Source organism: Halomonas sp. AOP43-D1-4 (assembly GCF_052446175.1).
In the GTDB taxonomy this organism is placed as follows: Bacteria; Pseudomonadota; Gammaproteobacteria; order Pseudomonadales; family Halomonadaceae; genus Vreelandella; species Vreelandella citrativorans.
In genome coordinates this window covers 1-83,586 of record NZ_JBQSVY010000014.1, presented here as the reverse complement: position 1 = coordinate 83,586, position 83,586 = coordinate 1, and the positions used below count along the sequence as shown (strand labels likewise).

The window sequence follows — 83,586 nt, the reverse complement described above, 5'->3', positions numbered from 1 at the left end:
CTAATGGAGCCGTTGATTATACGTATGAAGCCGACGATCAAAATGAGCTCGTCTATTACAGCAATGCAATCATGTCTATGGCCGACCTACGCGAACAAGATGCACGGCAAAACTTCGCAGCCCCCTTCAAAGCCTCTGTGAACTGGGCAACGGGCTGGCTTAACGGCAATTTAATTACTGATACCAGTTTAAATTATCGCGGTAAATACGAGTATTTAACCGATTCCAGAGAAAGCTATACAGACAACGAGGGCAACACTTATGATATCTATGAGGACACTAACACGGGGTCTTTGATGACCGTTGATACAAATATTAAATATTATTTTTTAAACAAAAACATTCACAACGCCTCAGTTGATTTTAGAATTAAAAATATATTCGACAGGGTCACAGGTAATACCAGTAACTATCAGATTGGACGCTCTTTCTGGCTTGGCTTGAATTACGCCTTTAACTGATAACCTGCATAAGGCCCCTCAGCAAGGCGAGCATTTTATTGAACGAGAGCGCTACCCGCTAAAATATAATGCTCGCCGCCAATCGCTACACTGATGATTTACTGAAAACGCCCAGGTCGCCGTGCGACCTCCTCCAGTGCCCATCCTTGCGTACGCAACTCACCTTCCAGCACGGTTTCCATTTCGGGTGTCAGGTCCGGGAAAAAATTAAGCCCGGTACGCGCTTCTATGTCATTAATAGTGACCAGGTAATCATCTAACGGTTCGTTGCCGCGAACGTCCTGGGGCATGATGAACGCCAGCGCGAGCGGTGCCTCATCGTGCGGGGCAACAATAATCTTATAGAACGCCTCTGGCACTTCGACAAACCCCACCCGATTAAACACATTATCCATAAAATGTTCAGGGAATATCGGCCCGGTAATCACCTGTACGCGATCAAAACGCGGCGCAAAGTGATTGATCACCGACTCCTCCAACCGCTGCCACAGCTGACGATTTAGATTAGGCCGCTGCGGCGTCATGTTACTCATCAAAAACGTATCAACCTGGGCATCACGCCCGTGCACTGCGGCAATGGCATAGTTAGGTGCCATATGTCCCCGGTCATAGCCACTCCGGGCATAGCTGTCGGTTTTTACCGGCCAGAGGGTCCGCCAATCCGCTTGAAAACTGGGCCGTGAGCCAATCTGGGTCCCTTCCGGCACCGCCTCCAGCTGGTAACTCACCCACAGCGGGTTAACACGCACATCCGACCAGCCAACTAAATAGCCCTCATTGCGTAATACGCGGTGAAACGTGGTGGGATGAAAACTCTCCCACGTGGGAACGCCCATCCAGGTATACGCATCCTGATGCTGACGCTCCTGAAACTCCCATAACCCCGCTCCCGCGACCACAAACAGCAAAGCGACGCCCAGACGTCGCCCCTCTCGACGCCAGCGCCAAAACGATACCCCCACGTTCCCCTACTCCCCACACGCTAATTTTTATCGCCCGCTTATGACACGCGGCCATTGCGGTGGCCGGTGCCTATGTCCACATTACCAGCCTAGTGAAAACATGGTTTCAAGGTCGTGGCGTGAATGTACCTGCATGGCGTTAAGCGTTTCCGTATCGCTGATCCCCTCAACCTCGTTAAGGCGCTCGGTCACCAGCTCAGCCAGGCTTTCAAAATTCGGGGTACGCGCAATGGCTACCAGGTCATAACGCCCACAGGTGGAGTACACCTCACTAATGCCTTCTACGTCCGCTAAACGCTCTGCTACTGCTTTAACCTGGCCTTTTTCGGTATTAATTAAAATAACTGCGTTTTGCATAGCGCCCTCACTAAAAAAATGTAAGTGATACCGAGGCCTATCGTCATTTTACTCACACCGTCTACACCTGTTTAGTGGCGTAATACGCAAGAAAAACGTCAACAGCCGCCAAAGCGTGGAGTATAACAGGCCTGGTTAAATCCGCAGCCTGGGCACGAAATCTCTCTAAATCCTTGCCTTGAACGAAGAAGTCGCGCGCCACGCATCTATTCGTTAGCATGGGCGGATAACAACGCGATATTTAGGGTCAAATGAGAGTGACCTATAAGGAGAGACCATGGCTAATCAGAGCCGCCGTCATTTTATACGCACCAGTGTATGGGGACTGGCAACCCTCCCCTTGGGCATCGGTATTTTATCGAAAACGGCCTTTGCTCAATCGCTACCTCGCCTTGACCCTTCCGTACCGAGCGCCCAAGCGCTGAGCTATGTTGAAAAGGCGAGTGACGCCAGCGACCACCCTGCTTATACATCAGGTGAACGGTGCGACAACTGCATGTTCTATACCTCTGCTAATCAAGGCTGTCAGCTGTTTCCTGAAAATAGCGTTGAACCTGGTGGCTGGTGTCAATCCTGGGTGGCTCAGGGGTAAGGCTGCTAAAAATCCCTGCCAAACGCAGGGCTTTATACATTACTCACCGGTAAGCTGTGACCATTTACGGGTTGTCTTTACTTTCCTCCTCTATGGGCCAACGGTAGCGATGCGTCACCCGCCCTTCATCCATGGAAACCAGGCGTACGGGAAACCCCCAAAGCTCATGCAGATGCCGAATAACCGGGTAGACACTACGCCCAAGGGGGCGGCGACCGTCCTGTACGTGGTGCAGTGTTAATGAGCGATCGCCCCGGATATCAGCCTCAACCACTTGAATATTTGGTTCTTTCACCGATAGCGCGTACTGAGTAGAAAGCGCATCTCGCACCCGGCGATAGCCCTGTTCATTATGAATAGCCGCCACTTCGAGCGTTTCCGCCTGATCATCATCCACAATTAAAAACAACTTAAGGTCGCGCATTACCTTGGGCGACAGAAACTGCTGAATAAACGACTCATCCTTAAAGTTGCGCATAGCAAACTCAAGCGTACTGCGCCAAGGCGTGCCCGCAATATCAGCAAACCACTGATAATCCTCCTCGTTCGGTGCTTCGCATATCCGCTTGATGTCCATAAAGATGGCAAACCCCAACGCATACGGATTGATGCCGTTGAAGTAAGGACTATCAAAGTCAGGTTGATTAATGACAGCGGCGTGGGACTGCAAGAACTCAAGCATCAGACCTTCATCAACATCGCCTTCGTCATACAAGCGGTTCATCAACGTGTAATGCCAAAAGCATGCCCACCCTTCATTCATGACCTGAGTTTGGCGCTGGGGGTAAAAATACTGTGCCAGCTTACGCACAATACGCACTATTTCACGCTGCCAAGGGGCCAATAACGGGGCATTTTTTTCAATAAAATAGAGCAGGTTTTCCTGGGGCTCTGGCGGATAAATTCCGCCGCTGTGCAGGCCTAGCGGGTCGTTGTCGCTGTTAAGGCTACCAGGCAGCGAAGACGCATTGCCAGGCGGCTCAGGAATCGTACGCCACAGCATATTAACCTGCGTTTGCAGGTAGGCTTCCCGCTCATCCTGACGCTTGGCCTCCTCTTCAGCCGAGATCGGCGAAGGTCGTTTATAGCGGTCAACGCCGTAATTTTGCAGTGCGTGGCACGCATCCAACAGTTGCTCAACCGCATGGACGCCATGGCGCTCTTCGCATTTGGCAATGTAGTGACGTGCAAACACCAGATAATCAACGATCGATTCGGCATCGGTCCAGGTACGAAACAGATAATTGCCCTTGAAGAAGGAATTATGCCCATAGCAGGCATGCGCCATAACCAGCACCTGCATCATCAGGGTGTTTTCTTCCATCAAATAGGCAATACAAGGGTTGGAATTAATCACCAACTCGTACGCCAGGCCCATTTGGCCGCGTTTGTAAGCGTGCTCAACGGCCAGAAACTGCTTACCAAATGACCAGTGATGGTAGCCCACCGGCATTCCCACGCTGGCGTAGGCATCCATCATCTGCTCGGTGGTGATGACTTCCATTTGATTGGGGTACGTATCCAGGCGGTACTCATCAGCAAGTACTGCGAGCTTGTCGTTAAAGCGCTCCAGGACGCTAAAGCTCCAGTCAGAACCGGTCGCAATGGGCTTTTGGGATGCATTCATAGCGCACTCCTCAACACGCACGCGTTTAGCGCGCTTGGTTCAAGCGGCGTTTAAACAGCTCACGAAAAACAGGATAAATATCACTGGCTTCGACAATTTGGCGCATCGTAAAGCGTTCAGGAAAGTGCTCAGCAACGCTCTGATACTCATGCCAAAGCGACTGATGATCGTGAGGGGTGATTTCTACATACGCGTAGTACTGAAGTTGAGGCATCAGCTTTTTAATCAGCAAATTGCGACAGGTACTGGAATCATCGTCCCAATTGTCGCCATCCGATGCCTGGGCCACGTATAAATTCCACTGCTCGGCGGGATAGCGCTTTTGAACAATGCTATCCACCAGCGTGAGTGCGCTTGAGACAATGGTGCCGCCCGTTTCGCGGGAGTAAAAGAACTCCTCCTCACTCACTTCTTTTGCGGCAGTATGGTGGCGGACAAACACCAGCTCGACCTTTTCGTAGTGCTTCTCTAAAAAAAGGTAAAGCAGCAGAAAAAACCGCTTCGCAATGTCTTTATGGTTCTGGGTCATGGAGCCTGAAACATCCATGACACAGAACATTACCGCCTGGCTTGAGGGCTGAGGTTGCGCGGCCAACTGGTGATAACGCAAATCGTAGGTATCAATAAACGGCACTGCCTCGATGCGTTTCTTTAAACGCTCGATGTCAGCTTTCAGTTCAGCCACCCGTGCCGGATTACGTAGCACGCTGTCCTTGCGCTCTTCTGCCTCCAGCGCTTGCTCAGCTTCTTTTAGCGCTCGCTTGATCGGTGCTCGCATGGCAATACGGCGGGCGTAGGCCTCCCGCATGGAGCGCGTAATACTGATACGCGAGGGCACGCCATCCCGGGAAAGGCCTGCGCGCACCATTTTCACTTCTTCCAATGATTTAAGCGGCTTACGCTGCAGGTGCGGAAGCTCCAAACCATCGAAAACAAACTCTAAAAACTCCTCTCGGCTAAGCGTAAACGCAAACTCATCGTTACCTTCGCCTTGGTCAGAAGCGCTCCCTTCACCCGCACCGCCTCCGCCGCCTTGGCCACCGGGGCGGCGAATCCTGTCACCCTGTAAAAACTCTTTATTACCCGGCGAAACGATATTGCGCGCCCCGCCGGGGCCATGCTGAAACACCGGCTCGGAAATGTCCTTGGTGGGGATAGAGATGTTTTCACCACGCTCCATATCGGTAATGGAGCGGCGGTTAACCGCCTCTTCAACTGAGCGCTTGATATGCTGACGGTAGCGCTCCAAAAAGCGCTGTCGGTTAACCGCGCTCTTATGTTTAGCGTTAGGTCTTCGATCAATAAAGTAGGTCATACGACCTCCTTAACCCAAAGGGCCTTTGCAGTACCGGCGCTTACTGCGACTTACGCACGCGCAGGTACCACTCGGAAAGCAGGCGCACCTGCTTCTCGGTATAGCCGCGCTCCACCATCCGAGCGACGAAGTCCTCGTGTTTTTTCTGGTCCGACGTTGAGGCCTTGGCATTAAACGAGATGACCGGCAAAAGCTCTTCGGTATTAGCAAACATCTTGTGCTCAATAACCCCCTTAAGCTTCTCATACGACTGCCAGCTGGGGTTCATGCCGTTGTTCTGGGCGCGCGCTCGCAGCACAAAGTTCACCACTTCATGACGGAAGTCCTTGGGATTGGAAATGCCCGCTGGCTTCTCAATTTTTTCAAGCTCTTCATTAAGCGATTGGCGATTCAACTGCTCGCCGGTATCCGGGTCGCGGTACTCCTGGTCTTGAATCCAGAAATCGGCATAGGTCACATAGCGATCAAAAATATTCTGCCCATACTCACTGTAGGATTCGAGATAAGCCGTTTGGATCTCTTTGCCAATAAACTCCACATAGCGCGGCGCCAAAAATTCTTTAATAAAGCCCAGATAACGCTCAAATACTTCAGAGGGCAGTTGCTCACGCTCAAGCGCTTGCTCCAACACATACAGCAGGTGTACCGGGTTAGCAGCAACCTCGGTGCTGTCAAAGTTAAATACCTTGGAAAGAATCTTGAACGCAAAACGGGTGGAGAGGCCTTGCATACCTTCGTCCACACCTGCCGCATCGCGGTACTCTTGTATCGATTTGGCACGCGGGTCGGTATCTTTTAGATTTTCGCCATCGTACACGCGCATTTTGGAGTAGATACTGGAGTTCTCAGGCACTTTTAACCGAGACAGCACCGAGAATTGCGCCAGCATGCGCAGCGTATCGGGTGCGCAGGGTGCGGCATTGAGGGAAGAGTCTTCCAGTAGCTTTTGATAGATTTTGATCTCTTCAGACACTCGCAAGCAGTAAGGCACTTTGACGATATATACGCGGTCAAGAAAGGCCTCGTTGTTGCGATTATTGCGAAATGCCTGCCACTCGGATTCGTTGGAGTGCGCCAGGATAATGCCATCAAACGGAATGGCGCCCATTCCCTCCGTTGGGTTGTAATTCCCCTCTTGGGTGGCAGTCAACAGCGGATGCAGCACCTTGATCGGCGCCTTAAACATCTCAACGAATTCCATTAACCCTTGGTTAGCGCGGCAAAGCCCGCCCGAGAAGCTATAAGCATCCGGGTCATCCTGGGAGTAAAGCTCAAGCTGGCGGATATCGACTTTACCCACTAACGAGGAGATATCCTGGTTATTCTCGTCACCCGGTTCCGTTTTAGAGATTGCTATCTGGTGCAGCCGCGAAGGATAAAGGCGCACTACACGAAACTGGGAAATATCGCCGCCGTACTCTTTTAAACGCTTGGCGGCCCAAGGGGACATCACACTTTTCAGATAGCGCGGCGCAACCCCATACTCTTTTTCAAGCAGTTCACCATCCTCTTCAGGTGAAAACAACCCAAGCGGCGACTCATAAACGGGTGAGCCTTTAATGGCGTAAAACGGAATACGCTCCATTAGCAGTTTTAAGCGCTCCGCAAGTGATGATTTACCGCCACCCACCGGCCCCAGCAGATAGAGAATCTGCTTGCGCTCCTCAAGCCCCTGGGCGGCATGACGGAAGTAAGCCACTATCTGCTCAATGGCCTCCTCCATACCATGAAATTCAGTAAATACCGGGTAGCGGCGTATTACCTTATTGGAAAAAATACGCGATAAGCGCGGATCTTTTGCCGTATCAATCACAGCAGGCTCGCCGATGGCGTCCAGCATGCGCTCCGCGGCGCTGGCATAAACCGTTGGGTCACGACGACAAAGCGCCAGATACTCTTCCAAACTCATGTCTTCTTGCTGCACGCGGGCAAAACGGTCTTGAACGTGGTCAAAGATGCTCATGAAACCCTCCTATGGCCATCCCCAAGCAATCACCACCCGGATGAATATTTTATCGTGGTGAGCCGAACGAGGTGTCGCTCTATTAGCGTAGCCAGCATTAGCAAAATGTGATGACTAAAACTTCAACGCTAACAGGTGATACGCATAGGCATACGCCAGAAAATTCCCGCACTTCAAAGGCAGGATATTGATACAACAGGCTTTTAACCAAAAAGCACTTCATCAGAAACGTTTAACGATTCACTAATGATCAACATTGGCATAGCGGGCCAGGCGTCACGCCTTTTTATTGAGCGTCTACAAAAAACCGCCGCTGCGTGTGCAGCGGCGGTACAAAAAGCGATACGCCTGAAACCTCCTGAGTCTTGCTACCCAGAGTGCTGTTCAAGAGCGACGTTGACATCCGCGATCAGTAAATCCAGTAATTCAACGGTGGTATTCCAGGCACATACAAAGCGTGCCCCACCAGCGCCAATAAACGTATAGAAGGTCCACCCCTTGGCTTTTAGGGCGCTAATTGCATGGGCTGGCAACTCAACAAAGACGCTGTTTGCCTGAGCAGGAAACATCAACGACACGCCAGGCAGCGCTTGCAGCCCTTCCGTTAAATATTGTGCCATTGCGTTAGCATGTTGAGCATTGGTGAGCCACGCCCCGCTCTCCAAAAGGCCCAGCCACGGCGCTGATATATAGCGCATTTTGGATGCCAACTGACCTGCCTGCTTACAGCGATACGAAAAATCTTCTGCCAGCTCGCGATTAAAGAACAAAATCGCCTCGCCCATCGCCAAGCCATTTTTAGTCCCAGAAAAACACAGTGCATCAACGCCTACCTGCCAGGTCAGCTCGGCAGGCGTAGCATTCAAGCTGGCACAGGCATTGGCAAAGCGGGCGCCATCCATGTGTAGGCGCAAATCATGCTTATCGGCAATCGCGCGAATGGCCAGCAGTTCTTCACGGGTATATACCGTTCCTACTTCGGTCGCCTGGGTCAGCGAAACCACTTTAGGTTTTGGGTAGTGAATATCGCTACGCCGCGTCACCAGCGCCTCAATCCCCTCAGGGGTAAGCTTGCCATTCGCCCCTGGCGAGGTCAGCAGCTTGGCGCCATTGGAGAAGAACTCCGGGCCGCCGCACTCGTCAGTTTCAATATGCGCCAGCTCATGACAAATCACGCTATGGTAACTGCGCCCCATCGCAGAAAGCGCCAGTGAGTTAGCCGCAGTACCGTTAAAAACAAAAAACACTTCGCAGTCGTAATCAAACATTTGACGAAAGCGGTTCGCCGCACGCTCGGTCCAGTGGTCATTGCCATACGCCAGGTCATCAACCTGATTAGCGTCCAGTAGATACGCCATGGCTTCCGGGCAAATACCAGAAGTGTTATCGCTGGCTAAAAAACGGGGGGTACACTCCGACGTCATGACAATTATCCTTATACCTCATATTGTTACAGCGCCAGCTGGGTGCCACTAGCGCCTTTAACATCACGTTATGCTTAATAAGGTGATGGATCAGTCAGTCTATCGTCATTTATGGACGAGCGTCACCCGCCACTATCAACGCGGTTAAAGCTGGGCAGCCAAGCGCATTCCCTGATCAATAGCGCGCTTGGCGTCAAGCTCTGCCGCCTCATCGGCACCGCCAATGATATGAATCGGTTTACCGAGCGCTTCAAGCGGCGCCACTAAATCACGCACTGACTCCTGCCCCGCGCATACCACCACCGTATCCACACCCAGCACGCTGTCCTCGCCATCGCGGCGAATATGCAGCCCATCTTCATCAATTTTAAGATACTCGCAGCCCGTTAAGGTTGAAACACCGCGCGCCTTTAGCGAAGCCCGGTGTACCCAGCCAGTGGTTTTACCCAAGTACTTGCCAGGCTTAGAGGTTTTACGCTGTAGCATGACAATGTCACGTGAGACAGCGGGCGCCACAGGGGCTTTTAAACCGCCGCGTTCGCTAACGGCCAAGTCAACGCCCCACTCGTCGCACCAGGTATCAACATCAAGGGCCGGATGCTCTTCATGGGCCAAAAGCTCGGAAACGTCAAAACCAATACCGCCTGCCCCGATAACGGCAACCCGGCGACCTACCCGCTCGGGGGATTCAATGGCATCGGCATAGCTCAGCACACTGGGGTGTTCAGCGCCGGGCAGCGACAGCGTGCGCGGGCGTACGCCGCTGGCGATGATAATATCGTCAAACTCAGCCAGCGCTTCTGGAGTGGCACGGGTGTTCAAGCGGACCTCTACCGCGTACTTTTCCAGCATGACGCGGTAGTAGCGTAGGGTTTCGTTAAACTCCTCTTTGCCAGGAATCCGGCGCGCGTAATTAAACTGCCCGCCCAGCGTGTCACGCTGCTCAAACAGCACGACGTGATGGCCCCGGCTGGCGGCGGTAACGGCCGTGGCAAGCCCCGCTGGCCCACCGCCCACCACGGCCACGCGTTTAGGCGTGGTGGCGGGCTCAATCACAAGTTCGGTTTCATGGCAGGCGCGCGGGTTAACCAAACAAGAGGTTAGCTTGCCTGCAAAGGTGTGGTCCAGGCAGGCCTGGTTACAGGCAATACAGGTATTGATTTCATCGGCCTGCCCCGCTTCGGCTTTACGTACCCACTCCGGGTCTGCCAAAAACGGCCGCGCCATGGACACCATATCGGCGTGGCCTTCGGACAGCACCTGTTCGGCAATCTCTGGCATATTAATCCGGTTGGTGGTGATCAGCGGCACCGAAAGCGCTGCTTTTACTCGCCGGGTCACTTCGGTAAAGGCCGCACGTGGCACGCTGGTGACAATGGTGGGCACCCGCGCTTCATGCCAGCCAATTCCGGTATTAATGATATCGGCACCCGCGGCTTCCACCGCCTGGCCAAGCGTGACGATCTCTTGCCATGTGCTGCCGTCTTCCACCAGGTCAATCATCGACAGGCGAAAAATCACCACAAAGCGCTCGCCCACTGCCGCTCGAATGCGTTTAACAATTTCCAGCGGAAAGCGCATGCGATGCTCAAAACTACCGCCCCAGGCATCGCTGCGCTGGTTGGTCCGCTGGCAAATAAACTGATTAATCAGATAGCCTTCCGAACCCATTATTTCGACGCCGTCATAACCCGCCTCTTGCGCCAGAGACGCACAGCGCACGTAGTCGGCAATTTGCTGTTCAACGTCGTCACTACTTAGTTCACGGGGAGTAAATGGATTAATGGGTGCCTGAATTGCCGAGGGCGCCACCAATTCAGGCGAGTAGGCGTAGCGCCCCGCATGGAGAATCTGCATGCACAAATGCCCGCCTTCCGCGTGAACAGCCTCCACCACTTGGCGATGCTCTGCCAACTGGGTCTCATCGGTTAGCGCGTTGGCGCCCTGAAACACCGCACCTTCCGGGTTTGGCGCAATCCCCCCAGTGACGATTAAACTTACCCCGGCCCGTGCACGCTCAGCATAAAAAGCCGCCAACCTTGCAAACCCATTGGGCGTCTCTTCCAGGTTGGTATGCATGGAGCCCATTAAAATGCGGTTGGGCAGCGTTAGATGGCCAATCGTAATTGGCTGGAAAAGATGTGGGTAAGCGGGCGCACGGGTCATCACGGTTCTCCTTGGCGTTATTCAAACAAGCGTATGACATCCAAACGCCGTCGTACAGCCCTTTACGACTTACCAGGGAGATCCAGAGCCATCGCTTCTCAGTCTTGCTCATTGCGTTAAAGCACGTAACATTATTCGGCTAACGATAAGGAAAACCGCTATGCCGTTGATTTACTTTTTGCCACCACTAGCCACCGTGCTGATCTGGTCGGGCAACATGACCATTAATCAGTTGACCGTAGGCGCGATTGCGCCGAGCAGTATCGCTTTTTTACGCTGGCTGTTGGCGCTAGCGGTGATGACGCCCTTCGTGCTTCCGGCCGTGCTTCGTCATCGTGCGGAAATACGCCGCAACTGGCCGAAACTCGCCTTACTGGGTCTTTTAGGTATGGGGCTATGGCAAGGGCTGGCCTATGTTGCAGCGGAAACCACAACGGCTACCAACATGGGTATTCTAGCTGCGATGGTGCCGCTTTTGACCGTGTTGCTGAGTGCGCTTATCCTGCGTGAACCGCCAACCCAGGGCGGCGTTATGGGCGGCGTGCTGGCCTTTATCGGCGTCACCGTGTTGCTGGGCCGCGGTAATCCCTTATCGCTTCTTCAGCTTGAGGTTGCCCATGGCGATGCGCTAATGGTGGTGGCAGCCAGCTGCTACGCGCTCTACGGCGTTATGCTAAAGCGTTGGAAAATGAACTTACCGCCTTGGGTAATGCTCTATGCTCAGGTATGTTTTGCGGTACTGTTTTTGCTGCCACCCTATTTGATGGGGCCAATGACGCCTGTAAATAGCCAAAACATTGGGCTTATTCTCTATGCAGGCATTCCTGCCTCCGTCATTACCACATTTTTATGGATGCGCGCGGTCCGCCAAATTGGCGCTAACCAGGCGAGCATTTTTATCAACCTGATGCCTCTGTTCAGCGCACTGATTGCCATGGCGATGCTGGGCGAGCAAGTGGCAGGCTTCCACTTTACCGGTGGACTTCTGATTCTGGCGGGCGTCATCATGGCGCAAACCTTGACGCGCCCACTGGTGGGAAACGTGTCGGTGAATAAGCCGGGCAGCGCCTAGCCATCATGTACTAGGCTGTTTTCTTTTTTATTCTGGAACCCCCTGATATGTCCCTGGAAGACCTGCATCTAAATGTGCGCAACCTGACGAGCGATGATTACGATCAGCTCAAGACATTGATGGACGCTGTCTATCATAATATTGGCGGCGCCTGGCCCCGCCACACCATCGACAAGCTGATTCAGGAGTTTCCCGATGGCCAGATCGCCATTGAAGATGACGGCAATCTGGTAGGCGTCGCGCTAACGGTTCAGGTGGATTACGACGAGTTTTCCAACCCGCATAAGTATGACGACCTGATTGGCCATCGTGAGATTATTCTCAACGATGAAAATGGCGATGCGATGTACGGGCTGGATGTGCTGATTCACCCGGACTACCGCGGCTACCGCCTGGGGCGGCGCCTTTACGAAGCGCGCAAAGAGCTGTGTCGTTCGCATAACCTGCGCGCCATTTTGGCGGGCGGGCGCATTCCCGAATACTATCAGCATGCCGATGAGCTAACGCCGGCCCAGTACATCGAAAAAGTCTCTCGCAAGGAGATTTATGATCCCATTCTGTCGTTCCAACTGGCTAACGACTTTCAAGTAAAACGCCTGCTGCGCAAATACCTGCCCGAAGATGAGCAGTCCAAAGGCTACGCGACCCTGCTCGAGTGGAACAATATTCTCTTTGAGCCTGCCGAAAACGTGCTGGATACGCGCCCAACCCAAGTACGTGTTGGCGCCGTACAGTGGCAGATGCGTGAGTTTGCCTCGGTAGAAGCCGCCCTTCAGCAGATTGAGTATTTTGTCGACGCGCTTTCAGATTACCAGAGTGACTTTGCGGTTTTCCCGGAGCTCTTTTACGCGCCGCTGATGGGCTTACAAGACCGCGCCGCCCAGCAGGATCAAATGGCAGCGATACGCTTTCTGGCAGGCTTTACCGAGCGCTTTAAAGCCGAACTTTCACGCATGGCGGTCTCCTACAATATCAATATTGTTGGCGGTTCAATGATTGAAGTGGGCGAAAATGACCGGCTCTACAACGTTGCCTACCTCTTCCACCGCGATGGTGAAGTCGACAAGCAAGCCAAGCTGCATATCACTCCTCAGGAGCGTCGCGATTGGGTAATCGAAGGCGGTGACAACTTGCAGGTGTTTAACACCGACGCAGGCCGCGTGGGCATTTTGATCTGCTACGACGTAGAGTTCCCGGAACTCGGCCGTCTACTGGCCGATCAAGACATGGATATCCTGTTTGTGCCGTTCTGGACCGACACCCAGAATGGCTACCTGCGAGTTCGTCACTGTGGCCAGGCACGTGCCATCGAGAACGAGTGCTACGTGGTACTCTGCGGTAGCGTCGGCAACCTGCCCTCGATTGAAAACCTGGATATCCAGTACGCGCAGTCTGCCGTCTTTACCCCTTCTGACTTCGCCTTCCCCCACGATGCAGTGCTGGCGGAAACCACACCCAATACCGAGATGATTTTCTTCTCGGACCTGGATTTGACTCGCCTAACCGTGGTGCGCGCAGAGGGCTCAGTGACGAACATGAAGGATCGCCGCAAGGATCTGTTTGATCTACGCTGGCGGGACTGGTCCTTGAAGTCCGGCTCCATTGAAGTATAAGCGCGAACCGGAAGTGCCGGATGGCAAGGCGCCTTTCGTGGATTACTTTGCAGGCTACTTCCGGGAAAACCCGGACTACCAGAGCAAGATCGTGCGTAGTGCGACCGATGGCGACCTGGTCTGGCTGCATGTTCACTCTACCAATGGTGATGAGGATCTCGGTGAGGCCGTTGTGGATATCTTCCGCGTTGAAAATGAAATGATCGTCGAGCACTGGGATGTCATCCAGTCTGTGCCGGAAGAAGCGGCCAACGACAACACGATGTTTTAAATTAGACAGCTATGTTTTAAATCGGATAGCAGTCAATTTTATTTGGCCCGAAAGGGCCTTTTTTACAAACCGAAAAACTACCTACCGGTCGGTAGCTTTTGTGTTATGATGCATCGCTTGGGTTTGGCATGTTTGACGCATGCGCCATTAAGTACTTCATGTTTGGAGAGCAAGAAATGTTACCCACAACGACACCCGCATTGCGCCGGGTGCTCAACGCAGCCGTTGCCCAGTTTGCCCAGCATGGTTATGAGGGCGCTTCATTGTCGGGAATTGCTGCCGACGCCGGTATTCGCAAAGCGTCGCTTTATTCGCATATCAAAAATAAGGACGCGCTGTTTTCGGCGGTGTTTGAAGATGCCTTGAAAGTTGAATCGCAATTTGCTCAGGAATGCTTTGAGCACTCCAATACAGGACTGCCAGGCCAGCACTATTGCGAATCGTTGTTGGCACGCTACGCCGACTCTGAGCACTTTCGGTTTCTGCTACGCACCTCGTATATTCCGCCCGAGTCGCTTTTTCATGAGCTTCAGGAAGGCTACGAAACTTACATGCAACAGCTGTTAGCAGATTTCACGACAGCGCTGCGTCGCCATGTGGGAAAGGCACTTTCCGATCAAGATGCCCTGATGCTAGGCCACGCCTACATGGGCATGGTGGATAGCCTCCACGTGGCGCTTATCTATATTGGCACCGAGCGCTTTGAGGCACGTCTCAACGCACTTGAACGCCTCATGGGCGACAGTATCGCAAGGCTTGCAGGAGAGCATCATGACTGAACAGGTCATTCGTGAGAATACTCACCAAAGTACAGTGGGTATGGCGCTGGTCATTCTGCTGGCCCTTTTGACCGCACTCGATGCCATGGCGATTGATATGTATCTGCCCGGCATGCCGATGATTGCGCAGACCTATGAGGCCTCGTCGGGCAGCGTGCAGCAAACACTATCGGTCTTTTTGGCAGGACTAGCGCTGGGGCAGTGTCTTTATGGCCCGCTGCTGGAGCGTTTTGGGCGGAGGATGCCGCTTCTGGTGGGGCTTGTAATCTTTGTGGTGGGTTCGGTGGTTGCGGCCATGGCACCCACGCTTGAGTGGCTGCTCGCCGCCCGCTTTTTACAGGCCATCGGCGCAGCCGCAGGCTTGGTCGCTCCACGTGCCATTGTGGCCGATCTTTGCGATGTCAAAAGCTCTGCCAAAATCTTTTCGCTATTGATGCAAGTCATGATGATTGCCCCCGTCGTGGCGCCCATGATGGGGGGCTTTCTGCTTGAGCACGGTGGCTGGCGCGGTATCTTCTGGGCACTGGCCGGCTTGGGCGTCATCGGCTTGGCATGGAGCCTGATAGGCATTCCCGAGACGCTTGACGTTAGGCAGCGCACAGCACTTAGCGTAGGCAGTGTTGTGCGTGGGTATCTGGCTCAGTCGCGTCGTCGGGTCTTCATGGCGTATACGGCGGCCGGTGGTTTTGTTCTGGGGTCACTTTTCACCTATATCAGCGCCGCGGCGTTTGTGTTTACCGACCATTTTGGCATGACCCCGACCCATTTCAGCTATCTGTTTGCCGCCAATTCCGTCGGGCTGATTATCGCTGGTATGCTATCCAATGCGTTGTCTGCACGCGGTATGACGCCTGCCGGGGTGACTTATCTCGGGCTTGGTATACATACACTGGCGGGGGCGCTTTTATATCTGGTCGTCACGATGGATATGGTCACGTTCGAAACGTACGTGGCGCTGCTAGCGGTAGCGATCGGCGCGCTTGGGCTGGTGTTTGGTAATTTGACCGCGCTAACCATGAACGCTGGCGGGACGCAGGCCGGTGTGGCGTCGGCGCTGATGGGTACCCTGCACTATGTGATCGCGGCGGCCGTCGGCTATATTGCCAGCCTGGCGACCCAAGGGCCTCACTTGATGCCACTAACACTTACGCTGTGTGGCGTGGCCGCTTTATTGCTCTGCCGGCTTGCCGGTGCCATGACGAAAAAAGCACAGGACGTTCACCTCGATGGGGCACGTACTTAGCGCTTTTCAGAAAGGGGTAAATGACCGCACAACGAAAAAGCCGCGCAACTGCGCGGCTTCTCATTGAAAGGACGTATTCTACGGCTCATCCGGCCACACCAGGTGACGCGGCACGCGGCCCTTGGCATCAAACATCACGCCTTCATCACGCAATTTCTGATGCTGACGGGTAGCACCGCCGTGGTCAGCAAGTTTAAGTGAGGCCGCAATCACCCGGTGCCAGGGAAGCTCATGACCATCAGGCAAGTGGCGCATGGCAGACCCCACCATTCGCGGTGTGGCGCCTTCGGTCATAGCGGCGATACGCCCATACGTCGTGACTCGCCCCGCCGGAATCTGATCAACAATCGTATAGATCTGCTCCAAAAGCTCGGGACGGGCCATAACGAATTCTCCGTAATTACCTCGGCTGACGGCTTATAGCACTTCCACCAGCTGATCAATTGCCTGAAACACTTCTTTTTGCGCTGCAACACGCTGCTCTTCGCCCATGTTCAGACCTTCTGCGTACACGACATCAACATCGGTAATGCCTATCAAGCCTAGCATGCTTTTCAGGTGCGGCGTTTGGCTATCCCTGTCCGACCCCGCATACATACCACCACGGGCCGCCAGGATAATCGCCCGCTTACCTTCGACGAGACCTTGTGGGCCGTTTTCTGTGTAACGGAACGTTTCGCCAGCACGCAGTACGCGGTCAAACCAGGCTTTTAACTGCGAGGGGATACCCAGGTTATACATCGGTACCGCCAGGACCAACACGTCATTAGCACGCAGTTCGGCCAACAGTTCGTCAGAGCGAGCAGCCAGTGCTTTCTGCTCGTCGCTGCGCTCGTCAGCCGGTGTCTGCCATGCGCCCAGTTCCGCAATATCCAGGTGAGGCAGCGCATCGGCAATCACGTCACGCTTAGTGACATCGACGCCTTCGCGGGCAGCCGCACGGCTTTGGAAGTGGTTGGCCAAGGCGGTAGACTGACCGTTTTCACCAAGTACAGAGGAGGTAACCAGCAGGGCACGAGTTGTCATTTAAAAAAGCTCCAACGTAGGGTTAATAAGGAATTGACGCTATTTTACGATGATTTTGATTAATCAAAAGCGCAATGATATGAGTGTTACGTTCGATAAAATCGAATTATGATGATATCTATAAAAAAACCCCGCTTTTGTATGAGCAGGGTTTTAGTTGGCTGATGATTAGTGCTTTTTAGGCCACGCCTTGGGATCAACCTTATTGGCTAACGTGGGGAATTTGCTGGGGTCAAAGGTAGGTTCTTTGCCTGCCTTCAACTGCTCCTCGTAATCACGGAACAGCGCAAAAGCAACCGGTGAAAGCAGCAGGATAGCCACCAGGTTAATAATTGCCATCATACCCATGGAAAGATCCGCAAAGTTCCAGATCGCCCCCAGACTCGCCACCGATCCCACCATGATCATCGCCAGCACCGCCAAGCGGTAAAGGAGAATCGCTACCGGCGCTCGGCGACCCGCTAAATACTCAATATTGGACTCGCCGTAAGAGTAGTTGGCAATCAAAGAAGTAAACGCGAACAGCAAGATAGCGACAGCTACAAACATGCCCCCCCAATCACCTACGTGGCTTGAAAGCGCCATTTGGGTCAATTGGATACCATTCGTCTCTTCACCGGCTAACAGCTCAGGCCCTGCCATAATAATAATGGCCGCCGTGGCCGTACAAATAACCAGCGTATCCAGAAACACACCCAGCATCTGAATAAAGCCCTGGGCAGCCGGATGATTAGGGCGCGTGCTGGCGGTGGCTGCCGCATTCGGCGCCGAACCCATGCCCGCCTCGTTGGAGAACAGGCCGCGTTGAATGCCGTTCATAATCGCTTGTGACACGGCATACCCCACGGCCCCACCAGCCGCTTGCTCAAGGCCAAAGGCGCTCTTCACAATGGTCATGATGGCTGCCGGGAAGTCACCGATATTAAGCCCGACCACAACAAGCGCGAGTAGCAGGTAAAGCAGAGCCATTAATGGCACCACCAGCTCCGCGACCTTGGCGATGGACTTTAAGCCACCAAAGATAATCGGCGTCACAACTACCACCAAGACTAACCCCATGGCCCAGGTGGGAACAGCAAATGCTTGCTCCATGGCCTGGGCGATGGAGTTGGCCTGTACGCTGTTAAACGCCAATCCAAACGCTACAATCAAACAGATGGAAAACAGCACGGCCAGCCAGCGCAGCCCAAGCCCACGTTCAATATAACGGGCGGGGCCGCCGCGAAAGGTGCTATCCCCATGGTCTGTTTTATAGGCCTGCGCCAAGGTAGATTCAATGAAGCTGGTCGCCATACCCACCATGGCGGTCATCCACATCCAAAAAATCGCGCCTGGGCCACCAAAATAGATCGCCACCGCCACACCTGCCAGGTTGCCGGTGCCTACGCGTGCCGCCAGGCTGGTGGAGAGTGCCTGGAATGAAGAAATGCCGTCACCTGCGTTGCGCGAGGTGCGCAGCAGTTTAAACATGTGACCGAAATAGCGCACCTGGATCGCACCGGTTCGTATCGTAAAGTAGAGGCCTGCGCCGATCAGCAAGTAGATCAGCACACTGCCCCATAACAGCCCGTTGCCGCGATCAACCAACGCGGTCAACAGTTGAGGTACCGAGAAATCCATACAACACGCCTTTTTTTAACTTATCGAAGGCGCTTCATTCTTCACGCCTGCACGAAAATGGCAAGAAAATTGGAGCATTTATTCTTAAAACGCTCCTAAGCAGCCCCAATATCTTTCGCTAACCACGCCCAGACTAAGGCTGCTTCGTCATCTACCTGCCGACGGCTGGGACGTACCAGCCAGAACTGCTCATCGCTTGGCACACTAATGGCCGGAAACGGCGTCACCAGGTCATTGCGCTGTTCCAACAAACGGTGATGAATGAGCGCGACCCCTGCGTCTTGGCTAGCTAACGCTAACGTCATCACCTGGTTATCGCATGTCATAGAACGACATTGCGTTTCCAAATGACCCACGCCAGCCGCCTGTAGCCAGCCTGACCAGCCGACACCAAAACCTACCGCATGAAGCAACGTGTGCCCTCTTAAATCGGCAGGCGTTGTTAGCGTTGCAGCAAGCGCTGGCGAACACACTGGCAGCAATTGTTCATCACCTAGCGAGTGCATTTCAACGCCACTCCATTCACCCCGCCCATAACGGATTTCGATATCCGCGCCCTCTACCCCATAGTCATCTGGCCAGATAGCGCTGACCAGGCGAATGGTGATGTGTGGACAGTGCTGGTAAAGAGCAGCCAAACGCGGCGCCAGCCAGGATTGCTGGAGAATCGGCGTGGCTCTTAATGTCACAGGTTGCCCACTGGTAGCGCCAAACACCTCAGCCGTTCCTTCGCTGATCCGCGAAAAAGCATCATTGATACTGGGCAGCCAGGCTTGCCCTACAGGCGTAAGCGTTAAGCTTCGCGCATGGCGCACAAAGAGCTTTTGCCCCAACCGCTCCTCCAACAACCGAACTCGCTGACTAATGGCCGCCTGGGTAACAGCCAACTCATTTCCAGCCGCGGTAAAGCTGAGCGTTCGCGCCGCCGACTCAAATGCCTGTAGCCATAACAGTGGCGGTAACTGACTCATGATAAATTCACCTATAAGTAAAATAAGGTCTTAGAGGCCATATTAATCATTTGCTTGAGCCATGACGAGTGCGCATCCTATCCGGGTGAGCCCCGGTCGATTTTCGTTTTCAGGACGAGGCAACCGATATTAGCGTTCGTGCCCCCGTCATTACCCTTGATAGCGGCGCTCGTCACCTCCAGGGCACGTATTTGGACCGCGACATGCTCGCCTCTCGCCTGCGTGTGTTGGCACGCCATTCAGAAACCGCCCCGCACGATATAAAAACTCAGCAAGGAGATCTCAATGAAAACCTGCCTACGCCTCTCACTCAGCATGCCGTTGGTAGCCACAGCACTCTTATCCGCTGCCTTTGCGCCCACCACGCACGGCGATGATCAAATACTTGATTTTGGTGTTCCCGCCTGGCCTGGCATTACCGTAAAGACGGAAATAGCCGAGCAGCTATTAAACCCGCTGGGTTATGAAACCCGCGCGCAAGAGATTGGCCTGCAGGTGATCTATCAGGGTATGGAGAGCGGTGATATCGATGTATTTCTGGGCGCCTGGCTGCCTGCTCAGCGTGACATGTTCACCCCACGCAAAGAGTCAGGCTTACTGATTGATGTGGCGAACAACGTTGATGGCGCGCAAATGACGCTGGCGGTGCCTACCTATATTTACGAGAGCGGCATTCAAAGTTTTGCTGACCTTGCCGAAAACCGCGACCTGTTTAACGGTCAGATTCTCAGCTTTGGCGCTGGCTCGGCCGCCAGCGAAATTCTCCATGACGCCATTGATAATGACGCCTGGGGTTTGGGCGACTGGCGCCTGGTTGATACCAGCGAAATCGCCATGCTGTCCGCCGCTCGCGATGCTATCGAGCGTGAACAAGCGGTGGTCTGGGTCGGCTGGACACCTCACTGGATGAACCTTGAGCTACCCATGCGTTACCTGGAAGATCCAGACAATCTGTTCGGTGAAAACAACGGTGAAAGTGATGTACTTACTCTGCTGCGCGCCGACTATGCTGAAGCCAACCCCAATATCACTACATTTTTTGAGCAGTTCAGCTTCACCGCTGACGAACAAAGCTGGATGATCCAGGCGTTTGGCCAAGACGAGCGTGCGCTTTCCGAGGTAGCCCAGGAGTGGATCAGCAATCATCCCGAGCGGGTAGAAGCCATGCTTACCGATGTAACGAACACCGACGGCGAACCCGCTTGGCCAATTATTAAAGCGCAGCTGACGTTATAAGTGCGCATCTTATGCCAACGCATCGCAACCATTTAACGTAGCAAGGATGCGCCGCGGCCCTCCCCGGTCGCGGTGCTCGCCTCGCTAAAGGCCTTGCCACATACTCAGAACTGAGTCCCTAACAAGATACTTGTTTTATCCAATGGTTTCTGACCGAACATGTCAGTGCGTGGTGAGCTGGTCACCGTCGTTCATCGAGGCCGAGGCCTGGCAGCGGCGGTACTCGCCCGCTTATGTCACGCTGCACATGATCAATAAAAGCGCGTAACCGCGTGGGCACATGGCGGCGCTGCTCAAATACCGCATAAAAGTCGGCCCGCACGCCCTGCCACTCAGGCAGCAGCGGCACCAGCGCCCCGCTGACCAAGTGCTCGTTTACATCCCACCAGGAGCGCATCATTATCCCGTGCCCGTCCAGGGCCAACCGAGTTATGACTTCTCCATCGTTACTGGCCAGCCGCCCACTCACCTTCACTGACTGAACACACCCTGGGTCATTACAGCGCTCAAAACGCCAAAGGGGAAAGTCCGTATCGTTTTCACGAATCACCAAGCACGCTTGGCGCACAAGGTCGCCAGGCGCGTTCAGCGGTGCCATACGGGCGATATAACCAGGCGCAGCACACAGCACTCGGCGATTGGGCAAAATGGGCCGAGCAATCAAACGGGAATCCGGCGGCTCGCCAATCCGTATACCGACATCAAAGCCGTGATCGCTCAGGTTAAGTGGAAAATTGGTGAGCTCCAGCCATCCCTCAACCGCTGGATGCGTTGCACAAAAGGTGGAGAGCAGCGGCGCAATGTGCTGCCGGCCAAAACCAAAGGTGGCATTAACCCGCAGCCGTCCGCTAAGCCCATGCTTATGTGTATCGTTGAGAGAGTTCTCAAGCTCCCCAAGCTCATCCAGAATCAGCGCCCCGCGGGAGAGATAACGCTCGCCTTCTGCCGTAAGCGTCAGCCGCCGAGTGGTGCGTGCGGCAAGCTCCACGCCCAACCGCGCCTCTAGCTGCTTCAAGCGCTTGCTCACCGCCGACAGCGAAAGCCCCAGCTCACGCGCCGTTCCCGTCAAACTTCCTGCACGGGCTAACTGCTGAAAAAAGGCCAGATCATCTAGCGCCGACATAGATTCTCCACTTTCAGGCAATAATAGCTTGCATAATAGCCTGATTATTATCAGCCAGATAGCGGCTACACTGCGTTCATCGCTCATCTTTTTAATAACAAGGAATCCAAATGGCCCACCGTATTGCAGTGATCGCTGGCGACGGCATTGGTACCGAAGTCATGCCCGAAGGTATTCGCGCCCTTGAGGCCGCAGCCCAGCGCTTTAATATCGACCTTGAATTCACGACCTTTGAGTTTGGCAGCTGCGACTACTACCTGGAGCACGGCCAAATGATGCCGGACGACTGGTTTGAACAGCTCAAGGGGTTCGATGCGCTGTTTTACGGCGCGGTAGGCTGGCCCGACAAAGTGCCCGACCATATTTCCCTTTGGGGCTCGCTGCTGCAGTTTCGCCGCCAGTTCGACCAGTACATCAACCTGCGCCCTTGCAAGCTAATGCCCGGTATTAAAAGCCCGCTTGCTGGACGTGAACCAGGCGATATCGACTTTTACGTGGTGCGCGAAAACACCGAGGGTGAATACTCAAGCATCGGCGGCAAGATGTTTGAAGGCACCGAGCGCGAAATCGTCATCCAGGAAACTGTGATGTCGCGCACAGGCGTTGACCGCGTGCTTAAATATGCGTTTGATCTGGCGCAAACCCGCCCGCGTAAAAAGCTCACCTCGGCCACCAAATCCAACGGCATCTCTATCACCATGCCCTACTGGGACGAGCGCGTGCTGGAAATGGCCAAGCAGTATCCGGAGATTGATGTCGATAAATTCCATATTGATATTCTGACCGCCAACTTTGTACTGCATCCGGACTGGTTTGACGTGGTCGTCGGCAGCAACCTGTTTGGCGATATTCTTTCCGACCTGGGGCCGGCGTGTACCGGCACTATCGGCATTGCCCCTTCGGCCAACATTAACCCCGAAGGTAACTTCCCTAGCCTGTTTGAGCCGGTACACGGCAGCGCACCGGATATTGCAGGCAAAGGTATCGCCAACCCAATTGGGCAAATTTGGTCTGGCGCCATGATGCTTGAGCATCTGGGCCATAAAGAAGCCGCTGATGCGATGGTGACAGCCATTGAAGACGTGCTTCGCGAAGGTGACAGCCAAGTGGTCACCCGTGATGTTGGCGGCCAAGGCACCACGGAAAGCCTGGGCCGCGCGATTGCCAAACGTTTAAGCCAGTAATCCCTTCGCCATAGGAAAGCCACCCCGCAGATAATTATCGACGGGGTGGCTGTTTATTAGCGGTTGGTTACTCCGCCAGCTTCGCAGCGATTTTTGCAACGTGCTCGCCCTGAAAGCGCGCAAGCTTCAGTTCGCGCTCGCTTGGCTGGCGGGAGCCGTCACTACCTGCCAAAGTCGCCGCTCCGTAAGGGTTACCGCCGCTGACTTCGGAAATATCAAACTGCTCTTCAATGCCATAACCGACGGGCACAATCACCATGCCGTGGTGGGCAAGCGTCGTCCAGGTGGAGGTAATCGTCATCTCATCGCCACCGCCGGTACCTGTTGAGGTAAACACACTCGCCACTTTGCCACGCAAGGTGCCGTTAGCCCATAAACCGCCGGTTTGGTCAAAAAAGGTGCGCATTTGGCCGGCCATATTGCCAAAGCGGGTTGGGGTACCAACAATAATCGCATCGTAATCGGCCAGTTCCTGGGGAGTCGCTTCGGGCGTATCGTAATCCTGCTTACCGCCGGCATTTTTGAAGGCATCTGCGGGCATGGTTTCAGGTACTCGCTTAACGGTTACCTCTACGCCTTCAACTTTCCTTGCCCCTTCTGCAACGGCCTTGGCCAAGGTATCAACATGCCCATACATGGAATAGTAAAGTACCAATACCTTTGTCATTGCTTACTCCTTTGGACTGCGTTTTAGCTACGTTAATGGCATTCCGATTAGGGAATGACTACAACATAGCCTAGCCTGCAGCAGCGAAAAGCGAATGTTTTCCCCTGCACTCTTCGATTTTCACCTTACGCTGATACAAAGCAGCGGCTGGTTTCTCGCATTGAATCCCAAAAGTGCGCGGCAAAGCGCCCTTCCTATTAAAACGCCCACTCACCGTGAGCGTTTTAGGTACCGTCTTACACTCGAGCGCCCGCCATTTTCATAACCACGACGCTAACGCTTGCTCCCGTTTTTGAGCATGTTAAAGATAGCGTGTGAATTTCCAACCTATAACAAGAGGCCGATAATGCTGAATCACTGGCTTGACTGGACCCTTGATGGGCACCTTCCCGTACAGCGTAGCGGCCAATTTCCAAGCGGTACTTATCGGCTTCATGCCCCCGGCATTATGGAGCTTATCCCCCATACGCCGCAGCCAGAGGCCTATGCCTGCGTTTTTTCAGCGGCGATTCATGGCAACGAAACGGCCCCGGTTGAATTGCTCGGTGAGTGGCTAAGCGCCCTGAAAGCAGGCACTACCCCACTGGGTGCTCCCGTACTGGTCATCCTTGGCAATATCCCCGCGCTACGCGCTCAGCAACGGTTTATAGCAACCAACCTTAACCGCCTCTTTAAGCGTGATTTAACGGACAGTGGTGAGGAGCCAGAACGCGCACGTGAACTAATGGCTGCGGTAGACCGATTTTATGCAACTCATGCCGCGCGACCCAGGTTGCACTACGACTTGCACACCGCCATTCGTGAAAGCCTCTACCCGATTTTTGTTGTCGAGCCGTTTGCTAACACTGCAACCCTGCCGGAGCAGTGGCAGTGGCTTGCTGCGGCGGGCATGCAGGCCGTGCTTCATCAACACCAGACAAGCTGGACCTTCTCGCACTACAGCAAGCATTACCACGGCGCTCAAGCGTTCACTTTTGAGCTAGGCCGCGTCGCCCCTTTCGGGCAAAATGACAGGGCATCGCTAATCCCCATGGGCGCGCTGCTTACGTCGCTCAGCAAAGGCGAAACACCTGCCCAGCAAGACCCCGCGAGCATGGTATTCTTTCAGGTAGAGCATGAGCTTAAGCGCCAAGCGGAGGACTTTACGCTCTACGTTGATGCTGACATGCCCAACTTCAGCTGTTTTGAGCCCGGCACGCGTTTGGCCCGGGATAGCGTGGCAGGCGATTTCGTGGTGGGCGAGACGCCGCTACATGTCGTATTTCCTAATGCCAACGTGGCGTTGGGTGCGCGGGCGGCGCTTTTGGTGGCCCCGGTTCACTCCTCAAGTCAAACCGCAAAATAAGTTTAATAGTTATTTAATAACAACAACATGGAGATAATATCGAGGCACACGCGTATCACTTACGGCCGCCTTCCTACATTTATCGTATAAGGAAAGCACGCATTTTTCGCTGAGCCTGATAGAATCGCCACTTTTTTCGCGCCAGCCGCATTTAGCCTACGTTAACTCAACACGTTGCTACCGCGGCAACTTTGTACTGGAGCCTATGTTTATGGCCGCTACTCCCCTGGAAGTGCGTAATATTAAAAAGCGCTTCGGCGATACGGAAGTTCTGAAAGGCCTTTCACTCGAAGCCCAAAAAGGTGATGTCATCACGCTAATTGGCGCTTCAGGGTCGGGTAAAAGTACCTTTCTGCGCTGTATGAACCTGTTAGAGCAGCCGGATGAGGGCGAGATTATCCTTCACGGCGACCCGATACGCTTTAAGGTGAACCGGCACGGACGCGAGCCAGCCGATTGGAAACAGGTTGTCCAAATGCGTGCCAAGCTTTCCATGGTGTTTCAGAATTTCAATCTCTGGGCACACATGACGCTGCTTGAAAATATAATTGAAGCGCCTATCCATGTGCTCGGCCTTCCTAAAAAAGAAGCGATTGAACAGGCCCATGCGCTGCTTGAGCGTGTGGGGCTAACCGCCCGCGCCAACGCCTACCCGGCGCAAATGTCAGGTGGCCAGCAGCAGCGTGGCGCGATTGCTCGGGCACTGGCCATGAACCCAGAGGTTATGCTGTTTGACGAGCCGACCTCGGCGCTGGACCCGGAGCTTGTCGGCGACGTGCTGAAAGTCATGCGCGACCTGGCCAATGAAGGGCGTACCATGGTGGTGGTTACCCATGAGATGAGCTTTGCCCGCGATGTCTCAAGCAAGGTGATCTATCTTCATCAGGGCTTGGTGGAAGAAGCCGGGGCGCCAGATGACGTATTAGGCAACCCCCAATCGTCCCGACTGAAACAGTTTCTTACTCCTAACTACTGATCTGCGAGGCGACCATGCTGGATTTGCAAGGGTACGGCCCCCGTTTGATCGAAGGTGCCGGGGTCACCGTTCAACTAGCGGTTTTATCGCTACTGTTAGCCATCGCGCTAGGCCTTCTCACCGCCACAGCCAAGATGTCGCGCCACTGGCTATTGCACGGCACGGCAACCGTTTACACGACGCTAATTCGCGGTGTGCCAGACCTTGTCTTGATGATGCTGCTGTTTTACGGCGGTCAAATCGGTGTCAACGCGATTAGTGATATTCTTTACTACAGCTACGACATTGATATTTACATTAATTTCAATGCCTTTGCCGCGGGCGTACTGACCATTGGGTTTATTTTTGGTGCCTATATGGGCGAGACCTTCCGGGGCGCCTTTATGGCCGTCGATAACGGCCAAATTGAGGCAGGCAAAGCCTACGGGATGAGCAGCACACTGGTCTTTCGCCGCATTCGTTTCCCGCAAATGATGCGCCATGCGCTGCCTGGGCTCTCCAATAACTGGATGGTGCTGCTGAAAACCACCGCGCTCGTCTCGGTAATCGGCCTGACCGATATGGTCCGTGTGGCCGCTGAAGCCTCCCGAGCGACTCATGAGCCGTTTGTGTTTTTAATCCCTGTAGCCGTTGCCTATCTGTTGATTGCCAGCGTCTCCGAGTGGATTTTTGCCCGGCTACAAAAGCGCTACGACATCGGCTTTGGGGAGCAGTGACATGCTAGATATTTCCGCATGGTTTAATGACCTTTTGTCCGGTAACTTGATCTTCACCCCCACTACAATGGGCTACTACTGGACAGGGCTTGTCACCACCACACAGCTGGTGTTTCTGTCGCTGGTAATCGGGCTGGTGCTGGCGGTGCCGCTTGCCATTATGCGCAGCTCACGGCGTAAATGGATCAGCCTGCCCGTGTATGCCTATACCTACGTGTTTCGTGGCACGCCGCTGCTGGTCCAGCTGTATATTATTTACTATGGCGTGGTGTTTTTTGATGGCATCCAGGAAAGCTTTTTGTGGCCGATCTTCCGTGAGGCCTTCTACCCCGCACTGATCGCCTTCACTCTTAACACAGCCGCTTATACCACAGAGATTTTCCGGGGTGCTATCAAGGCGACGTCCAAAGGTGAAATTGAAGCGGCCCGCGCTTACGGCATGTCCCAAAGCCTGATGATGCGCCGGATCATTATCCCCAGCGCATTTCGTCGCGCTCTGCCCGCCTACGGCAATGAAGTGATTTTCATGCTTCATGCCAGCGCGATAGCCAGCGTGGTCACCTTAATGGACCTGACCGGAGCGGCTCGCTATGTCTATTCACGGTTCTATACGCCGTTTGAGCCCTTCCTGTTTGTCGCGGCTATTTACCTGTGCTTAACGTTTGCCATTCTGTTTTTCTTCCGCTTTTTAGAGAAGAAATTACTTGCGCACTTAAAGCCACAAACCCCGTAAACGGTTCGATGACGAGCGAACGTCAAACAAACGTTGGTTCACAAGGCGTTTTCCTCTTTCCGCCGGCCCCAACCTGGGTTACGTTAAAGAGGATCACCTCGGGTGAACCTGTTTTACAACGGAGTTAAATAATGAAAAAGTTGCTATCAGTTTCTTTAATTGGTTTGGCTGTTGCTGCGGCCTCTTCCGCCCAGGCACGTGATTATGATCAGGTGCGTATTGGCGTTGATGTACCTTATGTCCCGATGGAATTCCGCACCCCTGAAGGCGACCTGACCGGTTTTGATATCGACTTGGGCAACGCCATGTGTGAAGAAATCGGCGTGACCTGCGAGTGGATCGAGCAGGAGTGGGACGGCATTATTCCGGGCCTTCTGTCACGCAACTACGACGCCGTCATGTCCTCCATGACCATCAACGATGAGCGTCGCCAGCAGGTGCTGTTCTCTGCCCCCTACATCACCATGCCGTCTGCCTGGTTTGCCGCAAGCGGCCTGGATATCGACGAAGCCAATGAAGAAACCCTTGAAGGCCTGACCATCGGCGTTCAACGCGGCACACTTCAGGACAACTACGTCACCGATAACTATGGCAGCGTGGCCGATATCAGCCGCTACTCCACCGCCGATGATATGGTGCTGGATATGGACGCGCAGCGTCTGGATATCGTCTTCCTCGACTTCCCGATCGGCCAGTCAACGCTGGTTGAGAACGAAGACGCTGACTACACCATTGTGGGCGAAAAAATCACTGAGCCTAAAGAGTACTTTGGTGACGGCTTTGGTATCGCCTTCCGCCAGCGTGATGAAGCGCTTGCTGAAAAATTCAACGAAGCCCTCGCAACGCTTCAGGAAAACGGCACCTACGATGAGATTCACGCTCGCTACTTTGGCGAAGAGTAATCACATAGCGTAGTGACTGCCCCATCACCCCGGCCTTTGCCGGGGTGATTTATTTATGCCCTTGCCTTTTTTCTCCTTTCATCAGCGGCTTAAAAACCAGGTACGCAGGCCCATTAACAAGTACGCTGCCCCTTGGAATGAACCAGGTCAGCGTGAAAGAGTCTCTGTATCATTCTCCATGTGCATATAGCCGATATGGTTCATATAGCCGATATAACCCATATAGTGATGAAACATCATTTCGCTATCACCGTAATTTAGTCATAAAAACAGGGAGGTTTTATGGCAGCAACCCTTAGCGCCACACCAGACATCGACCGACGCCCGTCTTCCTACTGGACAGGCTGGGGCCAGTGGCTCGCGCTCATTACCATGACGGTAGACCACCTTACCCGCTATGTACTGCCTGGGGATTTTAGCTGGGCAGGCTCCTCTATTGGCCGGATTGCCTTTCCGCTGTTTGCCGCCATGGTCGCCTGGCACGGGCTATTTAATACCCGTAACCCAATGCGCTATTCACGGCGTATTCTGGTGATCGGGCTGGTAGCGCAACTCCCCTATATGATGATGCCACGCGCATCGGATGCGCTGATTTTTAACGTCTGCTTTACGCTGGCCAGTGGTTTGGTCTTGGGCACACTGGCGCGCCAGGGCTGGCAGCACTACCAACAGCAAACGCTGGGGTTTGGCTGGCTGCTGTTGGGCACAGCGGTGGGCGTCACGGTGTGGTACCTGCTCGGTTTCTGGGTGGAGTACGGCCACAACGGTCTACTGTTGATTCCGCTATTCATGTTTGCCATGCATTCACTTAGCCAAGCGGGCACCCATTTTCAGGCGCGACTTTGGGCAGGCTTAGCCGCCTTTCCCGTACTCTGGGTTGCCGGGCAAATGAACGCCTCGGATATGGCAAAATCGTTTACCGTGGGCACCTGTGTCGTGGTCCTGATACTGGCTGCTGGCCTGGCTCAGCGAGTGCCTGTGGTAACGTTTGCCATGCCTCGCAGGCTTTGGTTGGCCTGGTACCCTGGGCACTTTGCGTTAATCGCGCTGTGGCTATTGCTGAGCGGGCGTATTGTGCTGGGTTGGTAAACGTTCAAGCTGGTTCGAGAGACTTTAAACAGAGCTTAAAACGGTCTTAAAAAAGAGCTTAACACCGGGATAAAAAAAGGCGCCTCACATCGTGGGGCGCCTTTTCAGTGACTTAATAACGCTTATCTATAATGAGCGCTCAAAACTCCACTCAACCGCCGGCGCATCAGGTATCAGTGCCCGGCAGACGCGCACCTTTTCCAGCAGTTCAGCGTGGGTAGCCGCCACCACATTAACGTGGGCCAGCTTGCGCCCTGCCCGCTCGGCTTTGTCGTAGCGGTGCACATGGGTATTGGCAAGCTTGAGCATGGCCACGTTGTCGCCTTCCTGGCCAATCACATTGACCATACAGGTAGGCGCAATGGCCGCCGTGCTGCCAAGCGGTAATCCTTGAACCGCGCGTAGATGGTTCTCGAACTGGCTGGTAACCGCTCCATCCATCGTCCAATGACCGGAGTTATGCACGCGTGGTGCCATCTCGTTAGCCAGCAGGCTGCCGTCGCGGGTTTGGAATAGCTCAAGCGCCAGCACGCCCACGTAATCCAGCTCATCCAGCAGCGCACGAATATACGTATCAGCCGTTTGCTGCACCTGGGCGTCCAGGTCGGGCAGCGGCGCCACCGAATAACGCAGAATGCCGCCTACATGCTGGTTCTCTGCCATGGGGTAGAAAACCACCTCGCCATCGCGACCGCGTACAGCAATCATCGAAACTTCGCGCACAAAATCCACAAACGCTTCAACGATCAGCTGTGTATGACCAATGCTCTGCCAAGCGTTAGCCGCCTCTTCTGGGGCTTTTAAAACCGCCTGACCTTTGCCGTCATAACCTTCCGTGACGGACTTTGCCACCACCGGGCAGCCAAGCTCGCGAGCGGCGGCTTCCAGTTGCTCTGCGCTCTCGACCACACGGTAAGCAGGCGTCGGGATGTTCAAGCGATCAAACAGGGTTTTCTCTTCAACCCGGTTTTGGCAGACCTCGATCGCTCGGCTACTCGGATACACCGGCTTGTGCTTTTCGATCTCCTGCACAAGCGTCACCGGCAGATGCTCGAACTCGTAAGTCACGACATCCACCTTGGCGAGAAACTCAGCCAAGTGCTGATTATCCGGGTCGACAATGACCTCGCCGATGCCCGCACTTGGGTTACCTGTGGTATCCAGGAACGTAAACCGATTGCCTAGCGGGTAGCCCGCCAGCGCCAGCATACGTCCCAGTTGGCCTGCGCCTAAAACGCCGATGTTTGTCGTACCAGAGTTCATGGGGGCTCCTTTTACTCAGCATCCGGCGCGGGGCGCGGGTCCGGGTTATCCAGTACCAGTTGAGTCTGCTCTGCACGGAAGGCCTCAACCGCGTTACGCACGGCGCTGTCCTGAAGGCCAACAATCTGCGCGGCCAGCAGGCCCGCGTTGGTCGCACCAGCCTTACCAATCGCCAGCGTACCAACGGCGATGCCACCAGGCATCTGCGCAATCGAGAGCAGTGAATCAAGGCCTTTAAGCGCTTTGGATTCAACCGGCACACCCAGCACCGGCAGCGGCGTTTGTGAGGCCACCATACCGGGCAGGTGGGCGGCACCGCCTGCACCGGCCACAATTACCTGTAAACCGCGCTCAGCGGCACTTTTCGCATAGTCGAACAACAGGTCAGGCGTTCGGTGGGCAGAGACCACACGCGTTTCATAGGCAACGCCTAAGCGCTCCAGCATCGTCACCGCATGCTCCATCACCGGCCAATCCGATTTGGACCCCATAATGACGCCCACTTTGGGTGCGCTATTCGACGACATGCCATTTCTCCCCGGCCAGTGGCCATATAAAAAAACGATAAAGTACCGCACGCCAGAAGCAGCCGTGCACGCTAAAATAAGGCACATAGTTTACCAGAGCCAAGCCGCAAGCGGGTGTTCGCAAGTGTCGCGAAATTTTCATCAAATTAAATATTGAAATGCACCTGCGTTGGCGGCATTGTGTCCTTGTCATTTCAGACTGATGGAGTCTCATGAGTACGGCATACTCAACTGCTCACGCAGAAACGCTGGATCCTCCGCGAAGCAGCCCTGACCTCGATGTCAGGGAATTAGAAAAACGCACGCGCCTAATGCGCATTATCACGCGTTTAATTGCAGTATCAGATCTAGGAAGCCGGGAAATTGCCCGCCAGGCAGGGCTTCCAGTACAGAAGATTAGCGACTTGCTCGCCGGCAGGCTTGAGCACCTGAACATTGACGAGCTCAATGTTCTGCGCCGCACGTTAGAGCTGGAGGCGCCATAGGAGCAGCCATTAGCCCTTTAAATCACGAACGCCTCGCTTAAGCGAGGCGTTTTTGTATGGTTTTGGCTCATTATCTACTAAACCGGTATCAAAAGACCGCCCAGTGCAATCACAATCACAACCGCCCAGGCAGGCAGCTTCCACACGGAAAGCAGTAAAAAGCCGCTAAGCGCCAAGGCAAATTCATACGGCCCGATAATCGCGCTGGTCCACACCGGCTGATAAAGCGCGGCGCCCAGAATTCCTACCACTGCGGCATTGGCACCGCGCATTAATGCCTGGGCACTGCCCCATTGGCGAAAGCGATTCCAGAATGGCAGCACGCCCACCAGCAGTAAAAATCCCGGTATGAAGATAGCCAGCAAGGCCACTATCGCCCCAACAAGGCCATTAATGCCGGGCAGTAACGCCCCAAGATACGCGGCAAAGGTAAACAGCGGCCCCGGCACAGCCTGTGCCGCTCCGTAACCGGTTAAAAACGCATCCGGCGTTATCCAGCCTGACTCCACCACTTCCGCTTGTAATAGCGGTAGCACCACATGCCCACCGCCAAATACCAGCGCGCCTGAACGATAAAAGGCATCGGCAATATCAAGCCAAACCGCACTTCCCGCAAGCAATGGCAACCCAATCAGTAGCCCAGCGAACAGCCCCAGTGCGATAACACCAACTGAGCGCGACACAGCAAAGTGGAGTGTTTCGCTTGGCGTGGCAGTCACAGCTTCGCGGCATAGCAGGAACCCCGCCAAGCCACCGAACACAATGGCGCCCACCTGCCCTAGCGGCCCGCTGACCAACAACACCGTGAACACGGCCAATAACGCAATGCCCGTGCGGGTTTTATCCGGGCACAGGTTACGCGCCATCCCCCACACCGCATGGGCCACAATGGCCACGGCCACTATCTTCAAACCATGGATAATACGGCTGACAATCGGGCCATCCAGCACCGTCGCCCCGAACGCAAACAGCACCAGCACAATGGCAGAAGGCAGCGTAAAGGCCAGCCACGCCATCGCGGCTCCCCAGGGGCCTGCGCGCATTAGCCCAAGCGCAAAACCCACCTGGCTGCTGGCGGGCCCTGGCAAAAACTGGCAAAGCGCGACCAGGTCCGCATAGGCAGCCTCCGAAAGCCAACGGCGGCGCTCCACAAACTCAGCCCGAAAATAGCCCAGATGCGCCACCGGCCCACCAAAGGAGGTCAGACCAAGCCATAGAAAAACCCTAAAAACTTCGCTGACGCGCGTGCGTAAATTGTTCTCTTCAGCCATAGCGGAAGGCTCTTTTGCGTAATAGAAAGTGCCCACGATACCCGCTGCATTTTACGCAGTGATGACAAGCCGCCCGGGCCATGCCACCTAACCCCGGCACCGCTTCGCGCTGCATCCGCAGGTGCGCTGGCGCTTACCACGCGCTACGAAATTCGGTAAACGTATGGTCGCACGCCCATAAATTGAATACCGGCATCTCGTAGCGCGGGTAACGTTTTGCGAGGAACGAGCAAACAAGGCACCCGCGGAAGGCGGCGCCAGCCGCCCGGGCCGTGTCACCTAACTACGGCACCGCTTCGCGCTGCATCCGCGGGTGCGCTGCGCTTACCACGCGCTACGAGAACCACCCCAAATGGCCGCACAAGGCGTAGCGCGCGGTAACGCGCCGTGAGGAACGAACGGCAAGGCACCCGCGAATGGCGGCGCCAGCCGCCCCGGATGTGCCACCTATCCTTAACCCCAGCACCGCTTCGCGCTGCATCCGCGGGTGCGCTAGCGCTTACCACGCGCTACGAAATTCGGTAAACGTATGGTCGCACGCCCACAAATCGCATGCAGGCGTGTTCCGTAACGACGGCCCGGCGCGAATGGCCGAGCCGCCAGCGTCACTTACTCACTTTGGTCGGTAACGGCGCCGGTGCTTGCTGAGCTTACCAGCCGTGCATATTTGGCCAATACACCGCGGGTATAGAGCGGTGCGGGCTGTTGCCACGCAGCACGGCGGGTTGCCAATTCTTCATCGCTTAGCTGCACTTCAATAGTATCCGCTTCGGCATCGATGGTGATGAGATCACCATTTTCCACCAGCGCCAGCGGGCCGCCATCAAAGGCTTCCGGTGCGACGTGGCCGACCACAAAACCGTGGCTACCGCCTGAAAAGCGGCCATCGGTAATCAACGCGACGTCGTTGCCCAAGCCGCGACCCATAATGGCCGACGTCGGGGTGAGCATTTCGCGCATACCCGGGCCGCCTTTGGGGCCTTCGTAGCGAATAACCACGACATCGCCTGCCACCACGGTGCCATCATTGATGCGCGCCTGGGCTTCTTCTTCAGAACCAAACACCCGTGCCGTGCCGGAGAAGCGCGTGCCTTCTTTGCCAGAAATTTTAGCGACCGCCCCTTCCGGCGCCAGGTTGCCGTAAAGAATCCGTAGATGGCTTTCGGTTTTAATCGGCTTATCCAGCGGCGCGATAATTTTCTGGTCATCCGGATAGGCTTCAACGCCTGCCAGGTTCTCCGCCAGTGTTTGCCCGGTTACCGTCAGGCAGTCGCCGTGTAGAAGGCCAGCTTCCAGCAGGTTTTTCATCAGCGGTTGAATACCGCCAAGCGCCACAAGCTCGCTCATCATGTAGTGGCCGCTGGGGCGAAGATCTGCCACTACCGGCACGCGTTTACCGATCTCGGTAAAGTCGGAAAGCGTCAGCTCAACATCGATAGTGCGCGCCATGCCGATAAGGTGCAGTACCGCGTTGGTAGAGCCGCCTAACGCAATCACCACGGTAATCGCGTTCTCAAACGCCTTACGGGTCATGATATCGGAAGGTTTGATATCCCGCGCCAGCAGCTCAAGCACCGCCTCGCCCGCCGCTTTACAGTCGTCGCGTTTTTCCTGGGAAATGGCGTTTTGTGCCGAGCTGCCCGGCAGGCTCATGCCCAGCGCTTCAATGGCCGACGCCATGGTGTTGGCCGTGTACATACCGCCACACGAACCGGGGCCAGGAATCGCGGTTTCCTCGATCTGCTTGAGTTCAATCAAATCCATATCGCCCCGCGAGTGAGCGCCCATGGCCTCGAACACCGAGACGATATCGGTATGCCCTTTGCCCGGCATGATGGTGCCGCCGTATACAAACACGCTGGGGCGATTCAAGCGCGCCAGCCCCATTACGCAGCCCGGCATGTTTTTGTCGCAGCCGCCAATTGCTACCAGGCCATCAAAGCCTTCGCAGCCCGCAACGGTCTCAATGGAATCCGCGATCACCTCCCGCGAGACCATCGAGTACTTCATGCCCTCGGTGCCATTGGCAATACCGTCGGAAATGGTGATGGTGTTGAAGACCACACCTTTACCGCCTGCAGCATCAGCACCCTCGCGGGCCTGCTCGGCAAGTTCACCAATATGGCTGTTGCACGGCGTCACCATGCTCCAGGTAGAGGCCACGCCCACTTGGGGCTTTTTGAAATCAGCGTCGTTAAATCCTACTGCGCGCAGCATGGCACGGCTGGCGGCTTTACCCACGCCATCAACTACCGGGGCGGAATGGCGGCGGGTATGGTTTGGTGTATCGGTCATTGGGGACTCTCTTGCGTTATTCACGGTTTAATAAACATAGCTTGAGGTGTTATTCAGCATCTCGCAATACGTTTAACTTATGGCACCATAGTACGATGCCTTATCGCTACCGCCTTGAAGGAAATATCGCCGCATGTCGTCACCCTCATTGCTTGCCAATACATCGCCTCTTACGCCGGGTTTTATGGTGGTGCATGCCAACCGCCTGGAAGACCTGCGCGGGCTAGCGGTTGAGTGGATGCGCCTTCATCCGTTAGGGCCGCTTGAGAACGAGACGATTCTGGTGCAGAGCAATGGCATTGGGCAGTGGTTGAAGCTGGCACTGGCGGAAGACCCGGCACAGGGCGGCGCGGGCATTGCGGCGGCGCTGAACGTTACCCTGCCTGCGCGCTTTTTATGGCAGGCCTACCGCACGGTGTTAACGCATATCACCGGTGATGCCCAGGCGGTGCCTGAAACTTCGCCATTTGATAAATCGCGCCTGGTTTGGCGCTTGCTGCGTTTACTGCCCAGCCTCGCGGAGAAGCCCGCCTTTGCCCCATTGGCGCGCTTTTTGGAAACCGACCGCGACCAGCGCAAGCACTATCAACTGGCCGAGCGCTTGGCGGATTTGTTCGACCAATACCAGGTGTACCGCGCCGACTGGCTTGATGCCTGGGCACGGGGCGAGGACGTACTCATTACCGCACGCGGCGAAGCGCGCCCGCTGGATGAACACCAGCGCTGGCAGCCGGAGCTGTGGCGCGCCCTGCGTGATGATGTTGCCGCCTCCCAGGGCGAGGCCGGGCTTAATAGTAGCCGTGCCCAAGTGCATAGCCGCTTTTTAGAGGTTGCCGAACAGCTGGAAGGCCAGGCGTGCCCGCCGGGGTTGCCGCGTCGGCTGATTATTTTTGGGATTTCCTCGCTGCCCCAGCAAACGCTGGAAGCCCTGGCAGCACTTTCGCGCTGCTGCCAAATTGTGCTGTGCGTGCATAACCCCTGCCAGTATTACTGGGCGGACATCATCGAACACAAGGATTTATTGCGCGCCAACCGCTACCGCCAACAGCGTAAAACGGGCATGCCCGAAGCGCTGGACGTACTCGGCGACGGCGATGTAGATAGCGCGCTGCATCTGCATGCCCAACCGCTGTTGGCAGCCTGGGGCAAGCAGGGGCGTGACTATCTGCGCCTGCTGGATGAGCATGACGATGCGGGCAACTACCAAACCCTGTTTGAGCAACAGGCGCTGCGTATTGATATGTTCGAGCCGTTCAGCACGCCCGAACACGCCTGCCTGCTCAGCCAGCTTCAGGATGATATTCGCGAGCTGCGCCCAGTGGCCGAAACCCAAACGACCTGGCCTGCGGTTGATGCAACCCACGACGACTCCATTGTGTTTCATATCGCCCACGGCCCCCAGCGCGAAGTGGAGATTCTTCACGACCAGCTGCTGGCTGCGTTCAGCGCCGACCCCGAGCTGCGCCCGCGAGATATCATCGTTATGGTGCCGGACATTGACCGCTACGCGCCGCATATTGAAGCGGTGTTTGGTCAGTACCGCTCAAGCTACCGCACGCTTGGCCGCGACGACCCGCGCTATATTCCCTACACCCTTTCAGACCAGGCCAGCCGCCACCGCCTGCCGCTGATGATTGCGCTGGAAAAGCTCTTGCGCCTGCCCGAGCTGCGCCTCTCAGTGAGCGACCTGCTCGACCTGTTAGACGTGCCCGCCCTGCGCGCTCGCTTTGGCATTGAAGAGCGCGATTTGCCCACACTAAACCGCTGGATTGAGGGTGCGGGCATCCGCTGGGGCTTAAACGCCCAGCAGCGCACCCGGCTTGATTTGCCCCAGGGCTTAAGCCAGAACACCTGGGCGTTTGGCCTGCGCCGTTTACTGTTGGGCTACACCGTGGGCGTGGCGGATGCGTGGCAGGGTATCGAGCCGTTTGATGACATCGGCGGGCTTGAAGCCTCGCTTGCCGGGCCGCTGGCAACACTGCTTGAGAAGCTGGAAACCACGTGGGAGATTTTTTGCCAGCCGACCACCGCCGCCAACTGGGTCATTCGGTTGCGTGAACTGCTGGAAACCTACTTCCTTACCGATGACGCAGCAGAGAGCGTGATGCTGACCAAGCTGGAAGGCGCGCTTCAGCAACTGTTCGACAGCACCGAAGAGGCCAAATTGAATGACGATTTGCCGCTTTCCATGGTGCGTGAGCACTGGCTCTCGCAAATTGATGAGCACAGCCTTTCTCAGCGCTTTTTAGCCGGGGCGGTCAACTTCGCCACGTTAATGCCGATGCGCGCCATTCCCTTCAAGCGGGTGTGTTTGCTGGGCATGAACGACGGCGAATACCCACGCTCCCAGCCGCCGCTGGATTTTGACCTGATGGGCAGCGACTACCGCCCCGGCGACCGCTCGCGCCGGGAGGATGACCGCTACCTGTTTCTGGAGGCGCTGCTGTCGGCGCGCCAGCAGCTCTATATCAGTTGGGTGGGCCGCAGCCAGATCGACAACAACCCCATGCCGCCTTCCGTACTGGTCGGCCAACTGCGCGATCACCTGACGGCAGGCTGGGTAAGCCAACGCCAGGCTGACGAGCCACTGATTGAAGCGCTGACCACCGAGCATCCACTGCAACCGTTTAGCCATCGCTATTTTACCCAGCCCGGTAGTTCAGCCTCCCAGGCCCGGCTCTTTACCTATGTACATGAATGGCGCGATGCCCACGAACAGCACGCGCTGCTCGCCTCACAGGAAAACCTAAATAAACAGCAAAGCGCCCTGCTCGAATTTAACCAGGACGTTCCACTAACGCTTGCCCAGCTAGGCAGTTTCCTGCGCGAACCGGCCAAGGCGTTCTTCAACACCCGCTTGGGCGTGTATTTTGAGCAGGAGGTGCTGATCCAGCTGGACGTGGAACCATTTGTGCTTAACGGCCTACAGCACTGGCAACTGCAGGACCAACTGATTGCCGCCCAGCGCCACGCGGTAGACAACGGCGAGCCGCGTGAAGACGCCATGTTTGCCGCGCTTGAGCGCATCAAGGGCCAAGGCGTGCTAGCGGTAGGCGCTTTTGGCGAGCGCATGAGCGAATCGCTGGCCGAGCCCATGCAAGCGCTGTTTGATGCCTATCGGGAAGCGCTCGAAGAGTGGCCCATTGCAGTAGAAGCCCCTCAAGCGGTCGCATTTAACGCCCTCGAACTTTCGGTCAACGACTGGATTAACGAACTGCGCACGGATGAGAGCGGCAAGCGCTGCCGCCTGCTGCTGGTGAGCAACAGCTTGATTAGCAATGCGCGTGGCCGTGGGCAGTACCGCTGGCAGCATCTACTCCGCCCTTGGGTGGCCCACCTGGCTGCCAATGCGGTGTCGCCGATGACCACACAACTGCTCTCCAAGGCGGGGCATGCACGCTTTGAACCGCTAGCAGCGGATACCGCCCAAGGCCATCTAGCGACTATTGTGCAGTGTTGGAAAGCGGGAATGACCCTGCCGCTGCCCCTTGCCCCGCAAGCAGCGTTTGCCTGGCTGAGTAAAGAGGGAACGGTGGACAGCACCGCCGACAGCGACGCCTTTAGCGCAGCGGCAAGCACCTATGAAGGCGGGCGCTTTCAAACCGGCGAAGTCGCGCAAAGCGCCTACCTCGCCCGCCAATGGCCCAGCTTTGAAGCGCTGTTTAACGAGGGTCATCAGGAAGGGGCTACCCCCGCCCTCCGCTTCGCCGCCCTGGCAGACGCTCTTTATCTGCCGCTCTACCGTGCGGTGAAAGAGTAGCGCTGCTCGGTAAAAGAAGACGCGCTTCGCTTAATGCGGGTGGTTAACCAGGAGTATTCGATTGGCCAGCGAGATCATTTCGGGGTCACCGGTGTTCTTTTCGGCCACATCGGAAAGCTTGATGACCGGCAGCCAGCCCTGGCCTTCAGGGCGCGCCTCGACCATCTTGATCACCATGTTCATGGGTTCCTCGCCCACATCGTTGGTGAAGTTGGTGCCAATACCAAACGCCATGCCGATACGGTCTTTGCAGAACGCATGAATGCGCTCGATTTTTTCCGGCGTGAGCGCATCGGAAAAGATAATCGTCTTGCTCAGCGGGTCAATGCCCAGGCGCCCATAGTGCGCGATGGTTTGTGAGGCAAAGTCGATTGGGTCGCCGCTATCGTGGCGCACGCCATCAAACAGCTTGGCAAACTTCTTATCGAAGCTGTCGAAAAAGGCCTGGGAAGTAAACGTATCGGTTAACGCAATGCCCAGGTCGCCCCGGTACACGTCCACCCAATGCTCCAGGGCCAGGCTGTTGGCCATTTTAAAACCAAACCGGGCACCGTGGAACATAAACCACTCGTGGGCGTGCGTACCAATCGGCTTCACGTCATGGCGCATCGCCAACAGCACATTACTGGTACCGGTAAACGACTCGCCGCCGTGATGGCGAAGCGCGCCCACCACACGGTCGTGAACATTAAAAGAGAAACGCCGACGCGTACCAAACTCAGCGATTTTGAGCCCCATGCGGTGGTAAAGCTCGATTTTTTCCTGGGCGTTCTGCTCGATCATCGCATCCGCTTCAGGGGTAATCGTAATACCACGCAACCGATACCAAAGCTCGCTGATCAGCGCCATCAACGGCACTTCCCAAAGAATGGTGCGATACCACGGGCCTTCAATCACCACCGAAAGGTCCGCCCCCTGCTGCTCGATAATGACCTCGCTGGGGTCATAACGAAACCCGGCCAGAAAATCGAGATAAGTGGGGTCCAGATAAGGGCAGGTTGTTTCGAGATAGCGCTTCTCTTCGTCGTTTAAGCGAAGCGCCGCCATATTATCGACTTCATGGCGTAATGCAGCGCCGAACCCTTCTGGAAAGGCATGCGCGCCACGGTTAATAAAAGCGTAGCGCGCATGGGCATACGGGAAGCGTTTAATCACGGCGTTCTGCATCGTGATTTTGTAAAAGTCGTTATCCAGAAGCGAGGTCAGCATGGATTCTCATCGTCAGCGTAAACAGATCACCAAAAGTGGCTGGTCGACAAGATTAGCAGGTGAAGCGGCTACCATACAGCGCCCATAGTTCTGGGTATGCGTGAAATTAATCTTATCAGGCAACATTAAGACACTCAGGTACAGCGCTCATAAAGCGTGCAAAATGGCAATACGCCAGTTTCAGGGTGGCAATTAATATACTCAAATGGCACGCCTTCGGTTAGCAGGAAGACTTCATGCCAGGTTACCACCTCGCGTTTTTTTCCATATTGCCTGTTTTTAGCAATGGCATGGTCATAAATGCTTTTATGGGTCGGATGAGAGCTGGCCCAGTTCTCCATCTCCTCCAGAGAGGCAAAGTACGCATGTACCGACGTTTCGTAGCGCTCGTCACCGTTATCATCAAGGTTTGACATGACTCTCAAGCAGAGCGTGCCCGTTCCCTCCTTATTGTCAAGCAAGTACTGCATCCCCTCCATCAACTTGGGCTTCAGAGACTCTTCGTAATCGGTAAACTGCTCCTGCTGAGCCTCCTCCCAGTATTGGCCAGAGCGGATTGATGTCAGGTTATGAGGGACCTGTGCAAATAAACGACGTCCGAGGGTTGAGATACTGCCCGGAGCAGGCATCTTAACCTTAAAAGTGCTCGCCAGCGGATCCACCGCAGAGACCGGGAAGCGGTCACGGGCAGCGCCAAAATAACCATTGGTGGTCATGGGAACCACCTTCGTGTCAGGGCAACGACCAAAGCCTATCCGATAGTTACCCTCTGAGTAGATCGTTTCATGACGGTCATAGTGGACATGAATGGTCTCCCGCCAGTATCCGAACGCATCGTTAGTGCGCTGTGGCTTTGCGAGCCACTGAATAAACTCAGCATCCCGCAACCACTCCATATAAACCGAAGGGTCAGTCCAGTAAGCGACCAGCACAGCGTTGGTGTAGCCCGACTCATCAGTAAAACGTAGCGTTTCATGGGCCTCCGGCGCGGAGTCGATAGCAAAGGAGCCCCTAATGCGGCTAAAAAATGCCGCCTGGTCATCCCAGGCAAGCTCACGAGCCTGAATGCCAAAATAGATACAGCAGAGCCGATTGACAGGTCGTGTCCAGCGCAAGGTGTAGCGTGGAGCCGTCGGTTCATGACCAGCAGGCCGCCGCTCGGGCACTACTCGGGGATAGTCGATATGAAAAGTCATACCAATACTCCATCTCAACGATGGCTGTTTCAGTAGTGTATGAATCAGTAATGCATAAAACAGCCATCTAATAAGCTGATTTCACAGCAAGTTTAAATGCGCTCAGTCACTTCTGACCGGCGACTTCGCTTCTGTGTCCACATGCAGGCTGAATACATCCGGGCGTGCGTAGTGACCGACCGCATCGAAATCTAGCTTGCTTCGTACGATGACGTCTTGAGAGGCCTCGGCATAGAGGATTCCCTCCTCGTTAAACAGGGGACCGGCGAGGACTTCACCCATGGGGCTTACGATCATACTGGCGCCTCGCATCAGTACCGTTTCCGGCTTATTAGCGGGTGCCAACAGGCAGTCATAATCATCGGGAAAATCGCCGCGGGTCAGATACTGGCAGGCGCTTAACACATAGCAGCGCCCTTCAAGGGCGATATGTTGCATGCTGGCCAACCACGTATCGCGGTCATCGGCAGTCGGTGCGCAGTAAATATCGACCCCTTTGCTGTACATGGCCGAGCGCATCATGGGCATATAGTTTTCCCAACAAATCACCGCGCCCACCGTGCCAACGTCTGTCTCGAACACAGGCAGTGTCGAACCATCGCCGAACCCCCAGATCACGCGCTCACCACCGGTAGGCATCAGTTTGCGATGTTTACCCACCAGCCCCTGCTCAGGATCGATGTAAAGCACCGTGCAATAGAGAGTATAGGCCGTACGCTCAATCACCCCCATGACCACAAAGATATTATGCGTCTGAGCTGCATCGGTAATGAGGGCCAGCTCCGGCCCATCAAGGTCAATGGCACTTCGGTAGTAGCGCAGAAACTCATCACGCCCCTCTTCGGTCCGTTTGCCTACCGGACTACCGAAGCTGGCACCCTTAGGGTAGCCCCCCAAAAAGGCTTCTGGAAAGACCACTATTGATGCCTTTTCGGAGGCGGCTTCACTGATTAACCTAACCCCTTTTTCAGCGGTCAACATAGGGTCAAAGGGGTGAGAACCGGCCTGAATAACAGCGACTTTATTAGCTGGTTGCATGAGCAGTTACCTTTTGTGAAGCTTGCTTGCCATAGAGCTGAGCAAACAGCGCATGATAGTCATTGTCGCCATTTACTGGTGCAGCCTGGGTAAAACGACTTACAAGAACGACCAACAGGCCATTGACGATAATCGCGCTGATGCCAGGGCCAAAGAACAATGTGAAATCGGTCGCAGCGCTCACGAACAGTGTGATGACACCCACTACCAGCCCGGTTAAAGCACCAGCAGGGGTAATCCGGCGGAAATAGAGCATGCCCAGAGCGGTAGGTACGAGCTGCAAGCCTAGGCTGAAACCCAGCGAGGCAACGGGCACCAGATAACCGGCCCCAGAAGGGCTAAGGGCAAGTACCAGCACAATACTAGTGATCAGCCCAATGACCACTTTATTGATCAGGCGCAAGCGCTTTTCACTCATCTCTTTATCGAAGAACCGACGCCATACATCCTCAGCCACAAGGCTTGCAGAAGAGAGCAACTGGCTGTTGATGGTAGAGATGGCAGCGGCAAGGATGCCGGCGACAACAAAGGAGCCGAGGATAGGTGCGTATTCTGCAAAGGTCAGGGGTAGGATCGCATCGCTATTATCCGCCGCCCCAGGCACCAACCCTGGAATGTTAGCGGAAATCCCAATCACCAGCGGGATGCAGGCCATCATCCACGAGTTCCAGAAAGGGGTGAACATAGCCACTTTGCCCAACACTTTGGCGGAGTGTGCCGAGTAGAACTTCTGCCACATATGGGGTAGTGCCCAAGCCCCAAAGCTCAGCCCGACCCATAACTCCAGCATGGCGATCGGATTGCCCTTGTTAGTCAATAGCTGTGGCTCTACTTCAGCCACATTCTGCAAAAACGACCAACCACCCGCTTTACCGACAATAAATACCGCCGTAAATACCAGCACTGTGGCAAAGAACGTCCCCATAAAGGCGTCCGCCCAGGCGGTGCCTCTAAAGCCTGCCCAGAGCACAATAAAGCCCACTACTACCGAGGTCACAATGACCCCAACAGCATAGGGAATAGCACCACCGGTCAGGCTTTCAAGTGCGCGGGCACTGCCTGTTACCTGAATCAGCATTACCGGCACTAACGCGATAATACCGACAATTGAAAATAGCAAACGAAGCGTGGGGCTTGAGTAGTAGTGCTCCACCATTTGCCCAGGAGTAATGAAATTAAAGCGTTTACCGATATACCAAATGCGCGTGCCGAACAGCCAAATAAACACACTGCCCTGAATAATCGCCCAGGTAGTAAAGCCCGCGAACCAAATCCCTTCCCGGTAATAAACACCGAAAGAACCTAGCAGCGTCCAAGTAGAGAAGTAAGTCGCCCCCATGGACATCAGCAGCAAAGCGGTGTTCATGGAACGACCACCCACAACATAATCGTCAATCGTGGACGTATTATGCTGCCGAGCACGCAACGATATCGCGACAAAGATAGCGATAAACGCGATCAGTATAATAATAGTGGCAGCGGTGCTATTCATTCCCTTCCCCCTCGCGTTCAAGTTCATCGACACGTTCAGAGAGTGGCTTGAAGTAGATCGGATAAAGTGCGATGGCACAAAGTGTTAGCACCACATTACAGGTTAAGACCCAAGCCAGAGGAAGAGATAACGGGCCTATCCAAACCAGTTGATTAAGAATATTAAAGTAGGGAAGCCAGCTTCCAATAAGTGCCAATATAAGCACTAACCAAAAAAACTTTCGTTTCAGTCCAGTCGACATTGAAGTCACCTTTAAGCGTAGAGCCAAAGCCAACATCTCTTTTTAGCTTTATATGTTAGTTTGATCGCAAGCGTGTTGAGCAAGCGTCTCGACGACCCTTAAGCTATGTTCCTAGGAACGTTCTGAAGTACGTTCTTACATACGTCTTCACATAGCTTACTGAGCTCACGATTGCCGCTATCAAGAGATACCTAAATACTGCCTTACAACGAGGTAGAGAATAGGAAGCGCAGGGGTGTGAGAAAAACGCTATTGTTAGCATGACACGTTGCCGAAATGTGCACACCATAATAAGCAAGTGATTTAATTACAAAAAATGGACGATCTATGCAGATATCAATGTTTAAGTACTTTCTGGCTGTCGCGGAAATGGGCTCAATACGCCAAGCGTCCCTCACTCTTCACGTGAGCGCCTCTGCCATTAGTCGCCAAATCCAAAACCTAGAACACAGCTTTCAGACCGCCCTGTTTGATCGCTGCGCGGACGGGATGTTACTTACGGAAGAAGGCAAGATTCTGGCGCTCCACATGCAACGCACCATGCGCGAAATGGAGCTCGCCAGAGCCAAAATAGCCGATCTCCATGGTTTAACGGCGGGAACGGTAAGATATGCCACTATTGAAGGAGTTGCTAGAGCTTGGCTCTTCCCCGCCATTGCGGACTTTCAAAGTAACTACCCACTCATCAAGTTTAAGGGGTTTATTTCGGGCACTGAAGCAGTCTACCAAGCGCTTGAAAACGATCAGGTCGACTTCGGGATCACTATGCAAGACGACTTTTATCCTGATATTGGCGTCGTTGAAAAATTCACCACCCCGTTCAAGGCGGCCATGTCTCATCAACACCCTCTGGCGCAACGGAAAACGCTTCACCTAGCAGACCTCATGCCATATGAACTGACCATGCTTGACTCAACCTTTCATACCCGCCGGGCGTTGGACTTATCTTTATCTCGGCTGGGGCTAAATGTCAGTATTGGTTTCGAGCTGAACCATATAGAGCTGATCAAGGTGCATGTTTTACAGACGGGCAATATCACCATCTTGCCAGACTATGCTGTCAGCCATGAAAAACAGCATAAGCAAATGGCAATTGTTGACATAGCCGAAAATGAAATTCCCTTTGCCACTACTATTCTTTGTGTTCGGCGGGGGCGTATATTAACTAAAGCCGCCCAGGAAATAATAAATAGCTTAAGGACGCGCCCCATTACTCTGCCTTTATAGAGATAAACAAACATAGGCACGCTAGCCACAACAACTTAATCACTCTATTCAAATACGCTGGTTTAAGCCTTTATTCCAATCAAAAATCAGCCCTTGTAGCCACTTTTGGAATAATCCGACTTCTACCCAGCCACCTTCTCGTGTTCAAATAACAGCTAGACAAGTTTTGCCCTTCAGCGCCATATAGTGCTGACCAGTGGATACAGCTCAGGGTACCGCCATGCCTTCTATCACATCTCTTGCCCCATTGAGCTTGCCCTTGCACGGCAGCCGCCTGATCGAAGCCAGCGCCGGTACCGGCAAAACCTTCACCATCGCGCTTTTATACGTGCGCTTGGTATTGGGTGGGCGCAGCAAAGAGGATGACAACGCCTTTATCCGCCCGCTCACGCCGCCGGAAATCCTCGTAGTCACGTTTACCAATGCCGCGACCCAGGAACTGCGCGAGCGGATTCGTAACCGGTTGGTGGAAGCCGCTGAGATTTTCCGCAGTGATGAAAACGCAGGCGACAAACTGCTGCTTGAGCTGCGCAGTGAGTACCCACCCTCGGCCTGGCCCGCCTGCGCACGGCGCTTGGCACTGGCTGCCGAGTGGATGGACGAAGCCGCCGTTTCCACTATTCACAGCTGGTGCTACCGCATGCTACGCGAGCACGCTTTCGATAGCGGCAGCCTGTTCTCGCTGAACCTGGAGAACGACCAGCGCGAGCTGGAACAAGACGTCGTGCGCGACTACTGGCGCAGCTTTTACTACGCCCTTGAGAGCGACGCGCTGGAAAGCATTGTTAGCTACTGGCAATCCCCCGACGACCTGCACGCCAGCTTGCAACGCCTACTGCCCGAGTGCGACGCGCTGGGCGAACAACGCCCCGAACCTCTGCAAACGCTAATGAACTGCCAGGCCGCCCGAGCCACCAAACTCAGCGCGTTAAAAGCCCCTTGGGCTGCATGGCTGAACGATGTGGTGCCCGCGCTGGAAGAAGCCGCCCAGCAAAAAGCCTTTAAGGGCCAAAGCTTTAACGCCAAAAGCCGCGCCAACTGGCTGGGCGCGCTGCGTGACTGGTGCACCAGCGATGCCGACCGCCCCCAGCTTACCGATGCCGCCTGGCGGCGCATGACGCCTGAGGGCATGGCCGATATCTGGAAAGTGGGCACACCGCCCTGCCCAGCAGTGTGGGAAGCGCTCGCCCAACTGCCCGGCGAGCTTAATGCTCTGCCCGAACCGCGCAACGACCTGCTGATTCACGCCGTGCAGTGGTGCCGCAAGCGCCTAGAACGCGAGCAGGAGCGCCGCGCTGAAATGGGCCCCAACGACCTGCTCACGCACCTGGACCGCGCCCTGCAAGGCCCCAATAAAGAAGCGCTGGCCGCCCAAATCCAGCGCCAGTTCCCGGTCGCACTGATTGACGAATTTCAGGACACCGACCCAATCCAGTACCGCATTTTTAACGCGGTGTATAACGTTGCATCACCGCGCCGCGACAGTGCCGTGATGCTGATTGGCGACCCCAAGCAGGCCATTTACGCCTTCCGTGGCGCGGATATTTTCACCTACCTGAAAGCCCGCCACGACACCGATGGCCGTCACGTTACGCTGGGCACTAACTTTCGCTCAAGTGCTGCGATGGTCAACGCGGTTAACCACTGCTTTAACTACGCCGACAAGCACGAAGCGGGCGCGTTTTTATTTCGTGAACAAGGCGGCGAGAACCCCTTGCCGTTTTTACCGGTCGACGCCAAAGGCCGCGCCGACCAATTGGTGTTGAACGGCGCGCCGCTGCCCGCCATGACGCTGTGGCAAATGGCGGCTGACGAGCCGCTTTCCAAAACCGCCTATCAGCTTGAAATGGCCGAAGGCTGCGCTTCCCACATGACCGCCCTGCTGGAAGCGGGTCGCAAGCGGCAAGCGGGTTTTAAAGCCGAGGGCGAACTCACGCCACTCAAACCCTCTGACATGGCGGTGCTGGTGAACGGCCTGCAGGAAGCCCGCGCTATTCGCCTGGCGCTTGCCAGCCGTGGGGTTAAAAGCGTTTATCTTTCGGATCACGACAAGGTCTTGAGCTCATCTATCGCCCAGCAGGTGGAAACCTGCCTGCGCGCCTGTGCGGAATCCCAGGCCAACTCCCGCCAGGCGGAAGCCAAGCTGCGCGCAGCGCTTGCCACGCCGCTGCTTGGGGTAAGCCTTAGCGAGCTTGATCACCTTAACGAGAGCGAGCTTGCCTGGGAGGCCCGGGTAGAGCAGTTCAGCCGTTACCACCGCTTGTGGCAGCGCCAGGGCGTGCTGCCGCTGGTGCGCAAGCTAATGGTGGACTTCGACATTCCTGCCCGGCTGCTTGCGTTGACCGACGGTGAGCGCTTGCTAACCGACTTGCTTCACCTGGGCGAACTGCTTCAGCAGGCAAGCCAGGAACTGGATGGCGAGCACGCGCTAATTCGCTTTCTGGCGGAAGCGATTGCCGACCCGGAAAGCCACGGCGACAGCCACAAGCTGCGTCTGGAAAGCGATGCGGACCTGGTCAAGGTCGTGACCATCCATAAATCCAAGGGGCTTGAGTACCCGCTGGTCTTTCTGCCGTTTATTGCCAACCACCGCTCCACTAAAAAAGGCGATGTGCCGCTGCGCTGGCACGATGGCGAAGGCAATTTACAGCTAAGCCTAAGCGCCGATGCAGAAACACTCGCTACCGCCGACCGCGAACGTTTAGGCGAAGACTTACGCAAGCTTTACGTGGCACTTACCCGTGCCCGCCATGCCACTTGGCTGGGGCTTGCGCCGTTAAAGGATGGCGAAGGCAGCGCCCTGGGTTACCTGCTTAATGGCGGTGACTACATTGCGCCCAATACATTCGGCGAAGCGCTCGCCGCGCTGGTTCATAAAAGCGACATAGCCCTGGAGCCTGCGCCAGCCCCTACCGCACTGTGCTTTACGCCCGCCCAGCAGCAAGAAGCGCTGGGGCAAGCCCGCACGCCCACGCGCCCGGCCCGCGAGCAGTGGTGGATCGCCAGCTACTCGGCGCTGCGCACCACGGGCGGCATCTCAGGGCTGCTGTCAACCGCTGCCCCCACGCCGGAACCCACCACGCCCCAGGAAGCCACCACGTTTGAAGTGCTGGATGAGCCGCAAGATTTGCTGCAAGGTTCTCCATTGACCGGGCAGCCCATGGCGAGTGTAACCACTCACTACCCATTGCCCGCTGACAGCGACCAGCCGAGTGCAAACGCAAGCCACCTGCACCGTTTCCCTCGCGGCCCCGGCCCTGGCACCTTTCTACACGGCTTGTTGGAATGGGCAGGCCAGCTGGGCTTTGCCAAGGCGCTTGAAGACACCGCCGTCCGTGAGGACACTCTGCGCCGCCGCCTGCAACTGCGCGGTTGGCAAGCATGGTATGAACCGCTGGCAGGCTGGTTTGAGGATTTGCTCGGCACTCAACTGCCGCTTCCCGGCCAGCAAAGTGCCGTGGCGCTTCAACAGCTAAGCGGTTATCAGGTAGAGCTGGAGTTCTGGTTTGCTGCCCACCAAGTGGATACGCAGGCGCTGGATGCGCTGGTTAGCCAGCACTTACTTCCCGGCCTTGCGCGGCCCGCGCTGGATGCCGACACGCTCAACGGTATGCTCAAAGGCTTTATCGACTTGACGTTTGAGTTTGATGGGCGCTTTTATGTGCTGGACTGGAAATCCAACTACCTGGGCGCAGACGACAGCGCCTACACCGTTGATGCCTTGAGTGCCGCGCTGCTGGAAAAACGCTACGACCTACAGGCCGCGCTGTACCTGCTGGCGCTGCACCGGCTGTTAAAAGCCCGCCTGCCCAACTACGACCCGCACGTCCATTTGGGCGGCTCATTGACCGTATTTTTGCGTGGCAGCCGGACGCCTGCACGCGGCGTACACCCCGAACCCGCCCCGGTGGCGCTAATTGAAGCGCTGGATGCGTTATTTGCAGGCACGGCCAACGGCGCTGGCCTTAAGGAAACGGCATGAAAGATTCACAAACCCTGGACCTGTTCGGCGAAAACGAGCCTGCGCCTGCCACAACGCGTAACAGCACCCCAGCGCCTGGCCACCAACGGCACCCTGCGCTGAACGATACGGGCACTTTAATGGCGCTTTGCGAGCGCTGGGTCGCCAGAGGCTGGCTGCGCGACCTGGACCGCGCGCTGGTCAGCTTCTTCGCCCGCGAGGGAGGTCAGGTGCCGCCGCTGCTTCTGCTGGCCACCGCGCTTGCCAGCCATCAGTTGGGCCGAGGCCATGTGTGCCTGGACTTAAACGCCACGCTGAACGCACCGGATTTCGCTCTATCGCTCCCACCCGAAGGCGATGACCTAAGCGACCCGCCGCCGCTACCCAGCGAGGTATTAGCCACGCTAACGCTTGCCGAGTGGCAGGCCGCACTTGAGCACCCCACGCTGATCAGCAACGGCCACGGCAACACGCCGCTGGTGCGCTCCGACACCCCGCACACCACCCGGCTTTATCTACGCCGTTACTGGCAGTACGAACAAACCCTGCATCAGGAAATCGCCGCTCGCTTGGCGCTTGAAGAAGGCGCTAACACGGCAGTGGGGCATGAGCCGCTTTCGGTGATTGGTAGTGATGTGCTTGATTCAGGCCTGCTCCAACAAGCCCTGAACACCCTGTTCCCCGACAACGGCACCCTGGATTGGCAAAAGGTCGCCTGCGCGCTGGCGGCCCGCAGCCACTTTGCGATTATTACCGGCGGCCCCGGCACCGGTAAAACCACCACCGTGGTGCGCCTGCTCGCCCTGCTGCAAACCCTGCAACTGGCCCACTCGCCAACGCAAGCGCTGCGCATTCGCTTGGCCGCCCCCACCGGCAAAGCCGCCGCCCGCCTGAATGAATCCATTGCCGGGCAGGTAAGCCAGCTGCCTATCGAAGACCTTGCGGCGCTATGGGAGCAGAGTGAATTGTGGGAGCCGAATTCATTCGGCGATGATTCAGGCACAGAGCATCTACGAATCTCCATTCCCACCGAAGTCACCACCCTACACCGCCTGCTAGGCGCCAGGCCCGACACCCGCCACTTCCGCCACAACCCCAACAACCCGTTGGCGTTGGACGTATTGGTGATCGACGAAGCCTCCATGGTCGATATCGAAATGATGACTGCCGTGTTAAGCGCCCTGCCCGCCCACGCCAAGCTGGTGCTGCTGGGCGATAAAGACCAGCTCGCTTCTGTAGAAGCCGGTGCCGTACTCGGCGACTTATGCCGCCGTGCCGAGGCCGCCCACTACACGCCAGAAACCGCCGAATGGCTTGCCAATCTCACCAGCTACCCGCTGCCCGAAGCGCTAACCTGCCCCAACGGCCAGCCCCTCGACCAAGCGATTACCATGCTGCGAGTAAGCCACCGCTTTGACGCCGCCAGCGGCATTGGCCAGTTGGCTGAGGCGATTAACCAGCCGTTAAGCACCACGCTCAGCGAGCGCGACAAACAGAACGCCGTACACAGCGCCCTGCGCCACGGCTACGCCGACCTGCATCATTTAGTGCTGGGCGGGGAAAATGACAGCGCCCTGGAGCGCCTGGTGGTGAGCGGCTCCCCAGAGCGCTTCCCCAATGCCGGTAAAGGCCGCCTTGATAAGAAAACCAATAAAGAAATAGCGCCACCCACGGGATACCGGCACTACCTCACGGTTTTGGACCAACAGCGCCCCGAGGTAACGCTAGCGTTTGAGGAAAACAAAGGCATTTACGACACGTGGGCCAGCCAGGTGCTAAACGCCTACGGCCACTTCCAACTGCTCTGCGCGCTACGCAAAGGGCCGTGGGGCGTGGAAGGCTTGAATTTACGCATCGCCAAGGTACTGCACAGCCACACGCTATTAAGCGCAAGCGATATCGAACTAGAGAAAGGCTGGTATGAAGGCCGCCCAGTGCTGGTCACGCAAAACGACTACAGCCTGGGGCTAATGAACGGCGATATTGGCATTACGCTAGCAGTACCCGACCCGCGCGGCGTAGGAAGAACCTTATATAGAGTCGCCTTCCCGACCAGCGATACGAAAAATCCCATCCGCTGGGTGCTGCCTTCCCGCCTGCACGCGGTAGAAACCGTGTTCGCGATGACGGTACACAAATCCCAAGGCTCGGAGTTTTTGCACACGGCGCTGCTGCTACCGCAAACGCCTAACCCCATCCTCACCCGCGAGCTGGTCTACACCGGCATCACCCGCGCCCGCGAATGGCTTACCCTGGTGGAAGCCAAACGGGGGATTTTGAATGATGCGGTGGTTAGGGAGGTTATGAGGGTTAGTGGGATGGGGATGAATTAAATTTTACGTCACCAGTTCTAGCATTGTCAGTTATCGGCCGAGGCTGTGTGAAAACTTAAAAATTAGTTGCCGATGACAGTATCCAGTCGTCTTGGCACGAATATCGGCTATCAATACGTTTCAGAACGTCTTTATTTATTATTTTCCGCATCTCTAGCTGTTTGAGATGATCACTAAGAAACACCCGCTAAAGAGCATTGTCGCCTTTACAAACTTGCCAGAACCAGGTTTAAGCCCTTACCCACGCATTGCCTGGATTAACCCCTGGGTGCCAAAGATATTCATTACGCGTTTCATGTTATAAGCAAGTACATGGAGGCTCATTTCCGTGCTGACGTTCTTAAGTCCCTTAGTCAGGAAGTGCGTCGCTCCCATCCACGCTTTCAACGTGCCAAAGGGGTGCTCGACCGTCTTACGACGGATGCGCATCATATCCGGCGCCTGATCCAGTCTAAATTTTACCGCCTCCAGTACCTCTTCGTGTTCCCACCGTTTGATACGCCGATAGATACCTGTGGTGCATTGCGGCTTCATTGAGCAATTCGAGCAAGCCGAACTCCAATAGCAATTAAGCGTCTGGCCTTTTTCAACGTTCTTGAAGCGCCAAATCAGGCGCTCCCTTGCTGGGCAGCGATATTCATTACGCTCAGGCACGTAGTGGAACGCTTCTCTGGGAAACATACCTTTAGCCTGGCTAGGCGAGGTTTTGGGCTTAGGAAGATACGTCGTAATACCGGCCTTGTGACACGCAAGTATCTCCTCACCAGTAAAGTAACCGCGATCAGCTACGACGTGGAGATCACTGACAGCACTAGCAGCGCGTGCTTGTTGGGCCATCCGGTAAAGCTGACGCCGGTCACTGCCGACATTGGTTACCTCATGGGCAACAATCAAATGATGCTGGCTATCGACAGCCGTCTGCACGTTGTAGCCTACAATTCCCGTTCCTCGCGCAGTCATGGAGCGAGCGTCAGGGTCTGTCAATGAGATTTGCTGATCAGGGGACTCAGTTCTTTGAATTTCAATGGATTGTAATTGCTGAACTCTTCTGTTAGGGAGGCGATCTTTTCCTTCAAACCAGTCGTGCGCATTTCTGTGATAGCGGCGGCGCCTTGATCCATTGCGTCGAGCTGGCGTAAGTAACGCTCAATACTTTTATCGATTTCTTCTGCCCGCCGCTTCATTTTAGCCAAGGTGAAGTTACGGTCTCGATTGTTGACTGCCTTAAATTTGCTGCCATCAATCGCCATTACCGAATGTGAAAAAAGCCCTAGACGTCGGCATATCATGACAAAGTCGCGGCAAGTAGCTTGAATCGCTTTGCCGTTGTTTTTGCGGAAATCTGCGATCGTTTTGAAATCCGGCGCTAGGCGTTCCGTTAGCCACATGAGTTCAACATTACGTTGTGCCTCACGTTCCAGACGGCGGCTAGATTGGATGCGATTGAGGTAGCCGTAGAGATAGATTTTTAAAAGAACGGCGGGGTGGTAGGCGGGCCGACCCGTCGCATGAGGGTCAACGCCATTAAAGCCCAGCTGTTTGAGATCAAGGGCATCAACAAAAGCTTCAATGGCTCGAACCGGATTATCTTCAGAGACAAAATCATCCAGAAGCTCAGGAAACAAGGTAGCTTGGGATCGGGGTTCACCTGCGACGAACCGTTTCATCGTTACCTCCACACTCTGTCATGGGATAAGTATAGCGACAGCTACGTTTTCACACAGCCTCGGCCAAGGGCTGCCTTTTAGGAGTCTCTGATATAACGCCGCGCTTTGCGGTAATTTTGGAGGAACGAAGTGCTGGAAAAATTATCCGACAACTGCGCCTTGTTAGGCTATTCACCAACTTTTTCTTTGGAAGCAACATGAACAAGGTAGTTCGCTAAATTGCTTGAGTTAAGACAAGCCTCTTGGACTTTAGCCATGTCGAGTTCGTATCCTTTAGGTATATTGTTACTTTTTAGCCAAGCGCATGACTCTTTTACATTGAGTAAATCGCAATTATATATGTGCGCCTCTATTACTTGTGGTTCCATGCAGTTGTCATTAAAGTATGGAATTAGAATATATAAACTCACCAAAAGTGCAGCCACAGTAATATTGTAGTAATTTTATTCATTGCTTACCTTTCGATGAGAGCCTAGCGCTGAGCACACGGACGCCACCTAGTTGCATCCGTGTGCTGCGTCTTGTTCGATGTTTTACGCGGTGCGCTTCGCGTATTCCTCGCGCCATTTTTTTAGTGAAGTCATGTCGGCCAGAAGATCGTCTGGCTTCGGCAGCTCCACTGGTGACTCTGTTGGCTGCGAGTGTTCAAACCCGGAGTATTTTGTCATGAGTGAATCGAGGAGATCGCAATCCACATCCTTCAGCTTGGCCAGCTCCTTGAGCTTCAACGTGTGCACCGGTCGTTGGAATCTTTGCACCACCCCGCACAGAAGATCATTTTCAATAGAACGCTCCACCAATGTTCTGAAGTCGCTGCATATCGATTTCAACAGAATTTCGGCATGTTCGAACGCTCCATCCTCACTTGCCCTCTTTGCGTTATGATACCGCTGATTCATGAGTGTATTAAGGGCGGATTTGATGTCACTCTGTGAAAGCGGAATGGGAGCTGGCTCTCCGGTCCCCCAATCAGCAGAGCGGATGCTCACCACATCTGGCTTGATGGCCTTTTTCTCGGCAAAATGCTTGACTGTTCCCAGCAATGACAGGCGATGAGTAAAGACTATGACCTGTTTATCCTGTGACAACTCGATCAGCCTTTTAACGACGGCCTCTTCATAGCTTTGATCAAGCGAGGATATTGGATCGTCAAAGATAAACGGAGCTTGGCTGCTCTTTCCGGTGACGTCAGCTAAGAATGCCGCAATGGAAACGATTCGGTTCTCGCCCTCGCTCAATACATCGGCAAGGTTATTATGAGAGGTTTCCTTAAGCTTGATTCTATGGAGAGCTTTCCCTTTTGGCGTCCTCGTTTTAACCAGCTCAACCTTCAACTGTGATGCACCAAGTGTTTTCAGTTCGTTATTGAATCGATTCACGAATGCATCCGTGATCAAAGTTTCAGCCAGCTCCCCTTTTTTCTTGGACAAAGCCATTGTGTGGGTCGATTTCTTTGCTTTCTGAATCTGGCTAAGCAGCTTCAATCGTATAACTTCTTCGTCAATGGCCGCACGGTGCTCAGACAACCATTTTCTCGCCTGTAGGCTGTTTAGCTTTTGCTTGATCTCCTCTCGATTGTCGCTTTTGGCGTCTTCGTCATATTTTTCCGCGAGTTCACCAAGGCTTTTCGACTGGGCATTGGCTTCTTCGATCCATTTCGGTGAGAGAAGAGGATCGGGAATGGCTTCTTCGGAATTGATCTCAGGGAGCAAGTCTTTTCTGGCCTGCAATTGAGCAAAGAAATTCGTGACTCGGCTGGCGACTTCATCCTGTGGAATACCGGCTGCATCGATGCGTGTCTTCAGCGTCTCCGGTGTCGGTAACACCTCAATAGTTTGACTGGCGGTTTCGTATTCTTTGGCCGCATCCGTTGCGGCTTTCTGCATTTCGCCCTTCACGAAATGTTCGAAGGAGATCAGCCGCTCCCTAGCCTCCTGGGTCAAGGTCTGGTGGCAAAGCACACAACGGGAGCCATCAAAAACATTCGGGTACTCGTCTTGTTTGTAGGCAGCCGATACGGAGTAGTTCCGAGCAGCCTCCCAAAGCTCTTTCCATACATCAGTCCCGACACCCTCCAACTCGCTGCCGGAGAACACCTTCTCTGCCGCCGTGTCTGCCGCTGTCTTCTTGAGGGTCGCCTTCTTCTTAGCAGCAATGATCCGTCGGTAATTCTCGTCCGATAGTTGCTGCAAATACTTTTGGGCATCCTGAACCAGAGTGTCGATATGCTGCTTCTGCTTTCTCAGCTGCTTCGCTTTTTCCGACGGCGCCTGTTCTGCAATTCGCTGCTGCAGACTTTGCATCTCTGACTCGTCAACGCTGGCAAATGCGCAATGTTTGTCGATCTCCTGGGAGCTCGTCTTCGCGCTGATGGCTTCGTACCAGATACCTTCAGGGGTTACCTTCTTGTCAGCCGGGATATTCGGCTTTTTAGACGGGTTTCGGTTGACCTCTCCCTCCAGAGCAGATGCGACCTTTTCACATGCGAGGATGAGCGAGCTCAAAAACGATAATACAGGTGGCTCATAGCTGACCTCGTCTTCGCTGCTTACAAAGACCTTGCCAAACGAGGTGTCAAAAATATCAACGCTGGTGAGGTCATTGCAAATACCTTGTCCTGACCACGTATGGTTCTTAGAAATACCGTCCTGCTCAAACGAAATGCAGGCTTTCTGCACAGCAGAACCTGGCTTATAGACATTGGGATGAAGAGTCCCCATCTCCCGGGCTCCGCACACATTCTTGAGGAGCCTGACGTAACCGGATTTGCCTGATCCATTATGCCCATAAACAAGCGAGATATTACCTTTACCAAATTCAAGTGATTTCTTCGGAGCAAGGGCGTTTACTCCTTCGATATCACTTATTGAGCACAAACGCAGAGTACCTGATACGTCTTGGGAGAACGCGCCAGCAGGAATGGAACAAGCCTTCTGGGGCAACTTCCCATCAGCTTCCTGCCGACACAGAGTTGCGAGATCAGAGACGGCTTCATCGGAAAATTCAGACTGCTGAAGTAGGCGAGTAGCCGCAATCTGAAGCCACTTAGGTCGTTCTAAAAACCATTGGGTCAGGGTACTTTCCGTATTATTCATGCTTATATTGCTTCCCTACCTAGTAATATCACTCGCAAAAACAGCACATCGAACAGTTATTAGACTGCCTATCTTATGATTGGATAAACTAGCCAGCAGATTTATCCGACAAACGCAGGCTAAAAAACCACTTTAAGCTATTGATATACAATATTTATAATTTTAATTAGCTTGCATACTAAAGAACTCGTGCGCCTGATAAATTTCCCGAAACTTCCGCTCAGGGCCTAAAGGTATCATTTATTAATTGACTCATAAGATCCTATCCCGCCCGCCATAGTCTCAACCGGCTGCTCATAACTCCATGTAACACCCTGAATCTTACCCAGCGAAAAACATGCTGTATGCCCTTTAAAAGGGCGATAAGTCATGGTTTCTGAAACGCTGAAAAAGTCGTCTACCGGCATGTTTTTGCATGAAAAGTAGTGGCGTGGCAGATAGCCGCGTTCGCGGGGGTCAACCGCCCGTAGAGCCGGCCAGCAGAATGCCGTTGACCTGCCCTTGTATGAGCTGCTTGGTAGGGTGAACCGTTGGCAAGCATTCTGCATCGTGTGTTCCCTGCGGCGTTTTTCGCTCTAATATTCCGAGACTAGCAGTTAACTTAGATTAATCCCATCGCGGCGGGTTAGTTTTTAGTCGGTAGCGTTGGCGTTGCAGTGGCCTTTTCTCCTCGTCGCTGGATCATCGTTAAGATGTGGTAAACGCTGTCGCCTGAAAGCTCGAACGTGTGATCACCCCTTGGTGCCACGAAGCAAGCAGTCGATAGGTTTCCTGCCACGCTACCTCCGGTAATCTGAAAGCGAGGTAATCCAACGCGACAGCAGCGGCAATATCACCGAGGCTAAGAGTCGAGGCCGTTGGCGCTTCGCCAAGCTCTCTGTCCAGTTGGTTCAGTAATCGCTGAATGGCTCGTGAACGCCGTTGGCCCAGCTCGCTATTGTCGACTTCATTTCCATTGTGCTTTCTGGCAATCACCGTCGTAAAAGCTGCCTCCATGAGGTTTTGCCCCAATCCCGCCAAGTGCATCACCTCGCCTAAGTGAGACGGTGGCAACACGGGCTTCTCCGGATAAGCGTTATCCAGGTAAACAGCAATCAGCATCGATTCGCTAAGCGTGGTGCCTTCCTTGGTGACTAGCGCAGGAATACGCCCGGCAGGATTGGCCTTGAGTAGCGCGGGGTCGTCTGCCCAGGGGTCACACCATTTCAACGTAACGGCGTCGCTCAGGCCTTTTTCCAGTAGCACGATACGCACCAGGCGCGCGTAGGGCGATGTAGCGTTTAGGTAGAGTTCCATTATTACCTCCTGTTTTGAGCAGCAAGCGCCGCGTTGCGCTGCTGCAAACCACGACTAAGCAGTACCAGCAAAAAGCCTGCGACGAGCATGAGGCCGCTGATGGCGAACAGCGGCGAGTAAGTGCCCCAAACGCCATAGAGTGCCGACATGGCATAGCCAGCCACTGCCTGGGCAGCAGCAAAAGCGGCGGTGGCTTGCCCCCAGATTTTCTTGTGCGCGGTTGGCCCTACCAACTCAGCAAGGCGGCCCGAGGTGAGTGCGACAATGCCGGGGATCATCGCCCCTACCATAAAAGAGGAAACCGATTGGCTGATCAGTGCTAGCGAGAACACCGGCAACAGGACAGCGGCAGCCTTCGCTACAAAAGCAATCGCCAAACCATAATGCCAACCTGCTCGTTGCGCCAGGGCGCCGACCATGAGCGGCCCGCACACGGCACCTAAACCGAAGATCCCCCACTGAAATGAAGCGGCCTGGTTACCTAGCGCATTTTCCCTGGCGAGATAATCCACCCAGAACACGGTGTGGGGCACAAACCCAACCGCATCCAGGGCATACGCACTAATGACCAGCCACACGACGACCTTTACCCCCGAATACTCCCTGGATTTACTGGCCGTTGCTTTGGCCGTGGCAGGTAACGCCAGCCTAGTGATGCCGTGATCGCATAAAAGCCCCGCCATAATGCAGAGCAGCCCCAACGCGCCCCACGTAAACGCGAGACTTAATTCAAGCAGCAATGGCACGATGAAAGCTGAAAGCAGTGCGCCCAAGCCAATCCCCGTAAACACCATGGCGCCGACACGGGTTCGCCTTTCTGTGGGCGTGGCCGCCAACGCCAGCGAAGGGCCAACCACCATTAAGATGGCGCCCGCAATGCCCGACACCAGGCGCCAGAAGAAGAACCAGGTGAAACCGCCCTCCCCAGCGCAAAGCACAAAGCTTAAAGCGATACCTGCAAAGCTTGCTGCCATTACGTGGCGCGTAGAAAAGCGCTCACTCAGGGAGTGGGCGACAAGCGCGCCGATAAAGTAGCCCAGCAGGTTGGCGGCCCCCAGGTAGGCGCCCTGGCTTGCGGTAAACCAGCCTTCCTGAATAATCGCCGGTAATAGCGGCGTGTAGGCAAAGCGAGCAATGCCGATCCCCGCCAGGGTCGCCATTATGCCGGTCATCAGGGCGGGCAAATCGTGGGAAGTAGATGTTCGGCTCATCAGGTTGTGTCCTTTTTGTGCCGCCTTTCGGGCAAGGTGGGCAGCGCGGTACTTCACAGCCAGACTACGCGCGAGAAACTATTTCTAGAAACGATTTGTTTTGATAGATACTATCTTTTTTTGAGATAACTCTGGCTTGGCAGAAAGGTGAGTATGCAGCTTAAATCATTGCGACTTTTTATGGCGGTGACCGAGACAGGCAGCTTCGTGGCAGCGGCAAAACGCTTGCACACGGTGCAATCCAACGTAACGACTCACATCAAGAAGCTTGAGGAGGAGTTAGGCGTACAGTTGTTTCATCGCGCGGGGCGTGTTCGCCCCACAAGCGCGGGTTTGGCGCTAGTGGAGTACGCTGAGCGCATGTTGACGGCCCATGATGAAGCGGTATCGCTGTTCAAGGGCCAGGAGAAGGCATGTGGGCGGCTACGGATAGGCGCCATGGAAACCACGACGGCATTGCGCCTTCCCCCAATACTAGCGGCGTATCACGCAGCGCAGCCTGATGTTGATATCCAGCTCAAGACCGGGCCAACGGCTGAGCTGGTCGAGTTGCTGCTAAATGGCCAGGTGGACTGTGCCTTCGTGGCTGGGCGGCTTGAGCATAGCCGCTACCACGTGCTTAAAGCGTTCAGCGAGGAGCTTGTTCTGGTGGGCTCAACACCGATGACGACGATGCCCTCTTCACAAGCGCTGCTGGCGTCTGCCTTCATGGCGTTTCGCCAAGGGTGTAGCTACCGCCAGCGTATCGAGCTACTGCTGGCTTCCTATGGCGTCAATGCGGGTCGGATATTCGAGTTTGGCTCGCTGGATGCGATGCTGGGCTGCGTCGCCGCCGGGATGGGCTATACGGTATTACCGTGTGGAACAGTTGACGCTCACCAGCACCGGTTCGGGATTCACACACTGGCGCTGCCCGCTTCTATTGCCCACATCGATACCTATTTTGTCGCCCCCGAACCGGAAACCTGGACGCCTGCCCTGGCAAGCTTTGCTGAAACATTGTGTGACGCGGTGGAAGTGGATGAGCCTCAGCTTACGGCGTCGTGATGTGGATAGAGGAATTCCGGCTCTTATTCAGGCCTTTTTCACAAAATGAGCGGTTACCATCATGTCGCCTGCGCCATCGACCTTGCAGTCCAGTTGGTGATCCTTGCTATCCACGAGCCGCTTGATAACGGCTTTGGTGCCTACCTTGAGCACCAGTGAGCTGCCTTTGACCTTGAGGTCTTTGATCATCGTTACCTTGTCGCCTTCCGCTAACAGTGTGCCGTGGGCATCTTTTACCGCCACGGTGTCTTCCGCCTCAGTCTCAGAAGGGCTCCATTCGTGGGCGCACTCGGGGCAGATGAACAGGCTTTGATCCTGATAGACGAATTCAGATTGGCAATGGGGGCAAGGTGGGCACGACATGAATGATGACTTCTGTGGCTTGGTTTAGGCTACTTATGATACTGAGCCTGTGTACCCTTGGCGAATACCTTCACGCCAGCCCAGGAAAGGAGAACCAGGATGAACAAACGTGACTTGGAAGCGGCGTACCGTGATTACATCACCTGCCTCAATCATCAGGACTGGACGAGCCTTGGCCAGTTCGTGCATGACGACGCCCACCACAACGGCAGGCGCCTAGGGCTTGATGGTTATCGCGCCATGCTGGAAGCCGATTATGAGCAGATACCCGATCTTCACTTCAATATTGAGCTTTTGGCCGCTGATTCACCCCATGTTGCGTGCAGGCTGCGATTCGATGTAACCCCGAAAGGTAGCTTCCTCGGCCTTGCAGTGGACGGCAAAAAGGTGACTTTTTGCGAGAACGCGTTCTACCTCTTCCGTGATAATAAGATTCAGGAAGTCTGGTCGGTGATCGACAAGACCGCGATAGAAGCTCAGCTGGATTAAGGCTCCAAATGCCATCCTTGTTCGGCAGCCTGCAGGTTGTCTGTCAGGGCAAGGGTTTCCAGAAACGCATCATCATGGGATACCAGCGCTTGTGCCGATGGCAGGCCGAGCCGGTAATCCACGGCCACCACAATCATATCCTGCTCAAACGCTAGCGGGCGCGCATCAAACACCGAGAGATCGCCAGTGCCAAACACGTAAGAGCTGCCATCATACCCTTTGTGAACATTTATTGACGCGCCACAAATGATTGATAGGTAACGCCATCAAGCTCCTTCATGCCCTCATCCAACATGCCAATTTTAATAGCGACTTGGATGGACCCCACGTTGTCAGCATCGATATCAGCAACAACACGGCGAAGTGCGAGTGTTTCAAGCGCATGCTTTAGCACCGGCGTGGCCGCCTCGGTTGCAAAGCCTTTTCCCCACGCTTTTCGATTGAACCGCCAACCGATTTCAACTTCAGGCCCGACGCCATCGTAGGGAATTAAAAGAATCCAGCCGAGAAATTGATCAGGACGCTCGCGTAAGAACACGGACCAGTAGCCGAGCCCCTCGCCAAAGTTAGTATCGATCCGCTCACGCACGAAGGCCTCGTGCCGTTTAGGGTTAGACCATGGGCCTTTAACGAACTTCGTCACCTCAGGGTCGCGATCCATTTCCAAACAGGCTGAAAGGTCTGCGTGCGTCCGCGGTCGCACTTTAAGACGAGCGGTATCAAAGGTGGGTAAGATCGTCATTTTCGCTCCGATTGGATTCATTCTTCGGTACCCGAGGGTACCAACCCCGCATTAAAAGCAGCAGATGCGCGGCCATCACGGCACCAGCCACTGCCCCGCCCAACCATCACCACACGAGAATACGGCGCGGCGATGGTGATGGTGATGGCCCAAGTGCAGAGCTTCTATCGCTTGAACGTCCATCCACAACACTGCGAAAGCGCTTTCATCCGGCGTTTTGGTGTAATCCAGTGAAGCAACAATCGGTTCCCCCGGCGCGGGACCGCTGCTATAGGCGCTGCGGGCGTGTTCCGGCAGGCTTTGCCACTGCTCGCTTACGGCTTCGCTGGTCAGAATGCTGACGCTGGCTTCTATGCGTATTTGGAGCTGCTCAGCAGCATCCCATACGTGCAGCGCGGCCATAGGGTTAGCGCGAAGAGCGCTGATTTTTCCTGAGTGAATATCGGTGTAAACAGCAAGCGTTGCCGCCTGCTTATCGGCGCTGCGGAGCACTACCGTACGGGCTTGCGGCATGCCGCTTTCGCTAACGGTGGCCAGGGTGAGATAACGCGCCGGTGCGTGGCGGTCACTGACACCTTGGGTCAGGCGCGCCCAAAGGTGGTCATGCAGTAGCGGTAGCTCTTCAGCCCAAGAGAGGGGGTTCAACGCCATGGGGCACCTTTAAAAGTAATGGCTGAAAAGGCAGCGTCACTGAATAGCTGCTGGGCTTATAGCATGCGACGAAAACCCTCAGCGTCAGCACGCCCGCTGACACGTTCGGCCTGTATAGGCGCTCTTGAGAGCACTACAAAGTAATTTAAACTTTGAATATTTATTAAACATTGCTATAGGTTAAGAGCATCAATATGAATATTAATTTTACCGAGGACGTAAAATGATTCGTAATCTTACTTTGGCTGCCGTGTTGATGGCTCCTGTTTCCGTTATGGCGCAAGATCTTCCAACAGCGCCTTATTTGCCGCTCGACATGAGCCTCGCTGCTGCGCAGACTGCGTTGGATGCCTGCTCTGCCGAAGGCCACAATGTCAGCGTTGCTATCGCTGCTCGTAGCGGTGAAACGAAAGTGCTGTTACGCGCCGACAATGCTGGGCCGCATACCATCAACAGTAGCATAGGCAAGGCCTTCACTTCGGCCAGCATGGGGCGTGACACGGCTGGCCTGGCCGGATTTATCGGTGGCAATCCGGGGAATGATGGGATGCACAACATGGATGCCCGGATGGTGGTTCAGGCAGGTGGTCTGCCGATACGAATCAATGGTGAGTTGGTCGGCGGTATTGGTGTAGGTGGTGCACCATCGGGCGATATCGACGCGTCTTGCGCCCGTGCCGGGCTCGATGAAATCGGTGCCGAGTAATTTGTTTGTGTAATTCGGTGGGATCAACCCTACTTTCACCGTCTCGCTTTCACGCATAATCCCCGCCAAGGCGGTAGTGCCAGTCTGGTAAGCCTGACTGGCATTTTTCTTTCCGGATATTTTTGTAGTCATGCACTAACACCCCGTAGGCATGACCTTACTTGTCTATCTGATAATTAAATGAGCAGTTGCTTCAAAAACCATGCCCAGCTCCGCACACGCTGCTGATTAAGACTGCCGGTTAAGCTCAGGCGTTAATATCCACTCTGCACTGTCGTTCCATACATCCATACGTGTAATTTTACCCTCACGCACTTCATACCGGTCCAAATAGCGATTGCCTGCAAAAGGACGTCCATCTGGCCATTCTCCGTATAACGTACCGTTGGAGTAGACAACGATGTGATCCTCGTGAACCGTCCAATCAAACTGCCCTAGCGCTTTTTTAACCCATGCATAACGTCCAGCATTAAAGTGGGTAATGGCGTGCGGGGTTTCCATGGCGCGGCCACCGGTGAAGATGATAACGACATCGGGGGCCATATAGGTGGCCGCAAGCTCTGGGTCAGGTGCCATAGAGGCTTCCAGGAAGTTGCTGACAATGTTCACGGCGTTCTGTGCATCAGACATAAATGTGTTCCTGTAGACGTTGAAGTTCGTTGTAAAAAGTTGCGTCTATATAGTGCGACACCTTCTATAAAAAGCATATTTCAGTGCAGTACTGAAAATATTTTTGTTATTAGCGGGCTGAACGCGCCTATTCCCGCTTCGTAAACCAGGCGTGAATTAACCCAGCCTGAAAGAATGGCACTGGGCGTGTAAAACCGCCTGACTGAATAATCGAGGCAACGGTGTCAGGTGGGAGAATCGCTACGTCTTTTTCATAGGCAGCTTTGACTTTGCCGATGGCTTCCGCTGGAACGCCGCTTCCTGACATAACCGTCATCCACACTTTCAGAATGGCGTCAAAGCCCCCTGACTCTTTATCAAACGCCAGGTCAGCATTTGCCAAAACGCCGCCAGGCTTGAGCCTGTTAGCAATCTGCTGAAAGAATGCTGCGCGGGCGGCTTTATCCACCATAAACTGGGAGACTAAAAAGCAGGTAGTGCCATCATGGGTAGTGTCATCGGGAAGTGACTCTACGTACCCTTCATGGAAGGTGCAGCGCAATGCGATATCCTCTTTATTGGCAGCTTCGCGGCACGCATCTAACATAGCGCCCGAGGGGTCTACAGCAGTGAAGCGCCAGCCGGGAAACTTCTTGGCTAGATAGATCAGCTCTCTGCCTGTTCCCACGCCTACGCAAAGGATGCTGGCATTCTCAGGCAAGTCTGCAAAAACGGACTCCAGCAGGAAATAGAGCCCGTTGGTAATGGGTGATAGTTTTGCCCACTGCTGATCATAGTTTGATGCTTGTTGATCAAATAAAGCTTTTAATTCGTCATTGTTCACGGTGCATCCTTTATCGTGATGACTTGGAACATCAAGCTTATGCCATCCGTATGATGTTTGCGCTCATTGTTCTTGTGGCTTAGCGACGATAGCGCGCCATCTCTGAATGGTTGCAGCAAACTTGGCTCCACATACTCGGCCAAGCCAAGGCACTCAGAGCTCTAGGCATTCGGCCCGCCGCCGTTAATAAACGAGTAGAGCGCAATATCAGTACGAAACTCCCAGCCCAGGTTGCTCCAGAAGCGTTTACCGGCTTCGTTTTCAACCAGAATCATCAAGTGGGATTTTTGGATGCCTTCATTTTTAAGCGCTTCCAGGCAGAGCGCCACCAGCTGTGAGCCGACGCCTATGTTGCGGTGTGAAGCCGCGACCGCTAGGTGTTGAATAAAGCCCCGGTGGCTATCATGGCCACTCATAATCGTACCCACTACGCTTCCCTCTGCTTCTGCCACAAAGCTTAAACCGGGGTTGCGCTGCAAATAGCGGGCAACGCCTTCGCGGGAATCCGCATCGCGCAGCCGCACGCCTTCCGTGCTCAGCCATAGCGCTACGGCGGCGTCGTAATCTTCAATCGTCATGGGGCGATAGTGCATTAGGCGAGGCCTCAAAAAGTACAGTTGGACTATGTATGTTGTATCGTTTGAATGTTTTCGATGTCCACAGGCCGCTGAGAGGTAAATGTCTGGCCGGAAACCGTTAGCGTACTTTGAGGTGTGAGCATTGCCCACAGCGCTTTCTCGCCTAAAGCGCTGAACGCAATCACGCGGGAATCCTTCTCTTGCTTCGCCCACCCCAGTTCCTGAATACGGTTAAGCAGCGCACTGCCAAGCGCGCCTGCCAGGTGATGCCTGCGCTCGCTCCAGTCGAGGCATGTTCTACACAATGGGCGTTTTGAAGACGCCAGTGCATCGGTATCAATACCCAATCGAAGAAACCATGCTCGACCATGCGCAGTGAGGTCCAGCCCTCCTGAGTGCTGCTGAAAGATGCCATTTTGAAGCATCTGCTCATACACACATACGCCTAATTCCCCGGCCAAGTGGTCGTAACAGATACGCGCCTTACGAAGTGCAGGATCGCGGGGGCCGGTAAAGCGGGAACCGTCTTCGTTTTTAAATGCGAGACCCATCAGCGATTCAAGCAGGCTAGCCACTTCTGGCCCGGCCAGCATGAAATAGCGATGGCGGCCCTGCTTTTCGACCGTAATCAGCGCAGCCTCCAGCAGCTTGCCAAGATGAAAACTGATGGTCTGCTTGGTTACCCCAGCCGTATCTGCCAGTTCAGTAGCAGTGTACGCACGGCCTGACATCAGGGCAGAGAGAACCTCTGCTCTGGCGTTATCTCCGATAAGCGCTGCGACGCGCACGATGTTGGGGCCTTCACTCATGATTCGATTCTAGTCGAACCATTAGAGGCCGACAACGCGGTATTGTCCTTTCAAATCAGAGGAGATCCCCCATGACGATTACCTGTGTGATTCGCTACGAGATTGATCCCTTTCAACGTAGCGCCTTCAAGGAGTACGCCGAAAACTGGGGCCAGATTATTCCCCGCTGCGGCGGCCACCTCATCGGCTATTTTCTTCCCCATGAAGGATCGAATAACGTGGCCTGGGGCCTTGTGGCTTTCGATAGCCTGGCCGCCTATGAAGCCTACCGTTTACGGCTACATTCTGACGAAGGCGGGCAAGCGAACTTTGTCATGGCGCAGGCGCAACGCTTTATCCTCAAGGAGGAACGCAGCTTCGTTGAAGCAGTAGATGGCACGCTGGGTATTGCACCGATAGATGCATGGAGTGCTTTATGATTGCCGTGATATTCGAAGTGCTACCCCATAAGGACCGCAAAAATGACTACCTGGACGCCGCCAGTACGCTGGCCCCGCATTTAAAAGATATCGACGGTTTTATTTCGATTGAGCGCTTTGAGAGCCTTACCCACCCAGGCAAAATCCTGTCGCTCTCCTTCTGGCGGGACGAAGAAGCCGTCAAGCAGTGGCGGACGTTCGAACCTCACCGCTCCATTCAGAAAGCAGGCCGACAGGAAATCTTTGCCAACTATCGGCTTCGTGTTGCGGCCATCATCCGAGATTACGGTTTGAATGACCGGCATGAAGCACCGGAGGACTCGCTTGCGGTACACCATCGCTAATTAGGCTGCCCTGCATGGCGCACCATGCATTAATCGACTGGGCATACCCTGCAGGTAAGTTATGGGGCAAGTTATCAACCGGAAAGGCATCAATTCGAGAGTGTTCGTGGCTCACCGTCGGGTTGAACTCGCCCACAAGACAGCAGCCGTAGGTGACGATGAATACATGCTTTTGGGGAATGACTTCAAACAGGTAACTATCGATAATTTCTTGACCAACGACTTTCACAGCGAGCTCTTCCTCGAACTCCCGCTCCAGGCACTCTGACGATACTTCGCCTATCTCGATACGCCCGCCAGGCAGCTCCCACTCATCGCGGTCATTAAGCCCCAGTACGACCTTGTTGGCGGGCAGGAGCAATACCCCTTTTATAGATACCGGATACATGGTTTCCCTTATCTTTCACAAGTGAATAGCCAAGAACATACGTCGCTACGCGTCTCAATGCGTTTACAAAGTGCTATTCAAATAGGATATGCCAATCCGCCTACATACGGTGTGCCAGAATTGAAGGCGGACCGTTACATCGCCTGTGCCGGTCCGCTTTGAAAGGCTGGATCGTAACGAAAGTGCTTAGACGGATGCCCTCTCGTCTTGTCACGTTGAAGCGTTACTACATCCCCAAACCAATGCCCAACCGCAGCGCTTGCAGGCCATCAAACTGAACGCTTACCTCATCAGAAAACACGGGGTGGCCTTCTACGGTTAGGTCCAGCTCCGCTTGGGCGCCGCGATAAGTAATGCTTACCGTAAGATTTGCGGAGCTGCTAACGGGCGCCAGCACACCGTACTCAACGTTATCGACGCTGACCGCTGAAAGGCCACGGTTATCCAGCTGTTGCTGGACTGCCTGTTTAACGGCATGGCCGTAATAGAAGTACACCCAAGTATAGCCCAGCGCCAGCACTACTATCAGTGTAAGGAGTTTTCGCATTATGGCCTCGTGATTAAAGAATTGGGTAGTTGCCACCATGGCAATGCCATCATCTTCCATCCGCATGGTGTGATAGCTCGTGTACTCGGGGATTATCAAACGACCTGATATAAGAAGTAGAAACAATTAGGCAAATGCTTATCCCAACAGGTACAACCATAGATTCAGGCAGCCCCATAGTTTATAGATTATCCAGCGACACCGTCACCGCTTTATCCTTTTCACCTCGGCGCTCTTCCACAAGTTTGGCAAGCTCATCACCTTCATTAAACACGCTCACCACCCAATCGATAAATACCCGCACGCGGGGGGATAACTGGCGGTTGCTTGGGTACAGAATGGAAACGGGTGATCCTGTGGGTGGATTGGCGGGCAGGACTTCGATCAACTGGCCAGTTCGTAGATCATCTTCTGCGTGGTAACGGGGCACCTGAATGATGCCGAGCCCTAGTCGCGCGGCCGCGTAATAGCTTTCTGCCGCACTCGTGGTCACGTTGGCAGGCAACGTTACATATTCAACTTTTCCGCCATTAGTGAACTCAAGAGGCAGCGTCTGGCCTGCACGGCTGGAGTGAAAGCCCACCATCGTGTGCCCGCCAAGCTCGGCCACTGAATGCAGCATTCCGTACTTGGCCAGGTATCCGGGCGAGGCGACCGTGACTTCATCAAGTGTGGTGATTCGCCGGGAGTGCATATCGCTGTCCTGGGGCATACCGACGCGCAAGGCGCAGTCGATGCCCTCGCCTACTAGATCGACCAGACGATCACCCTCGCTCATATGAAGCTCCAAACCTGGGTAGGTGTTAAGAAACGCGGGTAGCTTCGGCAATATAAAATGGCGGGCTAGCGTGCCGTGAACGTCTATCCGCAGCACGCCTTTGGGCTTGGCATTCACTAGCGCGCCTTCCGCGTCCTCAACCTGGGCCAAAATACTCAAACAGCGGTGATAGTAAGCGTCGCCATCCCGCGTTGGGTGCACCGAGCGCGTGGTACGTTGCAACAGCCTTACGCCAAGGCGTGCCTCCAATGTTTTGATGGCCTCGGTCAGCGTTGAGCGAGAAATACTCAGGTCTTGCGCAGCGTGAGTAAAACTTCGCCTTTCGACGATACGCGTAAACGCGTGCATCGTATCAAGTCGGTCCATTGTTCACGGTTTCCGAATAGTGATGACAGGTTAAGCTTGATTATAGAGCACGCTTTGTCTTTTATGCTGCATACGTCAGGTATTCACCAATTCCCTACGCAGAAGGAGAAAAACGATGGCAGAACAGAAAATTGCGCTTGTAACGGGTGGTTCCCGGGGGATTGGGGCGGCTATTTCTAAACAGCTGGCGCGCGATGGCTTTACGGTGATCGTCAACTACGCAGGCAATGCAGAAGCCGCTGACCACGTGGTTCAAGAGATTGAGTCGGCGGATGGTAAAGCGCAGGCTATTCAAGCTGATATAGCCGATGCCCAAGCGGTGCGTCAGCTTTTTGACACCCTTGAAACGCAGTGGGGCCGTATTGATGTGCTGGTCAATAACGCGGGCATTATGAAGCTTGCACCGCTTGCTCAGATGGAGGAGAACGCGGTGGATGCTCAGATTGATATCAATCTGAAAGGCTCGATCAACACCATGCGCGAAGCGGCCAACCGTCTGAGCGACGGTGGCCGGATCATCAACCTATCGACTAGCGTTGTCGGGTTGAAACTTGAAACCTACGGGGTCTACGCCGCCACCAAAGCCGCCGTTGAGACCTTAACCGCGATTCTTGCCAAAGAGCTGCGTGGCCGCTCGATCACCGTCAATGCCGTGGCGCCCGGCCCTACCGCGACAGATCTGTTTCTTGAGGGTAAATCTGACGAACTGGTCGAGCGGATGGCCAAGATGCCGCCACTGGAGCGGCTCGGCCAACCGGACGACATCGCAAGCGTCGTGGCTTTTCTCGCCTCGCCTGAAGGCGGCTGGGTTAACGGCCAAACCCTGCGCGCCAATGGCGGCATCGTTTAGCTACTTTCTAACTGGCTTAAGGCTTGGGCGTTCTTAAACGTTTGCTGATGACGTTTAATCAGGTAGCTGCATCACTATTTTCGAACGCTTCAAGTACGCTTTGCGCTTCTGCTTCGATAGCATCAAGTACCCCATCAGGTACTTGATAGCGATACTGTTTACGACGCTTGTTAGAGAGACGTCCCTCATTACTCAAGCACATCATGACCAGACGTGCCAAATCGCTACCACGAATATCGTAAGTTGCGTTTATAGCAGCGTAAACACGATCAAAACACGCCAAGTAGCGAGTTTCGGCTTTTAGCTCATCCTCTAAAGCTACTTTTGCCATTTTCAGTGTAAATGCCACCGCCTCTGTCGCGTCCCAAAAGCGGTAAAGAGCGTCCAGCCCCTTGTATTTAAAGTCATATTGGTCGGCATCTATCCAACTGACTTGCCAGTGCTCTCGAGCGGGCTTTGAAAACGCTTCCAGTGCGGCTAGATATTCTGCTTCATAACGCTTCATGGCGACCGAAATAGGCAAAAGATTGTCTTGAGCCACCCCTCCCATTCGGCATAGCGTATGGTGAATCAAAAAGCGTGAAATACGCCCATTACCATCCATAAAAGGGTGCAGAAAAACAAAACCAAAGGAGAGTACCGCTCCAATAACCAGTGCCGAAACGCCTTCTTCTGCATCACTCTCTGAACGCTGATTGGCCCAAGTCATCAGTACATCCATTAACTCGCCACAAAGGGTTGGCGGTGGCGGCAAATAGCTGACGCCTATCGCCCCTGGCAACCCGTTATGCAAGTGATTCTGCTCATGCCGAAAAGTGGCAGCTTTGTCGAACGGATTACTGATAGTGCTATTTTGCAGTTCGACAAGGTACGCTTCTGTCAGTGGTTTACGTTCGTGAGCTTGACGCAGTAGCTGCATAAAACGCTGCTGCTTATCAGGTGATGGCGACTCTTGTTCAATGGCAAACGAGGACTGTGTTTCACTGAGATAAGCCCACTGAATTGCACGATCTAACATCCCAGAGGGCAAAGAGGCCATGAATGCGGAAGCTTGAGCCAGAATATCTTCTTCCAAGAGCGCAGTAATCTCAGGGGTACGACGCACAGTTGCACAATAGTCGAGCGTTCCTAGCCCATTGAAGTCAATTCGCCAGCGGCTATCGCGTATCGAAGGGCCGGTAAGATAACGGTCAGGATCAAATAAAGGCACAGCCCGGCCACTAACGGCAACATCGAACGGCAAGCGCTTTACTAACGCTTCGTATAGATAACCTAACTTTCTCAAATAAATGCCGTTTGGCGAGGCATGCAAAGCATTTTTTAGCTCTTCTATCGACAAGTGTGGCAAGGCCCCCGCCAGAATGGCAAGGTCAATACCCTCGTGTTTCAGTGCGAAAAGCAGATGAGCAAGTAGCGAGGCTTCTGGTGCGCGGCCAGCAGGTACTGCTATCTCCTGCTCCATAGATATAATGCGTGTAACTGGGCGTATCCGTGCGGGACACACGGGTGGGCATACCCCTAAGGCTAAGTGATCATGAAGGTACGCATAGCCTACAGGTTTCATCTCAAAGCGCCTCAAATCAGAATATTTTGTTCACTTCAGCAAGAAAATATTCAGTAGGCAACCAAAACAATATTTTTTATTAACCCATCACGGTTTATAGGGCGAATTTTACATTGCTAATCCGTTATTAGAACGGTGACAGGTCGGCTCATTATTAGAGCAGGCACGACGGCCTGCTCATGATATGTGTTTGCTATATCACACCGATTAGCTCACTTGCACCTCGCGGCACCCCCTAACGCTTTCAGCCAGGCCACGGGCAAGGTCATGCACTCCGTTGACAGCTTCATCAGGCGTTGCGGCGTGCTCGATGCAATCTACCAACGCGGAGCCAACCACTACCGCATCGCTGAATCGGCCAATAATCGCGGCCTGTTCCGGGGTGCGAATACCAAAGCCAACGGCGATGGGAAGCTGGGTGTGTTCGCGTAGCTGGCTGACTGAGCGCTCAAGTTTTTCGGGCGTGGGTGCGCTGCCGCCAGTAACGCCTGCCACCGAAACGTAGTAGATAAACCCGGAGGCGTTACCCAGTACTTTGGGTAGGCGCTTGGTATCCGTGGTGGGCGTGGCCAGGCGGATAAAGTCGATGCCGTGCTGGGCGGCAGGCTGGCAAAGCTCGTCGTCGTGCTCCGGGGGCAGGTCGACCACAATCAGGCCATCTACGCCGGCGCTAGCGGCATCGGTTAAGAAGCGCTCTACGCCATAGCGGTAAATGGGGTTGTAGTAGCCCATTAGCACGATGGGCGTAGTAGTATCTTTTTCGCGAAAGATACGCACCATCTCCAGCGTTTTAGCTTGGGTCTGGCCTTCTTTTAGGGCGCGCAGCGCGGCTTTTTGGATCGCGGGGCCATCGGCCATGGGATCGCTGAACGGCATGCCTAGCTCAATCACGTCCACACCGGCAGCGGGCAGGCCCTCAAGAATGCGTTGCGATGTCGCCATATCTGGGTCGCCCGCGGTGAGATAACTCACCAGCGCCGGGCGGTTTTCGGTTTTGAGCGCGGCAAAGCGTGCTGCAAGACGCGAGTTGGGATTCATAGCAGTCTCCTTATGTGCGCTCTGGTGAATAGATTCGCTCTTTTGAACAGATGCGCTCATTTGAATTTTTCTCCCAGGTAGTGGGCTACGCTCATCATGTCTTTGTCACCGCGCCCGCTCAGGTTAACCACCATCAGGTGGTCGCTTGGAAGGTTCGGCGCCCGCTTGGCGACTTCGGCCAGCGCGTGGGCCGTTTCAAGGGCGGGGATAATCCCTTCCAGGCGGCAGCAGGTTTGGAAGGCTTCAAGCGCTTCGTCGTCGGTGGCCGATACATATTCAACGCGCCCCTGCTCGTGCAACCACGCGTGTTCAGGGCCGATACCGGGGTAATCCAGGCCTGCCGAAATCGAATGGGCATCAATAATCTGGCCGTCCTCATCCTGCAACAGATAGGTGCGGTTGCCGTGAAGCACGCCCGGCGCACCGCCGTTTAGACTTGCCGCATGCTGGCCGCTTTCAACGCCCTTGCCGCCTGCTTCAACGCCAATCATCTCAACCGAGGCATCGTTCAGGAATGGGTGGAAAAGCCCCATGGCGTTGGAGCCGCCACCAATACAGGCCACCAAAGAATCCGGCAGGCGGCCCTCTTTTTCCTGCATTTGCGCGCGGGTTTCGTGGCCAATCACTGCCTGGAAATCGCGCACCATGGCGGGATACGGGTGCGGCCCGGCCACAGTGCCAATGATGTAGAAGGTGTCATCCACGTTGGTGACCCAATCGCGCAGCGCTTCGTTCATGGCATCTTTCAGCGTACCAGTGCCGGAAGTGACCGGGATCACTTCAGCGCCCAGCAGCTTCATGCGAAACACGTTGGGTTGCTGGCGCTCGATATCCGTTGAACCCATGTAGATCACACAGGACAAACCAAACCGCGCCGCCACCGTGGCCGTAGCCACGCCGTGCATACCGGCGCCGGTCTCAGCGATGATGCGCTTTTTGCCCATGCGTTTGGCCAGCAGCACTTGGCCGATGCAGTTATTAATCTTGTGCGCGCCGGTATGGTTAAGCTCTTCACGCTTAAGAAAAATCTTCGCGCCGCCAAAATGCTCGGTCAGCCGCTCGGCAAAATAGAGCGGGTTGGGGCGCCCTACGTAGTCGCTTTGAAAGTAGGCGAGCTGGCGCTGAAATTCAGAGTCGTCTTTGGCAGCGTCGTATTCGGCTTGCAGCTCAAGAATCAGCGGCATGAGCGTTTCGGCAACAAAGCGGCCGCCGAATTGGCCAAACAGGCCGTTAATATCAGGCTGGAGCGCAGGTTGGTTCATGATGACCTCTCAAAGCGGAGTAGCAGTTGCATTGAAAGTAGCGCAAGCAGGCGGAGATAAAAATCGATAAGATGTCATCAATATGTGAGCTGGAGTCAACCGTTGATACAACAGAGCATGCCACCCTTAAGCGCCCTACGCGCCTTTGAAGCCACCGCCCGGCTAGGCAGCGTGACGGCTGCAGCCGATGAGCTAAGCGTGACCCACGGTGCCGTTAGTCGCCAGCTGCGTAGCCTGGATGAACATTTCGGCGTTATGCTGTTTGCCAAAGCGGGCCGTGGCATTGAGCTGACTCACCACGGCGAGCGGCTTTATCACGGCATTGGCGAAGCGTTTACCCGCCTGCGTGATAGTTGCGCGGATCTCAAGCGTGATGTGAAAGAAGCGCCCTTTACGCTGGCCTGCCCCGGCAGCCTGCTGGCGCGCTGGTTGATTCCCAGGCTGGACCGTCTGCAGCGCGACCTGCCCCAGCTCAAATTGCAGGTCGTAGTGAGCGAAAGTGAACTGCCCGCCAAGCAGGAAAATATCAGTGCTACCCTGGCCTTTTCCGAGCCGCCCTGGCCTGCGGAGGTAGACGTCGTCGAGCTAATGGCCGAGCAGATTTGCGCGGTGGCAAGCCCTCACTTGGAAGCGAAGCTCGACCCAGCGCAGCCGGATACGCTTTTTTCCAGCAAGCTTTTACACACCGCTTCTCGCCCCCAGGCCTGGCCACAATGGGGCCGCGCCCAAGGGCTTGAACTGGCGACTCTTGAAGAGGCTTTGGGTAAAGGCCAAGGGTTCGATCATCTCTACTATTTAATCGAAGCCGCCGTGGCAGGCTTAGGCGCGGCGATCGCGCCAAAACTGCTGGTCGAAGATGACCTGAAGAGCGGACGACTCACCGCGCCCTGGGGATTTATCGAAACCCCCGCCAAGCTCTGCCTGTGGCTACCCCGCCACCACAACCGCCAGCGTAGTGAGCAGTTGGCCGAGTGGCTTAAGCGGGAGTTGGGCGCTTCAAGCTCTTAACGCGGGAAAAGCCCAGCCCACTGGCCAACTAAAGCGACTGCCGCCACTGGGCCAGTGCCCGGATATCATCAGGTGTTGTACGGCAGCAGCCACCGATACCCGCAGCCCCTGCTGCCAACCACTGCTCCACCCCTTGAACCAAGCCAGAAGGCCCCGTGGCGGTGTGATCACACGGTGCCGGGTGCCAGGTTTTGGTCGCCGCGTTATACAGCTCGCCCGAGTTGGGGTACACCAACACAGGCAGGTCACACTGGCGTTTGATCGCCGCGACCAATGACTCGATATGCGCAAGCGCGGTGCAGTTTATGCCAATCGCTGCCACGCCCGGGCAGTTGGCCAGTGCTGCGGCACACGCCTCAATCGGTGTTCCATCGCTGATATGTTCACCATCCTTGGCCGAGAAGGTAACCCAGGCTTGGGCGCCGGGGTGTTCAGCCAACAGATCAGTGATTGCCAGCGCCTCCTCTAGTGAGGGCAGGGTTTCTGCTGCCAACAGATCAGCGCCCGAGGCCAGCAGCAGCTCGAAACGCTCGCGATGAAACTCAACCAGCCCGGCACGATCCAGATCATAGCCGCCGCGGTACTCGCTGCCATCTGCTAGATAAGCGCCATAGGGGCCAACGGATGCGGCCACCAGCGGCTTGGGGCGGTCGGTTTGCCCCGGCTGCCACACCGCATCGCGCGCCTGCTGCGCCAACGTGACCGACCGCTGAATCAGCTCCCGCGCCTGCTGGGCGGTCATTCCCGCCTGCATAAAACCGGGCACCGTGGCCTGGTAGCTGGCGGTAATGGCGCAGTCGGCACCGGCTTCGAAATACGCCTGATGCACCTCGCGAATCTTCTCCGGCGCCTGAGCCAACAGGCGCGCCGACCACAGGCTATCGTTGAGATCGCAGCCCAGCGCTTCCAGCTCAGTGGCAAGCGCCCCGTCAATCACCATAAAGGGAGCGTCCGCCAGCAAGGCTTTGATCGGATTTGTTTCACTCATACTCTTTTCTCCTCAGCGGCGGTATCCAGGTGGACAGGGGATTGAACGGCCTTACGATGGTGCAGAAAATGCGCCAGGTAACACAGGCCAATGAACGGCACCCCGAAGTAAAGCGCCACGCGCTGCTGCGGATCAAACGCAATACCGATGCACGCCGCCAGACAAGCCGCAAACGCGATCAGCGGCACCCAGGGGTAGAACGGCGTGCGGTAGACCAGGTCTTCAAGCCGCCCGCCTTCGCGCAGATAGTGGCGGCGGAAGTTGAGCTGACTGAGCGCGATCGCCATCCACACCACTACCACGGCCAAGCCAGAGATCGAGACCAGTACCAGGTAGACCGTTTCCGGTGCGTAGACGCTTGAAAACAGCGCGCCGAAGCCGCCGATCATGCTGAGCAGCAGCGCATTCATCGGGATGCCGCGCTTGTTAAGCCGACCCAGCGACTTGGGCAAAGTGCCTTGATCCGAGAGCGTCCAAAGCATGCGTGATGAGGCATAAAGCCCGGAGTTGGCCGCCGAGAGCAGCGCGGTGATGATCACAAAGTTCATGATATCCGCCGCCCCGGGTACGCCCAGGCGCTGGAATACCGCGACGAAGGGGCTTTGGCTAAGCCCGGCCTGGCTTTGGGGCAGCAATGCAGCAATCACGATGATGGTACCCACAAAAAATAGAATCAGCCGCCACAGCGTGGCGCGGATCGCCTTGGGCACATTGCGCGCCGGGTCCACGGTTTCCCCGGCGGCAATGCCAATAAGCTCCGTGCCGGAAAACGCAAACATCACCGCCAGTAACGTAGTGCCGATGGCCAACAGACTCGGCGACATGGCGCCCTCGCCCCAAAAGGCCGAAAGCCCCGGCGATGCCACCGCAGCGCCGCTTGAGTCCTGCAGTGGCACCCAGCCAATAATCGCGCCGGCCCCGACGATCACAAACACCACCACCGCGATTACCTTGATCAACGACAGCCAAAACTCGGACTCGGCAAAGAAGCGTGAGGTAAACGCATTCACGCCAAACACAATGGCTGCGAACAGCCCGCTCCAGTACCAGCCGGGGATATCGGGAAACCAGCGTCCCATAAACACCGCCGCCGCAGTAAACTCCGACCCCAGCGCCACCGTCCAGGTGAGCCAGTACATCCAAGCCACCATATAGCCAGTGCCAGGGCCAATATAGCGGCTGGCGTGGGCGCTGAACGCGCCGGAATCCGGCATATGCACCGCCAGCTCTCCCAGACACATCATCACCAACCAGGCAACGATGCCACCCACCAGATAGGCCAGCACGGCCCCAACCGGCCCTGCCTGCTGCACGGTATAGCCGGAACTTAAAAACAGCCCGGTGCCAATCACGCCCCCTAACGAGAGCATTACCAAGTGGCGCGTCTGCATACTGCGCTTGAAGTGCGCGCCTTGTTGCTCGCTCATTTGCTCACCCATGGTGGCTTCCCTATCAATCGCTAACGGGCCAACGCAGGCCCTGCCTATGGTCCAGCGTAAAAAAGGTGGCTATATTAGAGCATTCACAATTCACAAAAAAGCATAAAAAAACTATTTTATATTCTTATTTAAAATAAGCTTGATGTAGACCACGATGTTTAACGCAGCATCATTTGGAGTGGAGTAGTAAACGACGTAGGGTAATGAGCAGAACATTCACTAAAAGGAACGTTTATGCGTCCTGCTTCGTTATTTACTGCCGTGTCATTAGGTCTTTTCGCTGGTGTTACCACCTCGACTGCATTAGCAGAAACGTCTCCACTGGAGCAACAGCTAAAAGATCTAGCGTCGTTTCAGGTGATTGCCCATCGCGGTGCAAGCGGCCATGCCCCGGAAAGCAGCATGGCGGCACTGGCGTTGGCCCATGAATGGGAAGCGGACTATCTGGAATTGGATATTCAGATGACCGCCGATGGCGAATTGGTGGCCTTTCACGATAATACCCTTGAGCGCACCAGCAACGGCGAAGGCCGCATCAACGATCATACGCTTGCCGAACTCAAGAACCTGGATGCGGGCGCCTGGTTTAACGACGCTTATCCTGACTTGGCGGATGAGGCGTTTATGGGTGCCGAGATATTAACGCTTGAAGAGGTTTTCAGCCGTTTTGGTCAGAACGCCCGCTACTACCTGGAAACCAAGTCGCCCCAGTTGAACCCTGGCGTTGAAGCGGCGCTTGTTAAGCGCCTGGAAGCGTTTGATATGATCAACACCGGACGCGTGTTGATCCAGTCGTTTGAGCAGGAGAGCCTGCTCAAGATTCACGAACTGAACGACGATATCCCACTGATTCAGTTGGTATGGTACTCCCCCAGCACAGAGGACAGTGAACGTCTGGTGGAGTGGAGAGGTACCACGCCTGGAGCGCAGGACATCACCGACGAGCACTTTCAAGCCGTGGCCAATTACGCAGTAGGCTTAGGGTCGAATTACCGTTATGAAGGCGAGCAGGTGATCGACGAAGCATTCATCCGTCAGGCTCAGGATAACGGCTTGGCGGTACACATCTACACGGTGAACGATACCGATCACATGCAGCAGCTCATCGGCTGGGGCGTGAACGGCTTGTTTACCGACTATCCGGATAGGTTGATTGAGCTTGTCGAGTAACGCGTTAAATACGCATTTGCCCAGCGTTTACTGGACGTTTTGATGCTTTCGCCTAACGTAGTTCGAGCTCTTCAATCACCTGCTCGACTCTTGCGCGCTGACTGCCTTGGAACGTGTTTAGCGGCAGCGGCAAGCAAGGCGTGCTGACCTTGCCAAGGATCTCGGCGGCGGTGGCGATAACCCGTAAGCTTCCTCCGTATTCACGGTACAGCGCCCAGAAAGGTTCTAGCTGATCAGAAAGGCGCTGCGCTATTTTAAAGTCACCCGCCTGGGCTGCTCGCGTTATCGCCAGCGCCGTTTCAGGAAATAACCCGCCCAGCACGGAATACCAACTATCGCACCCTGCGATTAAGCCAGTGGCCGCTATGACGTCACCGCTTATTCCCAAGGTGACATCTTCCGGAATCAAAGCACGCAACCGATCAACCCGCTCGCGAGCGGCGTTGGGATTCATGCTGACCGGCGGAATCTTGATCGAGCGGACCTGAGGCAGCTGGGCAATACGCCCATGCAGCTCATCGCTGAATGTAAAGTGCGTTGTGCCCGGATTATCGTACACACACAGCGGTACGCTTAAGGAACGACAGACCGTTTCATAGTGACTGAACACTTCGTCATCGGTCAGCGTTTGATAGGAAACGGGCGCCAGCAATACGCCGCTGGCGCCCGCTTTCTGGGCATCTTCGGCCAGCGTTAGCACATCGCGTGTGCGCATTGCACCAATGCCGATAATCACGGGTATATCGCCCGCGCTTTCTATCGCCAGTTGAGTAACGCGCGCCCGCTCCTCTCGGTTGAGATACGCATAGCTACCGGTTGAGCCCAGCACGCCGATAGAGTTCACCTGCGCCTTGGCCAAGCGTTCCACTAAACCGGAAAATTCGTCTTCATGAATCCCCTGCTCATTCATGGGCGTTAATGGAAATGCACTCAGGCCGGTAAACATAGGCAGCTATCCTTTTAACGAAGGCTTAGTAGATACGTCTGAAATTATCAGACAACACGGCATGAGGGTAGCGGGAGGAGAATAAGCAGGCACGAAAGGAGCAACCGACACTTATAAAGCGCAATTTTGTACAAGCTGCGCTAACACGTGAGCGTTAAACTAGCGCAATGACATTTGGATAGACGGAGGCTTAGCAATGGGAAAATCGGCAAGCCGCTTTCAGTTCACTAAAAGCCAGCACATCCCCACGCTGAAAACGCTACAGGCAGCGATGTTCGATTTTCGCTATGCCCCTCATGCGCATGAGGAGTACGCCTTTGGGGTGACGCTGTCAGGTCGTCAGGACTTTTTCAGCGGTGGGCAATATCACCGTAGCCCACCAGGTAATGTAATTATCTTTAACCCGGATGACGTTCACGACGGCCAACCAGGCGGCGACCGCACGCTCGACTACGTCATGCTGTACGTTCACCCCGCTCAAGTTAAGGCCCTATTTGACGACGCCCTGGGGCAGGAAACAGCATCCCACTTTCGATTCGACAGTACGCTGGTGCAAGACATGGCACTACGCGAGCGGATAACCAACGTTGCCCGATTGATTACCACATCAACCGGCAGCCAGATCGACCAGGAAAACGCGCTCTATCAAGTTATTGAACGAATCACCCAACTAGGCGGTGCTTACCAGCCTGGGCATACCTCTAGCAGGCCCGACGCACTTCTCGGCTTGGCCAAAGAGTATATCCACGCACACCTGGACACCGATCTCTCGCTTGAAGCGATTAGTCAAGCGGCGCACCTTTCCAAGTTTCATTTCTTGCGGCTGTTTCGTCAGCAGTTGGGCATCACTCCTTACCAGTACGTCATCAACTGCCGGGTTAATGCGGCGTGCAGCGCACTTGAAAAAGGCGCATCGCTTAGTGAGGTGACGTTTCGCTATGGCTTTACCGACCTTAGCCATTTCAACCGTCGCTTTAAACGTATTTATGGCCTTACTCCCCACCAATACCAGCACCACCTTAACGACTAACCAGAGAGCATTTATGTTAGCTATTATCGCTTATGCCGTGGGCATCATGTATTCGCCTGGGCCTGTGAACCTGATGGGGTTAAATACAGGCGTTAATGGGCAGGCAAAAACGTCGCTGGGTTTCTGCCTGGGCGTAGGCACGGCGATGCTATTACTGTTTTTACTCTTCGGCTGGGCAGGTGCTGCGTGGATTGATGGACGCCTACTCATCGCGATTAGTGTTTTCGGCTGTGGTTATATTATTTATCTGGCCATACACATTGCGAGAGCGCGCGTTGACGTTAATGCCGTATCCAGCTCGCCACTCACTCTTCGCTATCGTGACGGGTTCATTCTGCAACTGCTCAACCCCAAAGGAATCGTGGCGACACTCCCCATCGCCACACTGCAGTTTCCCGCGGCGGGCATTCAAGGGCCTGGCTTGGTGGTTTGGTCGATGGGATTAGCGCTACTGGCCGCAGGCGCCCCTGGAAGCTACATGTGGATAGGTAGCCTGGTCGGTAACCGAATTGATAACCCTGCCTTCTTTAAACGCTTTAATCAGATAATGGCGGTGCTGTTGATGGGCGTCGCGCTATCTATCGCTTATGAGCATGTTTGGGCGACTTTAGTATCTGCGTAGTAGGTGGAAAAGCATCTAACCGTACTTTTTTGGGCCTGCAGGTTTCAGAGGGCTGTTCTACGCTGTAAGCAGAAAGAGTCACGTTGGCTTTTTCAAAGCGAAGGCTCGGAATGCAAAGGAGTACGTCATGAATCATGGACAGGATAAACAGCGTAATAAAAGTGAAGAAGCTCAAAAAGCCAAAGAGGTCGTCAATAAAGATACTCCTCGTGGCGATGATGCTGCCCAAAAAGCGTCTCACCATGATGAGCCGCGCCCTTATCGGCCAGATGAAAACGTTGATAACCAGAAGAGCTCAGACGCTCGCTCAGAGCCTGGCCACAACACGTCAGGCAAAGCAGCGCCCATTCCAGGCGCTCAAGTCGTTAAAGAAAAGTGCGCTCATAAAGACAATATCGATCAGCAATCTGATAAAGCCGACCCGAAAGGAAGCGAGTAGTTTACGCCTGCAACCTTAACGGCTCCTGCATCGTACAAAGAACCCCGTAAAGCGAACTGCATCCAAAAGTTGGACACTCATCCAGCGTTCAGGATGCAATTCATTAAAAGGCAGGGAGTATTATGATGCGGGTACCTGCCTTACGACGCTTTAACATGCAACGAAATACCGAGGGCTTTCGTCACCGTCATGATCGTTGCAAAGCTAGGGTTCCCATCAGCGGAAAGCGCCTTGTACAACCCCTCGTCTGGGTGGATTTATCACCACCCGCCAACCAAGATCACCAGCTCATACCCCCGCTGGACAAAATCCGTGCCCTGGCTCTGCTATCTCGCAACTTCTCAAACCAGGTCGAGTAGGTCTCGGTGACGGTAATCATTTTCATAACCAAAATGTAAACCACAGTTAACACTAAAGTAAGTAGTCTCTTCGGTGCCGCCGGGCTCGTTATTCAACAATATGGGGTTGGTACTATTACTTAGCGTTTACTCAACTATAGTGGGGCTACGGCAAGCATTTGCCGTCCTTCTCGCCAACACAAAAAAGCATTGGAGAGATGTTATGCCCCCCACTAAGCATCAGACCATCGCTAGCCTATGCCTAATGGCTGCATTAGGTGCTGGAATGGCTCACGCACAAGACCAAGATGAAGACACTATCCCTCGGCTAGAAAGCACAGCCTGCGCAACCCAAGCGCTAAAAGACCTCAATGCCAGTTGCTACACCTTCTACGGTCAAGAAAACTGGAGCAACCCAAACGGGAGAACAATTGAGCTTCCTATAGGCGTTATCGACCCGGAAACTGAAAATGATGCCGATGCGGAAAGCGACCCCGTGGTCTTTTTTCCAGGCGGTCCAGGATACTCCATCCTCGGCAATGCTGATTACATTGAGCAACTGCGTAAGGATATTGGCAACCGCTCGTTAGTAGTGTTTGATCCTCGCGGCTTTAAGCATGCCTCCCCTGCGCTGGAGTGTCCTGGCTACGCAGCTGTGTCGCCCTACCACAATATTATTCATACACCGGCGCTGACGGATTCGCTCGACCCTATGGAGCGGATGCAACATATCACTGACGAAGTCGCTGCTTGCTACCAAAAGCTTGAAGATGAGGGCGTTGAAATTGCCCAATATACGGAAAGGTCCACCTCACGCGATCTCGATGAGATTCGTAACCTGCTTGATTACGATAACGTGAATATTTTCGGCTCCTCTACTGGTAGTGGCACAGCGCTTTCTTATGTTCGTTATTATCCCGACAGTGTGAGAGCCGCCATTCTTGGTTGGCCCTGGTACACCAGCCTTCGCAATAGAGCGCCCCTGGATGAGTTTTATACTCTAAAACGTCGATTTACAGACGTTCTGGCTATGTGCGTTGAAGACAGCGAAGCTTGCCGAGAGCAAGTCCCGGCATGGTTTTTGGCCATTGATAGAACGCGCCGCGCGCTGGACGATAAGCCCTATATTGCCCAGGTAGAATCAGAGGGCGAACAGAAAACACTATACTTTGATGGTGCCGCCTTCCTCGACACGCTCTACCTGATGCTACCGCAATATTATGCCGAACTGCCTCGCATTGTTTTCCAAGTAACTGAGGGTGACTACTCGTCGCTGCATGATTTCTTCATGATTGACGATTACACCCCAGTGACTGAAGCGCCTAACTATGCCATGGGTGCGTTCCTGGCTCAGGCCTGTAATGACATGGGAACCAATCGGCCCACACCACAAGACTCAATAGCTGCCGTACAGCGCGAACCCGCCATTATTGGCTTTGAACCTATCTGGCTTTGCGCTTGGTGGGGCGGGGATGGTGACGTGCCACCCGAGCATAACGACATCGTAATGGCAGAGACACCAGCCTTGGCGATCCATGGCCAGATGGACCCTTGCTGCGGTACTCGTTGGAGCGATGAGCTTACCGACACCATGCCCAATCTCCAGGCTATCGAGATGCAGGCGCTGGGGCATAGCCCGGTCAATGAGTGTCGCTCCACCGTGATTAACGAATTTCTGGATGACCCACTGGCTCAGTTAGATACCAGCTGCCAAAACGAAGTACCACTTGCTGAATGGCAGTTGGAGTAGTACGCACGCTTTACCTTAAGTTGGCAAAATTCAGACCTGTGCTAACTCATAGTTACGCCAGAAGCCCGCAACCCGGCGGGCTTTTCCTTATGGGCTCAAGAACAAGCGCCCTGACTAGAGGTAGAAGCAGTGATTTGGTACCTCAGCTTAAAAGCCATTTTCAAATTTAAATGGTGGTTGAGAAAGATAGAGTGAGACCGTACGACTTTTTTCAATAAAACATAAAGATAACAAATATTTAAAAACCACTAACAGCTAAAAAAGCAAAGGTGCAATCCTAGCGGATTTTTTGTTAATAGGCATGGTGCTGGGCTTAGCCTGCCAATAACCTGTGGATGAAAAAATACTATATATGCTTGAATTGATTTTCCCATGGTCTATATATAGTATGTGAATCGCCCCGGGTTTCGTAGACACCTCTAGGCCTTATACTAAAGGTACCTAGGAGGATCCATGAGCCGC

General features: G+C 54.6%; 76 protein-coding genes and 1 pseudogene. 32 read left to right on the top strand and 45 right to left on the bottom strand.

Annotated elements, in window-relative coordinates; translation table 11 throughout:
• Window positions 1-461: hypothetical protein (locus tag ACT3RQ_RS14975; RefSeq protein ID WP_444680806.1), on the top strand; the 461-nt coding region annotated here is incomplete at its 5' end.
• A 98-nt stretch (window positions 462-559) separates the two neighbouring features.
• On the opposite strand, the gene ACT3RQ_RS14970 is transcribed toward ACT3RQ_RS14975, so the two are convergent.
• Together ACT3RQ_RS14970 and ACT3RQ_RS14965 are read right to left on the bottom strand one after the other, a co-directional pair.
• Complete coding sequence (locus ACT3RQ_RS14970) at window positions 560-1,423, bottom strand: DNA/RNA non-specific endonuclease (protein WP_444640899.1); 864 nt, start codon at window positions 1,421-1,423, stop codon at window positions 560-562.
• An 81-nt stretch (window positions 1,424-1,504) separates the two neighbouring features.
• Window positions 1,505-1,780 (bottom strand): Lrp/AsnC family transcriptional regulator, encoded by a 276-nt coding sequence (locus tag ACT3RQ_RS14965; protein ID WP_172116086.1) that lies wholly within the window; start codon window positions 1,778-1,780, stop codon window positions 1,505-1,507.
• A 277-nt stretch (window positions 1,781-2,057) separates the two neighbouring features.
• Here ACT3RQ_RS14965 and ACT3RQ_RS14960 point away from each other — a divergent pair, with 277 nt between their 5' ends.
• Window positions 2,058-2,372 carry a high-potential iron-sulfur protein gene (locus ACT3RQ_RS14960; RefSeq protein WP_193054993.1) on the top strand — a complete coding sequence of 105 codons (315 nt, stop codon included), beginning with the start codon at window positions 2,058-2,060 and terminating at the stop codon, window positions 2,370-2,372.
• Between the two features lie 64 nt (window positions 2,373-2,436).
• Here the strand turns inward: ACT3RQ_RS14960 and ACT3RQ_RS14955 are convergent, their stop codons facing one another.
• The 5 genes from ACT3RQ_RS14955 to ACT3RQ_RS14935 all read right to left on the bottom strand — a co-directional run bounded on the left by ACT3RQ_RS14955 (window position 2,437) and on the right by ACT3RQ_RS14935 (window position 10,867).
• On the bottom strand, window positions 2,437-3,999 hold the full coding sequence (locus ACT3RQ_RS14955; RefSeq protein WP_444680805.1) for a SpoVR family protein: 1,563 nt from the start codon (window positions 3,997-3,999) through the stop codon (window positions 2,437-2,439).
• 25 nt (window positions 4,000-4,024) lie between these two features.
• Complete coding sequence (locus tag ACT3RQ_RS14950) at window positions 4,025-5,314, bottom strand: YeaH/YhbH family protein (RefSeq protein WP_444640904.1); 1,290 nt, start codon at window positions 5,312-5,314, stop codon at window positions 4,025-4,027.
• 40 nt (window positions 5,315-5,354) lie between these two features.
• On the bottom strand, window positions 5,355-7,277 hold the full coding sequence (locus ACT3RQ_RS14945; RefSeq protein WP_444640906.1) for a PrkA family serine protein kinase: 1,923 nt from the start codon (window positions 7,275-7,277) through the stop codon (window positions 5,355-5,357).
• A gap of 368 nt (window positions 7,278-7,645) precedes the next feature.
• Complete coding sequence (locus ACT3RQ_RS14940; protein ID WP_444640908.1) at window positions 7,646-8,701, bottom strand: threonine aldolase family protein; 1,056 nt, start codon at window positions 8,699-8,701, stop codon at window positions 7,646-7,648.
• Between the two features lie 144 nt (window positions 8,702-8,845).
• Window positions 8,846-10,867 carry an FAD-dependent oxidoreductase gene (locus ACT3RQ_RS14935; RefSeq protein ID WP_444680804.1) on the bottom strand — a complete coding sequence of 674 codons (2,022 nt, stop codon included), beginning with the start codon at window positions 10,865-10,867 and terminating at the stop codon, window positions 8,846-8,848.
• A 160-nt stretch (window positions 10,868-11,027) separates the two neighbouring features.
• Between ACT3RQ_RS14935 and ACT3RQ_RS14930 the strand changes: the two genes are divergently transcribed.
• The 5 genes from ACT3RQ_RS14930 (at window position 11,028) to ACT3RQ_RS14910 (ending at window position 15,845) form a co-directional block, all read left to right on the top strand.
• Window positions 11,028-11,939 (top strand): DMT family transporter, encoded by a 912-nt coding sequence (locus ACT3RQ_RS14930; protein ID WP_444640912.1) that lies wholly within the window; start codon window positions 11,028-11,030, stop codon window positions 11,937-11,939.
• 47 nt (window positions 11,940-11,986) lie between these two features.
• On the top strand, window positions 11,987-13,552 hold the full coding sequence (locus ACT3RQ_RS14925; RefSeq protein WP_444680803.1) for a GNAT family N-acetyltransferase: 1,566 nt from the start codon (window positions 11,987-11,989) through the stop codon (window positions 13,550-13,552).
• Window positions 13,542-13,823: a nuclear transport factor 2 family protein gene (locus tag ACT3RQ_RS14920; protein ID WP_444680802.1), complete on the top strand. Its 282-nt coding sequence runs from the start codon at window positions 13,542-13,544 to the stop codon at window positions 13,821-13,823. The genes ACT3RQ_RS14925 and ACT3RQ_RS14920 overlap by 11 nt, the downstream gene beginning before the upstream one ends.
• Window positions 13,824-13,999: 176 nt before the next feature.
• The gene (locus ACT3RQ_RS14915) at window positions 14,000-14,602 is read left to right on the top strand and encodes a TetR/AcrR family transcriptional regulator (protein ID WP_444680801.1); all 603 of its coding nucleotides are present in this window, start codon (window positions 14,000-14,002) and stop codon (window positions 14,600-14,602) included.
• Window positions 14,595-15,845, top strand: a complete 1,251-nt coding sequence (locus ACT3RQ_RS14910; RefSeq protein WP_444680800.1) for a multidrug effflux MFS transporter — start codon at window positions 14,595-14,597, stop codon at window positions 15,843-15,845. Before ACT3RQ_RS14915 ends, ACT3RQ_RS14910 begins: the two co-directional genes overlap by 8 nt.
• 78 nt (window positions 15,846-15,923) lie before the next feature.
• On the opposite strand, the gene ACT3RQ_RS14905 is transcribed toward ACT3RQ_RS14910, so the two are convergent.
• The 4 genes from ACT3RQ_RS14905 to ACT3RQ_RS14890 all read right to left on the bottom strand — a co-directional run bounded on the left by ACT3RQ_RS14905 (window position 15,924) and on the right by ACT3RQ_RS14890 (window position 19,462).
• Complete coding sequence (locus ACT3RQ_RS14905; protein ID WP_087108490.1) at window positions 15,924-16,229, bottom strand: MGMT family protein; 306 nt, start codon at window positions 16,227-16,229, stop codon at window positions 15,924-15,926.
• A gap of 33 nt (window positions 16,230-16,262) precedes the next feature.
• On the bottom strand, window positions 16,263-16,871 hold the full coding sequence (locus ACT3RQ_RS14900) for an FMN-dependent NADH-azoreductase (RefSeq protein WP_444680799.1): 609 nt from the start codon (window positions 16,869-16,871) through the stop codon (window positions 16,263-16,265).
• 168 nt (window positions 16,872-17,039) lie between these two features.
• Window positions 17,040-18,491, bottom strand: a complete 1,452-nt coding sequence (locus ACT3RQ_RS14895; protein ID WP_444680798.1) for an alanine/glycine:cation symporter family protein — start codon at window positions 18,489-18,491, stop codon at window positions 17,040-17,042.
• 95 nt (window positions 18,492-18,586) lie between these two features.
• Complete coding sequence (locus ACT3RQ_RS14890) at window positions 18,587-19,462, bottom strand: LysR substrate-binding domain-containing protein (RefSeq protein WP_444680797.1); 876 nt, start codon at window positions 19,460-19,462, stop codon at window positions 18,587-18,589.
• Window positions 19,463-19,747: 285 nt separating this feature from the next.
• Between ACT3RQ_RS14890 and ACT3RQ_RS14885 the strand changes: the two genes are divergently transcribed.
• The gene (locus ACT3RQ_RS14885) at window positions 19,748-20,698 is read left to right on the top strand and encodes an ABC transporter substrate-binding protein (protein ID WP_444680796.1); all 951 of its coding nucleotides are present in this window, start codon (window positions 19,748-19,750) and stop codon (window positions 20,696-20,698) included.
• Window positions 20,699-20,879: 181 nt separating this feature from the next.
• Here ACT3RQ_RS14885 and ACT3RQ_RS14880 read toward each other — a convergent pair whose 3' ends face one another.
• The gene (locus ACT3RQ_RS14880) at window positions 20,880-21,821 is read right to left on the bottom strand and encodes a LysR family transcriptional regulator (RefSeq protein WP_444680795.1); all 942 of its coding nucleotides are present in this window, start codon (window positions 21,819-21,821) and stop codon (window positions 20,880-20,882) included.
• A gap of 110 nt (window positions 21,822-21,931) precedes the next feature.
• Between ACT3RQ_RS14880 and ACT3RQ_RS14875 the strand changes: the two genes are divergently transcribed.
• Complete coding sequence (locus ACT3RQ_RS14875) at window positions 21,932-23,005, top strand: tartrate dehydrogenase (protein WP_444680794.1); 1,074 nt, start codon at window positions 21,932-21,934, stop codon at window positions 23,003-23,005.
• Between the two features lie 67 nt (window positions 23,006-23,072).
• Here ACT3RQ_RS14875 and wrbA read toward each other — a convergent pair whose 3' ends face one another.
• Window positions 23,073-23,672, bottom strand: a complete 600-nt coding sequence (gene wrbA, locus ACT3RQ_RS14870; RefSeq protein WP_444680793.1) for an NAD(P)H:quinone oxidoreductase — start codon at window positions 23,670-23,672, stop codon at window positions 23,073-23,075.
• Between the two features lie 346 nt (window positions 23,673-24,018).
• Here wrbA and ACT3RQ_RS14865 point away from each other — a divergent pair, with 346 nt between their 5' ends.
• From ACT3RQ_RS14865 to ACT3RQ_RS14840, 6 genes are all read left to right on the top strand, one after another.
• Entirely contained in the window at window positions 24,019-25,017 is a 999-nt protein-coding gene (locus ACT3RQ_RS14865; RefSeq protein WP_444680792.1) for a succinylglutamate desuccinylase, read from the top strand.
• A gap of 205 nt (window positions 25,018-25,222) precedes the next feature.
• A complete protein-coding gene (locus ACT3RQ_RS14860; protein WP_406565410.1) occupies window positions 25,223-25,993 on the top strand; it encodes an ABC transporter ATP-binding protein in 771 nt (256 codons plus the stop codon).
• Window positions 25,994-26,007: 14 nt separating this feature from the next.
• On the top strand, window positions 26,008-26,709 hold the full coding sequence (locus ACT3RQ_RS14855; RefSeq protein ID WP_172116068.1) for an ABC transporter permease: 702 nt from the start codon (window positions 26,008-26,010) through the stop codon (window positions 26,707-26,709).
• 1 nt (window position 26,710) lies between these two features.
• Window positions 26,711-27,442 carry an ABC transporter permease gene (locus ACT3RQ_RS14850; RefSeq protein ID WP_193057385.1) on the top strand — a complete coding sequence of 244 codons (732 nt, stop codon included), beginning with the start codon at window positions 26,711-26,713 and terminating at the stop codon, window positions 27,440-27,442.
• Between the two features lie 131 nt (window positions 27,443-27,573).
• Window positions 27,574-28,344, top strand: a complete 771-nt coding sequence (locus ACT3RQ_RS14845; protein ID WP_444680791.1) for a transporter substrate-binding domain-containing protein — start codon at window positions 27,574-27,576, stop codon at window positions 28,342-28,344.
• A 282-nt stretch (window positions 28,345-28,626) separates the two neighbouring features.
• A complete protein-coding gene (locus tag ACT3RQ_RS14840; RefSeq protein WP_444640012.1) occupies window positions 28,627-29,433 on the top strand; it encodes a TraX family protein in 807 nt (268 codons plus the stop codon).
• A gap of 126 nt (window positions 29,434-29,559) precedes the next feature.
• Here the strand turns inward: ACT3RQ_RS14840 and ACT3RQ_RS14835 are convergent, their stop codons facing one another.
• Window positions 29,560-30,696 carry a 5-(carboxyamino)imidazole ribonucleotide synthase gene (locus ACT3RQ_RS14835; protein WP_444640013.1) on the bottom strand — a complete coding sequence of 379 codons (1,137 nt, stop codon included), beginning with the start codon at window positions 30,694-30,696 and terminating at the stop codon, window positions 29,560-29,562.
• 11 nt (window positions 30,697-30,707) lie between these two features.
• On the bottom strand, window positions 30,708-31,223 hold the full coding sequence (purE, locus tag ACT3RQ_RS14830; RefSeq protein ID WP_087108461.1) for a 5-(carboxyamino)imidazole ribonucleotide mutase: 516 nt from the start codon (window positions 31,221-31,223) through the stop codon (window positions 30,708-30,710).
• A gap of 212 nt (window positions 31,224-31,435) precedes the next feature.
• Between purE and ACT3RQ_RS14825 the strand changes: the two genes are divergently transcribed.
• Entirely contained in the window at window positions 31,436-31,708 is a 273-nt protein-coding gene (locus tag ACT3RQ_RS14825) for an XRE family transcriptional regulator (protein ID WP_018918645.1), read from the top strand.
• Between the two features lie 77 nt (window positions 31,709-31,785).
• On the opposite strand, the gene chrA is transcribed toward ACT3RQ_RS14825, so the two are convergent.
• Both chrA and ilvD read right to left on the bottom strand, forming a co-directional pair.
• Window positions 31,786-32,979, bottom strand: coding sequence for a chromate efflux transporter (gene chrA / locus ACT3RQ_RS14820; RefSeq protein WP_444680790.1), 1,194 nt, complete (start codon window positions 32,977-32,979; stop codon window positions 31,786-31,788).
• A gap of 609 nt (window positions 32,980-33,588) precedes the next feature.
• Complete coding sequence (gene ilvD, locus ACT3RQ_RS14815; protein ID WP_444680789.1) at window positions 33,589-35,274, bottom strand: dihydroxy-acid dehydratase; 1,686 nt, start codon at window positions 35,272-35,274, stop codon at window positions 33,589-33,591.
• A 133-nt stretch (window positions 35,275-35,407) separates the two neighbouring features.
• On the opposite strand from ilvD, the gene recC reads away from it, so the two are divergent.
• The gene (gene recC / locus ACT3RQ_RS14810) at window positions 35,408-39,034 is read left to right on the top strand and encodes an exodeoxyribonuclease V subunit gamma (protein ID WP_444680788.1); all 3,627 of its coding nucleotides are present in this window, start codon (window positions 35,408-35,410) and stop codon (window positions 39,032-39,034) included.
• A 30-nt stretch (window positions 39,035-39,064) separates the two neighbouring features.
• Here the strand turns inward: recC and pncB are convergent, their stop codons facing one another.
• The 5 genes from pncB to ACT3RQ_RS14785 form a co-directional block, all read right to left on the bottom strand.
• On the bottom strand, window positions 39,065-40,243 hold the full coding sequence (pncB, locus tag ACT3RQ_RS14805) for a nicotinate phosphoribosyltransferase (protein ID WP_444680787.1): 1,179 nt from the start codon (window positions 40,241-40,243) through the stop codon (window positions 39,065-39,067).
• A 134-nt stretch (window positions 40,244-40,377) separates the two neighbouring features.
• Window positions 40,378-41,439, bottom strand: coding sequence for a phenylacetaldoxime dehydratase family protein (locus ACT3RQ_RS14800; protein ID WP_444680786.1), 1,062 nt, complete (start codon window positions 41,437-41,439; stop codon window positions 40,378-40,380).
• Between the two features lie 102 nt (window positions 41,440-41,541).
• Window positions 41,542-42,477, bottom strand: a complete 936-nt coding sequence (locus ACT3RQ_RS14795; protein WP_444680785.1) for a carbon-nitrogen hydrolase family protein — start codon at window positions 42,475-42,477, stop codon at window positions 41,542-41,544.
• Window positions 42,464-43,969, bottom strand: coding sequence for a sodium:solute symporter family protein (locus ACT3RQ_RS14790; protein WP_444680784.1), 1,506 nt, complete (start codon window positions 43,967-43,969; stop codon window positions 42,464-42,466). Before ACT3RQ_RS14790 ends, ACT3RQ_RS14795 begins: the two co-directional genes overlap by 14 nt.
• Window positions 43,962-44,210, bottom strand: a complete 249-nt coding sequence (locus ACT3RQ_RS14785) for a hypothetical protein (RefSeq protein WP_444680783.1) — start codon at window positions 44,208-44,210, stop codon at window positions 43,962-43,964. The genes ACT3RQ_RS14790 and ACT3RQ_RS14785 overlap by 8 nt, the downstream gene beginning before the upstream one ends.
• A gap of 327 nt (window positions 44,211-44,537) precedes the next feature.
• Here ACT3RQ_RS14785 and ACT3RQ_RS14780 point away from each other — a divergent pair, with 327 nt between their 5' ends.
• From ACT3RQ_RS14780 to recD, 3 genes are all read left to right on the top strand, one after another.
• On the top strand, window positions 44,538-45,437 hold the full coding sequence (locus tag ACT3RQ_RS14780; protein WP_444680782.1) for a LysR family transcriptional regulator: 900 nt from the start codon (window positions 44,538-44,540) through the stop codon (window positions 45,435-45,437).
• A gap of 220 nt (window positions 45,438-45,657) precedes the next feature.
• The gene (gene recB / locus ACT3RQ_RS14775; RefSeq protein ID WP_444680781.1) at window positions 45,658-49,419 is read left to right on the top strand and encodes an exodeoxyribonuclease V subunit beta; all 3,762 of its coding nucleotides are present in this window, start codon (window positions 45,658-45,660) and stop codon (window positions 49,417-49,419) included.
• The gene (gene recD / locus ACT3RQ_RS14770; RefSeq protein ID WP_444680780.1) at window positions 49,416-51,731 is read left to right on the top strand and encodes an exodeoxyribonuclease V subunit alpha; all 2,316 of its coding nucleotides are present in this window, start codon (window positions 49,416-49,418) and stop codon (window positions 51,729-51,731) included. The genes recB and recD overlap by 4 nt, the downstream gene beginning before the upstream one ends.
• Before the next feature lie 237 nt (window positions 51,732-51,968).
• On the opposite strand, the pseudogene ACT3RQ_RS14765 reads toward recD, so the two are convergent.
• The 5 genes and pseudogenes from ACT3RQ_RS14765 to ACT3RQ_RS14745 form a co-directional block, all read right to left on the bottom strand.
• A pseudogene (locus ACT3RQ_RS14765) lies at window positions 51,969-53,398 on the bottom strand (IS1182 family transposase).
• Between the two features lie 533 nt (window positions 53,399-53,931).
• The gene (locus ACT3RQ_RS14760) at window positions 53,932-56,493 is read right to left on the bottom strand and encodes an AAA family ATPase (protein WP_444680779.1); all 2,562 of its coding nucleotides are present in this window, start codon (window positions 56,491-56,493) and stop codon (window positions 53,932-53,934) included.
• A 236-nt stretch (window positions 56,494-56,729) separates the two neighbouring features.
• Window positions 56,730-57,041, bottom strand: a complete 312-nt coding sequence (locus ACT3RQ_RS14755; RefSeq protein WP_444680778.1) for a DUF427 domain-containing protein — start codon at window positions 57,039-57,041, stop codon at window positions 56,730-56,732.
• A gap of 139 nt (window positions 57,042-57,180) precedes the next feature.
• The gene (locus ACT3RQ_RS14750; RefSeq protein WP_444680777.1) at window positions 57,181-57,789 is read right to left on the bottom strand and encodes a glutathione S-transferase family protein; all 609 of its coding nucleotides are present in this window, start codon (window positions 57,787-57,789) and stop codon (window positions 57,181-57,183) included.
• 2 nt (window positions 57,790-57,791) lie between these two features.
• Window positions 57,792-59,000 (bottom strand): YbfB/YjiJ family MFS transporter, encoded by a 1,209-nt coding sequence (locus tag ACT3RQ_RS14745; RefSeq protein ID WP_444680776.1) that lies wholly within the window; start codon window positions 58,998-59,000, stop codon window positions 57,792-57,794.
• 153 nt (window positions 59,001-59,153) lie between these two features.
• On the opposite strand from ACT3RQ_RS14745, the gene ACT3RQ_RS14740 reads away from it, so the two are divergent.
• Window positions 59,154-60,047: a LysR substrate-binding domain-containing protein gene (locus ACT3RQ_RS14740; protein ID WP_444680775.1), complete on the top strand. Its 894-nt coding sequence runs from the start codon at window positions 59,154-59,156 to the stop codon at window positions 60,045-60,047.
• Between the two features lie 27 nt (window positions 60,048-60,074).
• Here the strand turns inward: ACT3RQ_RS14740 and ACT3RQ_RS14735 are convergent, their stop codons facing one another.
• Window positions 60,075-60,410 (bottom strand): zinc ribbon domain-containing protein YjdM, encoded by a 336-nt coding sequence (locus tag ACT3RQ_RS14735; protein WP_444680774.1) that lies wholly within the window; start codon window positions 60,408-60,410, stop codon window positions 60,075-60,077.
• A gap of 99 nt (window positions 60,411-60,509) precedes the next feature.
• Here ACT3RQ_RS14735 and ACT3RQ_RS14730 point away from each other — a divergent pair, with 99 nt between their 5' ends.
• On the top strand, window positions 60,510-60,899 hold the full coding sequence (locus ACT3RQ_RS14730) for an ester cyclase (protein WP_444680773.1): 390 nt from the start codon (window positions 60,510-60,512) through the stop codon (window positions 60,897-60,899).
• Here the strand turns inward: ACT3RQ_RS14730 and ACT3RQ_RS14725 are convergent.
• From ACT3RQ_RS14725 to ACT3RQ_RS14715, 3 genes are all read right to left on the bottom strand, one after another.
• On the bottom strand, window positions 60,896-61,096 hold the full coding sequence (locus ACT3RQ_RS14725; protein ID WP_444680772.1) for a hypothetical protein: 201 nt from the start codon (window positions 61,094-61,096) through the stop codon (window positions 60,896-60,898). The two genes, ACT3RQ_RS14730 and ACT3RQ_RS14725, sit on opposite strands and share 4 nt — an antisense overlap.
• Window positions 61,097-61,128: 32 nt before the next feature.
• A complete protein-coding gene (locus ACT3RQ_RS14720; RefSeq protein WP_444680771.1) occupies window positions 61,129-61,641 on the bottom strand; it encodes a GNAT family N-acetyltransferase in 513 nt (170 codons plus the stop codon).
• Window positions 61,642-61,716: 75 nt separating this feature from the next.
• The gene (locus ACT3RQ_RS14715) at window positions 61,717-62,292 is read right to left on the bottom strand and encodes a pyridoxamine 5'-phosphate oxidase family protein (RefSeq protein WP_444680770.1); all 576 of its coding nucleotides are present in this window, start codon (window positions 62,290-62,292) and stop codon (window positions 61,717-61,719) included.
• 223 nt (window positions 62,293-62,515) lie between these two features.
• On the opposite strand from ACT3RQ_RS14715, the gene ACT3RQ_RS14710 reads away from it, so the two are divergent.
• Complete coding sequence (locus tag ACT3RQ_RS14710; protein ID WP_087111822.1) at window positions 62,516-62,998, top strand: GlcG/HbpS family heme-binding protein; 483 nt, start codon at window positions 62,516-62,518, stop codon at window positions 62,996-62,998.
• A 228-nt stretch (window positions 62,999-63,226) separates the two neighbouring features.
• Here ACT3RQ_RS14710 and ACT3RQ_RS14705 read toward each other — a convergent pair whose 3' ends face one another.
• From ACT3RQ_RS14705 to ACT3RQ_RS14690, 4 genes are all read right to left on the bottom strand, one after another.
• On the bottom strand, window positions 63,227-63,628 hold the full coding sequence (locus ACT3RQ_RS14705; RefSeq protein ID WP_087111820.1) for a nuclear transport factor 2 family protein: 402 nt from the start codon (window positions 63,626-63,628) through the stop codon (window positions 63,227-63,229).
• A 127-nt stretch (window positions 63,629-63,755) separates the two neighbouring features.
• Entirely contained in the window at window positions 63,756-64,451 is a 696-nt protein-coding gene (locus tag ACT3RQ_RS14700; protein WP_444680769.1) for a class I SAM-dependent methyltransferase, read from the bottom strand.
• A 161-nt stretch (window positions 64,452-64,612) separates the two neighbouring features.
• A complete protein-coding gene (locus ACT3RQ_RS14695) occupies window positions 64,613-65,044 on the bottom strand; it encodes a GNAT family N-acetyltransferase (RefSeq protein ID WP_444680768.1) in 432 nt (143 codons plus the stop codon).
• Window positions 65,045-65,073: 29 nt separating this feature from the next.
• Complete coding sequence (locus tag ACT3RQ_RS14690; RefSeq protein ID WP_444680767.1) at window positions 65,074-65,838, bottom strand: ArsR/SmtB family transcription factor; 765 nt, start codon at window positions 65,836-65,838, stop codon at window positions 65,074-65,076.
• A 71-nt stretch (window positions 65,839-65,909) separates the two neighbouring features.
• On the opposite strand from ACT3RQ_RS14690, the gene ACT3RQ_RS14685 reads away from it, so the two are divergent.
• The gene (locus tag ACT3RQ_RS14685; RefSeq protein ID WP_444680766.1) at window positions 65,910-66,257 is read left to right on the top strand and encodes an NIPSNAP family protein; all 348 of its coding nucleotides are present in this window, start codon (window positions 65,910-65,912) and stop codon (window positions 66,255-66,257) included.
• Window positions 66,254-66,601 carry an antibiotic biosynthesis monooxygenase family protein gene (locus ACT3RQ_RS14680; protein WP_444680765.1) on the top strand — a complete coding sequence of 116 codons (348 nt, stop codon included), beginning with the start codon at window positions 66,254-66,256 and terminating at the stop codon, window positions 66,599-66,601. The genes ACT3RQ_RS14685 and ACT3RQ_RS14680 overlap by 4 nt, the downstream gene beginning before the upstream one ends.
• Here the strand turns inward: ACT3RQ_RS14680 and ACT3RQ_RS14675 are convergent.
• The 3 genes from ACT3RQ_RS14675 to ACT3RQ_RS14665 form a co-directional block, all read right to left on the bottom strand.
• Window positions 66,531-66,989, bottom strand: a complete 459-nt coding sequence (locus ACT3RQ_RS14675; RefSeq protein WP_444680764.1) for an NUDIX domain-containing protein — start codon at window positions 66,987-66,989, stop codon at window positions 66,531-66,533. The two genes, ACT3RQ_RS14680 and ACT3RQ_RS14675, sit on opposite strands and share 71 nt — an antisense overlap.
• A gap of 226 nt (window positions 66,990-67,215) precedes the next feature.
• Window positions 67,216-67,536, bottom strand: a complete 321-nt coding sequence (locus ACT3RQ_RS14670; protein ID WP_444680763.1) for a hypothetical protein — start codon at window positions 67,534-67,536, stop codon at window positions 67,216-67,218.
• Between the two features lie 181 nt (window positions 67,537-67,717).
• The gene (locus ACT3RQ_RS14665) at window positions 67,718-68,680 is read right to left on the bottom strand and encodes a LysR family transcriptional regulator (RefSeq protein ID WP_444680762.1); all 963 of its coding nucleotides are present in this window, start codon (window positions 68,678-68,680) and stop codon (window positions 67,718-67,720) included.
• Window positions 68,681-68,795: 115 nt separating this feature from the next.
• On the opposite strand from ACT3RQ_RS14665, the gene ACT3RQ_RS14660 reads away from it, so the two are divergent.
• Complete coding sequence (locus ACT3RQ_RS14660) at window positions 68,796-69,530, top strand: SDR family oxidoreductase (protein ID WP_444680761.1); 735 nt, start codon at window positions 68,796-68,798, stop codon at window positions 69,528-69,530.
• Between the two features lie 58 nt (window positions 69,531-69,588).
• On the opposite strand, the gene ACT3RQ_RS14655 is transcribed toward ACT3RQ_RS14660, so the two are convergent.
• The 3 genes from ACT3RQ_RS14655 to trpB form a co-directional block, all read right to left on the bottom strand.
• The gene (locus tag ACT3RQ_RS14655; protein WP_444680760.1) at window positions 69,589-70,992 is read right to left on the bottom strand and encodes a Fic family protein; all 1,404 of its coding nucleotides are present in this window, start codon (window positions 70,990-70,992) and stop codon (window positions 69,589-69,591) included.
• 309 nt (window positions 70,993-71,301) lie between these two features.
• Window positions 71,302-72,132 (bottom strand): tryptophan synthase subunit alpha, encoded by an 831-nt coding sequence (gene trpA, locus ACT3RQ_RS14650; protein ID WP_444680759.1) that lies wholly within the window; start codon window positions 72,130-72,132, stop codon window positions 71,302-71,304.
• Between the two features lie 56 nt (window positions 72,133-72,188).
• Entirely contained in the window at window positions 72,189-73,394 is a 1,206-nt protein-coding gene (gene trpB / locus ACT3RQ_RS14645) for a tryptophan synthase subunit beta (protein WP_444680758.1), read from the bottom strand.
• Between the two features lie 105 nt (window positions 73,395-73,499).
• Between trpB and ACT3RQ_RS14640 the strand changes: the two genes are divergently transcribed.
• The gene (locus ACT3RQ_RS14640) at window positions 73,500-74,402 is read left to right on the top strand and encodes a LysR family transcriptional regulator (protein WP_444680807.1); all 903 of its coding nucleotides are present in this window, start codon (window positions 73,500-73,502) and stop codon (window positions 74,400-74,402) included.
• A gap of 28 nt (window positions 74,403-74,430) precedes the next feature.
• Here the strand turns inward: ACT3RQ_RS14640 and mmuM are convergent, their stop codons facing one another.
• Window positions 74,431-75,390, bottom strand: coding sequence for a homocysteine S-methyltransferase (gene mmuM / locus ACT3RQ_RS14635; protein WP_444680757.1), 960 nt, complete (start codon window positions 75,388-75,390; stop codon window positions 74,431-74,433).
• A complete protein-coding gene (locus tag ACT3RQ_RS14630; RefSeq protein ID WP_444680756.1) occupies window positions 75,387-76,829 on the bottom strand; it encodes an amino acid permease in 1,443 nt (480 codons plus the stop codon). Before ACT3RQ_RS14630 ends, mmuM begins: the two co-directional genes overlap by 4 nt.
• Before the next feature lie 234 nt (window positions 76,830-77,063).
• Between ACT3RQ_RS14630 and ACT3RQ_RS14625 the strand changes: the two genes are divergently transcribed.
• A complete protein-coding gene (locus tag ACT3RQ_RS14625) occupies window positions 77,064-77,999 on the top strand; it encodes a glycerophosphodiester phosphodiesterase (protein WP_444680755.1) in 936 nt (311 codons plus the stop codon).
• A 52-nt stretch (window positions 78,000-78,051) separates the two neighbouring features.
• Here ACT3RQ_RS14625 and ACT3RQ_RS14620 read toward each other — a convergent pair whose 3' ends face one another.
• Window positions 78,052-78,945, bottom strand: a complete 894-nt coding sequence (locus ACT3RQ_RS14620; RefSeq protein ID WP_444680754.1) for a dihydrodipicolinate synthase family protein — start codon at window positions 78,943-78,945, stop codon at window positions 78,052-78,054.
• 196 nt (window positions 78,946-79,141) lie between these two features.
• Here ACT3RQ_RS14620 and ACT3RQ_RS14615 point away from each other — a divergent pair, with 196 nt between their 5' ends.
• From ACT3RQ_RS14615 to ACT3RQ_RS14605, 3 genes are all read left to right on the top strand, one after another.
• A complete protein-coding gene (locus tag ACT3RQ_RS14615; RefSeq protein ID WP_444680753.1) occupies window positions 79,142-79,975 on the top strand; it encodes a helix-turn-helix domain-containing protein in 834 nt (277 codons plus the stop codon).
• Between the two features lie 13 nt (window positions 79,976-79,988).
• Window positions 79,989-80,597 carry a LysE family translocator gene (locus ACT3RQ_RS14610; protein WP_444680752.1) on the top strand — a complete coding sequence of 203 codons (609 nt, stop codon included), beginning with the start codon at window positions 79,989-79,991 and terminating at the stop codon, window positions 80,595-80,597.
• Window positions 80,598-80,724: 127 nt separating this feature from the next.
• A complete protein-coding gene (locus ACT3RQ_RS14605; protein WP_444680751.1) occupies window positions 80,725-81,036 on the top strand; it encodes a hypothetical protein in 312 nt (103 codons plus the stop codon).
• Window positions 81,037-81,176: 140 nt separating this feature from the next.
• Here the strand turns inward: ACT3RQ_RS14605 and ACT3RQ_RS14600 are convergent, their stop codons facing one another.
• Window positions 81,177-81,275, bottom strand: a complete 99-nt coding sequence (locus ACT3RQ_RS14600; RefSeq protein ID WP_444680750.1) for a hypothetical protein — start codon at window positions 81,273-81,275, stop codon at window positions 81,177-81,179.
• A 385-nt stretch (window positions 81,276-81,660) separates the two neighbouring features.
• On the opposite strand from ACT3RQ_RS14600, the gene ACT3RQ_RS14595 reads away from it, so the two are divergent.
• The gene (locus tag ACT3RQ_RS14595) at window positions 81,661-83,124 is read left to right on the top strand and encodes an alpha/beta fold hydrolase (protein ID WP_444680749.1); all 1,464 of its coding nucleotides are present in this window, start codon (window positions 81,661-81,663) and stop codon (window positions 83,122-83,124) included.
• The last annotated feature ends 462 nt before the right edge of the window (window positions 83,125-83,586 follow it).

Excerpts from the sequence above, each read along its gene's own strand:
- ACT3RQ_RS14965 (WP_172116086.1), bottom strand. The coding sequence starts at position 1,780 with ATGCAAAACGCAGTTATTTTAATTAATACCGAAAAAGGCCAGGTTAAA.
- ACT3RQ_RS14960 (WP_193054993.1), top strand. The coding sequence starts at position 2,058 with ATGGCTAATCAGAGCCGCCGTCATTTTATACGCACCAGTGTATGGGGA.
- ACT3RQ_RS14955 (WP_444680805.1), bottom strand. The coding sequence starts at position 3,999 with ATGAATGCATCCCAAAAGCCCATTGCGACCGGTTCTGACTGGAGCTTT.
- ACT3RQ_RS14950 (WP_444640904.1), bottom strand. The coding sequence starts at position 5,314 with ATGACCTACTTTATTGATCGAAGACCTAACGCTAAACATAAGAGCGCG.
- ACT3RQ_RS14945 (WP_444640906.1), bottom strand. The coding sequence starts at position 7,277 with ATGAGCATCTTTGACCACGTTCAAGACCGTTTTGCCCGCGTGCAGCAA.
- ACT3RQ_RS14940 (WP_444640908.1), bottom strand. The coding sequence starts at position 8,701 with ATGACGTCGGAGTGTACCCCCCGTTTTTTAGCCAGCGATAACACTTCT.
- ACT3RQ_RS14935 (WP_444680804.1), bottom strand. The coding sequence starts at position 10,867 with ATGACCCGTGCGCCCGCTTACCCACATCTTTTCCAGCCAATTACGATT.
- ACT3RQ_RS14930 (WP_444640912.1), top strand. The coding sequence starts at position 11,028 with ATGCCGTTGATTTACTTTTTGCCACCACTAGCCACCGTGCTGATCTGG.
- ACT3RQ_RS14925 (WP_444680803.1), top strand. The coding sequence starts at position 11,987 with ATGTCCCTGGAAGACCTGCATCTAAATGTGCGCAACCTGACGAGCGAT.
- ACT3RQ_RS14915 (WP_444680801.1), top strand. The coding sequence starts at position 14,000 with ATGTTACCCACAACGACACCCGCATTGCGCCGGGTGCTCAACGCAGCC.
- ACT3RQ_RS14910 (WP_444680800.1), top strand. The coding sequence starts at position 14,595 with ATGACTGAACAGGTCATTCGTGAGAATACTCACCAAAGTACAGTGGGT.
- ACT3RQ_RS14905 (WP_087108490.1), bottom strand. The coding sequence starts at position 16,229 with ATGGCCCGTCCCGAGCTTTTGGAGCAGATCTATACGATTGTTGATCAG.
- ACT3RQ_RS14900 (WP_444680799.1), bottom strand. The coding sequence starts at position 16,871 with ATGACAACTCGTGCCCTGCTGGTTACCTCCTCTGTACTTGGTGAAAAC.
- ACT3RQ_RS14895 (WP_444680798.1), bottom strand. The coding sequence starts at position 18,491 with ATGGATTTCTCGGTACCTCAACTGTTGACCGCGTTGGTTGATCGCGGC.
- ACT3RQ_RS14890 (WP_444680797.1), bottom strand. The coding sequence starts at position 19,462 with ATGAGTCAGTTACCGCCACTGTTATGGCTACAGGCATTTGAGTCGGCG.
- ACT3RQ_RS14885 (WP_444680796.1), top strand. The coding sequence starts at position 19,748 with ATGAAAACCTGCCTACGCCTCTCACTCAGCATGCCGTTGGTAGCCACA.
- ACT3RQ_RS14880 (WP_444680795.1), bottom strand. The coding sequence starts at position 21,821 with ATGTCGGCGCTAGATGATCTGGCCTTTTTTCAGCAGTTAGCCCGTGCA.
- ACT3RQ_RS14875 (WP_444680794.1), top strand. The coding sequence starts at position 21,932 with ATGGCCCACCGTATTGCAGTGATCGCTGGCGACGGCATTGGTACCGAA.
- wrbA (WP_444680793.1), bottom strand. The coding sequence starts at position 23,672 with ATGACAAAGGTATTGGTACTTTACTATTCCATGTATGGGCATGTTGAT.
- ACT3RQ_RS14865 (WP_444680792.1), top strand. The coding sequence starts at position 24,019 with ATGCTGAATCACTGGCTTGACTGGACCCTTGATGGGCACCTTCCCGTA.
- ACT3RQ_RS14860 (WP_406565410.1), top strand. The coding sequence starts at position 25,223 with ATGTTTATGGCCGCTACTCCCCTGGAAGTGCGTAATATTAAAAAGCGC.
- ACT3RQ_RS14855 (WP_172116068.1), top strand. The coding sequence starts at position 26,008 with ATGCTGGATTTGCAAGGGTACGGCCCCCGTTTGATCGAAGGTGCCGGG.
- ACT3RQ_RS14850 (WP_193057385.1), top strand. The coding sequence starts at position 26,711 with ATGCTAGATATTTCCGCATGGTTTAATGACCTTTTGTCCGGTAACTTG.
- ACT3RQ_RS14845 (WP_444680791.1), top strand. The coding sequence starts at position 27,574 with ATGAAAAAGTTGCTATCAGTTTCTTTAATTGGTTTGGCTGTTGCTGCG.
- ACT3RQ_RS14840 (WP_444640012.1), top strand. The coding sequence starts at position 28,627 with ATGGCAGCAACCCTTAGCGCCACACCAGACATCGACCGACGCCCGTCT.
- ACT3RQ_RS14835 (WP_444640013.1), bottom strand. The coding sequence starts at position 30,696 with ATGAACTCTGGTACGACAAACATCGGCGTTTTAGGCGCAGGCCAACTG.
- purE (WP_087108461.1), bottom strand. The coding sequence starts at position 31,223 with ATGTCGTCGAATAGCGCACCCAAAGTGGGCGTCATTATGGGGTCCAAA.
- ACT3RQ_RS14825 (WP_018918645.1), top strand. The coding sequence starts at position 31,436 with ATGAGTACGGCATACTCAACTGCTCACGCAGAAACGCTGGATCCTCCG.
- chrA (WP_444680790.1), bottom strand. The coding sequence starts at position 32,979 with ATGGCTGAAGAGAACAATTTACGCACGCGCGTCAGCGAAGTTTTTAGG.
- ilvD (WP_444680789.1), bottom strand. The coding sequence starts at position 35,274 with ATGACCGATACACCAAACCATACCCGCCGCCATTCCGCCCCGGTAGTT.
- recC (WP_444680788.1), top strand. The coding sequence starts at position 35,408 with ATGTCGTCACCCTCATTGCTTGCCAATACATCGCCTCTTACGCCGGGT.
- pncB (WP_444680787.1), bottom strand. The coding sequence starts at position 40,243 with ATGCTGACCTCGCTTCTGGATAACGACTTTTACAAAATCACGATGCAG.
- ACT3RQ_RS14800 (WP_444680786.1), bottom strand. The coding sequence starts at position 41,439 with ATGACTTTTCATATCGACTATCCCCGAGTAGTGCCCGAGCGGCGGCCT.
- ACT3RQ_RS14795 (WP_444680785.1), bottom strand. The coding sequence starts at position 42,477 with ATGCAACCAGCTAATAAAGTCGCTGTTATTCAGGCCGGTTCTCACCCC.
- ACT3RQ_RS14790 (WP_444680784.1), bottom strand. The coding sequence starts at position 43,969 with ATGAATAGCACCGCTGCCACTATTATTATACTGATCGCGTTTATCGCT.
- ACT3RQ_RS14785 (WP_444680783.1), bottom strand. The coding sequence starts at position 44,210 with ATGTCGACTGGACTGAAACGAAAGTTTTTTTGGTTAGTGCTTATATTG.
- ACT3RQ_RS14780 (WP_444680782.1), top strand. The coding sequence starts at position 44,538 with ATGCAGATATCAATGTTTAAGTACTTTCTGGCTGTCGCGGAAATGGGC.
- recB (WP_444680781.1), top strand. The coding sequence starts at position 45,658 with ATGCCTTCTATCACATCTCTTGCCCCATTGAGCTTGCCCTTGCACGGC.
- recD (WP_444680780.1), top strand. The coding sequence starts at position 49,416 with ATGAAAGATTCACAAACCCTGGACCTGTTCGGCGAAAACGAGCCTGCG.
- ACT3RQ_RS14760 (WP_444680779.1), bottom strand. The coding sequence starts at position 56,493 with ATGAATAATACGGAAAGTACCCTGACCCAATGGTTTTTAGAACGACCT.
- ACT3RQ_RS14755 (WP_444680778.1), bottom strand. The coding sequence starts at position 57,041 with ATGCAGAATGCTTGCCAACGGTTCACCCTACCAAGCAGCTCATACAAG.
- ACT3RQ_RS14750 (WP_444680777.1), bottom strand. The coding sequence starts at position 57,789 with ATGGAACTCTACCTAAACGCTACATCGCCCTACGCGCGCCTGGTGCGT.
- ACT3RQ_RS14745 (WP_444680776.1), bottom strand. The coding sequence starts at position 59,000 with ATGAGCCGAACATCTACTTCCCACGATTTGCCCGCCCTGATGACCGGC.
- ACT3RQ_RS14740 (WP_444680775.1), top strand. The coding sequence starts at position 59,154 with ATGCAGCTTAAATCATTGCGACTTTTTATGGCGGTGACCGAGACAGGC.
- ACT3RQ_RS14735 (WP_444680774.1), bottom strand. The coding sequence starts at position 60,410 with ATGTCGTGCCCACCTTGCCCCCATTGCCAATCTGAATTCGTCTATCAG.
- ACT3RQ_RS14730 (WP_444680773.1), top strand. The coding sequence starts at position 60,510 with ATGAACAAACGTGACTTGGAAGCGGCGTACCGTGATTACATCACCTGC.
- ACT3RQ_RS14720 (WP_444680771.1), bottom strand. The coding sequence starts at position 61,641 with ATGACGATCTTACCCACCTTTGATACCGCTCGTCTTAAAGTGCGACCG.
- ACT3RQ_RS14715 (WP_444680770.1), bottom strand. The coding sequence starts at position 62,292 with ATGGCGTTGAACCCCCTCTCTTGGGCTGAAGAGCTACCGCTACTGCAT.
- ACT3RQ_RS14710 (WP_087111822.1), top strand. The coding sequence starts at position 62,516 with ATGATTCGTAATCTTACTTTGGCTGCCGTGTTGATGGCTCCTGTTTCC.
- ACT3RQ_RS14705 (WP_087111820.1), bottom strand. The coding sequence starts at position 63,628 with ATGTCTGATGCACAGAACGCCGTGAACATTGTCAGCAACTTCCTGGAA.
- ACT3RQ_RS14695 (WP_444680768.1), bottom strand. The coding sequence starts at position 65,044 with ATGCACTATCGCCCCATGACGATTGAAGATTACGACGCCGCCGTAGCG.
- ACT3RQ_RS14690 (WP_444680767.1), bottom strand. The coding sequence starts at position 65,838 with ATGAGTGAAGGCCCCAACATCGTGCGCGTCGCAGCGCTTATCGGAGAT.
- ACT3RQ_RS14685 (WP_444680766.1), top strand. The coding sequence starts at position 65,910 with ATGACGATTACCTGTGTGATTCGCTACGAGATTGATCCCTTTCAACGT.
- ACT3RQ_RS14680 (WP_444680765.1), top strand. The coding sequence starts at position 66,254 with ATGATTGCCGTGATATTCGAAGTGCTACCCCATAAGGACCGCAAAAAT.
- ACT3RQ_RS14675 (WP_444680764.1), bottom strand. The coding sequence starts at position 66,989 with ATGTATCCGGTATCTATAAAAGGGGTATTGCTCCTGCCCGCCAACAAG.
- ACT3RQ_RS14670 (WP_444680763.1), bottom strand. The coding sequence starts at position 67,536 with ATGCGAAAACTCCTTACACTGATAGTAGTGCTGGCGCTGGGCTATACT.
- ACT3RQ_RS14665 (WP_444680762.1), bottom strand. The coding sequence starts at position 68,680 with ATGGACCGACTTGATACGATGCACGCGTTTACGCGTATCGTCGAAAGG.
- ACT3RQ_RS14660 (WP_444680761.1), top strand. The coding sequence starts at position 68,796 with ATGGCAGAACAGAAAATTGCGCTTGTAACGGGTGGTTCCCGGGGGATT.
- ACT3RQ_RS14655 (WP_444680760.1), bottom strand. The coding sequence starts at position 70,992 with ATGGAGCAGGAGATAGCAGTACCTGCTGGCCGCGCACCAGAAGCCTCG.
- trpA (WP_444680759.1), bottom strand. The coding sequence starts at position 72,132 with ATGAATCCCAACTCGCGTCTTGCAGCACGCTTTGCCGCGCTCAAAACC.
- trpB (WP_444680758.1), bottom strand. The coding sequence starts at position 73,394 with ATGAACCAACCTGCGCTCCAGCCTGATATTAACGGCCTGTTTGGCCAA.
- mmuM (WP_444680757.1), bottom strand. The coding sequence starts at position 75,390 with ATGAGTGAAACAAATCCGATCAAAGCCTTGCTGGCGGACGCTCCCTTT.
- ACT3RQ_RS14630 (WP_444680756.1), bottom strand. The coding sequence starts at position 76,829 with ATGGGTGAGCAAATGAGCGAGCAACAAGGCGCGCACTTCAAGCGCAGT.
- ACT3RQ_RS14625 (WP_444680755.1), top strand. The coding sequence starts at position 77,064 with ATGCGTCCTGCTTCGTTATTTACTGCCGTGTCATTAGGTCTTTTCGCT.
- ACT3RQ_RS14620 (WP_444680754.1), bottom strand. The coding sequence starts at position 78,945 with ATGTTTACCGGCCTGAGTGCATTTCCATTAACGCCCATGAATGAGCAG.
- ACT3RQ_RS14615 (WP_444680753.1), top strand. The coding sequence starts at position 79,142 with ATGGGAAAATCGGCAAGCCGCTTTCAGTTCACTAAAAGCCAGCACATC.
- ACT3RQ_RS14610 (WP_444680752.1), top strand. The coding sequence starts at position 79,989 with ATGTTAGCTATTATCGCTTATGCCGTGGGCATCATGTATTCGCCTGGG.
- ACT3RQ_RS14605 (WP_444680751.1), top strand. The coding sequence starts at position 80,725 with ATGAATCATGGACAGGATAAACAGCGTAATAAAAGTGAAGAAGCTCAA.
- ACT3RQ_RS14595 (WP_444680749.1), top strand. The coding sequence starts at position 81,661 with ATGGCTCACGCACAAGACCAAGATGAAGACACTATCCCTCGGCTAGAA.